The 115,343-nt window shown below is 48.1% G+C and carries 88 protein-coding genes (1 of these 88 cut by a window edge); 63 read left to right on the top strand and 25 right to left on the bottom strand.

All coding sequences use genetic code 11. The annotated features are described in order from the left end of the window. Positions 1-170: 170 nt before the first annotated feature. Positions 171-749 carry a porin family protein gene (locus FBF61_RS09995; protein WP_138477043.1) on the bottom strand — a complete coding sequence of 193 codons (579 nt, stop codon included), beginning with the start codon at positions 747-749 and terminating at the stop codon, positions 171-173. Positions 750-1,049: 300 nt separating this feature from the next. On the opposite strand from FBF61_RS09995, the gene FBF61_RS09990 reads away from it, so the two are divergent. From FBF61_RS09990 to FBF61_RS09925, 14 genes are all read left to right on the top strand, one after another. After that, positions 1,050-1,484, top strand: coding sequence for a response regulator (locus FBF61_RS09990; RefSeq protein ID WP_138477042.1), 435 nt, complete (start codon positions 1,050-1,052; stop codon positions 1,482-1,484). 183 nt (positions 1,485-1,667) lie between these two features. Beyond that, complete coding sequence (locus tag FBF61_RS09985) at positions 1,668-2,138, top strand: response regulator (RefSeq protein WP_138477041.1); 471 nt, start codon at positions 1,668-1,670, stop codon at positions 2,136-2,138. 315 nt (positions 2,139-2,453) lie between these two features. Further along, on the top strand, positions 2,454-4,556 hold the full coding sequence (locus FBF61_RS09980; protein WP_138477040.1) for a hypothetical protein: 2,103 nt from the start codon (positions 2,454-2,456) through the stop codon (positions 4,554-4,556). 3 nt (positions 4,557-4,559) lie between these two features. Next, on the top strand, positions 4,560-6,641 hold the full coding sequence (locus FBF61_RS09975; RefSeq protein WP_138477039.1) for an HsdM family class I SAM-dependent methyltransferase: 2,082 nt from the start codon (positions 4,560-4,562) through the stop codon (positions 6,639-6,641). Next, the gene (locus FBF61_RS09970) at positions 6,638-8,518 is read left to right on the top strand and encodes a restriction system-associated AAA family ATPase (RefSeq protein ID WP_138477038.1); all 1,881 of its coding nucleotides are present in this window, start codon (positions 6,638-6,640) and stop codon (positions 8,516-8,518) included. Before FBF61_RS09975 ends, FBF61_RS09970 begins: the two co-directional genes overlap by 4 nt. An 83-nt stretch (positions 8,519-8,601) precedes the next feature. Beyond that, positions 8,602-9,579: an HNH endonuclease gene (locus FBF61_RS09965; protein ID WP_166444491.1), complete on the top strand. Its 978-nt coding sequence runs from the start codon at positions 8,602-8,604 to the stop codon at positions 9,577-9,579. A gap of 21 nt (positions 9,580-9,600) precedes the next feature. Next, positions 9,601-10,047, top strand: a complete 447-nt coding sequence (locus FBF61_RS09960) for a hypothetical protein (RefSeq protein ID WP_374756606.1) — start codon at positions 9,601-9,603, stop codon at positions 10,045-10,047. Positions 10,048-10,177: 130 nt separating this feature from the next. Further along, on the top strand, positions 10,178-12,544 hold the full coding sequence (locus tag FBF61_RS09955) for a TonB-dependent receptor (protein ID WP_138477036.1): 2,367 nt from the start codon (positions 10,178-10,180) through the stop codon (positions 12,542-12,544). A 26-nt stretch (positions 12,545-12,570) separates the two neighbouring features. Continuing rightward, on the top strand, positions 12,571-13,707 hold the full coding sequence (locus FBF61_RS09950) for a PepSY-associated TM helix domain-containing protein (protein ID WP_138477035.1): 1,137 nt from the start codon (positions 12,571-12,573) through the stop codon (positions 13,705-13,707). Between the two features lie 224 nt (positions 13,708-13,931). After that, on the top strand, positions 13,932-14,447 hold the full coding sequence (locus FBF61_RS09945) for a hypothetical protein (RefSeq protein WP_138477034.1): 516 nt from the start codon (positions 13,932-13,934) through the stop codon (positions 14,445-14,447). Between the two features lie 134 nt (positions 14,448-14,581). Beyond that, positions 14,582-16,405 carry a glycoside hydrolase family 2 protein gene (locus tag FBF61_RS09940; protein WP_138477033.1) on the top strand — a complete coding sequence of 608 codons (1,824 nt, stop codon included), beginning with the start codon at positions 14,582-14,584 and terminating at the stop codon, positions 16,403-16,405. A gap of 89 nt (positions 16,406-16,494) precedes the next feature. After that, positions 16,495-18,339, top strand: a complete 1,845-nt coding sequence (gene treZ, locus FBF61_RS09935) for a malto-oligosyltrehalose trehalohydrolase (protein WP_138477032.1) — start codon at positions 16,495-16,497, stop codon at positions 18,337-18,339. After that, entirely contained in the window at positions 18,332-22,549 is a 4,218-nt protein-coding gene (gene treY / locus FBF61_RS09930) for a malto-oligosyltrehalose synthase (protein ID WP_138477031.1), read from the top strand. The genes treZ and treY overlap by 8 nt, the downstream gene beginning before the upstream one ends. A 172-nt stretch (positions 22,550-22,721) precedes the next feature. Beyond that, entirely contained in the window at positions 22,722-23,303 is a 582-nt protein-coding gene (locus tag FBF61_RS09925; RefSeq protein WP_138477030.1) for a DUF4142 domain-containing protein, read from the top strand. A gap of 150 nt (positions 23,304-23,453) precedes the next feature. Here the strand turns inward: FBF61_RS09925 and FBF61_RS09920 are convergent, their stop codons facing one another. Both FBF61_RS09920 and FBF61_RS09915 read right to left on the bottom strand, forming a co-directional pair. Further along, positions 23,454-24,473, bottom strand: a complete 1,020-nt coding sequence (locus FBF61_RS09920) for a chemotaxis protein CheB (protein ID WP_138477029.1) — start codon at positions 24,471-24,473, stop codon at positions 23,454-23,456. A 160-nt stretch (positions 24,474-24,633) separates the two neighbouring features. Further along, positions 24,634-25,026: a YtxH domain-containing protein gene (locus FBF61_RS09915; protein ID WP_166444490.1), complete on the bottom strand. Its 393-nt coding sequence runs from the start codon at positions 25,024-25,026 to the stop codon at positions 24,634-24,636. A gap of 199 nt (positions 25,027-25,225) precedes the next feature. Here FBF61_RS09915 and FBF61_RS09910 point away from each other — a divergent pair, with 199 nt between their 5' ends. The 7 genes from FBF61_RS09910 to FBF61_RS09880 all read left to right on the top strand — a co-directional run bounded on the left by FBF61_RS09910 (position 25,226) and on the right by FBF61_RS09880 (position 34,761). After that, complete coding sequence (locus FBF61_RS09910; RefSeq protein ID WP_138477027.1) at positions 25,226-26,464, top strand: PQQ-dependent sugar dehydrogenase; 1,239 nt, start codon at positions 25,226-25,228, stop codon at positions 26,462-26,464. A 196-nt stretch (positions 26,465-26,660) separates the two neighbouring features. Next, positions 26,661-29,762, top strand: coding sequence for a SusC/RagA family TonB-linked outer membrane protein (locus FBF61_RS09905; protein ID WP_205748254.1), 3,102 nt, complete (start codon positions 26,661-26,663; stop codon positions 29,760-29,762). Between the two features lie 30 nt (positions 29,763-29,792). Beyond that, positions 29,793-31,337, top strand: coding sequence for a RagB/SusD family nutrient uptake outer membrane protein (locus FBF61_RS09900; protein WP_138477026.1), 1,545 nt, complete (start codon positions 29,793-29,795; stop codon positions 31,335-31,337). A 44-nt stretch (positions 31,338-31,381) separates the two neighbouring features. Further along, positions 31,382-32,452: a glycoside hydrolase family 43 protein gene (locus FBF61_RS09895; protein ID WP_138477025.1), complete on the top strand. Its 1,071-nt coding sequence runs from the start codon at positions 31,382-31,384 to the stop codon at positions 32,450-32,452. Positions 32,453-32,588: 136 nt separating this feature from the next. Beyond that, positions 32,589-33,077: a CinA family protein gene (locus FBF61_RS09890; RefSeq protein WP_138477024.1), complete on the top strand. Its 489-nt coding sequence runs from the start codon at positions 32,589-32,591 to the stop codon at positions 33,075-33,077. Next, complete coding sequence (locus tag FBF61_RS09885; protein ID WP_138477023.1) at positions 33,074-34,048, top strand: TIGR03885 family FMN-dependent LLM class oxidoreductase; 975 nt, start codon at positions 33,074-33,076, stop codon at positions 34,046-34,048. Before FBF61_RS09890 ends, FBF61_RS09885 begins: the two co-directional genes overlap by 4 nt. Beyond that, entirely contained in the window at positions 34,045-34,761 is a 717-nt protein-coding gene (locus tag FBF61_RS09880; protein WP_138477022.1) for a hypothetical protein, read from the top strand. Before FBF61_RS09885 ends, FBF61_RS09880 begins: the two co-directional genes overlap by 4 nt. A gap of 199 nt (positions 34,762-34,960) precedes the next feature. On the opposite strand, the gene FBF61_RS09875 is transcribed toward FBF61_RS09880, so the two are convergent. Then, complete coding sequence (locus FBF61_RS09875) at positions 34,961-35,506, bottom strand: YciE/YciF ferroxidase family protein (protein WP_138477021.1); 546 nt, start codon at positions 35,504-35,506, stop codon at positions 34,961-34,963. A gap of 113 nt (positions 35,507-35,619) precedes the next feature. Here FBF61_RS09875 and FBF61_RS34570 point away from each other — a divergent pair, with 113 nt between their 5' ends. Beyond that, on the top strand, positions 35,620-35,772 hold the full coding sequence (locus FBF61_RS34570) for a hypothetical protein (RefSeq protein WP_166444489.1): 153 nt from the start codon (positions 35,620-35,622) through the stop codon (positions 35,770-35,772). 40 nt (positions 35,773-35,812) lie between these two features. On the opposite strand, the gene glgX is transcribed toward FBF61_RS34570, so the two are convergent. Further along, positions 35,813-37,990 (bottom strand): glycogen debranching protein GlgX, encoded by a 2,178-nt coding sequence (gene glgX / locus FBF61_RS09870; protein WP_138477020.1) that lies wholly within the window; start codon positions 37,988-37,990, stop codon positions 35,813-35,815. Continuing rightward, positions 37,990-38,286, bottom strand: a complete 297-nt coding sequence (locus tag FBF61_RS09865; RefSeq protein WP_138477019.1) for a hypothetical protein — start codon at positions 38,284-38,286, stop codon at positions 37,990-37,992. The genes glgX and FBF61_RS09865 overlap by 1 nt, the downstream gene beginning before the upstream one ends. A 67-nt stretch (positions 38,287-38,353) precedes the next feature. Between FBF61_RS09865 and FBF61_RS09860 the strand changes: the two genes are divergently transcribed. The 3 genes from FBF61_RS09860 to FBF61_RS09850 all read left to right on the top strand — a co-directional run bounded on the left by FBF61_RS09860 (position 38,354) and on the right by FBF61_RS09850 (position 41,074). Continuing rightward, positions 38,354-39,511, top strand: coding sequence for a glycosyltransferase family 1 protein (locus FBF61_RS09860; protein ID WP_138477018.1), 1,158 nt, complete (start codon positions 38,354-38,356; stop codon positions 39,509-39,511). Positions 39,512-39,536: 25 nt separating this feature from the next. Further along, positions 39,537-40,727 carry an amine oxidase gene (locus FBF61_RS09855; protein WP_229214987.1) on the top strand — a complete coding sequence of 397 codons (1,191 nt, stop codon included), beginning with the start codon at positions 39,537-39,539 and terminating at the stop codon, positions 40,725-40,727. Positions 40,728-40,816: 89 nt separating this feature from the next. Continuing rightward, positions 40,817-41,074, top strand: coding sequence for a hypothetical protein (locus tag FBF61_RS09850; RefSeq protein WP_138477017.1), 258 nt, complete (start codon positions 40,817-40,819; stop codon positions 41,072-41,074). A gap of 372 nt (positions 41,075-41,446) precedes the next feature. On the opposite strand, the gene FBF61_RS09845 is transcribed toward FBF61_RS09850, so the two are convergent. Then, positions 41,447-41,908 carry a response regulator gene (locus FBF61_RS09845; protein WP_138477016.1) on the bottom strand — a complete coding sequence of 154 codons (462 nt, stop codon included), beginning with the start codon at positions 41,906-41,908 and terminating at the stop codon, positions 41,447-41,449. A 13-nt stretch (positions 41,909-41,921) separates the two neighbouring features. Further along, the gene (locus FBF61_RS09840) at positions 41,922-43,187 is read right to left on the bottom strand and encodes a sensor histidine kinase (protein WP_138477015.1); all 1,266 of its coding nucleotides are present in this window, start codon (positions 43,185-43,187) and stop codon (positions 41,922-41,924) included. Positions 43,188-43,316: 129 nt separating this feature from the next. On the opposite strand from FBF61_RS09840, the gene FBF61_RS09835 reads away from it, so the two are divergent. Together FBF61_RS09835 and FBF61_RS09830 are read left to right on the top strand one after the other, a co-directional pair. Continuing rightward, the gene (locus FBF61_RS09835; protein WP_138477014.1) at positions 43,317-44,195 is read left to right on the top strand and encodes a response regulator; all 879 of its coding nucleotides are present in this window, start codon (positions 43,317-43,319) and stop codon (positions 44,193-44,195) included. 122 nt (positions 44,196-44,317) lie between these two features. Beyond that, complete coding sequence (locus tag FBF61_RS09830) at positions 44,318-44,923, top strand: hypothetical protein (protein ID WP_138477013.1); 606 nt, start codon at positions 44,318-44,320, stop codon at positions 44,921-44,923. A gap of 6 nt (positions 44,924-44,929) precedes the next feature. Here FBF61_RS09830 and FBF61_RS09825 read toward each other — a convergent pair whose 3' ends face one another. The 3 genes from FBF61_RS09825 to FBF61_RS09815 are packed head-to-tail and all read right to left on the bottom strand — an operon-like array spanning position 44,930 to position 48,626. Further along, the gene (locus FBF61_RS09825) at positions 44,930-45,931 is read right to left on the bottom strand and encodes a glycosyltransferase family 9 protein (RefSeq protein ID WP_138477012.1); all 1,002 of its coding nucleotides are present in this window, start codon (positions 45,929-45,931) and stop codon (positions 44,930-44,932) included. Continuing rightward, positions 45,928-46,911: a glycosyltransferase family 2 protein gene (locus FBF61_RS09820; RefSeq protein WP_229214986.1), complete on the bottom strand. Its 984-nt coding sequence runs from the start codon at positions 46,909-46,911 to the stop codon at positions 45,928-45,930. The genes FBF61_RS09825 and FBF61_RS09820 overlap by 4 nt, the downstream gene beginning before the upstream one ends. Continuing rightward, the gene (locus tag FBF61_RS09815) at positions 46,911-48,626 is read right to left on the bottom strand and encodes a carbamoyltransferase family protein (RefSeq protein WP_138477010.1); all 1,716 of its coding nucleotides are present in this window, start codon (positions 48,624-48,626) and stop codon (positions 46,911-46,913) included. The genes FBF61_RS09820 and FBF61_RS09815 overlap by 1 nt, the downstream gene beginning before the upstream one ends. A 367-nt stretch (positions 48,627-48,993) precedes the next feature. On the opposite strand from FBF61_RS09815, the gene FBF61_RS09810 reads away from it, so the two are divergent. The 8 genes from FBF61_RS09810 (at position 48,994) to FBF61_RS09775 (ending at position 58,861) form a co-directional block, all read left to right on the top strand. Then, positions 48,994-50,001 carry a glycosyltransferase gene (locus FBF61_RS09810; RefSeq protein WP_138477009.1) on the top strand — a complete coding sequence of 336 codons (1,008 nt, stop codon included), beginning with the start codon at positions 48,994-48,996 and terminating at the stop codon, positions 49,999-50,001. After that, on the top strand, positions 49,973-51,298 hold the full coding sequence (locus FBF61_RS09805; RefSeq protein WP_138477008.1) for a glycosyltransferase: 1,326 nt from the start codon (positions 49,973-49,975) through the stop codon (positions 51,296-51,298). Before FBF61_RS09810 ends, FBF61_RS09805 begins: the two co-directional genes overlap by 29 nt. Further along, the gene (locus FBF61_RS09800) at positions 51,285-51,866 is read left to right on the top strand and encodes a D-glycero-alpha-D-manno-heptose-1,7-bisphosphate 7-phosphatase (RefSeq protein WP_138477007.1); all 582 of its coding nucleotides are present in this window, start codon (positions 51,285-51,287) and stop codon (positions 51,864-51,866) included. Before FBF61_RS09805 ends, FBF61_RS09800 begins: the two co-directional genes overlap by 14 nt. 52 nt (positions 51,867-51,918) lie before the next feature. After that, entirely contained in the window at positions 51,919-52,956 is a 1,038-nt protein-coding gene (locus FBF61_RS09795; RefSeq protein WP_166444488.1) for a glycosyltransferase family 9 protein, read from the top strand. 179 nt (positions 52,957-53,135) lie between these two features. Continuing rightward, on the top strand, positions 53,136-54,707 hold the full coding sequence (locus FBF61_RS09790) for a ThuA domain-containing protein (RefSeq protein WP_166444487.1): 1,572 nt from the start codon (positions 53,136-53,138) through the stop codon (positions 54,705-54,707). 242 nt (positions 54,708-54,949) lie between these two features. Beyond that, complete coding sequence (locus tag FBF61_RS09785) at positions 54,950-55,825, top strand: DUF4249 domain-containing protein (protein WP_229214985.1); 876 nt, start codon at positions 54,950-54,952, stop codon at positions 55,823-55,825. Next, positions 55,822-58,155, top strand: a complete 2,334-nt coding sequence (locus FBF61_RS09780) for a TonB-dependent receptor (protein ID WP_138477003.1) — start codon at positions 55,822-55,824, stop codon at positions 58,153-58,155. The genes FBF61_RS09785 and FBF61_RS09780 overlap by 4 nt, the downstream gene beginning before the upstream one ends. 64 nt (positions 58,156-58,219) lie before the next feature. Then, complete coding sequence (locus FBF61_RS09775) at positions 58,220-58,861, top strand: outer membrane beta-barrel protein (protein ID WP_166444485.1); 642 nt, start codon at positions 58,220-58,222, stop codon at positions 58,859-58,861. Positions 58,862-59,054: 193 nt separating this feature from the next. Here the strand turns inward: FBF61_RS09775 and FBF61_RS09770 are convergent, their stop codons facing one another. Together FBF61_RS09770 and FBF61_RS35795 are read right to left on the bottom strand one after the other, a co-directional pair. Further along, on the bottom strand, positions 59,055-61,349 hold the full coding sequence (locus tag FBF61_RS09770; RefSeq protein WP_510185889.1) for a TonB-dependent receptor: 2,295 nt from the start codon (positions 61,347-61,349) through the stop codon (positions 59,055-59,057). Between the two features lie 127 nt (positions 61,350-61,476). Further along, positions 61,477-62,265 (bottom strand): carboxypeptidase-like regulatory domain-containing protein, encoded by a 789-nt coding sequence (locus FBF61_RS35795; RefSeq protein WP_510185888.1) that lies wholly within the window; start codon positions 62,263-62,265, stop codon positions 61,477-61,479. Between the two features lie 446 nt (positions 62,266-62,711). Here FBF61_RS35795 and FBF61_RS09765 point away from each other — a divergent pair, with 446 nt between their 5' ends. The 5 genes from FBF61_RS09765 to FBF61_RS34890 are packed head-to-tail and all read left to right on the top strand — an operon-like array spanning position 62,712 to position 67,811. Next, positions 62,712-63,650, top strand: coding sequence for a PAS domain-containing protein (locus FBF61_RS09765; RefSeq protein ID WP_166444484.1), 939 nt, complete (start codon positions 62,712-62,714; stop codon positions 63,648-63,650). 21 nt (positions 63,651-63,671) lie between these two features. After that, positions 63,672-64,055, top strand: coding sequence for a response regulator (locus FBF61_RS09760; RefSeq protein ID WP_138477000.1), 384 nt, complete (start codon positions 63,672-63,674; stop codon positions 64,053-64,055). A 49-nt stretch (positions 64,056-64,104) separates the two neighbouring features. Beyond that, a complete protein-coding gene (locus FBF61_RS09755; protein WP_138476999.1) occupies positions 64,105-67,125 on the top strand; it encodes a ligand-binding sensor domain-containing protein in 3,021 nt (1,006 codons plus the stop codon). A 51-nt stretch (positions 67,126-67,176) separates the two neighbouring features. Further along, the gene (locus tag FBF61_RS09750; protein ID WP_205748253.1) at positions 67,177-67,665 is read left to right on the top strand and encodes a response regulator; all 489 of its coding nucleotides are present in this window, start codon (positions 67,177-67,179) and stop codon (positions 67,663-67,665) included. Positions 67,666-67,682: 17 nt separating this feature from the next. Further along, entirely contained in the window at positions 67,683-67,811 is a 129-nt protein-coding gene (locus tag FBF61_RS34890; RefSeq protein WP_229214984.1) for a response regulator transcription factor, read from the top strand. A gap of 4 nt (positions 67,812-67,815) precedes the next feature. Here FBF61_RS34890 and FBF61_RS09745 read toward each other — a convergent pair whose 3' ends face one another. From FBF61_RS09745 to FBF61_RS09715, 7 genes are all read right to left on the bottom strand, one after another. Continuing rightward, the gene (locus FBF61_RS09745; protein ID WP_138476998.1) at positions 67,816-68,064 is read right to left on the bottom strand and encodes a helix-turn-helix domain-containing protein; all 249 of its coding nucleotides are present in this window, start codon (positions 68,062-68,064) and stop codon (positions 67,816-67,818) included. Positions 68,065-68,097: 33 nt separating this feature from the next. Next, on the bottom strand, positions 68,098-68,619 hold the full coding sequence (locus FBF61_RS09740; RefSeq protein WP_138476997.1) for a hypothetical protein: 522 nt from the start codon (positions 68,617-68,619) through the stop codon (positions 68,098-68,100). A 127-nt stretch (positions 68,620-68,746) separates the two neighbouring features. Then, complete coding sequence (locus FBF61_RS09735; protein WP_138476996.1) at positions 68,747-69,151, bottom strand: hypothetical protein; 405 nt, start codon at positions 69,149-69,151, stop codon at positions 68,747-68,749. Then, complete coding sequence (locus FBF61_RS09730) at positions 69,151-69,615, bottom strand: hypothetical protein (protein WP_138476995.1); 465 nt, start codon at positions 69,613-69,615, stop codon at positions 69,151-69,153. Before FBF61_RS09730 ends, FBF61_RS09735 begins: the two co-directional genes overlap by 1 nt. Before the next feature lie 115 nt (positions 69,616-69,730). Beyond that, on the bottom strand, positions 69,731-70,366 hold the full coding sequence (locus FBF61_RS09725; RefSeq protein WP_138476994.1) for a hypothetical protein: 636 nt from the start codon (positions 70,364-70,366) through the stop codon (positions 69,731-69,733). 173 nt (positions 70,367-70,539) lie between these two features. Beyond that, positions 70,540-71,109, bottom strand: coding sequence for a dihydrofolate reductase family protein (locus tag FBF61_RS09720; protein ID WP_138476993.1), 570 nt, complete (start codon positions 71,107-71,109; stop codon positions 70,540-70,542). Positions 71,110-71,306: 197 nt separating this feature from the next. Beyond that, positions 71,307-71,606, bottom strand: coding sequence for a carboxypeptidase-like regulatory domain-containing protein (locus FBF61_RS09715; RefSeq protein WP_138476992.1), 300 nt, complete (start codon positions 71,604-71,606; stop codon positions 71,307-71,309). Between the two features lie 505 nt (positions 71,607-72,111). Between FBF61_RS09715 and FBF61_RS09710 the strand changes: the two genes are divergently transcribed. Together FBF61_RS09710 and FBF61_RS09705 are read left to right on the top strand one after the other, a co-directional pair. After that, positions 72,112-73,095, top strand: coding sequence for a ScyD/ScyE family protein (locus tag FBF61_RS09710; protein ID WP_138476991.1), 984 nt, complete (start codon positions 72,112-72,114; stop codon positions 73,093-73,095). 21 nt (positions 73,096-73,116) lie between these two features. Continuing rightward, positions 73,117-74,085 (top strand): c-type cytochrome, encoded by a 969-nt coding sequence (locus FBF61_RS09705; protein WP_138476990.1) that lies wholly within the window; start codon positions 73,117-73,119, stop codon positions 74,083-74,085. A gap of 40 nt (positions 74,086-74,125) precedes the next feature. Here the strand turns inward: FBF61_RS09705 and FBF61_RS09700 are convergent, their stop codons facing one another. Beyond that, positions 74,126-74,524, bottom strand: a complete 399-nt coding sequence (locus FBF61_RS09700; protein ID WP_138476989.1) for an ester cyclase — start codon at positions 74,522-74,524, stop codon at positions 74,126-74,128. Positions 74,525-74,794: 270 nt separating this feature from the next. On the opposite strand from FBF61_RS09700, the gene FBF61_RS09695 reads away from it, so the two are divergent. The 6 genes from FBF61_RS09695 to FBF61_RS09670 all read left to right on the top strand — a co-directional run bounded on the left by FBF61_RS09695 (position 74,795) and on the right by FBF61_RS09670 (position 84,529). Continuing rightward, positions 74,795-75,685 carry a sugar phosphate isomerase/epimerase family protein gene (locus FBF61_RS09695; RefSeq protein WP_138476988.1) on the top strand — a complete coding sequence of 297 codons (891 nt, stop codon included), beginning with the start codon at positions 74,795-74,797 and terminating at the stop codon, positions 75,683-75,685. Positions 75,686-76,160: 475 nt separating this feature from the next. After that, a complete protein-coding gene (locus FBF61_RS09690; protein WP_138476987.1) occupies positions 76,161-78,632 on the top strand; it encodes a TonB-dependent receptor in 2,472 nt (823 codons plus the stop codon). A gap of 11 nt (positions 78,633-78,643) precedes the next feature. Next, positions 78,644-79,981, top strand: coding sequence for a DUF4374 domain-containing protein (locus FBF61_RS09685; protein ID WP_138476986.1), 1,338 nt, complete (start codon positions 78,644-78,646; stop codon positions 79,979-79,981). Positions 79,982-80,125: 144 nt separating this feature from the next. Beyond that, positions 80,126-81,646, top strand: a complete 1,521-nt coding sequence (locus FBF61_RS09680) for an ankyrin repeat domain-containing protein (protein ID WP_138476985.1) — start codon at positions 80,126-80,128, stop codon at positions 81,644-81,646. A gap of 178 nt (positions 81,647-81,824) precedes the next feature. Beyond that, complete coding sequence (locus tag FBF61_RS09675; RefSeq protein ID WP_138476984.1) at positions 81,825-82,310, top strand: DUF2271 domain-containing protein; 486 nt, start codon at positions 81,825-81,827, stop codon at positions 82,308-82,310. Between the two features lie 5 nt (positions 82,311-82,315). Next, the gene (locus FBF61_RS09670) at positions 82,316-84,529 is read left to right on the top strand and encodes a PepSY domain-containing protein (RefSeq protein WP_138476983.1); all 2,214 of its coding nucleotides are present in this window, start codon (positions 82,316-82,318) and stop codon (positions 84,527-84,529) included. Positions 84,530-84,586: 57 nt separating this feature from the next. On the opposite strand, the gene FBF61_RS09665 is transcribed toward FBF61_RS09670, so the two are convergent. Then, complete coding sequence (locus FBF61_RS09665) at positions 84,587-84,961, bottom strand: hypothetical protein (protein ID WP_138476982.1); 375 nt, start codon at positions 84,959-84,961, stop codon at positions 84,587-84,589. Positions 84,962-85,514: 553 nt separating this feature from the next. Between FBF61_RS09665 and FBF61_RS09660 the strand changes: the two genes are divergently transcribed. Both FBF61_RS09660 and FBF61_RS09655 read left to right on the top strand, forming a co-directional pair. Then, positions 85,515-87,530 (top strand): FAD-dependent oxidoreductase, encoded by a 2,016-nt coding sequence (locus FBF61_RS09660; protein ID WP_138476981.1) that lies wholly within the window; start codon positions 85,515-85,517, stop codon positions 87,528-87,530. Between the two features lie 184 nt (positions 87,531-87,714). Continuing rightward, on the top strand, positions 87,715-89,415 hold the full coding sequence (locus FBF61_RS09655) for a GH39 family glycosyl hydrolase (RefSeq protein WP_138476980.1): 1,701 nt from the start codon (positions 87,715-87,717) through the stop codon (positions 89,413-89,415). 39 nt (positions 89,416-89,454) lie between these two features. Here FBF61_RS09655 and FBF61_RS09650 read toward each other — a convergent pair whose 3' ends face one another. The 3 genes from FBF61_RS09650 to FBF61_RS34565 all read right to left on the bottom strand — a co-directional run bounded on the left by FBF61_RS09650 (position 89,455) and on the right by FBF61_RS34565 (position 90,795). Beyond that, positions 89,455-90,018, bottom strand: a complete 564-nt coding sequence (locus FBF61_RS09650) for a dihydrofolate reductase family protein (RefSeq protein WP_205748268.1) — start codon at positions 90,016-90,018, stop codon at positions 89,455-89,457. 337 nt (positions 90,019-90,355) lie between these two features. After that, positions 90,356-90,625 (bottom strand): nucleotidyltransferase family protein, encoded by a 270-nt coding sequence (locus FBF61_RS09645; protein ID WP_205748252.1) that lies wholly within the window; start codon positions 90,623-90,625, stop codon positions 90,356-90,358. An 8-nt stretch (positions 90,626-90,633) separates the two neighbouring features. After that, positions 90,634-90,795 carry a hypothetical protein gene (locus tag FBF61_RS34565; protein ID WP_166444483.1) on the bottom strand — a complete coding sequence of 54 codons (162 nt, stop codon included), beginning with the start codon at positions 90,793-90,795 and terminating at the stop codon, positions 90,634-90,636. Positions 90,796-91,061: 266 nt separating this feature from the next. Between FBF61_RS34565 and FBF61_RS09640 the strand changes: the two genes are divergently transcribed. The 13 genes from FBF61_RS09640 to FBF61_RS09580 all read left to right on the top strand — a co-directional run. Next, a complete protein-coding gene (locus tag FBF61_RS09640; RefSeq protein WP_138476978.1) occupies positions 91,062-91,397 on the top strand; it encodes a PadR family transcriptional regulator in 336 nt (111 codons plus the stop codon). Positions 91,398-91,418: 21 nt separating this feature from the next. Further along, positions 91,419-94,097 (top strand): ABC transporter permease, encoded by a 2,679-nt coding sequence (locus tag FBF61_RS09635; protein ID WP_229214983.1) that lies wholly within the window; start codon positions 91,419-91,421, stop codon positions 94,095-94,097. Between the two features lie 355 nt (positions 94,098-94,452). Further along, positions 94,453-95,010: an RNA polymerase sigma-70 factor gene (locus FBF61_RS09630; RefSeq protein WP_138476977.1), complete on the top strand. Its 558-nt coding sequence runs from the start codon at positions 94,453-94,455 to the stop codon at positions 95,008-95,010. Between the two features lie 61 nt (positions 95,011-95,071). After that, positions 95,072-96,163, top strand: coding sequence for a FecR family protein (locus FBF61_RS09625; protein WP_138476976.1), 1,092 nt, complete (start codon positions 95,072-95,074; stop codon positions 96,161-96,163). A gap of 188 nt (positions 96,164-96,351) precedes the next feature. Then, on the top strand, positions 96,352-99,759 hold the full coding sequence (locus FBF61_RS09620) for a TonB-dependent receptor (protein WP_205748251.1): 3,408 nt from the start codon (positions 96,352-96,354) through the stop codon (positions 99,757-99,759). Between the two features lie 11 nt (positions 99,760-99,770). Further along, on the top strand, positions 99,771-101,309 hold the full coding sequence (locus tag FBF61_RS09615) for a RagB/SusD family nutrient uptake outer membrane protein (protein ID WP_138476975.1): 1,539 nt from the start codon (positions 99,771-99,773) through the stop codon (positions 101,307-101,309). 266 nt (positions 101,310-101,575) lie between these two features. After that, positions 101,576-104,839, top strand: a complete 3,264-nt coding sequence (locus FBF61_RS09610; protein WP_229214981.1) for a DUF1553 domain-containing protein — start codon at positions 101,576-101,578, stop codon at positions 104,837-104,839. A gap of 270 nt (positions 104,840-105,109) precedes the next feature. Continuing rightward, positions 105,110-107,494 (top strand): ABC transporter permease, encoded by a 2,385-nt coding sequence (locus FBF61_RS09605; RefSeq protein WP_138476974.1) that lies wholly within the window; start codon positions 105,110-105,112, stop codon positions 107,492-107,494. A 126-nt stretch (positions 107,495-107,620) separates the two neighbouring features. Next, positions 107,621-108,223, top strand: a complete 603-nt coding sequence (locus tag FBF61_RS09600) for an RNA polymerase sigma factor (RefSeq protein WP_138476973.1) — start codon at positions 107,621-107,623, stop codon at positions 108,221-108,223. Between the two features lie 96 nt (positions 108,224-108,319). Beyond that, the gene (locus FBF61_RS09595; RefSeq protein WP_138476972.1) at positions 108,320-109,387 is read left to right on the top strand and encodes a FecR family protein; all 1,068 of its coding nucleotides are present in this window, start codon (positions 108,320-108,322) and stop codon (positions 109,385-109,387) included. 169 nt (positions 109,388-109,556) lie between these two features. Beyond that, positions 109,557-112,979, top strand: a complete 3,423-nt coding sequence (locus FBF61_RS09590) for a TonB-dependent receptor (protein WP_229214980.1) — start codon at positions 109,557-109,559, stop codon at positions 112,977-112,979. 4 nt (positions 112,980-112,983) lie between these two features. Next, positions 112,984-114,501, top strand: coding sequence for a RagB/SusD family nutrient uptake outer membrane protein (locus FBF61_RS09585; protein ID WP_229214979.1), 1,518 nt, complete (start codon positions 112,984-112,986; stop codon positions 114,499-114,501). A gap of 43 nt (positions 114,502-114,544) precedes the next feature. Beyond that, a protein-coding gene (locus FBF61_RS09580) for a T9SS type A sorting domain-containing protein (RefSeq protein WP_138476971.1) crosses the window boundary here: on the top strand, positions 114,545-115,343 show its 5' end (the start). 2,210 nt of this gene lie beyond the right edge of the window; the window shows 799 of its 3,009 coding nt (coding positions 1-799); the start codon lies at positions 114,545-114,547; the stop codon falls past the right edge of the window.

Raw genomic sequence — 115,343 nt, 5'->3', positions numbered from 1 at the left:
GGCGGGATACGAGTGGAGGGATACGCTATAAAGAAAAAGCTGCCCCCGAAAGGGCAGCTAAACCATTAGTACGACGCATTGAACTCAATCTGCTTTAAACGGTAATTACCTTCGCTGCACAATTTTATCTCGAACATACTAATCAATGTGGTTTTTTAGGCTACCCGGTTTTATTTCTTAACCAGTGGGATTGCCCAGAACAAGCTGGCCTGGATGACGCTGTTTTTGAAATCAGGGTCAATATTGCTTCCTGTAAAATCGCCTACTTTGCTAAGTCCTGCAATGTACCGCACACCTACCCCAAGGCCGATGGGAGACTGGTAACCTATGCCACCTGCCGCCGCCAGGTCAAGGTTTTTTGCAAAATTGTTAATGGTCTGATCCGGGATGTCTGAGGATGAGCGGAACCCGGCTTGCGGACCGAACTCCACGTAAAAGCCGCCATTGGTTTTAAATTTGAACATTACAGGTACCGTAATGTAGCTGATCTTGAAATCAGAACGTGCGCCGTCATTTTGTACTTTCGCACCCTGCGTTGAAAAAAGGACCTCGGGCTGGATCGAGAAAACATTGCCAAAACCGTAATTAAGTATCCCGCCCAGGTGATAGCCAACCAAAGCCTCCGAGTCAATATTTCCACCCGTATAATTGCTCACGTTAAGCCCTGCTTTGGGGCCTATGCTAAATGATTGTGCAAATGCGGTGTTGGTGATCGCTGCGACAAGCACTGCTAAAATAAACTTTTTCATGGTAGCGTATTTTTTGATTTTTAGAATTGTAATGATTTTTTAGAACCGTTTAAAAAGTCCGTGCTACCCAGCTGCAATGGATTCTCTTAAAATATTATTTCGGATAAGTGCCAGCAAAAAGCGTAATAATCCAAACCTGAATTAGCCTTATTTGAAGCCTGAGTAATAATTTACGCAGTGGGTCGACGAAAATTGAGAAAGCGGCAGATAATTTGTGGAGAGTTTGATATAATCGCGATGGATTGCCCCTGTCGTCTTACTGGCTTACATTTTTTATCATCTTCGCCATAAAAAACTTCCATGGAAAACGGACCAATATTATATGTAGGCGGGGACCCGGACGACAGGTTCCTGGTTGAAAACGCGCTGGGCGAGATTGGCTGCACCAGTGAGGTGATTAATTTTGATAATGGTTATGAGCTTATCGATTATTTAAGGGAAACGGTAACCCGTCCGTTCTTCATTCTTTGTGACCTGCACATCCCGCAGATTACCGGCCTTGAACTGAAAGAACTGATTAATTCGGACGAGAACCTCAAAAAAAGATCGATCCCTTTTATTTTTCTGTCCGAGTCGATTAATCCAAAGGATGTCGATGACGCTTATATGTCACTGGTGCAAGGGTTCTATCTGAAGCCTCGGAGTTACGAGGAACTCAAAGAGCAAATGTTTGCCATCTGCAGTTATTGGCAGCTTGCCGTGCTTCCAGGTAGGTATAACTGGGAAAATTCCTGAAGTGAAATGGTATTTTACGGGTTTGACCGCCTCAACCGGAAAAGATTTTGAAAACAGATGATCAAAGGCAAATTTGTTTGTTAAGCCCTCATCATGCGAGAGATCAAAGCAAGGATGATTTTTGTGTGACAGAAGACCGTGTCTTTAAGCTAAATTTGGATTATTGGATTTTAAAGGGAAAATTTGCCCCGCGTTAGTGACGAAGATTTTTATATGGGTTCAGAGATGTCCGAAAAGGGGATAGATTTTATACTGCTGGCAGATGATGATGAAGACGATGTTTTTCTTTTTCACCAGGTAGTAGGGCAGTTAAAACAGGTTCCACACGTAGTGGTGGCGACGGATGGGGTACACGCTCTGGAAATACTGTCTGGTCTTTCCCGTCCGTCGCTGACTTTTCTGGACATTAATATGCCCCGGATGAGCGGTTTAGAATGCTTTTCCAGAATGCGCGGGCAAGTCGAAACGAGCGGCGTCCCCGTGATTTTTTTATCGACTAGCAATAACCAGGAATTTATTGACGAAGCGGAAAGGCTTGGAGCAAGAGGTTATATTAGAAAACCCCTGTCGTTCGTGGAATTTGAGCAGGTGATTAGCGAGGCCCTCAGCGTGGACTGGAACAATTCAAAAGCGCCTTTTTTTGTCCACCAATAGATAACTTCCCTACCCGGGACCCGCCCGGTGCCGGTTGCTTCAGGGAATTGTATAAAATAAGGATTTTTCGAGAAAGGATTCATCGATTGGCGGGTTATGGCCAGCTCAAACAGCCCCTTATCTTGTGATGGATTGGTCAGCGTGTGCCTTTTAAAGGTTCTGAGACCGCGAAGTAGGGATCGCAAAGCTTCGGTTTCACCAGCTGTGAAAACGATTTGCCTAATAATAAGTTTTGGAAATTTGGGGATGGCTTATAGGGAAGAAAAGGTTAAATTGTATACAGTCACAGTGAACCCTTCTATACCTTAAAAAATAATGAGCCAGGTTCCCGAAAATGGGCACGCCGAGCCAGGGACGGATCCCAGGCCTGTACTTCCCGAAGGTTTGAATAACATTGCTCTGTGTTTTTCCGGAGGAGGATTTCGGGCAGCAGGCTTTGCACTTGGTTGCTTCGCTTATCTGGAGCAAATCTGCATAAAGGACGAGCCGCTTTCGCGGGTTGTCAAGTTTATTTCTTCCGCTTCCGGCGGCTCTTTTGCAAGCATGGCAATTGTTCATGCCCAGCGCAACGGACATGGTTTTGAGGAAGCTTACCGCAATCTTTTCAATTGTCTGGAAGGTGATGTGCTTTTAAAAGAAGTACTCAGCATACTAAAGGATGATCATTTCTGGGAAAATGAGCGTCCCGGCAAAGACCGGAATCCGATCAACGGATTCGCCATTGCCTACGACAAGATGCTGTTCAAAGGCGACGGATTTGGTGTGATCTGGAATACTCCCCCAGCAGGGTCAGTCAAGGAAATTTGTGTGTGTACAACTGATTTTACGCACGGGCAACAATTCAGATTTCAGCACGATGGATCTGACAAATACAAAGGATCTTTCGGAAATAAGTATCTGACCTTACGTACGCCCAATGAAGGTGAAGATGTGAAGGCGGTTAAGGCGCAGTGCCTGGAAGTAATAAAAAAGATCAGGCTCGGCGATATTCTGGCCGCTTCCAGTTGTTTTCCGGCAGGGTTTGAGCCAATCGTTTATCCGCATGATTTTTCCTGGAAAGCTGGTGAAAAAAGCCTGACGGTTGATGAGCTTTCTGAGGCGGTACAAGCCAATGACGAATTTATCATTCCTGATCCAGTTGCCAGATCTTCCGGTGAGCGTCCCAGATATGGATTTATGGATGGAGGTATCGTAGATAACCAGGGTATAGACGCTTTCGGTCATGCAGAGAACAGGCTGCAGAGCGAACAACGGAAAAAGTTGAGGGATGCATTGACGGTACGCGCAAAAGAAGCGCTCAAAAATGCGGATGATACTGAAAAAAGTATGATTGAAGCCCGTTTGGAACAGGAAAAGGATCTTGTCCAAGGATATGGCTATGATCTGCTGGCAGTTTGCGATGTGAGCAGTAACTATACCGACGAATACCGTTATGCCCGTCCGGACAAGTCCAGCTGGTTCCTGAAATTGTCACTGGTGCACTATGCAGTGCTGGATATCATCTTGTTCTCATTGGGTGCTTTTGGCATTTTCACCGATGTGTACACCAAAGCTGCCTACTTCTTGATCGGGGCTACCGGTTTGCCCATTCTTGTCGCAGCTTATAATTTTCTTTCGTTTTTAGCTAAAAAAATCTTTCGGAAATTCACCGGAAAGCATGTGCCGCCAGGGACTATTGGCAAAATGTTTGGACAACACATCTGGTATTTTGCCAGACTTCCGCTGTACCGACTTGTGGAATTGTTGGAAGCCAGGGCCACTTCGGTTATCAATCTGGCAGTCACGCTTTTCCTGAAAAAAATCAGACAGGATTCGTATGAAGGGTATTTGTCAGGAAGTTTGGGGAAAAGCAGGGTCTTTGATTTGGTTAAACTGGCTGAACAAAAAAAGTTTCTGACTGTTCAGGATGAGCCGGGTTTGAAGAGATTTGTTGAAAACCAGAAATCCCGGAGGGTCAACAGTATTTTTCCTACTTCTTACCTGTTAAGCGAGATGAACAGGGAAGCGTTTATGGAAGCCTTGTGTGGGGAAAATTGGGAAGAAATGAACATCGAGGTAAACTATGATAATCGATCAGAATTGCTTTACAGAGTCATCCAGCCCGATGCCAAGATTACCAAAGTAGCCAACGTTGCTGCGCGCATGGGTACAACGCTCTGGTTTGATGCGTCACATCAGCAAATGGAGATGCGAGCAGCGCTGATCGCCAGCGGACAGTTCACCATGTGCCACACGCTACTCCGCTTTGCGCACCGGTTTCAGGACAGCTCCAAGGAATGGAAGCAGTTTCAGGATGATCTTCTGGCCGACTGGCTGAAATTTCAGAAAGATCCTTACTGGCTTTATAACCAGATCGGGACCAAAATAGGAGGAGGGGCGGAGCCACTTAAAAATTTTAAACCATTGACAATCTCATAAGATATGGTGGCATTTGACTTTCGGTCGAGGTTAAATCAGTTGATGGACAGCATGTTCAGTGAAGGGATCAGTAATCCCCTGATTGCTGTGGAGCAGGTAAGTTACCTGTTCTTCCTGCGATGGCTGAACGTATATCATGACCTCACAGGTTCGGACCTTAGCTGGGACTATATTCTAAAAATGGAAGATGTAGAGCGGATGAACAAATTTCCAAGTGCCATCTTTCCAATGCTTAAGAATGTATCGTTTACAAATCATGCCTTCAGTAGCTTAATGTCCAATAGCGTGTTCCTTATATCCCGGCCTACTTTGCTGACGGACGCGTTGCTGACAGTTGACATGGCATTTTCAGACGCTACCGTGCCAAAGTCCGGCAGTAAGGGGCTGCCAGAAGCAGGGGAGGCATTTGAATTCCTCCTAAACAAAATCCCGGCAACTGCGCGGGCGGGGGTTGTTTTGGCGGAGCCGGAATTAGCGAGGTTAATGTGTGCTTTCACAAAGCCGCGGGCTACGGATAACGTTTTGGATCCTTCCTGCGGAGCAGGCAGCCTGCTTGCCGAGACGATCAGGTACCAGCAACGAAATCCTTTGTCCGGTACGGGTCCCGAGAGTGATGCCGCCAGTCAGATTGAAGGTAAACTGACAGGAGCAGATCAGGATATCACAATGGGGCGTCTTGCATCCCTGAATTTGATGATTCACGGGATTGATACTCCCGACATACGCATCGAAAACCTTTTAAACCAGTCATGGCCGGAAAAGTTTGACGTGATTCTTTCCAACCCTTCCATTACAGCCTGGGGTGTGGAAATGGAGGGATTACCGGGACCCGGCATCAGCCAGAACGAAATGCAGTACATGGACAGGTTCCTGGATCTTCTGCAACATGAAAATGGTAGATCCGCCTTACTTGTTCCCGAGAAAATTCTGGGTGACACGGATAGCGACAGTATGGAGATGAGGCGAAAAGTTCTTGAAAGATGCGATCTGCGGGCTGTGATAAGTGTGCCGGTTGGGTATTCCAGACGCTACCCTCATCCTATGGCCCTTCTGTATTTTACCAGAGGATCTGGTAGGGATACACTACCTTATCCGGGCGATGTATGGTTCAAAGAATTGCGGCAGGGAGAAGGGGAATTTGTCATCAGATATTTTGAAAATAGCATTTCCACCGCGCAGGGAAATCCGGAAAGTGGATTCAGGGTTTCAGTTGAGGAAATACGTGCAGACGAATATAATCTCATTTTTAGCAGACGCGCTTCACAGGCCAGCCCCAATAAAAAGTCTGCTCTGCCGAATACTGGTACATCAGTCCAGGCTAACGATCCGGATGATGACGGGCTTTCCGAGCTTAGTGAGAAACTGGGCGATCTTTTATCCAATAAGGACATCTTTCCTGAAAAGCCTACCGTAACCAAGTCACTCGCCGATTCGCTCCTTAGCTTTCTCCCGTCCGAAAGTCGCGAACTTGTTACCTATCTCAAACTATTATCAACTAGCGATGTTCTGAAGCTGCTTGGTGGCAAATCTTCGATAGAGACCGTCGGCGGCGCACTGATTGAATTGCTGCTTGGTAAAAAGGCGGAACTGGAGACAAAGGCGGAGATCACAGCGCGCCAGCATCCTTACTACCTGCTTCTGCATGATGCCTGCCAGGTTACAGATCCACTTTTTGTTAACCTTAATTTGCTGGACGTCGCGAAGGAAACAGCCCTGAAAGATTTCTCCATTGATGAGTTGCTGAATGCTTCTATCGACAGAGGTTTCTTGCACATGGATTTAATAAAGCTGAAGACATTACTTAACGATGCATTGATACAATTTTTGAGGCAGGTCAATGTGAAATTCAGATTTCAGGATTTACAGAAAGTTCTCAGCCAGCTGCAGTTTCTTCCAGGTTACGATGTGTTGAGTGATATTGTTCTCGAAGGTCTCAAACCGGGCGGCCCGTTGCGGCAGGTTTATCTGAATAAGGAAAGCAGCGCCCCCCAAGTTTCGGAAAATATAGAATTCATCCTTTTTAACAATGTTCCCGGCCAAATGCATATTGCCCATAAACTCATTGACGAAGCCTTTGTACCATGACGCTAAAAGAATTAAAGCTGACCAGCCGATTCCGTAGTCTGCCAGCGGGTTTCAGGATAGAATTCAACCGGCCTGCTTTGTCTCCTGATTCAAGGAAGGTGCAGCCGCTGTGCCTGGTAGGGTCGAACGGAAGCGGCAAAAGCAATTTACTGCAGGTACTGGCAAATATTTTCTATTATCTCGAAACGTTTGCGATTTCGGGGTCGAGAAATGCGCTGATCGCCCCCACAGAGTCAGAGTCACAGCTGGGTTTCGTCATTCACTATCTGATGCCGGTGGTCGCGAGCACGCACCTAAGCTACCTGGATCCGAGAGGCGAGCGCATGTACGAAGAAGAGGTGACACGTATGCGAGGTACCGAATTACGGGGCGTAATCATTACCAAAGAAGTTCAGAAGGATCCTGTGTTTGAATTTTACTATGGCGACCCAATGTCCAGGAAGATCTTTGGGATGAACGATACTGAGAAATGCATGTTCGGACGGTTGTTGCCTAACAGGGTCGTGGGGTACAGTTCGGGAAGCAATGAGATACTGAGCAATCCGTTTGTCAAAATGGACTTTTATTATCTGGAAGAGTTACGCAGAAAAACGGCCGAAATCAGCAATCCGACTATTCCCCAAAACAATCCTGAACAACAAAGTTCTGAAAAACACGCGCTCACGGTGAACCGGCTTTTTTATCTGGATTATCACAGTAATGCCATGATGGTGATCGCCAACTTTTTGATGAAACGGGTCAGCGTTGCCGGGGAAAAAACGGAGCTGGATATTATCAACAGCATTGTGAATGTCCAGGATTTGATCTCATTTCGGATAAGGCTGCGGTTTTATGTTCGTAATCAAATACCGCTGTCGGAGTTACTGAAGACTGTCGGTGAAACGCTGACAGCCAAAGAAAAGCTGAAAGCTCTGATTTTGATGCGCCCGATTTCCATTCCCTCGGAACTTGAAGAAACGGTGCTTGCCCTGGTGAATTGTTCAACCACTGTCAACGTAATCCCGATCCCGACAAATCAGGAGGAAGAAGCTTCTTATGAGCTCGATTATGTTGTCGATGAAGAGATGAAAAAGGCTTTCCGGGATCATTTCAAAGGAGACCGGGGAGCGATTTATTTATTCGAAAAGCTCTATCTCCTCAATCTCCTTAACATAGAGAATTATCCGGACAGCCTGAAAGAAAGTGTGAAAGCCAGCAGCTTTTCGCAGAACATTTATGATATGCTCCCCAGACTGCCGGCAGAAGAACGCGTGTTTTATGTAGATGACATCAGGCTGCGCAAGAACAATGGAGCTGAGGTGGGATACCGGCAGCTTAGTGATGGCGAACACCAGTATTTGCAGGTGGCCGGATCACTGATGCTGATGGATGAAAATGCGACGCTGTTTTTGCTGGATGAGCCGGAAACACATTTTAATCCGGAGTGGCGCAGCAGGCTGGTGCAAACGCTGAACCAGATCCATGACCGCAAGAAAGAGCTCGAAAGTCATGCCGACCGTGAACAGTTTGAGCTGGTGCAGGACATTTTACTCACCACACATTCACCATTTATTTTGAGCGACAGCGAGCAGGAAAACGTGTATATTTTTACAAGAGATGGTTCGAACGAGGTAAGATGGAAAAAACCGGAGATCAATACTTACGGTACCTCCGTTAACCGCCTCATGGAGACGATATTCAACAAACGTGAGACCATATCCGCGATGTCCCTGGCTGAGCTTAATGAGCTGAAGAAAAATATTGTAACACTTGAAGATGTGCAAAATGCGAAAGAGGAGAGCAGGAAGCTTGGTGAGTCATTAGAAAAGGTTCACTTGTTTAATTACCTGATCACCAGGCAAAAAGAAATTGAAATGCAAAATTCGGGACTTAAATAGCAACCTATATGATCGCCCCTTATAAACTCCACAGGCATGGCTATCAGATGTTACATTGCTTTATGATGTCATTTCTAAAAAAAATGGCCGAAATGGTAGAGCAGGGAAAACCCTTCCAAGAAAAAGTTTTCCACCCGGACTTTCTGCCGATTGCCCTGGCACATAAAACGAAGATCTACAAACGATGTGAAAGGATTTATCATGCTTACGCTGCAATGAACGAACATGATCGCAAAGTGCTGGCGGACAGAGTATCAAAAAGTATGGATGTGGAAGCTGTGTGTAAGGGGAATGTTATGCCTGTGCATAAAAAGGAAGTGCCGCAGCCACTTTTCGAACTGGTCAAAAAAACTTTCGAAGATCTGTACAAGGACATTCTTAGGGGAAGAGAGGCTTCTGCATTTGTGAAAAATTACGGGCATATCCGCAAACATTTTGAAGAATTTTTTACTAAAAATAACTCCAGTACCCTTTGTCCTTTTTGCGGTGTGTCGCCCGTGAATACAGAAGAAATGATGGAGTATGACCATTATTTACCGAAAAGCATTTATCCGCTTTACGCGGTTAACCTAAAAAACCTCGTCCCGACTTGCAAGGTCTGCAACCAGACCTACAAAAAAGCAAAAGATGTCATCAAAGGCGCCTCCGGCCGGATATTCTATCCGTTTGACCAAACACTTACCGGCGTTGATATTGTGTTCCACATGTCACATCCGGTACTGGAATTGTGCCAATGGACGGTGGATTTGAAAAGCCGCGAGGGATTATCGCAGGAACTGGAGAGCTGGAAATGGATTTATGGAATTGAAAAACGGTATGTGAGTCAGGCAAAGGATAATTCAAGCAAAGTATGGGGAATATTTATGGAGACGGTTCACTATGCAAGACTAGAGAATCCGGAACTCACCCTCGACCAGATCAAGAGCGTTTTTCAGATCACCATACGGGCAATGCAGCACTCAGATTATAACATGCTGCTCAAACCAACATTCGATGCCTTGTGTCAGGAGAGCCATTTACTCCAGGCGCTGCGGGAAAGTCAGGAATATACCAAAGTGTAAAACCTGAACACCGGCTTAAAAATGGTGACCGGGAATATCATTTGCGAGGTGAATCGCATTCCGGAAATTCCTATCTTTGCGACCGATCTGATGCGTCCCGTTATAGTTTACATATGGCTTTTTACGACCATCCTGCCGACTTTTAGTCAGTGGGGAACCATTGCATACTACCAGATCAACAAGGCATATATTACGCGCGTACTTTGCGAAAACCGTAACAGGCCGCAGCTGAATTGCAACGGGCAATGCTATCTCGCAAAAAAGCTCAAAGAGCAGCAGGAAAAGCAGGACCAGCAGACGGGTGAACTCGTTCAAAACATACCTGTCCTCCAACTGTTTGCATCTCCGCTGACGATCTTTGAGTTTATGCAAAGTCATTTTAGTCAGGCTCATCAGCACGCTTTCCTCTATCATCTGGCCACCTATCAGGCCCCGCTTTCCATTCTGGTCCCACCTCCCTGTGTATAAGGACGTTTACATTTTGTAGGCGGCTTATGATCCGGTGAACGGTTTTCATCCGGGTGCATACCTTTTTTTACACAAGAAACTAATTGTCCCCGTTCAGTACTGGATAGGGTCATCCACAAATGCCATTCCCATGCATATCAAATATCTATTTCTGTTATTTTTTATTACAAACAACTGCCTCCATTCCTTTGCCCAATCTGAGCTGGGAACGCTCAACGGCCGTATTGTGAATGCCGAGCAGCAGGCCGTAACCGGCGCATCCATCACATTGCAAAACACAAAACTGGGAACGATCACCAATTCCAATGGGCAGTTCAGCCTGAAGGGAGTCACGCCTGGATCATATATTCTTTCGATTTCCAATGTTGGCTACACAGCTTATACGCAGAGCCTTCAAATCTCAAAAGGGAAAAACCCTTTTCTGAACCTGCAGCTTTCCGAAAGCAGACTGGAGCTGCAGGAAGTGGTGGTCAGTACCGCGAAAAACCGCTACCAGGTATTAAGCTCCAATACATCCACCCGCAGCAACACGCCGCTGCTTTCTACGCCGCAATCGGTACAAGTGATGTCTTCACAGGTATTGCGCGACCGTCAGGCCTTTACGCTCAATGAGATCGCAGGGTCTTTTACGGGAATGAAGGCTAACAACGGCAACGGTAATTTTCAGATTCGGGGGTTTTCTGCTTATTCTCCCAACGATGCCAGTTTCCTGCTTTACAATGGGATTCGGGGTAACCTGTTTTTGTGGAGCCAGCAGCCATTGCTTTACAACATTGAATCTGTGGAGCTGCTGCGAGGGCCTGCGGGCGCCTTATTCAGTGAAGGATCTCCGGGAGGTGTAATCAATTTCGTTACGAAAAAACCCTTGTCCGAAAAACGGGCGAACGTTGATTTTTCGCTGGGAAGCTGGGGATTTGGTCGGGCATCGGTGGATTTTACCGGGCCGGTCGGTAATCAAAAGAAGCTTTTATACAGGGCCATTGTCGGTTACGATCGCGCGGAAAGTTTCAGGGATTATCAAAAGAAACAAAACCTGTTTGTAGCTCCTTCGCTGACTTACGTTTTTAGCGGCAACACTTCCTTGAACCTCGAGTTGAATTACGCCTACCAAAAATCGGTTCATCAATACGACAATGGGAGTTTCATTTACACCCGTCCCGATGGCAGTTTTGACTTCAACCATTACCCTAACAACCTGACGATCCAAAGCCCGACAGATTATGGTAAAACACATAATGCGTCGGCTACACTAACTTTTGACCATCAGATCAGTGACAATCTCAAACTTACAATCGTCGAGCGCGCAATACGTAATAAGCTGGATTTTACGGATCACATTCCGGTCGGAAGGATCCGCAATGACAGCATCAGCCGCGGATATCAGGATTGGTTAACGGACAGGTTCAGCCTGCAGACAACTGCTTTTGCTACATACACCACAAAAACGGGTCCACTCGGGCACCAGATCATTGCGGGTACAGACTACAACCGCTACGGCTGGACCCAGAACGATTATCAATACAAACCATCTACCCGCATTTCAATTTTTAATCCAAATTACGCCGGCAGTGTCCCCGATGCTTCCGTTCCGGCCGACGAATCGGATGACAACAAGCGCGTTACGAACCTGATCGGCGGCTATATCCAGGATCAGATTGCCGTCGGCGATAAATTAAAAGTGCTGCTTTCATTGCGTTACGATCATTATAACGCCACGGAAACACCCCTGTCGGATCGGGACAATAAACAGGGGGACGAGCTGCAGGCCTCGGGCTGGATTCCCAGGATTGGACTGGTGTATTTACCAGTGAAGAATGTGTCGATTTACGGGACCTATCTGAAATCATTTAATCCCCAGACATCGAACAACGTGCTTGCTGGTGGTCCTTTTCCCACCAGGCAGGCAACCCAATATGAAGTAGGTTCCAAAGCTGACCTTTTCGGTAGCCGCCTGTCTGCCACCTTGTCGTTGTATCAGATCAATTACGCTAACATTCTGACGGCAGCACCGACAGAGGAAAACTCTCACCGGCAGGCGGCGATTGACGGCACGCGCAGCCGCGGCGGGGAGTTTTCCGTAACGGGTAATCTGAATGCATTGAGCCTGGTTGCGGGATATGCTCTCAATGAGCATGTACTGGTTAGCACGAGCAATTATGGTAAAAAAGGCGACCGTTTTGCCAACGCACCGAAGCACCAGATCAACTTTTGGGGCAAGTATGCGCTTGCAGGCATGATGAAAGGGTTCGGTATCGCCGCGGGCGTCCGCTATGTCAGTGACCAGGTGGGGCTGCTGACCAACCAAAACTTTATTTTTCCTTCCTACACGGTTCTGGATGCTGCGCTGTCCTATCAACGGAACCGGTTTCAGGTTCAGGTCAATGCATATAATCTGGCGAATAAACACTATTTCACCGGAAGCCGCTCTGGTGTGACGCTGGCCGGACTGGGCGATCCGTTTAATATCAGGGTAGGGGTTAGCTATCAGCTCTGGTAGTTCATTTTCATTCATGATCGGGATCAATGAAAAAAGCATCACTCAGCCGAAAGCTCTTCAAGCTGCATAGCTGGCTTGGACTGTGTACAGGCACGTTTCTGATATTACTTGGATTAAGCGGCTCCGTTCTGGTTTTCAGAACGGAGCTCGACCATTTCTTTAATCAGGATTTACTTCACGTTTCAAATCCACGGACCAAGGTGCCGGATCAAGCCCTGAAAAACTGCTACGACAGCATGACCAGCCGTTATCCGAACCTGGACGGAATTGCCTGGGTCAATCCGGACGCCGGGCCGGGGCAGGCTTATGATTTCCGGATCTACTTTAATGACGCACGCCTCTTGACGTATGATCTGGCATTGATTTCTTTCAATCCTTACACCGGCGCAATTCTCAGGGAAGGGCCTTCTACCCAGTTTACACCCAGCTTCATGGAATGGCTGTTTCAGTTTCATTTCAGTTTCCAGTTAGGCATGCCGGGTGCGGCTTTGACGGCCATTTTTGGGATAACGATGCTGTTGTCCCTCCTTACCGGGGCGGTAGTTTACCGGAAAATGCTTTGGAAAGTCCTGGCCTTCCAGATCAAGATCAACCGGAAAAACTGGCGGACGGTCAACTCCGACCTGCACCGCATCGTTGGTGTGTGGTCTTTACTTTTAAATGCTGTGATTTTCTTCACAGGCTTCTGGATGAACATGTTCGCCTTCAACGCAAAAACATGGCAGAACGAGCTGGTGCAGACCAGGCCAAATACGCTCATATCAGTGTCGCCGGATCAGATGTATCGGAAGGCACTTGCCGCCATGCCGGATTTGGAACCTACCTATGTTTACCTGCCGACACAGCCTGAGCGTAAGTTTGAAGTCAGGGGTTACACAAAAGGACAATTGAAACTTGCGGGTAGCGGCAGCTCAGTGCGAATGGATCAGCAAACCGGAGAAATCCTCAAAATCAACCGGCTGTCAGATAAGCCTTTGGTAGAACGCATTGAAGCGACATTCTTTCCTTTACATGTGGGCAATTTTGGAGAGCTTGCGGTGAAAATCCTCTATGCGATTATCGGGCTTACGCCCGGCCTGCTTGCCTTTACAGGCTTTTTACTGTGGTGGCGACGTGCCCGCAAGCCGCGTGCGCGCAGGAAATCCCCGAAACAAACTATTTAGGCAGCCCGCTACAAAAAATAACGTGCTATTCTTCAGGCAGGTGTGTCCTGAGCAGTCCCCTTGTCATCAGCAAGCAGGATTGCTGTGATGTGGCCGCTGCCCGGTACAGGCCATAGTCACAGCCTGGTACCGCCGGGTAATGGGGTAGCCTTTATCCGGAACGTGGTCATATCCTTGGCATGGTTTGTTTAAAACTCAGTTATCAAAATCTCAATAAAAAAAATATGCTGGATGAACTGGTTAATCTGATAAGACAAAACGGACAACAGGCCGTTGTAGAAAATGATGCTGTGCCGAACGAGCACAATGAAGCCATCATGCAACAGGCCCGGAACTCCATCATGGACGGTTTGCGGGGCATGACCGGGCCGGGGCAGGTAAACAGCCTGTCCGAATCCGTGCAGAGCGGGCAGGTGGAAAATAACCCGGCTGTTCAGCAGATCTCAAACAATTTTATGGGGAACATCATGCAGAAATTTGGGATCAATGCCAGTACGGCTGCTTCCATTGCTTCGTCACTGATCCCTGTTGTACTCAGCAAAATAGTGAACAAAGGGAATCAGCAAGGAGCGGGGGGATTCGATCTGGGTGCGCTGATCTCTTCTGTGACCGGAGGTAGCAACACAGGATCAGGCAGTGGTTTGGGAGGAAATCTGGGCAGTATAGGGGCCAAGTTGGGACTTGACAAAGACGGCGATGGCGATGTGGACCTGAACGATCTGACTAAAATGTTCAAATAATCTGCCGGCAAAACTATAATAAGCCCGCTTTAACCAATTGCTTTTTTGTCCTGCCCCGTTCCGGCGGCTTGATGCCAATGTGATATGTTTACTGTTGTGGGATGAGAAGAATTCTGGGGGTTAAAAAATGAAATATGCATAATCACACCAATTACGGGTCTTCCAAAAGTAGGGAAGCATCTTTAGACACAGATACCTCCCGGGAGAATTTACCTCGTGCCGTTTTAAGGCCCAACGGGTATGTGTTGCTGGACGGTGAGTGGAAGTTTGCCGTCGACTCTGATGATGTCGGGCTTGATGAGAATTGGCATGTAGCCCATGCTTATTCTCAGACCGCAAACTGGCCCGGCAACGTGGAGCAGCACCTGGCAGCATCCCAGCAGGGTGGTTCTTCGTGGAAGGACAGCATCGTGGTCTGGTATGAGCGCGATTTCGAATTATCCGAATGTGCGCCGCTGGCCGAAGAAAGTGGTACGATTTTACAGCTCACATTTGGTGCGTGCGGATATGAAACACAGGTTTGGCTGAACGGGCGTGCGCTGGTCACGATTGAGGGCGAACAGGTCCACAAAGGAGAGTATACTTCTTTTTCATACGAGTTGGAGGAGCTTTTACCCGTAAACCGCCTTACTGTCCGTATTGCGAGCAGTATGGATGCGGATATTCCCCGCGGAAAGCAAGAGTCGCACGTGTACAAGCGTGGGGGAATCTGGTACCAGACTTATACCGGCGCAGTGCGAAGCGTGTGGCTGGAAAGGGTTGAAAGGAACAGGCTGCGTTCGAGAGTCGGCGTGGTTAGCATTATTGAGGATCAATTGGTTCGGTTTACCCTGACCACCCGTATCCGCGACCCGGGTTTATATAAGATCAGGCTGGCGGTGTTCCCGGCTGATGCCGGCCGGAATGACAAGCCGGTTGCCGAAGACGAGTTTCCGCTTATGCTGGAAGCCGGACAAAAGTCCCAGCGACTGGTACTGGATGTGCCCGACGCCAGGCTCTGGTCCCCCGAAACCCCTGCTCTGTACAGACTGCAGGCCCGGTTAATTGACGGAAATGAACTGGAATCAGAAATAGAGACCAACTTCGGGCTCAGAAAAATTGAAGCCAGGGGAAGCCGCATTTACCTGAACAATCAGCCGGTTTACCTCGATGGAATTCTTTATCAGCCGGGCAACTCAACCTACGAACAGATCAAGAGGCATCTGTTTGCGATGAAAAAATCAGGCTGTAATCTGGTGCGGATCCATATCGCCGGGGTCGACCCGCGTGTTTATAAGCTTGCGGACAAAATTGGAATGCTGCTGTGGGTAGAAGTACCGAGCCCGCATCAGTCAACTCAAAAAAGCCGTGATAACCACCGCGCCGAGCTTCTGCGCATGCTGGCCCTGATCGGCACCCACCCATCTATCGTGATATGGAGTCTTTACAACGAAGACTGGGGTGTGCAGGATATCGCCCACAACAGCCAGGCCCGCGAGTACATTGTCGACATGTACCACTTTATGCAGATTTCCTATCCGCAATTTCTGGTTGTTGACAATGATGGCTGGCAACACATTTCGTACGAAGGAAGACTGAAATCCGATCTGCTGACCGCACATTTATACACACCGGATTTGGATCAGTGGACGAAAACGCTCGATGAACTGACCGCGGGGAATATGGATACTGTCGCAGCGTTCGCGCTTGTGGTGGGCGACCCGTTTTTTTACCGTAAACAAGTGCCTTTGATCGTGAGTGAATGGGGCGGGTTTGGTTTCCAAAATTACGGCGGGCCCAGTGACGATACTTCACGAGCAAGCCAGATCGCGCTTTTTAAGGCTGAACTAAGGAAAAGGGCCATTGCAGGGGACGTTTATACACAAGCCACAGACATTGAAGATGAACGAAACGGACTGATCGATCAGGAAACAGGCGATTTGAATGTGCCGGAAGGTCTACTCAACTCACGCGGTTGAGAACATGGTACAAATCACCTCTGGGCTTTGGTGGCATAATATTTAATGCTAATGCGGCGACCAGGAAATACAACTCAACAAAGTAAATTATGAACGGCTTGAATGTAAGCAAACGAACAATTGGGGTCAACTTTACCGCGTCAGAAGAGGCACGTGTACAGTTGTGGGCACCGGAGGCAAAGGAGGTTGAACTGCTTATTCCCGGCAAAAACAAAACTGTTTCTCTCACCTGCAAAGAACAAGGCTACTGGATCGCAGAAACCAATCACCTGCAACCAGGGGATCTTTATTATTTTGAACTGGATGGTAAGAAGCAGTTGCCGGATCCTGCATCCCTTTCCCAACCCGACGATGTGCTGGGAGCTTCCCAGGCACTGGATATCAGTTCGTTTAAGTGGGAAGATGGCAGCTGGCAACATTTTCCTCTAAAGGAATATATCAGTTATGAAATCCATATAGGCACATTCACGTCCGAAGGGACATTTGCTGCCGCAGAAAAAAAGCTGGATTATCTGGTGGATCTTGGCATTACCGCTGTCGAGATTATGCCCGTAGCCCAGTTTTCCGGCACGCGGAACTGGGGCTACGACGGCGTTTACCCATTTTGTGTGCAGCATTCTTATGGGGGAGCCCAGGGTTTACAAAGTTTTGTGAACGCGTGCCACATCAAAGGTCTGGCGGTTATTCTGGATGTGGTGTATAATCACATTGGCCCGGAGGGCAATCATCTCGCAGAGTTTGGCCCCTATTTCACCGAAAAATACCGTACACCCTGGGGCAATGCAATCAATTTTGACGACGCCTGGTGTGACGGGGTACGGAAATTCTTTATCGAAAATGCTCTGATGTGGTTTCGTGATTTTCACATTGACGCACTGCGAATGGATGCCGTTCATGCAATCAAGGACTTTAGTCCGATGCATATTTTACAGGAAATCAGGCAGGAGGTTGATTTGCTGATGCAACAAACAGGCCGCAAGCATTATCTGATCGTTGAACTGGATCTCAATGATACGCGCTTTATCAATCCGTTGAGCAAGTTGGGCTACGGCATGGATGCTCAATGGATCGACGAGTTTCACCATGCGCTACGGGTCACGTCCGGTCAGGAAAAAACCGGTTACTATTCCGACTTCGAGGCCATTGAATCTCTGGCAAAATCCTATCAGGACGCTTACGTATATGATGGTGCGTTTTCCGAGCACCGCAAGAAAGTTTTCGGAGTAAAAACCGAAAATCCCGGTGAGCAGTTTGTCGTATTTTCCCAGAACCACGACCAGGTGGGAAACCGGATGCTCGGCGAGCGGACGAGCCAGCTGGTAAGTTTTGAAATGCAAAAAGTACTCGCGGGGGCAGTGTTGGTTAGTCCTTACTTACCCATGCTGTTTATGGGAGAAGAATACGGGGAGAAAAACCCTTTCCAATATTTCGTCAGCCATAAAGACCCTGAGCTTGCCGAGGCGGTAAGGAAAGGACGAAGAGAGGAATTCAAGGCATTTCATATAGAGGGCGAAGCGCCTGATCCGGTGTCAGAGGAGACCTTCGAACGTTCCAAACTCCGGTGGGATTCTGTCGATCAGGAGCCCCATAAAACAATGTTGAGCTATTATAAAAAACTGATAGCCATACGGAAGAGCCAATCGCCTTTGTACGTTTTGAACCGAAAAGAAGTTTCAGTAGAGTACAAAAAAGAAACCCAGGTGATCATACTTCGCCGCCAGCATAAAATGCAGGACATCATTTGCCTGATGAATTTTTCGAAGCAGGAGCAGCCCGTTGACGTGCCTGTATATGCATCGCTCTGGTATAAGTTACTTGGCTCTTCGGACCAGGAATGGGCGGGTCCCAAGGACATGCCTGCCCGGTTCTCGGGTGAACTGGCATTGACCTTACCACCAGAATCAATTACACTTTACTCAAATCACTATGAATAACCCTATTGCTACCTACCGTTTGCAATTCCATAAGGAATTTACTTTCAAAAATCTCGAGACACTGATCCCATATTTTCGGCAGCTGGGAGTCAGTACCATATATGCATCACCTGTTTTCCGATCGACGCCCGGGAGCACGCATGGCTATGACGGCACCAACCCCAATGAAATCGATCCTGAAATTGGCAGTATTGAAGAATTAAAATCGCTCAATACTATGCTGAAAGAAAGTCACATGAGCTGGTTGCAGGACATTGTGCCCAACCACATGGCTTTTCACTCGGAAAATCCATGGTTAATGGACGTGCTGGAGAAAGGTGCGCAGTCGGTGTACGCGCGGTTTTTCGACATCGCCTGGAACAGCCGTTTATTTCACGGCAAGCTGATGGTTCCCTTTCTTGGGTCTGACCTCAATGAAGAGATCGGGAATGGGAAAATTACCATTTCGTATGAATCCAACCGACTGATGCTCACTTATGAGGGCGCAAATTTTCCCCTTAACCCCAGATCTTATTCCACGCTTTTCGAATCAGACATTATCACGCAGAACCAGGCGCTTTTACAGATAGGGTCGCAATGCAGGGAGATCAATGAGGTGGAAGAACCGGAAGTTTTTGCCGAGAGATGGAACGAGCTTCTTTTGCAACTTTCGTCACTGATGAAAAATGAGCAGGAGAAAGCGTTGATTGACAGGGCCTTGAACGAGGTCAACAGCGATCAGGAAAGATTGAAACAGATTATTGACCAGCAGACATATGTCTTGTGCAACTGGCAGGATACGGATCAGCAGGTCAATTTTCGCCGGTTTTTTACGGTAAACGGCTTGATCTGTCTGAATATTCAGGATGAAAATGTGTTCAGAAATTACCATGCATTGATAAAAGAACTTATTGATGAAGGTATTTTTCAGGGTCTGAGAATTGACCATATCGACGGGCTGTACGATCCGTCCGGGTATCTGGAAGACGTCCGGCAACTTGCCGGAAACGATACCTATGTTGTGGTAGAGAAAATCCTTGGCCAGGATGAAGACATGCCAGAAAGATGGCCTGTCCAGGGTACTACGGGTTATGAATTTCTTGCAATGGTGAATAATTTATTGACCAATGAAAAGGCCGAGAAAACTTTCACAACCTTTTACGAGGAATTGGTAGGTGAAAGCGAGCCGATCCAGAGCCATTTGCTGAAAAAAAAGGCCCTTATTCTTTTTGAACACATGGGGGGCGAACTGGAAAACCTGTATCAGTTGCTGGTAGAACTGAACCTGGTCGACAAAATAGCGCTGGAGAAGATCGGTAAGGAACAGGCCAGGAAAGCGATAGGGGAATTTTTAATTCATTGTCCGGTATATCGGTATTACGGCAACCAAATGCCGTTGGAAGAATCGGAAATTGCCGCTGTCCGTAAGATATTCGACGAGGTCAGGAGCAGTCATCCCGCGCTGGCAGAAGCTGCTGCGCTTCTCGAAAATGCACTGTTAGTAAAGCCTTCCGAGGGCGATGAGGACTACAACGGCCGGGCACTTGAATTTTATCAAAGGGTCATGCAATTTACCGGACCGTTGATGGCCAAAGGGGGCGAAGACACGCTCATGTACACTTATGAGCGTTTTATAGGCCACAATGACGTGGGGGATTCGGTTGAAAGTTTTGGAATCGCATCGAAGGAATTTCACAGCAAAATGAAAACGCGCCAAAGAAAATGGCCGCTTTCGATCAACACCACATCCACGCATGACACCAAGAGGGGAGAAGATGTAAGAGCACGACTTAACGTGCTGACCGACCTTCCGGAGGAATGGATTTCTCGTGTAAAACGGTGGCAGGAACTGAATGAGCCGCTGAGAAAGAAACTCTCGGCGCCGGACGTGAACGACGAATACCTGATATATCAGACATTGACCGGCGCTTATCCGATGCCCGGGCAGGATGATGATGATTTCGGTGCACGATTTGAGGAATATCTGCAAAAGGCACTGAGAGAAGCCAAAAGGAATACAAACTGGGCCGAACCCAACGAAGAATATGAGAAAGGCACACAACAATTTGCTCGCGAATTGCTGAACGAACAAGGGGCTTTTTTCAAGGATTTTGTCTCATTTCAAAAAGAAATCGCAGTTTTTGGCATCATCAACTCTCTTTCCCAGCTCATTTTGAAATTTACTTGTCCGGGTATTCCGGACGTATATCAGGGATGCGAACTGTGGGATTTAAGTCTTGTTGATCCCGATAACAGAAGGGCAGTGGATTATGAAAAAAGACAAAACTGGCTGAATGAATTCGGGAATACCGACAGAGATGCGCTTCGGGAAAAATTGTGGAAAGATCCCGGCAATGCACAGATCAAACTTTGGCTTACCCAGCAATTGTTTAATTTACGAAAACAAAACCCCGATCTTTTCTCGGAAGGGGATTATGTGCCTTTGCAGGTGAAAGGCAGTTTCAAGGGTCATCTGTTTGCATTTGCCCGCATTCACAAGCAGAATATTTTAATAGTTGTTGTACCGATGCACCTGGCAGCACTTTGTAAACAGGAAGATTTGCGCGCTTTTGACTGGAAGGATACGAAGATCAACTTACCATCTGGACTTCATGCACACTGGGAAAATCTGCTTACCGGGCACAAACATGAATATGAAAGGGAAATCTCACCGGCCGGGTTATTCAAAAGTCTGCCATTTGCAATTTTAAAAGGCAACAGGGTCAACAATGAGCGGAGAGCCGGTGTATTGGTGCACATTTCATCTCTTGCCTCGCCATTTGGGATAGGCGATCTGGGACCCGAAGCCGTTGCTTTTGCCGACTTCCTCGACCGTAGCAATCAGCGGATCTGGCAGTTGCTTCCGTTGAACCCAACCGAAGCCGCACAGGGAAATTCACCTTACAGTGCGCTTTCCAGCCGGGCGGGAAATCCTGCTCTGATCAGTCCCGAGCTTTTGCAACAGGAAGGACTGCTTGACAACATAGATCTTGCGGAATATCATTTGCCAAAGGATAGTAAAATCGATTTCAAAAAAGCAGAGAAAATCAAAAACGAACTTCTTGAAAAGGCATTCGGCACATTTGAAGAAAATCCGGAGCTGTTCCCTAAGGAAGAATTTGACAGATTCTCCGAGGATAATGCGGAATGGCTGGATGACTTTGCCTTATACATGGTCATCCGCGAAAAGCACGATGGGAAACCGTGGATGGAATGGGAAGAGCCGCTGAAACTTCGTGATGATGAAGCGTTGAAGACACTGATCGAAAGCGAACCGGAAAGGATACGGTTTTGCAAGTGGGTGCAGTTTGTTTTCGACAAACAATGGAAGTCGCTTCGGGCGTATTGCAATGAACGGGATATCAAATTCCTGGGCGATATGCCATTTTATGTGAGTTACAATTCATCCGACGTGTGGTCGCACCGGGACCTGTTTTTACTGGATCAGGACGGGAAAATTAAAGGCGCCGCGGGCGTTCCGCCTGACTCGTTTTCTGAGGATGGTCAGCTGTGGGGAATGCCGGTTTTCAACTGGGATGTACTTAAAGATCAGCAATATGAATGGTGGATAAACCGGCTTCGGAAAAACGCCGAACTGTATGACCTGACCCGGCTCGATCATTTTCGTGCTTTTGCGGATTACTGGATGGTACCGGGTGATGAAAAAACAGCTGTGAATGGTGAATGGAAATTGGGGCCCGGTTCGGAATTTTTCAGAGTTGCGGAGCGTGCCCTGGGCGGGCTTCCGTTTGTTGCAGAAGATTTAGGCGAGATAAGTCCTGCCGTTTATGAGCTGAGGGATGAATTTCACCTTCCCGGAATGAAAGTACTGCAATTCGCATTCAGTGAAACCATTGGCGACTCCCTTTTTGCCCCTCATAATTATACCGGCAACTTTATCGCGTATACGGGCACACACGATAACAATACAATCAAAGGCTGGTTTAAAAATGAGCTGGACGAAGAGGCACGCGCAGGATTGGAAGAATACACCGGCCGTGCTTTGGATGAAGATAACGTGTATTGGGTTATGGCCAGGCTGGCTTATTCCTCAGTCGCAAAAATGGCTGTCATTCCAATCCAGGATCTGCTCAATCTGGATGAATCCTGTAAAATGAACAGCCCCGGATCAGGGAAGGACAATTGGGCCTGGCGTCTGGTACCCGGGCAACTGACCGCCGAAGCTGAAAATCAACTGAAGCTTTGGACAAAGATGTACAATCGAGGGTGATCGGTTCCCCACTGGTCCGGATACATACAGTTGGTAAGTCCAGGCGTTGGAAATCCCTCGAAATGACCCTTGCCCTGTTTTGAGTGGGCATGCTTTTTGATGGTTAAAGGAGACCTGTGCCGGTATGATCCGGTGCGGTCAATTTTATCACCACTTAAACAAATCATTACCAATGAAAATTACATCAACATTCTTAACACTCGCAACCATGGCCATGTTATGGGGCTGCGGATCCAAAACGACCGAAACAACCGACACGACCGAGTTTGCCGACAGTTCCAACGAGGCAAGTGCCGATAATGCTGGCACAGAATCAGCCGCCGTCGCCGAAGACGATGCGGAGTTCGCAGTAGAGGCAGCGAATGGCGGGATGGCAGAAGTTGCACTGAGCAAAATCGCAGAGGAAAAAGCTACCGATCCGAAAGTGAAAGAATTTGCAGCGCAAATGATAACGGACCATTCGAAAGCAAACGATGAACTGAAAACGCTGGCTGCAAGCAAAAACATCACCCTGCCTTCGGCGCCCAATGAAGAAAAGCAAAAGGCAGCAGCGGACCTTGGCGGCAAGAACGGAAGCGATTTTGACGAAGCTTACATATCGCAAATGAAGAAAGATCACGAAAAAACCGTGAAACTCTTCGAAGATGCGCAGAAAGAAGTGAAAGACGCCGAGCTGAAAGCTTTCATCGACAAGACCTTGCCGGTGATCAAAGCACACGCCGAGCATGCAAAAAGTCTGGATAAGACTAAATAGTTTGTAAAAAGTTTTGAAGCTGGCGGTCAGAATTGTGGCTGCCAGCTTTTATTTTGAAGTAGTACACAAAAAGCCTACCCCTGCGCGCCCTTCTCCGGAGCATGTTCGATTATTGTTCACGTTGGTAACGACCCGGAAGGAATGCTATATTCAGGTAGGTGTATCCTGGGTAGTCCCCTTGTCATCAGTAAGCAGGATAGCCTTGATGCGGTCAATATGCACCTGGGAAAGTTCTGCCCTTTCGAGCGCCGATTTCCTGGTCGCCCCGGTTTGTTCCCTGGCAAAGGTGGTAAGCAGGTTTCTTCTTTCTTCAAACATGCGTAAGGCCGTCCACATCGTCTCTTCGATCTTCAAAGTCTGCTCGGCGATCAAGGTCTGAGCTGTGTAGGCGTGTCCGACGTGGCAGCGGTAGCGCGTCAGGGGACCTTTGTCCACTTTCCATAAAACACCGCCACAGCCAGGGCAATTGAAGGGTACCTGATCACCCAATGCGTTAACGGCCGGTAAATCACTGAGCACGCGTTTGGCAATTTTGGCTTCGATCAATATGTCCTTGGGGACGGGCGTGTCCTTTTTGGCTTTCGCTGCAAGCAGCTGGTATAGTAAACCGCCCATTTCAGGAAGCGGCACACAAAAATCGATATCTGCCTGTTTCAAAGCATTAGCAGGCATATCAGGGTATTCTGCATCAGCCGGGTCCTGCACAATGCACGTTCCGCCGCACCGTTTGATAGCGATCATCCCGGCTGTTCCATCGTCCAGATAACCCGTTAATAGCATCCCGATGACCTTGCTGCCGAAAACGACAGCGGCCGACCGGAACAGGGGATCGATTGCGGGCCGGGAGCGGTTTTCCTGGGCACCCTTGGTTACCAGGATCTTCCGGTCGTCACCCATCATTAAATGGTGATCAGAAGGAGCCAGGTATAAGTGCCCGTCTCGAAGGTCGTCCCCGTTTACAGCGTGTTGACATTTCAGGTTGTTCTGCTGACCGAGCGCATCCAGGAGCACGTCGCCCGTCGCGTCGGCTGAAATATGCTGAACGACCAATATGGGTGCTGGAAAATCCTCCTGCAGCTGGTGGATCAGTGTTTTTAATGCACGAAGGCCACCGGCAGACGTGCCTATGACAATAACTTTTCCTGACGGGCCTGCTTTGTTTATAGTCATGGGGACATGTCGGTGAAGAATGGTGGCAGCATTCATTTTTTAACCATATAATGCCCGATCTCATGCCGCTTGCTGTAGCTCCGGGGCCTGTGGTACTTAAAAACAGCGGCTTCCTGCAAAGCCACTGTTTTAAGAATCGTTTAACGTAATATACAGCGCACTAGATTTGCGTGTGCTGACCGAGGTTATCATTAAAACTTCTGAATTTATCCACCGTCGATTTTGCCCCATCGGCAACCTGGATGACCTTGTCCATTGCCTTTTCGGCATAACTATCCACAGTACTTTCCGCATGTTGGGCAGCCAGATCGGCTTTTTCCCTGACATTGTCTACTGCGGTAGCCACCTTATCTTTGGTCCTTTCCCATTCGTTTTTCAGGTTGTCTTTCTGCTGATCGGCAAGGTCCTTTAACTGCTGCCGGGTTTGTTCACCGGATTTAGGGGCAAAAAGCAGCGCAATCGCAGCCCCCACCACAGCTCCAACCAAAAGGCCGGTTGTAAAACCTCCACGGTCGGAATCTTCGTTTTCGTAGTACTCGTTATCTGATTTCATGTTTGTATGGTTTGTAGTAGATCCTTGCCTTATCGAAAAACGTGCCATGGTGCCAGACTCGTTTGATGCTTCGGAAAATCCAGGGCTGCGGTGACCCCCTCCTTGCAACCGATGTGGCATAGCTTTTTTAGGAAGCCGGGCTTTTTGCCGGAAAGAAAGAGGCATTAAGCATTCATCAACTCAAAAAAATCAACAGATCATGCGTAAAAACTATCCAGTCTTAAAAACTTTTCAACTCGGTTGTGCAATCACGGCGTTTTTCGTAGTACTTACATTTGGCTGTAAAGACGGCGATGGTTTTTGGGATTCGATTATTCCCGAGACTGATAAGGAGGCTACCTCCACACAGATAGAAGGCTACGTTTTTTATCCCGCAGTACAGCCCGCCACAGACGCAAATATTGCTCAGCTCCGTGTTCCCGGTGGTTTTAAGATCAACAAATTCGCGGAGGGCGTCGGCAAGCCTAGGATATTGGTCTCTGACGGCAACGGGCACATATATGCCTCGGACAGGGAAGCCGGTTTGGTGATCATGTTGACCGATGCAAACGCAGATGGTATGTCGGATCATGTCAAAACAGTTGCAACCATCAAGCAGGTCCATGGGCTTACGATTCATAACGGGAAAATGTTCATGGTGGCAGTTAAAGAAGTTTATGTCGCAGATCTTAATCCGGATGGCACTTTAGGTACACCCAAAATGATTATGGATGATTTGCCGGACGGTGGCCAGCATCCAAACCGTACGATTGCATTCGGGCCGGACAACAAGATGTATCTCTCTGTCGGAAGTACATGCAATTCCTGCCCGGAACCGAACCCTGAAAATGCCACCATGCTGAGGGCGGAGGAAGACGGTTCCGACCGTAAAATTTTTGCCAAAGGGCTCCGTAATACGATCGGCTTTGGCTGGCATCCCCAGACCAGCGAGCTTTGGGGCATGGATCACGGCATTGACTGGTTAGGGGATAATGAGCAGAAAGAGGAGGTTAACCAAATTAAGCAAAGTGCGGATTATGGGTGGCCATATATCTACGGAGAGGGGAAATATAATCCCGGAGACAGGCCAAAAGGTGACACCACTTATCAGCAGTATTTGCAAAAGACGACCCTTCCGGCACTTACTTACCAGGCACATTCCGCTCCGATGGCTATGGCATTTTATTCCGGGGCAATGTTTCCGGAAGAATACAGGAACGATGCATTTGTCGCGATGCGCGGTTCGTGGAACAGAAGTGAGCCGGTTGGATATAAGATAGTCAGGCTGCACTATGAAAATGGCAAACCCGTACGATTTGACGATTTTGTCACAGGCTTCATCGTGAACAACAAGAAGGCACATTTTGGCCGCGTGGTCGGGGTGACTGTTCACAAGGACGGATCGCTGTTATTTTCGGACGATACAAACGGAGTGATTTACCGGGTATCTTATCAGTAACCAGCGCAGAAATTCATTTCATGCATCAGAGGCTGTCGTCCCTGCTTAGTAGAATCGTAACGAAAAAACGTAAAAACAGAAATTGTGCCAGGCTGCTGCGTGGCACAATTTTTTATTAGTTAGATACCATTTTTATCCGGCCCGGAACGGGACGCAGCTGCTTCTCATTAGTCTTCCATTCATCAACACATCTGCTATGCGCTATTCTTATACGTTATTCCAAATGATCCTGCTCTTTTTTTACGGCATGCATGCCGTATCCGCCCAAGGCAGGGAAGTTACCGGCGTTGTGCAGACATCCACAGGCGAGTTGCTGCCGGGAGCCACGGTGATCATTGCCGGCACCAATACCGCGACGATCACCGATGCAGAGGGGAAATTTTCAATAATTGCCCAAAACGGGCAAACCTTACGGGTTTCGTTCATTGGCTTCCTGGCTGCCGAAGTTCCCGTTACCGATCAGTCGGCCTACACGGTACAGCTCGTCGAAGACGCACAGAACCTGGAAGAGTTTGTCGTGATCGGATATCAGTCGGTGAAGCGGTCGGACCTGACCGGTGCCACTGGTATCATCGATGCCCAAAATACAAATAAACGCATTGCGCGCTCGTTGCCCGAGGCTTTACAAGGTATGACGCCCGGAGTGGCGGTGCGGAATGGCGGCGCACCGGGGCAGGAGGCGGTGGTGAATATACGCGGGTTGAGTACGCTGTTTGGAAATGCCAGCCCGCTGTATGTGATCGACGGTATGCTTGCCGATGCGAACACCACCGTAAACCCTAATGATGTTGAAACGATACAAGTTTTAAAAGATGCGTCGGCGGCGGCTATTTACGGCTCCCGGGCGGCGAACGGGGTGATTATCATTACCACCAAAAAAGGAAAGGAGGGTGCGCTCAAAGTGGATGCCTCTGCGCGTGTCGGTGTTTCCTCCCTTCCCAGACGCTGGGATATGATGAACGGACAGGAATATGTCTCCACGAATACCCGCGCGTATCAGGCGGCGGGTTATGCATTGCAGCCGGCTGTTGCAAATTACAATGGCGCGACTGATACCAATTGGGCCGACCAGTTGCTGCATACGGGCAGTATCCAGGATTACAACGTCAGTTTGTCGGGAGGCGGAAAGGACAGCAAGTACCTGATCTCGGGTTCTTACTTTGCGGACGAAGGTGTCCTCAAAGCCCGCGATTTCCAGCGGGCGTCAGTGCGGATCAACACGGAGGCGACGCGGAATAAATTTACCTTCGGGGAAAATATGATGATTTCCAGCACCGAACGCAATACGCCGTTTCAGGGTGGATTTGCGGAGGGGAATGCATGGTACGATATGTGGACAAGCTTGCCGATCATTCCGGTGCAAAGCGCCGATCTGGCCAGTACTTCCAATCCGGGCGGCTGGGGTTACGGTTCATTCAATGCGCGCTCGTTTGCAAGAAACCAGGTCGCCATCAACGATATTACCAAAACGACCTTTAACTTTTTTAAGGTACTGGGAAATGCATTTGTCGATTACAAGATCCTCAAAGCCGTAAGCTACCGTTTCAACGCGGGGCTGGAGACCAGTTTTGATAAAACCAATGATGTAAGAAAAGAAGGGCTCTGGTACTGGAACCAGTCACCGGATTTCAGCAGCGTGGCACAGAACCGCTCCCAGTTTCTCAGCTACCTTTTTGAGCATACTTTGAACTTCAATTTTACTTTTAACAAACACAACCTGAACGGCGTGGTCGGGTACACCCAGCAAACCATCCGCAACGACGCAGTGGGCGGCCGGAGATTGCAGCTTGGTATTTACGGTGGCGACTACTTTACGACCATCAATTCGGCCAGCGGCGGGATGACGGCCACCGGTACACGCTCTCAAACGCTGATCAATTCCGCGTTGGGAAGGATCAATTATAATTTTGCGGAAAAATATTACCTCACCCTCACGTTCCGCGCCGACAAAGATTCCCGTTTTTCACCGGCGCACCGCACAGGTTATTTTCCTTCTGCGGCAGCTTCCTGGAAAATCAGCAATGAAGAGTTTTTCAAGTCGGACATTGTCACCGAACTGAAACTGAGAGGATCGTATGGCGTACTGGGTTCGGCCAACCTGAGCAATTACCAGTTTACCGGCTTTCTGAACCAGGCGCCCCGGGCAGTGTTCGGCTCGGAGCAAACGGAGTTTCCCGGCGCCACGCAGGCGAGGCTTGTATATGAGGATATAAAATGGGAACAAAAGGCTACGACCAACATTGGTGCAGACCTGGTCCTTTTCAACAATAAGCTTGCGATCACGATCGATGCGTTCCGCTCGGTAGCGAAGGATGTATTGCTGTCATTGCCGCTGCCGCTCTACATCGGAAACCTGCAGGGCGACCCGCTGGTCAATATCGGTTCTATTGAAAACAAAGGTTTGGAGCTTGATTTCAGTTACCGCCATACTTCCGGGCCATTTACATGGAGCGTTGCGCCGAATTTCAGCATCATCCGAAACAAAGTGCTCGCACTCGGAAACCTGGGCGTGGACGAAGAAACCGGCGAACCGAGAAATTACATCCAGTCTGGCAACACCCGCTCGCAGGTCGGCCGCTCTATTGGTGAATATTATCTGATCAAAACTGACGGGCTTTTTCAGAACAATGAAGAAATACAGGCCCATGGCGCACAAGCGGCCTATGCCCAACCCGGGGATATCCGTTACGTGAACCGGATCGACCAGAATACAAATGACGATATCAACGACCGCGACCGCTCGTTTGCAGGCAGTCCGTGGCCTAAGCTGACCTCGGGCCTGATCCTGAACGGAACCTGGGCCGGCTTGTCGCTGAACGTTCAGTTTTACGGGGCTTTCGGTCAAAAAATATATAATGATGTGAGAAGAGAAATCGACGGAATGGGCTATTCCAATTACCGCCGGGATATCAACCCCTGGACACCCGACAATACCGGAACAGATTTCCCCAGGCTCGGGGTGTCTTATTCGACAGGAGCTGCGGGTGATCCTGCCAGCGCCGACCGGGGTATTGTTTCCAATGTCCGCGCCAATACCGATCGCTGGCTCGAAAACGGCTCTTACCTGAGGTTGAGAAATGTAGAGCTTTCCTATTCGATTCCTCAGACCGTTACCGGAAAACTGTCTGTAAGCAATGCGAGGGTATATGTGAGTGCACAAAACCTGCTGACGTTCACCAAATACACCGGGCTGGATCCTGATGTGGTAGGAGCAAACTTTAATCTCGAACCCGGAGTAGACCTGGGCGGGTACCCTTCATCCCGCATCATTTCTTTCGGCCTGAACCTTGGTTTCTGACAAGCGGATATTCATCTCAAAGACATCAACATGAAAAAGATATTTTTGCTCACTTCATTCATTCTGCTGGTTACCACTTCCTGCGACCGCGATTTTGACCAGCCTAATCCGAATAATCCCACCATAGCGTCCTTCTGGAAAAGCGATGCGGATGCAGTAAAAGGCATCAATGCTGTTTACAGCACGTTTCACCGGACGGCTACACTGTATTCGAGGTTTTTATTCTATCACGGAATGCTCCGGTCGGACGAAGGGTATGGCTCCGGCGGCGACATTACGCTGAACAATATCATGAGCTTCAACCAGACCAATTACAATGAAGGGCTGACAGCCGGAACCTGGCAAAACCTGTTTATCGGTATATTCAGGGCAAATCAGGTACTGGCTTACGTGCCCGGCATTGACATGGAAGAAACGCTGAAAAACCGGATTATCGGCGAAGCAAAGTTTCTGAGAGGGTTATTTTACTTCAACCTGACATTGTATTTCGGCAGGCCGCCGCTGCTCCTCGAACCTTCCGAGCCGACAGACCGGCCATCGAACGCTACCAATGCAGAAGCCTGGGCGCAGGTAGAAAAGGACCTGTCCGAAGCAGCGTCAGCTTTGCCGCTCAGCTATACCGGCGACGATCTCGGGCGGGCAACCCGCGGTGCTGCATTGGGACTACTCGGCAAGGCGTATCTGCACCAGGGTAAAAACCAGGAGGCCGCAACTACGCTGGCATGGTTTATCACCGGGGAAGGAAAAGGGATTTATACTTTAACTGCCAGTTACCAGGACAATTTCAAAGCTTCCACCGAAAATAACAGCGAATCTGTTTTTGAGATACAGTTCAGGTTCAATCCCAATGAAAGTACCGATGACGACGTCGATGAAACCCGGATCAATAACACCGGGACTTCCATTGCCCAGTTCTATGCGCCCCGGGGCGTGGGCTTTTCCGACGGCGGGGCCCGGCGGTGGCTTGTGGGAGAATTTAAAAAAGAAAATACGGCCCTGGGCACCAGAGACCCAAGGCTTGCCGCAACCTTACTTTTCGATTCCACAGACGTACGCGGCCCGCAGTTTACGATGATTTACGGGCAGACCTTCGCCAGCCGCTATGGAACCACAGGCGGGGAAAGCAGCGCAGTCTGGTTCAGAAAGCAGCTGAACGATAACGAGGCCGGGAGGACCGAGGAGGGTTTCAGATCGCCGAACAATCACCGGCTGCTGCGCTATGCCGACATTTTGCTCATGTATGCTGAGGCGCTCAATGCACTGGGCCAGACTGTCCAGGCGTATCCGTTCGTGGATATGGTGCGTGTGCGGGCGGGATTGCGGCCGCTGACCCAAGCAAAGCCGGGCCTGGCACAGGCACAATTTCTGGCACAGATCAAACATGAACGTATCACAGAACTCACCGGCGAAGGCTGGCGGTTTGCCGATCTGCAGCGCTGGGGCGAGCTGGGGCCGGGACTGGCTACGAGAGATCCGGAATTCACCAATTTTGTCAAAAACAAAAATGAATGGTACCCGATCCCGCAGTCTGACATAGATCTCAACCCCAATCTGACCCAAAACCCAGTGTATTGATTCGAGGGTATTTCGAAAACATTTATTGAATTTAACCCCTGCTTATGGCATATATATCTTTGTTCAGGCCAGTCATTTTCTGGTGTTTTGCTTTTGTGTTCATCAGCGCATCGTGTAAAAAAGAAGCGCAGACGCCAAAACCGGGCGGCCAGCAAACATCCACATTTACGAACCCTTTGCTGAATGCCGCGCCCGACCCCTGGGTTTATCAGAAAGATACCACCTATTATTACCTGCATACGCTGGGCAACCGCATCCAGATCTGGAAAACGGGCAAAATGAGCCGGTTAAAGGATGTTGCGCCGGTTACTGTCTTCAACGCGCCGGCTACCGGAGATAATTCCAGGGATATCTGGGCACCGGAGCTTTTTTATCTGCGTGGCAAGTGGTATATCTATTACACTGCTTCCGATGGAAATGACCGCGAGCACCGGATGTGGGTACTGGAAAATGAAAATTCCGACCCGACCCAGGGTACCTGGACGAACAAAGGCAAACTCGGGACTCAGCCTGCGGATCTTTGGTCTATCGATGCGACTGTTTTTCAGCAGGATACGTCACTTTTTATGGTATGGTCAGGAAGGCCGTTCAAGGGCGGCAGCACCGATCTGACCCAGAACCTGTACATTTCCCGGATGACAAGCCCTTTCACGCTTAGCGGGCCTTCGGTAGAAATATCTGCTCCCCAATATGAGTGGGAAAGACGCGGGTTCCCGGTCAATGAGGGGCCTGAGATACTCCGAAACCCGGCGGGGCAGGTGTTCCTGGCTTTTTCGGGTAGCTATTGCGGGGACGACCGTTACTCGCTCGGCCTGATGAGTTTGAAAGCGGGAGCCAATCCGATGATCCCCGCCAGCTGGACCAAAACTGCCACTCCGGTTTTTACAGGGCTGGCGTCGGCCAATGCATTTGGCGTAGGGCATAATGGTTTTTTCAAATCGCGGGACGGGAAGGAGGACTGGATTATTTACCATGCCAACTCGACTGCCGGGCAGGGTTGTGATGATTCCAGGAACGTAAGGATGCAAAAATTCACCTGGACTGCCGAAGGCCTACCCGTCTTCGGCGAGCCGGTCGCCACCGGACAGGCTATCGCGGTTCCTTCTGGTGAATAGGATGTTGGAGTTTGTTGGGCATTTGACAAGCATTGATACTTGAAAAAGCCACACATGCGTGCCAGTTTCTTGTGGCACAATTTTTAGATCAGGCTGGTCAATTATTGAAAAACAACCGATCCAAAAGTCAACAAACATGCCATCAGAAACCATTATCAATTGCAGCCGGATTCTTAAAGAACAGGGGCTGACCATTGCTTTTGCGGAAAGTGTTACTGCGGGACGCCTGGCCGCGGAATTTTCACTGACGAAGGATTCCGGCAGTGTTCTGAAAGGAGGGCTGGTCTGCTATGATGCCGAGGTGAAAGAGGATGTCCTGGGCATAGATCCAGGATTCATTGAGAAATTCACCCCTGAATCTGAGGAAGTGACGAAAGAGCTGGCACTCCGCCTGAAAAAACTGATCAAGTCCGATATCCAGGTTGCTGTTACGGGGCTTACCACAGCGGGCGGAAGTGAAACACCGCAGAAACCGGTCGGTACGGTCTTTATTCAAATCCTGATAAGGGACAGCTCCCTTGCTGTGAGAGAGGTGTTCGAAGGTTCGCCGGAACAGATCGTGCTTCTCGCTGCTGACCTGGCTACCCAAACGATCATTGACGATTTAACGAAGACTGACCGATGAGCGACATCCGTATAGGCTACCATGCTTCTCATGAGCAGTTTAAACCCAGCGAGCTTATTGCTTGCGTGCAACTGGCCCGGCAGGCGGGTTTTACAAATGTGCTTTGTTCAGACCATTTTTTCCCATGGAGCGAGACGCAGGGTGAAAGTGGTTTCGCCTGGAGTTGGCTTGGTGCCGCAATGCAGGCCACTGATCTGCACTTTGGGATCGTTAATGCACCCGGCCAGCGCTACCATCCCGCCATAATCGCACAGGCGGTCGCTACTCTTTGTGAAATGTTCCCGGAGAGATTCTGGATCGCTGTGGGTAGCGGGCAATTTCTGAACGAGCACATTACTGCCGAGAGATGGCCGGCAAAGGAAGAGCGAAACCAGCGGCTGAAAGAATGCGTTGACATCATGCGCGCGCTGTGGGCCGGGGAGTCTGTCACGCATGACGGGCTGGTGCAGGTATATGACGCAAAACTGTATACGTTGCCGGGTTATATGCCGTCCGTGGTAGGGGCCGCCATTACCGAGAAAACGGCTCGCTGGGTCGGCGGATGGGCGGACGCCATGATCACCACATCCCGCCCGCCCGATGAGCTGAAAAGAATGGTCGATGCTTTCAGGGATGGAGGCGGAGAAGGAAAACCGGTTTATCTTAAGGTTCAACTGTCTTATGATACCTCCATGTCAAAGGCGCTTGAAGGTGCGCATGCGCAGTGGAAGAGCAATGTTTTTGCGTCCTCGCTGCTGTCCGATATCCGCTCTCCGGATGGGTTTGACGCAGCAGGAGCGATTGTCAGGCCGGAGGATATGGGGGCGGCTGTCAGGATCTCCGACAGCACCGATCAGCATGTGGAATGGTTGTCGGCTGATATCGAGGCGGGGGTTACCGAGCTTTATCTGCACAACGTCAACCTGAACCAGCAGAATTTCATCGAAGCATTCTGGGATAAGGTCCTCCCACAATTAACCAACCGGCAATGAAAGGTATTTATCTGGCAACCTGCGTTCTTATTATATTGTCGCGGACAGACGCGATCGCCCAGCTGACAGTTTTTAATGTGTCGTCATCTGAAATCACAGACGCCCGCAAAATCAGCGCACAGCAACAATTTGAAATTCAGGATGAGATCGAATCTTCTACAACGCTAACCTATGGTCTCGGGAAAAACTGGGAGGTCGGCGCCAATCTGATCAATCTTGACTATGCTTTCAAAGACAGAGGTTTTGAGATAAATGATACCACTACTGCCATGCCGTATGCCCCGCTGTTACTGGGAAATGCCCAAAAGGTTTTTGAACTGACTCATACATTTTCAGTGGGGATCGGGGCGGTTGCAGGGACAAATCTCATGGGGCATCACCGAAGCTTCGTTTATTACGGGTATACCAATGTCCTTGCTTCCCTAGGATCGCAGGAGCAATACCAGCTGGCCGCCGGGCCTTATATCAGCAACCATAAATACCTGAGCGACGGCCCTGTGTGCGGGGTACAGGCAGCTTTTGACGCGGGGATCTTCCACAAAAAATTTCACCTGCTGGGTGACTGGATTTCGGGCAGCCACAAAAAGGGGAAGTTGACCCTGGGATTTGAGGTCTTTCTTGCCCGGCGTCTGCCGCTGTCGTTTGGCTGGCAGCGGAGCAATGGCGACGGTTCCCAAGCCGGGGTGGTTCAGCTTACATTTTTACCTAAATGATTTAAACCAGCATACCTGTGAGCTCTGGGCTTTCTAACCAACCCGAACAGCCGCTAAGTCATTTCCACAACTTTTGAGAATTTTGAAACTGATTTGCACCGGAGTCTTCGACAGGTAAACAAAGATTTGTCCTGTCAAAATACTATCATAAGAAAAGCCGACTAATCTGGTCGGCTTTCTTATGATAGGAATGTCCAAACTATTCTGCGCTCGCATGCTCGTTCACATATGATTCGGCGAGATCAGTCAGCAGATGATCGGTTTCTCCTTCCTGATCCAGCGTTTGCTGCAACAGTTCGGCTGCATCTTCATAGCCAAGTGTCCTGGCAATATTGCGAAGTGTGCCATACGAAGCTATTTCATAGTGTTCAACTTTCTGTGCAGCCATGATCAGTCCGCAGTCGCGAACCAAGGTTCCTTTGTCAGTGCTTTCGATAATCTCGTTAGCTTCTTCGATCAAGCCTTCCATAGCGGCACATTTTTTTGCCTGGGCCTTTTCTCCCACGATTTCAAATACCTGTTCTACTGTGGCTACGTGTTCCTCGGTCTGGGTTTTATGAAGGTCAAATGCCGATCTCAATTCTTCCGAAGTCGCATTTTTTGACATTTTCACCAGGGCTTTCACCAGATTTTTTTCAGCCCAGTAGATGTCTTTCAGGCCGTCGACCAGCAATTCTTTTAATTTTTCGCCATCTTCTTCTGTGATCTGTTTTTTGGCGGCGGTTTTACTTTTTTTGGTTTTCATAGCATTCAGTTTTTAATGTGATTGTTGATTTTTTTGCGGTGTTTTTAAAAAAATCCGTACCAATTCTGACCTGTTAAATCAAGCGTCAACGGAAAAAATGAAGATGGGTAACTATGAGGAAAACTGTTACTCATTTTGGGATATTCGCGGACTCGGCAATGGATTCGGCGAACTGTTTGGCCGCATCTCCGCTGAAAGCGCTTTCGACTTCGGCAAAAGTGGTGTCCGCAAAAGTATTGATATGGGCAGATGTACCCAGGAGCTAAAATCATCCCAATGTGAGATGTCGTTTCAGGGGCTCTTCTTTCATTTGTTGGCGTGACACCTTAACACAACCACACAATGCCCGACGACATTCAGCTGGTCGGCCGATGCGATCGTATATTCGTTTTCACCGATAAAATTCTCCGCAGTATTGATCACTATGTGCCACTCAGAGCCGCATTCTTCACTTGGTAATGCAAAATCAATGGGCTGGTCGCCGGTATGGAAAATTATGTAAAAGTGATCGTCGGTGATTTTGCTGCCGTCCGGGGCAACGCACCTGATCCCCTTTCCATTCAGAAAAACACCGAAGGACCGGGCCGGATTGCATTCCCACTGCTCATCGGGTATCTGGTTCCCGTCCGGGTGGAACCACATAATGTCCTTGACGTCGGTACCGGCAACGGGCAGGTCCTGAAACCAGCGACGGCGCCGGAAGGTAGGGTGGTCTTCGCAAAAGTGGATCAGCGATTTGGTAAACTCCAGAAGCTGCCGGTCGGCAGTTTCCCAGTTCAGCCAGGATATTTCGTCGTCATGGCAGTAGGCATTGTTGTTCCCGTTCTGGGTCCTGCCGATCTCATCACCTGCCACGAGCATTGGTACACCCTGCGAGAGGAACATCGTGGTCAGGAAATTTCTTTTTTGTCTGTCCCTGAGCGAGTTGATCTCCGGATTGTCCGTTGGTCCTTCCACTCCGCAATTCCAGGAATGGTTGCTGTTTTCGCCATCCTTGTTATCTTCTCCATTGGCTTCATTGTGTTTTTGCTCGTAGCTCACCAGGTCATGGAGCGTATAGCCATCGTGGGCGGTAATGAAGTTGATACTGGCCGTGGGTCTGCGATCATCGCCCTGGTAAAGGTCGGGGCTACCGGTAAAACGCTTGGCAAATACACTCATTTCGATGTCGCAGCCGCGCCAGAAGTCGCGGACCTGGTCGCGGTAGATCCCGTTCCACTCTCCCCAGCCCACGGGAAACTTGCCAACCATGTAGCCGTCTTCATTGATATCCCACGGCTCTGCAATAAGCTTGACCTGCGATATCACAGGATCCTGATAAATAATGTTGAAAAAGGAACCGAGACTGTCGGTTTCATGTAAGGTGCGGGCCATCGCCGAGGCCAGGTCAAACCGGAAACCGTCGACATGCATTTCAGTCACCCAGTATCGCAGGCTGTCCATGATCAGTGCCAGCACATTGGGCAGTTGGACATTCAGTGTGTTGCCTGTACCCGTGTAGTCCATATAGTGCCGCATTTCGTCGGCTACAAGGCGGTAGTAGGAAGCATTGTCCAGTCCTTTAAATGAAAAAGTCGGCCCCTGGTGGTTACCTTCGGCCGTATGGTTGTATACGACATCCAAAATCACTTCAATGCCGGCCTTGTGAAGCGCACGCACCATTTCTTTGAATTCAGTGACCTGGCTACCCGGCTCTTTGTTGCTGCTGTACCGTGCATCCGGAGCAAAAAAGCCCAGCGTATTGTACCCCCAATAATTGGTAAGTCCTTTTTCAAGCAGGTGCCGGTCCTCGGCGAAATGGTGCACTGGCATCAGCTCGACAGCGGTAATGCCCAGTTCTTTCAGGTATTTGATAGTAACAGGGTGTGCTATCGCCGCATAGGTGCCCCGTATTTCTTCCGGAATTTCGTCCCTTAGTATGGTAAAACCTTTTACATGTACTTCGTAAATGACCGTATGATGGTAAGGGATTTCCAACAGCGCGTCGCCGGTCCAGTCGAAGTGGTTGTCAATGACTACTGCTTTGGGAATAAAGCCCGCACTGTCCGTCTCACTGAAACTCAGGTCTTCGTCCGGATTTCCGATTTCGTAACCAAAAACCGCATCGTCCCACTTGATAGTGCCGTTAATGGCTTTGGCATAAGGGTCGAGCAATAATTTATTGGAGTTAAAACGATGGCCGTTTGCTGGATCGTAAGGGCCATGCACCCGGTATCCGTAAAGCTGCCCGGGGCCCAGGTCGGGTACATATACGTGCCAGATGTGGTGGGACACTTCCTCAATCTTGATCTTAATGTATTCATCTTCCTCATTTTCAGCCTTAAAGAGGCAAAGCTCCACGCCGTCGGCATTCTCGGAAAAAACAGCAAAATTAATTCCTTTCCCGTCCCATGTTGCGCCGAGCGGATAAGGTTTACCGGGGAGGGTTTGTATATTCAGGCTGGCCGGTGATTCCAGCAGCTCGTTCTCAATTCGTCTTTCCATTACGGGTATTGTTTACTTTTTTGACTGTTTTGATGCCCAAAGCGGCAGTTGAAAGAGTCTGATTTCGGATCAGGCTCGGACACCCGGGCATTGCATTGTAATTCTTTGACGTGATAAAACATCGCGTTTTGCTTTGGCTTCCACATCTTGAAAGTCGCGCTTCCCGTAAAAACCTGTGCCAGTCCGGATGAGTATTGTGCAGGTGCTTTCTTTCTACACAAGTGGGAATCGCTACGATCAATGCTCAGGATCAGCGGATCATAGATGAGGTCAGGTGTGTCAGCCAGGTATTGCATCAATCGGATGCTCTGGCATAATTCTTATTGAAGGAGTCACTTTTTTTACTGAACACCTTATTTGAACATGACCATCAACTTACAAAAAAACCTGCTGTGTTTTTCCCACCTGAGGTGGGATTTCGTATTCCAGCGCCCGCAACATCTGATGACACGCTTCGCCGGAATCGCCAATGTGTATTTTATGGAAGAGCCTATTTTCGACTGCCCGGGGATACCGTATCTTACATTCGAAAAAAAGCTTGAAAAATTATGGGTTTGTGTGCCGCACCTGCCGGCGGGCGTCACCCCGGCAGAAGTTACCCAAATGACGAGAAGCCTTTTGAATTCGTTTTTTAAAGACCACGACTGCAACGACTTCATCTTTTGGTATTACACGCCCATGGCTTTTGAGTTTTCAAATTCATTTACGCCGAAAATGGTGGTGTACGACTGCATGGACGAGCTGTCTGCTTTCAAATTTGCGCCGCCGAGGATCAGGCATATCGAGCAGCAGCTGCTCCGGCAGGCGGACGTTGTCTTTACCGGCGGGGCCAGTCTTTACGAGGCTAAAAAGGCCAGTCACCATAACATTCATTCATTTCCGAGCAGTATCGATAAAGCACATTTCCAGGCAGCCAGGGCTGCCATGCCCGAGCCGGAGGACCAGGCTGGGATCAACGGTATAAAAATGGGTTTCTATGGAGTTATTGACGAGCGGTTTGACCACGAGCTGATACGTGAAATTTCAGCCACACGGCCTGACTGGCAGATTGTCCTGATCGGGCCGGTGGTGAAGATCGATCCTGAAATGTTGCCGCGTGCAGATAATATTCATTACCTGGGTTCCAAAAGCTATCACGAATTGCCTTCCTATCTTTCGGGCTGGGACCTGGCGCTGATCCCTTTTCTTCTCAACGAATCCACCCGTTTTATCAGCCCTACCAAAACGCCTGAATACCTGGCTGCCGGAAAGCCTGTGGTGTCCACTGCGATCCGGGATGTCGTTTTTCCGTACGGGGAAACGGGGCTGGTGAGCATAGGCGATGATGCTGAAACTTTTATCTCGGCTATCGAATATGAGCTGAAAAAAAATACAGACCGTCTGTGGCTTCATGCGGTGGATGCGTTTCTTTCTGATAAATCATGGGAGAATACCTTTGCCGCTATGGTGGAATTAATGGTGATGGCAGGACAGCGGGACAATTCAGTTGTTCTGGTCAGTGAATTGAAAAACGCCAGCTAGCCGCAAACGGTAATTTAAGAACATCATGGAAATAGGATTTAATACCTTCTGGATGGCCGGGTTTGAATGTACCGATCAGCTGAATGCAAGCGGGGACAGGGTTGATCTGCTCGGGATGACCGGTCATCTCGAGCTGGTCCGTGAAGACTATTCCCGGATTTGCTCCCTGGACATCCGAACAGTTCGCGAAGGCATCCGTTGGAGCGTTGTCGAGTACAAGCCTTATCATTATAACTTTGATTTTGTACTTGAAATGATGCAGGCGGCAAAGGAATACCAGGTGCAGCAGATCTGGGACATTTGCCATTTTGGATACCCTGCCGACCTCAGTCCGTTTCACCCGCATTTCACCCGGCGTTTTGTGTCGCTTTGCGAAGCTTTCGTAACTTTTTATATCAAACATAATCCAGGCGAGCTGCTGTATGTTACTCCCATCAACGAAGTAAGTTTCATCTCGTGGCTGGGAGGGGAGGTCGGCGCAACGGTACCTTACTGCACAAAAAACGGCTGGGAGCTAAAATACGCGCTCATGCGGGCGTACATCGAAGGGGCAAAGGCCATGAAGCGGATCAGCGGATCGGTAAGGATCGTTACCACCGAGCCGCTGGTGAATATGGTGCCTGGCCTGGAACCTACGGAAGAAGAACTGGCTGTGGCAGTTTTGGAAAATGAGCAGCAGTTCCAGGCTGTTGACATCCTTTGCGGGCGTATGTGCCCTGAGCTTGGCGGCAGCGAGGAACTGGTGGATGTTTTGGGCTTCAACTACTACTATAACAATCAGTGGATCATCGGGGGTTACGATTTTCTGGGGTGGAACGACCCCGTGGCTGATCCCAGGTGGCGGCCTCTGGCCGACCTGCTCGAAGCCGCTTACCGGCGTTACGACAAACCTGTGATTCTGGCGGAGACCAGCCATCCAAAGGAAGACCGGCCGCTCTGGATACAAATGATCGCCTCTGAGTGTGCGCAGCTTATCGAGCGGGATGTGCCGCTGCTGGGTGTCTGTATTTACCCAGTCATCGACAGGCCCGACTGGGACCACCCCGACGTCTGGCATCATTCAGGGATGTGGGACACGGATTTTTCTGGCAGGTACGGGAGGGTTTTGCACCAACCGTCGGCAATTGCACTTTTGGAGGGACAAAAACTGATCGACCGGCAACTTGCATATAGAAAGGCAACCCGGCAAGATCTTCACAAGGTTCGTTTATTCTGACAAGAAGCCAGCCGCTGGCATGTCTTTTTATACCATAGTTGACCAAAAAAGTAAAAAACCAGATTCATCAAACTTAAAACTGAATAATTATGAAAAAGCCAATAACATTTTCCCTTGCTGTCATGTTGTGTGCGGCATCGGTTTCTTACGGACAAAGTACAACCGGTTCCGTTGACCTGCCGGCAGGTCAGAATAAGCAGGGCCAGACAACCGGGACAGCGGATCAAAACAAACCACGGGCGCCCAGGCGGGTGATCAGGACAAGACCGGCCAGAACGATGACCGGCAGGCTACTCCGGCGAACCCACGTCCGGGCGGGCAGGAAAATCTGGGTGAAGATGGCGTAAAATCGAGTACCCGCCCAGGTGGAGCTACAAACGGGAACGCAAATTATTCTGACCGACCCGGATCAGGGGATTCCGAATCAATACTGAACTCTAAGGAGGCGATCGAAAGGCGTAACAAAAACCTTACCGAATCGGATACAACCCTTAAAAAAGGCAGCGGCTCCGCTCCCAGGAACATGAAGAACAAAACCGGGAAAACTAACAATTACGAGAACCAGGCGACAAAGCGTAGTCAAGGCCGTCCTTAGGTCATAGGCTGACGTCAGTTAGGGCGTGTCGTTGGAATAGGAGTATAAACACTTCAAATCCTGCGACACGCCTTAAATATAGTTTCCCGTTTTCAATTCATGTAACCTGCCCGAAAAATACCGCTTAATCCTGGGAAGTAAAGGCCGCTGATGCAAGACGATTGTAATCGACCCAATAGCGGCAGACCGTCGCCAGCAGTTTTTTAAGTTCTTCAAAATCGACTGGTTTGATGAAGAACGAATTTGCGCCTGCCTGATAGCACTTGTTGATATCATCCTGATGGGCGGAACCGCTGAGCATGATGATCGGGATAGCTTTCCATTCGGTAAATGTATTCGAGGGTGTCTGCCGGATCAGTTTCAGGAGCTCAATACCATCTATCGTATACATTTTCAGATCCAGTATGATCAGTGCCGGACGCCTGCCTGTGTACTCATCATCCGACTGCAGAACCATATATTGATATAACTCCCGGGCACCCTGAAATGACCTGATGTTATATTCTGGTAAAAAGTGATTGAAGATACTCCTTACGAGTTGGCGGAAATCCGAAGAATCTTCAACAAGATAAATTTCTTTTTGCATACTTCATTATAATTCAATTTCTATTCGGAATTTGTTCCATAAGAAAACGGATACGGACGAGCGTCCCTTTTTCCGGTTTGCTTTCTATATCCATTGACGCTTTCATTAGTTCGCAAAGCTTTTTGACTATAAACAAACCCAGCCCTTCGCTTTCTTTGACCGCGTCTGACTTTGCGAGTGGTTTTTCATCAAAGAGGGGAGTGTCCTGATGACTGGCAGTTGTTGACAATGCCGGCTTCAGTTGCTCAGCAAGCAGAGCGGCCGGACTATTCGTGGAAAACCCTGGCCCCGTATCCTGAACGCTTAACGTCCAACGTAACGAATTTTCCATGCCCCAGCTCACGTAGACACCTCCTTTCCGCGTGTATTTGAGGGCGTTGTGCAGCAGGTTGATGAGAACGCGCTGTACCTTTACGTAGTCGCTTGTTACTTCGAGCGTATCGGGGCCGGTTCCCAGAAGTTCCAGACCGTAGTGTTCTGCAAGCGGTTGTGCGACCTTCAACGCGTCCCTGATGAGTGCGGCAACGTCAAATTTTTGGATCTCCAACGTATCTTGGCCTGCTTCAATCCGCGCATAGTCAGTGAGTTGTAAAAGCATTTCCTGAATAGAAGACAGGTTACGGTTGAGCATTGCTATCAGGTCTGCACGCTCTTTTTCGGTTGCCGGCATTTCGAGCAGTTTGGAGGCCGCCATCAAAATGCCGAAGCCTGCACGGATATCATGCGAACTCTGCCGAAGATGCTCATTTCTTTGCTGGCCCAATCGCTGTAGCTGATTCAAAGCGAACTCAATGCTGTTGGCCCGCTCTGCCGCACTATTTTGTATCCGTTCATGATAGGATAACACACTCCCGCGATTGGCATGCCCGTAAATTTCAAACACCTGCTTGTAAACAAACTGAAATGCTCCCGCGTCATTCCAGCCGTTTTTTTCGGTAAAGGCTTCTATTTCCCTCAGGATAATATTGAAAAGGTGCTCGGTCTCCATGATCAGCTCAGGAAGAGAATATCCCGACTGCCAGCGGTGAAACCCATGCTCGTTTGCGACGACTCGCGGATCGGTGGGTGTTTTTTCGCCAGCCAGCCTGCGGAATAGTACATCGATGAGCAAGGGCATCTGGTCGTTAAACTCCTCGCGTGAAAAACTCGCCTTGCTGGTCATTCGCTCATCCGTAGCACACACCATCCGCCAGTTGGTCAATATAGTTTCCAGGCGGGCCCGGAGATACGCAACCAGATTGTTTGTTGACTGCTGGAAAGACGTTTTGTTTTTTGACATTGGTCAGGTAATATTGTTACATTACATTTGAAACACATTAATATTGTTCCAGAATTGGTTTAGACCACATTTTCAGTTATCACTAACTTTTAATTTCAGTATGTTTTTATTGCAGGGGGGAGAAATCATATGAGAGACACCACTACTATTTTTATTGTGGATGATGATGAAGACGACCGGATGTTTATTCGTGAAGCACTGCAGAATGTGATTTCCAATGTCAGGATCATTGAGTGTGCGGACGCAATCGAACTATTCGGAAATGTCTCAAATTATGGTGTCGGGCCTGGGCCAAGCCTGATTTTGCTTGACATGAATATGCCCAAAATAGACGGACTGGAAGCGATTTCAATGATACGTTCCAATGAGGATTTTTCACACATTCCGGTCATTATGCTTTCCACAGCTTCCCACTCGGAGCAAATCAAGGCGGCATATCTGCATGGAATAAATGCCTACATCACGAAGCCAGCGCTCGTCCAGGGCTATATGGAAATTGCCGAAGCGATCAATACATGCTTTTTGAACAATTTCACATTCTCAGAGGAACATGCTGGAATGACGGGAAGAAGGAAGGCGAATGTGTTGCTGATCGAAGATAACATTGATGAAAAGACGCTGATCGTACTGGGCCTGACGGCCGTCTCCCCGAATATCAATGTCATCGGCATCCACGACGAAGACAGTACACTGGGATATTTGTCTGAAAAATTAATGTTGCCCGGCTCAACGCCGCAGCTGATTGTGCTGGACCTTTATCTGCCCGCCAGGCAGAACGGTCTGAATTTGCTCGACCAAATAAAAACCCTTCTGATTAAGACAGACCGTCCCGCTGTGCCCGTGATCATAGTGAGTCACTCCAGCGCGGCAGACGACATTACCGAATGTTACCGGCAGCGTGCCAATGCTTATGTTGTAAAGTCTTTGGACATGCGTTCATGGGTACAGTATTTTTCACGCTTGTGTAATTTTTGGATGAATACGGTAAGCCTGCCACACGTCGCCTGACCACTTGTGGACTGCTAGCTTTCCTGGTGGAAATGGCATAATTTTTTAGATATCGTTCATTGCTTTTAATGCTGCAGGGCAAAAAATTAAGAGTGATTTTGTTATCTTTTCAGTAACCAGGCATGCAAACGATCAATTTATTTTCTGAGTACGATTCTGCGACCTTGTTTGATAAGATCCAACGGGAGGCAGCAAGGGAGATAAACCAGTGGCCGGAAACTTATTTTGCGGCCGGTCATTTAGAGGATTATCTGAACGCGCTCAAGGACCGCTTTTATCCGCGGCTTCCGGAAATTGACCTGCATAACGGTATCGAGCTGATGAAGGAAAAAGTCTGCCTCCTTTCCGACTTACAGCCCGGTGCAAAACCAGGTGTTCACGTGCGGGTAAATGTATTGGTCTACGAATATTCTTTCAAGGGTGAGCTTTATTTACTTGGCTGCCACCCGTCGCAACTTGTACCTGAATCGGCAGGGGTATGTTTTGTCGATCGTGCCAAACATGTCATTGTCATCGAATATACCGGTTTTGATAAAAGCCCCCGGCAGATCATCAACGTTCACAGGGAATATCTGTCAGCGCTTACAGCATGTTATGCGGCGCTCAAAATCGAGTTTGAAGCATTTGAAAATACATTTTCCGCTTTTCTTGGTTCGGCTGCCGAATCGAGAAGCAAGGAAATTGACCACAGGCGCAGACTTCTTTCGACCATGCAGCTGATGCGCTGAAAATTATCATTTAGACTGTTTACTTCTACTGCCAAGCAGCGACTCCAGATGCAGCAGTACAGTAGCATAATCGGGATCGGACGTCCAGTCTATGGTGATGTGGAGTTCTTTATTTAACGGCCCCCAGCGCTCTGGTTCGCCGTCCATGCTGATCACTATGCTCGGCGTTTCCGTTGCCGCTGCAATATGCGATACCCCGGTGCAGTTGCTGATCAGCAGATCAGCTTCGGCGATCAGCTGCGCAATTTCACCCAGGCCCGTTTTTCCTGTCAAATCGATAGCCGGGTAATCCATCAGCCCTATGACCTCGGCAGTAATGGCAGCCTCTGCTGCGGTTCCCGTCACGACAATCCGGTAGCCCAAACCCGCGCACTGATCGGCCAGGCGTGCAAAGTGCGACGGTGGCCACTGACGCCACGCACCACGCGAGCCGGGATGGATGCAGATATACGGCGACTCCGGGAGAAACCGGAGCTGCGAGCGGAGCCTCTGAATTTCCTCACCCAAAACCGGGAATTCGAGGGCGGTGCCCTGGCTGGGAATACCGAGGTGCTCCATCAGTTGTAAATGCCGTAATATCTCCGAAATACCCGACGGATACTGTAAAAATGCATCCGGACAGCGATAATTTCCTTCACTGTGAAAGCCGGCCACCGGACTTTCGGAAAGGTTTTCAAGCATGTCGTTGACAATGTTGCCGTTTCCCTGCATCTGCAGAATAAGGTCGAACTGCTCATCCCGCATCTGTGCAGCGAAATGCTGGTATGCGATTGGGTCAACTGCCTGCTCCGGCAGACCCGGAAATCCCGGGAAATGAATAAACCGGTCGAAGTAGGCCGGGAACCTGGTGCAGAGCGATTCCGCCCAGGGCAGCCCCAGTAAGGTAATCTCCGCATCGGGATAAGCTGCCCGCAAAGCACGCACAGCCGGGATCGCACATAGCATATCGCCCAGTTGCAACGCCCTGAAAACGGCGATTTTACGGGTTGTTTGAAGTGGGAATTTCATAGGAAAAATACTTTATAGCGCCACGCCCCGCGAACGGTCCAATAGACGGACAGGTACGGAATAAGCAGGGACGTGATGACCATTTCCAGCCGGTGCGAGAGTGATTTGTCAGTGCCCCGGACACGTAGCGCAATAAACGACGCAGTGGCGACAAGCCAGACAATGCCCGCAAGGCCAAACAGCAGATCAGCCCCGAAAAACAGTGCGGCGAGTGCAGCAACACTGGAAAGTATGATCACATAGTAACGCCAGACAGGAGCGGGATCGATCTTTTCCCTGTAAAAATGAGGGTATTTTTTAAACAACAAAGCATTGAACATGCTCTTTCGCTGGTCGCTGATACTGATGCCCCAGAACGCCTTGCGCACAGGGTGACATATTAACGCCCCGTCCACCCGCACAATGGGAATATGCCTTTCGAGTAACTTAAAATGCAGGTCTGAATCCTCCCGCCAGGCAGTTGGGAAATCCTCGTCGAATCCGCCCGTCAGTTCCAGCGTTGACCGCGTGCACGCACAATTGGCGGTAATGAATTCAGCAGTAGCGAGGTGCGCCACATTTTTTTCGTAGTCAGTCGGGCGGTCCGGAACAGGTACTGCCACCTTGCCTGTCAAAGCAATCTCCGGGTGATTACTACGCTGAAAGGCTGTCCAGTATTCTTCCAGCCATCTTGTGGAAGGAATGCAGTCGTCGTCCGTAAATACTATCAGTTCTCCCGAACTTTTGCGCCAGCCCATATTGCGCGCAGCAGCCGGTCCGCGGCGGGCGGGCTGGGTGTGTAACGTGAGAAATAGGTCGGGGTGCTGCTTTTGGAGCTCCGGAAACAATGCTTCTGTTTCAGTATCCCGACCATCGGATACGACGATCACCTCAAAAAGTCGCTTTGGATAACTCTGGGCCAGAATCGCTTCGAGACATTTTCGCAGGAGATCAGGGCGGCGGTAAGTCGGGATAACTACGCTGATATTTACCAAAGCCATTATTTCTCAAGAATAAAAGAGTTGATAATCAATGCATCAAATGGGGATGTCCAGAAACATTCGATCGCATCTCTGGGCGAGCAGACGATCGGTTCGCCCCGCGTATTAAATGACGTATTGACAAGTACCGGCACATTGGTAATTTGCTTGAATTCTTTGATCAGATCGTAATAGGCCGGATGCTGGTTGCGGTTAATAGTTTGCACACGCGCCGTGCCGTCCGTGTGCGTTACGGCGGGTATTCTGTCCGCTTTTTCCTGTTTTACGGGATATACAAAAAGCATAAAAGGCGACACCTTCGCGTCTTCAAACCAATCGGCGGCATCTTCTTCCAGCACGACCGGAGCGACGGGACGAAAATCCTCCCGGTCCTTGATATCATTCAGCCTGGCCTGCATTTCCGGATGGATGGGCGAAGCAAGGATCGACCGGGAACCCAGCGAGCGCGGGCCGAACTCCATTCTGCCCTGGTACCAGGCCACGACTTTGTTCTGCGCCAGGATTTCGGCGGTTTGTTTTGCTACATTATTAAGTCGTTTGTACGGAGTTTTGGCCCAGATCATAAATTGTTCAATTTCCTCATCCGTATACTCAGGCCCCCAATACACATGTTCCATTTCGGCAGTGTATTTGTTGGTGCTGTCCGTCGCATTTACCTGTACATCAATCCATTGCGCTGCTCCGAGTGCAGTGCCTGCGTCGCCTGCGGCGGGTTGTATCCAAACGTTTTTAAATGGGCCCTGGTCCCGGATCACGGCATTCATCACGCAGTTCAGTGCGACGCCGCCTGCCATGCAGAGGTTTTCAGCCTGTGTCTGTCCGTAAAGCCAGTTGACCAGTTTCAGAACGGTTTCTTCCAGGGCCTTTTGAAGGGAATGCGCTATGTCGAAATGCAGTGGCCCGAAAACATCATCCTTTTTACGGCCCGGTCCCCACCATTCCGCAGGGTCGAATTCGTCGATCGTATACTGGCCGTCGTCGCCTACGTGGATAACCGAGCGGAAATCTTCGAGGTACAGCGGCTTTCCGTAGGAAGCCAGCGCCATTACTTTATATTCGTCGGACGAATGCAGGAAACCAAGATAGGTTGTGATCTTTTCATATAACATACCCAGGGAATGGGGCATGTCTACCGTCGCGATTGACGTCAATGTATTATTGTCCCCCATAAAATAGCCGGTGGTGGCTTTCTCTCCGCGTCCATCCAGCGTCAGTACGGCGGCATTTGTAAACGGCGATGGGAAAAACGCACTGGCGGCATGGGCGATGTGGTGATTGACGTACACCCATTTTTCGGCTATGTCGTCCACATCCGAAAATCTTTTTTGCAAATGGTGCGGGTATCCGTCGCGGAGCTGCTCGGGAGCTTTACGGATATAATTTAAAAAAACCGTATCCCAGTCTTTGTACGTGCTTGTTTCCACCAGCGTGTCTGCATCGTCGTACGATGCATCTTCGTAAACAGACGCCTCATTTACGCCTTCCGGATCAAACGAATATGCGATCCGGTCAACATCTTTGAGGGTTATGCCTGCGGTTTTGAGGCAATAGTCTATCGCATGAAAGGGCAGTTCCCAGGTTGAGAACGGCAGAGGGCGTTTGCCGTGCTTGATGTGTGTAAATCTTTCTTCTTCGGCGGCGGCGATGATCTTGCCGTCCTTTACAAGCGCAGCGGCGGTGTCGTGAAAAGCTGCATTAATTCCCAGGATGTACATAGTGACTTAGTTTAAAACGCAGGCTGCCTGGCACAACTTCCATGCCAATCGCAATCCGGGACACATTGGGATTACTTAAAATGGGATAAGAAGCGTCTCGCGCATATCCCTTAAAGGCGGGTGCCGGATGTTAATTTTTTTTATTAAAACTGGGTACGGGCCAAAATCAGGTCTTGCCGGCTCAACATGGGGATATTCTTCCATGCATAAGAAAACGGCTGATGAAACTAAAAGTCTTTTTCAGAGTCGTGAGCCCCGATTTTGCCAGTGATCCTCATAAACTCCTCAGAACCAGGGAAGCGTTTCCCGACGATTGGCACTATTTTTTACCAGAGGCGCGTCTGTTCCAAGCAAACGCATCAACGATATGAATAAAATTACTACCGGAAAAGACCGGCTTAAAATTTTCACCTGGCATATCCACGGCAGCTATCTGTACTATCTTTCACAAGGCGACTACGACATTTACATCCCGGTGAATGAGGAAAAAACCGAAGGATATTACGGCCGGGGAGCGACATTTCCCTTTGGCGGCAATGTCATTGAAGTCCCGGCGGCCGAAGTAAGGAACATGGATTTCGATTGTATCCTGTTCCAGTCGGAACGCAACTATCTGACCGACCGGCACGAGGTACTGGCCGACTGGCAGCAACAGCTGCCCAGCGTCTACGTGGAGCACAATACCCCCGAGCGCCATCCTACCAATACCCGCCACGTCGTGACGGACCCGGCAGTGACGCTGGTGCATGTGACCCATTTTAACAAACTCATGTGGGACAATAACGGGCTGCCGCACGTACGCGTGATTGAACACGGCGTGAGCATTCCGGAGGTTACTTACAAGGGCGACATTCCGAGAGGTATTGTGGTGATCAACCACATTCAGCAACGGGGCCGGATTACGGGCTGGGACGTATTTGAGGAAGTCCGGAAATATGTTCCGCTGGATCTTGTCGGGATGGGCACTTCCGGATCGGGCGGGCTGGGAGAGGTGCTTAATCCGCAGCTGCCCGAATTTACCAGTCGCTACCGCTTTTTCTTCAATCCGATCCGCTACACGAGCTTTGGCCTGGCGGTATGTGAAGCCATGATGGCCGGTATGCCGGTGGTTGCCCTGGCTACAACCGAATATGCCACCGTGATCAAAGACGGAATTTCAGGCTTCATCGATACCAATATTGAAAAACTGGTCGACAGCATGAACAAGCTCATAACAGATCCTACGCTTGCGAGACAGGTTGGAGAGGGCGGGAGGCAGCTGGCCCTTGAAAAATTCAATATAGCCAGGTTTACAGAGGATTGGAAAAACCTTTTCCACCAGATCATTCAAATTAATTTCCACAACCATGAAAAGGAAAATAGCATTCATCAGTGAACACGCTTCGCCTCTGGCAGTATTGGGCGGCGTGGACAGTGGTGGCCAAAATGTATATGTTGCGGAGATCTGCAAGTCGCTCGCCAGACTGGGCTATGCCATTGATATTTTCACAAGAAAAGATACGCCGGAGCTTACACAGATTGTCAACTGGCTGCCCGGTATCAGGGTCATAAACGTAGCCGCAGGCCCCGCAGCAAATCTTCCTAAAGAGTGTTTGCTGGCGCACATGGATGAATTTGCGGCAAGTATGCTGGCATTTATCGGAGACTCCGGAATAAGGTATGATCTGATCCACGCCAATTTTTTTATGTCAGGCCTGGTCGCGTCGAATATCAAAAAGCTGTTGAAAATACCTTATGTGATTACTTTTCATGCTCTGGGGAAGATCAGGATGATCCACCAGAAGGAGCAGGACGCCTTCCCGCCGGCCAGGCTGGATATTGAGCAGATGATCGTAGGTGACGCTGATCATATCATTGCCGAGTGTCCTCAGGATCAGCAGGATCTGATGGAGTATTATGGCGCCGACCCGTCAAAAATCACCGTCATACCATGCGGTTTCAGTTCCCGGGAGTTTTATCCGCATCCCAAACAACACGCACGTGCCAGGCTCGGGCTTCCGGACGACGATCTGCTCTTGCTGCAACTGGGCAGGATCGTTCCTCGCAAAGGGATCGATAATGTCATTCGCTCGCTGCGCTATCTCAGAGACATTCCGCGGATCAAGCTGCTGGTGGTGGGCGGACCTGCCGATAAACCAGATTTTGAACATGATACGGAGTTTATAAGGCTCCGTTCGGTTGCAGAAGAGGCGGGTGTCGCCATGTCGGTGGAATTTACCGGACGGCGTGACCGGGAGCAGCTCAAATTTTATTATCAGGCGGCTGATTTTTTTATCTCAACGCCCTGGTACGAACCGTTTGGCATAACCCCGCTCGAAGCAATGGCATGCGGCACACCGGTGATCGGGTCGGACGTCGGAGGGATCAAATATACTGTGAAGGACGGAGAGACTGGTTTTCTTGTCCCGCCACATGACCCCCAGGCCCTGGCAGCCGCGATCAGACAAGGTATTGCATGCCCGGAAAAATACGGGATGCTTTGCAGCAATGCGATCAGGAGGGTCAACCAGTTTTTCACCTGGGAATTTGTTGCCAGTGAAGCCGACCGCCTTTACGCCAAGGTTACAGCAGAGAAATACCTGCAACCAGCGTATTTGCTGAAGCTGAAAAGGAAAAATACGATACGTTTGAAATACAGCCAGTCAAATGCCACGGTATATGCTAGAAATTGACAAACAGCTTGATAAGGTTGTGTTTCTCGATAAGGACGGCACGCTCATAAGGGACGTGCCGTACAATGTCGATCCCGCGCAGGTAACCTTTGAGACGGATGTTTTTGAGGGGCTGAGAACCTTGCAGGGTGACGGTTACAAACTCGTTATCGTTTCCAACCAGCCTGGCATTTCCATGGGGCTTTTTTCCGGGAGTGAGCTGGATGTGCTGATACGGTATTTCGAAGATCAGTTTGTTGCAAACGGGGTATTGCTCTCAGGCTTCTACTATTGCCCGCACCTGCCTGCTTCTGAAACGAATGCATGTGAATGCCGCAAGCCGGAGCCGGGAATGCTTTTCAGGGCTGCGCAAGAGCTGCATATTGACCTCGGCGCATCCTGGATGATCGGTGATATCCTTCATGATGTGGAAGCCGGCAACCGGGCTGGCTGTCAGACAATTCTGATCAACAATGGCAATGAAACCGAGTGGGCCGGGGGGCCATACCGGACTCCCGTTTATACTACCCGCGAGTTTCTGGATGCAACCGACTACATTACTTCCCGAACCCTGGCCCGTGATAGCTGAACATTACTCCAATATATTGTGTGTCAGAGCCGATAATATGGGTGATGTCATCATGTCCTCACCCGCGTTCAGGGCGTTGAAAGAGACGTTTGGCTGCCGGATCACTTTGCTTACCTCGAGTGCTGGTTCGCTGATAGCGCCCTATTTGGAATGCGTTGATGATGTTATCGTTGCAGATTTACCGTGGGTCAGGACAAGCGGGGAAAGTGCCGGGGCATTGATGTCTCTGGTGGAAGATATCAGAAGCAGGAATTTTGAGGCGGCGGTCATCTTTACTGTTTACAGCCAGAGTTCGTTACCGGCGGCAATGTTGCTTTCAATGGCAGGTGTGCCAGTACGCGTTGCCTACGCGCGGGAAAACCCGTACGATCTGATCAACCGCTGGATACCGGACAGGGAACCCTATGACCATATTTTGCACCAGGTTCGTCGCGATCTCGACCTCGTTTTCAGTCTGGGCGCGCGTCCAGCCGACGAGCGGTTAAAGCTTCGGATCAAAGATGGTGACCAGGAAAATGTTCAGGACGAGCTCGGTCGGCTCGGTGTCGATCCGCGTACTCCGTACATCATCCTGCATCCCGGTGTTTCGGAGGTAAAGCGGGAGTACCCTGCTGATCTCTGGATCGCCGCCGGCAAACTGCTTGCTCAAAAATACCGATTGCCGTTGCTGGTAACAGGTTCGACGAGCGAAAGTGACCTTGCCGGACGCATCGCAGACGGGATCGGGCAGGGCGCATTGGCAGTAGCCGGTAACTTCAGTATCGGAGAATTCATTTGCCTGATCGATCATGCCAGCTGTGTGGTTTCGGTTAATACCGCGACCATTCATATTGCAGCCGCCAGGCAAACACCGGCGGTGGTTTTGTACGCCCAAACCAATCCTCAGCACACTCCCTGGCAAAGTCCGCATCAGATACTCCCCTTTTCGGTCCCTGCGGGATTAAAAAGTTCCAACACGATTATCGGCTATGTAAACGGGAAACTTTATCAAGGCAAAGTACCCTATCCCCATCCGAAACAGGTCTTGCTGGCGGTCGGAAAATGGATTGCTCATCTTTCTGATCGTCTTTTTCGGGAAACTTACGGGTAGATATCTGCGATCGCTGGCATTTTGTGTCGGAAACCCAGACTGAATCGATAAAATTTCCATATTTTCAATGATAATAGGTTGAAAGTATGGAAATTATGGGTCTGTTCACATGTTGTTCAAATTCCTGACGATACGCCGCTTTCCAACTGCTTTACCTTATGAGAAAACCTGTCATTCGAATGTTGACGATACCTGTAGTAACCATGGTGCTGCTGGTTTTAAACCTTGAATATGCTGCAGCCCAGGTAGGGGACGGCAAAGTAAGCGTTTCGCTCCAGAAAAGGGTGGAATCGGACCTGGACAAGGGGGCGTGGGTGCTGCTCAACAGCAAAGAGGAGTGGAAAGCTGCGGAAACGGCTATTATTATATGCGACATGTGGGACCGGCACTGGTGTATCGAGGCCACCAACCGCGTGGCGGAAATGGCACCGCGTTTGGACGCTGTCGTCAAGATCGCCCGTGACAAGGGAATGCTGATTGTACATGCTCCCAGCAGCACCATGAAATTTTACGAAAATCATCCGGGACGGAAGCTTGCCCAAAAACACAAGGATAAGAATGTCGCGAAAAAGATCAGCGAGGTTTTCCTGGAAAGCGAATCGGCGGCAAAATGGCCGTTTGAAATCTCCAATGGCGGCTGTACACCTTCACCGGGAGACGCACGTGAAAATGAAGAGGTCTGGACCAGGCAAATCAGTACGATCGGGATTTCGGAAGGTGACTCTATTTCCGATTCGGGCATTGAGATCGGGAGTTTGTTTGTCAGAAAAGGTATAAAAAATGTTATCCTCACCGGCGTGCATACCAACATGTGCGTGATCGGGCGAAGCTTTGGACTGAGGAACATGAAACGGCTTGGCATGAATGTGGTCCTAATGCGCGACATGACCGATACGATGTACGACCCGGCTTCCGAACCCCGGGTGTCGCATTTTACCGGTAACAGCCTGATGAGCGAATACATCGAAAAATATGTCTGCCCAACGATGGTTTCCTCCGATCTTACCCTCAAGAAACAGTTCCGGTTTGGTGACGATAAAAGACCTGTAGTGGCTTTTATCATGGCCGAAGGGGAATACCGGGCCGACCAGCGTCTTCCTGAATTTGCCCATGAACTTTTGCTGAAAAAGAATGTAAACTGCGAATTCGCCGTCGGGGAACCGGTTATGGAGGGTGCGCACAACATCGAAAATCTTCAGATATTGGAGGACGCTGACCTCGCAGTGGTTTTTGCCCGTCGCAGGGCGTTGGAGCCTGAGAAAATGGCGGCTCTCAAACAGTATGTGGAGAGCGGAAAACCGGTTCTGGGCATCAGAACAGCCAGCCATGCCTTCGATCCAAAGGGAATTGCCCCCGGCGAAACTTCCCTGGCCGGCTGGCCGGAATTTGACAAGGAGGTCCTGGGCGGGAATTACCAGGGGCATCATGGCCACGTCGGACAAGGTACAGTGGTTGTCCCGGTGCCCGGAATGGAAAAAAGCATGCTTCTGAAAGGTGTTAATCCCAAGGGTTTTACCAGCCCGAACTGGCTTTATAAAAACCGCCCGCTAAGATCCGAAAATGCACAAGTCCTTCTTCTGGGGACAATTTCCGGCCAGCCGGCGGAGCCTGTATTTTGGGTAAATAAAAATAAGTACGGAAAGGCTGTCTATACCTCTCTCGGACATTGGGGCGACTGGGAAATTGAGAGCTTCAAAAACATCATGTTCAATTCGGTAGATTATCTGCTGAACCGTTTGGATCAGGAATAGGAAATATCAAGTCACCAGTAGTAAATTGTAGAACTCGTCTTTTCTCCTGACTAACCATTTTTGTTATTTACATTCTCAGGTTACTGAGTATGTAAGTATGTGAAAGGAAGCCAACGCTATATACAAGCATATTTTCAACATGTATATGGCTCTTGCTTTAAGTATCTCTGACTATGACGATGAAATACCTTCTTTTTCTGATAATTATGTTTCTCGTCGGTTGTAAAGAACAGGAGCTGGATATGAAAATCCCTTATTCCGGTGACAAGCTCGTCTTATGGGGCAAACTTCAGGCAAATTCCCCGGTCAGAATACAAGTGACAAAAACCTTTAACCCTGTCGGAAAAATTCCGGCCGATGTCACCGTTAACAATGCTACCGTTGTGTTGTATAAAAACGGGAAAGCATATTTAACGCTTCTGCATTCCGGGAAAGAGGCAGGGTTTTATACATCCGACAGCCTGATACAGGCGGGTGCAGCTTATTTCGTGCAGGTATCGGCACCTTCTTTACCCACTGCCGAGTCGGCTCCTGTCACCGTCCCTTTGGAATTACCTGGTATGACTGCGATAAGAACACGTGATGTTGTTGGTCAAATGAATCATCAAACCCCACAAGATCTGATCAGTTTATATTTCACAAAAGAGGACGCCCTGATGGACCGGCACTTTAGCATCAAACTGACAAGTTACTACGCGAACGATACAATTTCCAGCTATCCCTATGCTTCGGCGGACAATATACCTGCCAGCGAAGAGGATTGCCATACCTGGGGAATAGAAGTAGAGAAACCCAAATACAATAACATTGTAAAGGCCTATATTTATCCTCAAAGCCGTGTTTTTTTAATGTCGAATCAATGTTTGCCTGCACCTGCCATTCCACTGAAGTTTTATGTGGAAATTGGATCCGGTTACAACTATACTAACCGCGCCTTGAAAGTAACTGCACGCGTTGGCGTCATTTCGAAAGATTTTTTTGAGCATTCGAAAATAGAAAGTAAGCAACCTGAGGGTGTTGATCATCTGGTACTTCCTCCGCAGAAGGCATTGACCAATGTCAAAAATGGCTACGGACTTATTTTTGCCTCCAACGAAAAGACCATAGACCTGCCATGACCCAGCCATGGACCTTTGTATTTGCTGTGTTGTTTACTTTAATCGGGCAGCGTACCTTTTCTCAAAAACTGACGATAAGCGGGACGGTACGTGATGCTATGAGCGGAGAATTGCTTATCGGGGCTTCTGTGGGCGACAGCATTTCGGGGACCGGCGTGCATACCAATGCATATGGCTTTTTTAGCATTGAAGTGCCCTCACCGGATCATTATCTCAAAGTCGGCTATGTCGGTTATCTGCCGGTGTACCTGAAAAACCTTTCAAAGCTTAGTTTTCCGTTGGAGATAAAATTGTCCCAGGCCAATAACCTGAATGAGATATATGTCAGGGAAAACAAAGTCCTGGGTTCTCCAATCGGGAGTTTGTCAATTCCTATCGAGAGAATTAAAGCGATGCCGGCGTTACTCGGCGAAGTCGATGTTTTAAAAGCATTAAGCTTCACACCTGGTGTTTCCACTGGGACCGAAGGAAGTGCAGGCTTATATATTCGGGGTGGAACTCCGGACCAAAACCTGATCCTGCTTGATGAAGTACCTGTTTACAATGTGATGCATCTGGGCGGATTTTTTTCGGTTTTCAATCCAAATTCTTTAAAATCGGTGGATCTCTATAAGGGGGCATTCCCTGCCCGGTACGGCGGAAGACTTGCATCTGTCATCGATCTTACCATGAAAGATGGGAATAACCAGAAATTTGGCGGAGAGGTCGGACTGGGCCTGCTCAACCAGAAACTTACACTGGAGGGGCCCATTATTAAAAACAAGGCTTCGTTCATCATCTCCGGAAGGGTTTCTACATTGGGGCTTACTTCCTTGCTCAGTTTACGCAAGAGGCCCGGCTCCGGCACAGGAGAGGACCGTGTTTATCGTTTTTATGACCTGAACGCAAAATTTAATTATCAGATCAATAAAACGGATCAGGTGTATGCCAGTATTTACAATGGCTATGACCGATTCAAATATGCAGAATGGAATACCAATAATGGAAAAGAGACGGAATCAGCCGTTGGGAACAATTGGGGCAATACCACGGCAACGGTTAGATACAACAAGGTTTTTTCTCAAAAACTTTTCGCAAGATTTGCCCTGCTCTATTCGAAATATACCAGTGAATTCACTAATAACGTCGAAGATAAAGATGTAAATGAACAATCTAGTTTTTATCGCAATACCAATGCAGGTGTAACCGATTGGGGAGGTAAAATTCAGTTTGATTATTTTCCTGCGAATCAGTTGAGTGTAAAATTCGGTCTGGACGCTACACGGCATTCCTTCAGTCCGTTTGTTACAAAAAGCAACTATAATGGTTTGTTTGATAATACCAAAGAAGGGCAGCTTCCTGCATATCAGCTGGAGTTTTATGTTGACGGGGATATTGCTCTAACTCCACAGATCCGGCTTAATACCGGCTTACGTTATAGTCTTTACAAAGTCAGTGGCCGTGCATTCTATAACCCCGAACCGCGACTGGGAATAAACTGGTCCCTTCCGGGCAACTGGTCGCTGAAAGCAGGTTACTCTGTGATGAATCAATACCTTCATCTGCTTACCAACAACGGCTTTGGATTTGGTTATGACGCATGGCTACCCTCTACGGACAAGGTGGCTCCGTCAAGGGCCGATCAATTATCGGTAGGATTATACAAAACTTTTCCCGTCTCAGGCTGGGAGTTGTCTCTCGAGGTATATACCAAAAGGATGAAAAACCTCATAGACTATCCTGATGGCACTAATTTTACCGGACTGCTTGCCGATTCCTGGGATGCTATTGTTATAAAAAATGGTATCGGACGGGGAAAAGGTATGGAATTGATGATCGGTAAAAATATGGGCAGATTCAAAGGGTCTTTTGCTTACACCTTGTCCAAATCTGAAAGGAAATTTGCAGGAATAAATGAGGACAGCTGGTATCCGATGAAATACGACAGAAGGCACAATCTGTCGCTGACAGCCGGATATATGATCGGCAAAAAATGGACCCTCAATACCACTTTTGTTTATCAAACGGGACATACCGTCACATTGCCCGAGGCTGCCGTACTTACCGGGAATGGTTCTGCCCCAAAGTTTATATACAATAACCGGAATAATGGAAGAATGCCCAGCTTCCACAGACTGGATATTGGTGCAGTCAGATCTTTAACCACCGCCCGTAAACGCAAAGCTGAGCTAAGCATAGGATTGTACAATGCCTATAACAGAAATAACCCATTATATCTTGATCTGAAGATCCAGCGGAGTAACAGTGATTTCAAGCCAACAGAAATTGGAATAAAGCAGGTTTCATTTCTTCCGGTGTTACCTTATATAGGCTATACATTGAAATTCTAGCAACATGATCTAATAAATGCAAAAAAGAAACCTACTTTCATTTTTATCTAATTCAATGTTTTCCATGAAACAGGTAGCCTATACACTCATTGTTTGCTTTTTTATCCTCGTATTACATGGCCATTTGCATGCACAGGGAGATTTGGCAAAGAGTACCCCAACAGACCTTTCTGACAGACCATCCCGTAAAGAGTTGAAAAAAGGCAGCTTCACTTTGGCCCTGAATGCTTCTACATCTGGTACCAATGGTTTTCAACATTCTGGTAGGAACTGGTCGCTGACACCCCAAGCAGGCTATTTGGTGGCTCATCATTTGGTGGTCGGGCTCCAGTTATCGATGGGCAAAGGATCCCAGACACTTAAGTCAGGTACGCCGGCGTCTGTTGCGATTCCTGAATATGAGTTCTATTCGGCTCTTCCTGAAATTTATTCCCGCTATTACCTTTTAAGATTCAGGTTGAAACCATTTGTGCAGCTCTCTTCCGGATATAATTTTCAATGGGGTAAGGAGTACACGGACGGTGTAAAAGCTTCAGTCAATTCTCGAAATTTTGCTTTATCCGGTGCATTTGGCTTGCATTTTCGCATCAGCAGGCATATTGGTTTAGATGCGCTTTACAATACCCGTTTCGATAACAATTCCGGAATCATTGATTCCAATGAAATCCTTAAATACCGGCTGGGTCTTTCGGTATTTATTAAGTAGGTTAAAAAGCCCTTGAAATATTGCATTTGCAAACAATTTCCGGCACGCCTAACTCGATGAATATCTTGCATTTGCGCTTCGACCGCTGCCGGTAGAATTTCGCAAATGCTTTGTCGAAGGCGACCTAAATCAAAAAATCCCGGCTGCTGTACGGCCGGGATTTTTTGATAATTTTATTGAAATAAGCCGGAGCTTAGAAGCTGTACCTCAGCCCGATCTGTACCTGGTAAGGGTTACCCGAAGGTGTAACCACACCAGCTGTGTTCACACGGTATACAAACTCGTTCTTTGTTCTGTCGAACGCAGGTACCGCAGCTTGTCCGTTTGCGGCAGGGATACCCAATGCGTAGAGCGCTTGTGTACCGAGCGACTTGTTGCGGCCCCATTCCTTGTTTAAGAAGTTGGCAAAGTTGAAAATGTCGGCGGAGACCTCAATGGCGTGCGTACCGGCGATCCTGATGCGTTTTGATGCGCGAATGTCGAATACGCCGTAGAAAGCATTGGTACCCCCGTTTCTTTCAGCGATCTTGCCTGAGTTCTTCGTGATGTAATCTTTAATGCTTTGACTTGCATCCGGGTTGTCTAAGATAGCCTGAAGACCTTTTCTTACGTTTTCAGGTACGTTCGGGTCGTTTCTGTCGAAGACGAACGCGAGGTCGTTCTGTCCGGCTACGAAATCGCCATTCGTGTTACCGCCTGAGAGCAGGGTGTAACGTGTTCCACCGATCCCCGAGTAGCGAACCCCCACGCTGATGCCCCAGAAGCTTGGTGCCGATCCATAGAATACTACTTTGTTACGGAATTGGTTGTCGGAATACGACATCAGGCTCAGGTTACGAGGATCGTCTCTGACGGGCAGGGAAAGCGTTGCACTGTTGGCCACGTTACCGTTGAATGACGTATTATCCTTCACATCGTTGTAAGTATAGCTCAAAGTGATCTCTCCGTCGCGGAAGTATTGGTACTTCACGTCAGCCACAAAAGAGAAAGAGTTGACCTTGCCTTCACTGTTCAATTCCAGTACGCGACCGAATTGTGTGGCTTTCCGTCCTTTCAGCCAGTCACCCGCACCATTCGTTGGCATATCGTCGCCTCCCGGCACGAAAACGCCGCGGTTGCCCTCATTTGCCAGTCGGAAGAACGGCTGGTCAACCATGTTCCTGTCCACATACATATAATTGTTGCGCCCCAGGGTCATGTAACCTGCGACGCCTACTTTCAGTTTGTCGGTCAGGTATTTGTTGTAGGAAATGTTGGCCTTGTACATAATAGGCACGCGCGCATCTGAACCGTTGGTGTTGATCGTCGGCACTTGGAATTGAGCCAGCGTCGGAATGCTGTTGTAGTTGGCGCGGTATGCTGCAAAGTCCGGGGCAGGGATGTTCGGGCTTCGTACATCGACGGTAGCAAGGTGCTTTCCGTCAAATGTAAGGTTGTTGATCACTATATAGTTGTTGATGTCTGACGCAAACACACCACCGCCGAGACGGAAAATGTCGGTGTGCTTGTCATTCACATCCCAGGTGAACTGAACACGGGGCTGCACTACGAATGACTTGATCTTGTTGTCGGTGCGGATTTGCAATGCGTCGTACAGAGTCTGGTTCAGAGGAGAGCTAGGATAATGCGCGTAATCGAGGCGCAGGCCGGCAACGACATCCAGACCGGTTGCCAGTGTAGTTTTCAGCTGACCATAAATGCCTGCGTTCCAGATCGTCCCTTTTACCGACCAGTCGTCCATCAGAGGCACTTCGCGGTAGTAGCGGTAAGGTTTCAGTTCATTGAACTGGTCGAGGGCAGTTTTACCTGCAGCAGCGTCCACATTGTAGTGGAAACGACCGTTTACTTCCGATCCGTAAGTCGAATGCGAACGGGTCATCATGATGTCCGCACCGAAAGTATATTCTACCTTGTCGGTGTTATAATACAGGTTATCAACCAATTGAAGCACATTGTTGGTAAAACGCTCCTGCGCGAAACGGTGGCCTCCCATCTGAATATTGGTAGAACGTGAGTTGCCGTCGCTCAATACAGAGTTGACGTTCTCCACGATCGCCCTCGGGATGTTGGCAGAAGGCAGCTGGTCGCCGGGGGCACTTTTTTGTTTGACAAACAAATGCTGCACTTTCAGCTCGTTGGTAACTTTCGAATTGAGTGTCGAACGGAGCGATGCGAGCAGGCTGTTATCCTGGTTAAAGTCGTTTCCGTAAGACTCGTAGGCGTTGATCGTCGTGTTGTCCGCCAGGCCCAGCTTGTTGCGGTCGTTGGTGTAGTTGTTTCGGATCGTCAGAAGGTTCCTGTTGTTCAATTGCCAGTCGAGACGGAGAAATGCCGCGTCCGAACCACGTTTTTTGTCGAATGTTCCAAACTGCGGCGTATTATCCATGCCGTATTTGCTGCGGCCGATCTCTACAAACCTATCGAGCGTAGTGCGGGTTACATTGAAACGGTTTTCGTCAACCGGGCTGAGAATGTCGGCGATGATCAATGGGCGGCTGTCCTGCTGATGGTCCCATGCTACGAAGAAATGCAGCTTGTCTTTCAGTATCGGACCGCCCAGAGAAAAGCCGAACTGGTTGGTAGCGAATTTGTTATTGATCTTATTGCCGCGAATATCATACGGGCTCGATAACCAGTCGGCGCGTGTAGTTAAATGCGCTGCCGCTGAGCTGGTTGGTACCCGATTTCGTTACCGCACTGATCGTACCGCCGCCACTGCGCCCGTAAGTGACGTCGTACTGGTTTGTTACCACCTGAAACTCGCGTACAGCCTCGATGGAAATTGAGTAGGGAGCGCCGCTCCGGCTTGTCGTGGCACCGGCGGAAGTAGGGTTTTTTGCATTCATCCCGTCGATGGTGTAACCTGTTGAAGAGCCCAGCTGACCGGAAATGTTGCCTCCCCGGCTCAACGGTGAAAGGTCCATCAATGACGTAAAGTTCCGTCCGTTTACAGGCAGACGGGTGATGTCCCGGGCCGAAATGGCTGTGGAAGCACCCAGGTTTTCTATTTTGTTCTTGATACCCGACGCTACAACACTTACTACTTCGAGTGTCTGGCCGGCTTCTTTCATTTTCATTTTAACCTTGATCGCATCGCCCTGGTGAAGCAGATAGCCCGTGAGTTTCTGTTCTCCGAAACCTACGTAAGAGGCTGTAACCGTATACGGGCCGCCCAGCGGGAGCTCTTTGAATGCATATTCGCCTTTTGCGTTGGTAACACTCCCGGTTGTAAAGCCTGTCGATTCGTTCTTGACCTGGACCGTTGCGTCGGCCAGTTCCGCGTTTTGGTCATCGGTTACGGTTCCGGAAATCGATGCCTGCGTAGTTTGTGCCCTGACAATTATGATGTTGCCAAAGCAAAAAAGCAATGTCAGGTAAATAGGAAGTAAAAATCTCTTATTCATGAGCATGTTGATATTTGAAAAACTTTCGCAAAAAAAGAGGATCTACCCATCTAAGATGTTATCAAGATGTTACCAAGATGTTATATAATTGGAAAGCGGAGGTAACATTCGATTTTGAGCAAATAGTAAAGGGGGCAATGATAGCTATGCCTGCCCGGATAGATCCTGCACCCGGCAGCCAGGCCCGGAGCCCTGCCGTCGACTGGTTGTGCCTTAAACCGGATCCCGGATATATGCAATAGCTTGTTTAAGCTATTGACGGTGCGCTGCATGAAGTGTTAGTTTTGTTGAATCAGGACTAACTCAGCGTATTGTATGAAAAACACCTTTACATACCCCATTCTCTTTTACACCTCCTCTTTTGCCCTCGGTCGGAGGGGTATTGGCTCCGCACCAGCATGCGCCATCTCGTAAACGAAAACCCGCCAATGGCCTGCCAAAATTGTTTGCTAGCACTGGTTAACCAGGCTACGGACCTTATATCTGTTGTAGATCCCGAAGGAAATTATCTCTTTTTGAACGACAGGTATAGGCAAATTCTCGGAACCGACTTGTCACGGTATCTGGGGCAAAGCGCGTTTGACCGGATCCATCCTGATGACTTAGCACAATTTGTGGACTCTTTCTCATCTGTAACAGGCAGAAAGCAGGTGCAGTTTGCTCCATACCGTTTAAGTGATGATGTTGGTAACTGGCGCTGGATGCGCCCAACGGCCAGTGACTCGTCGCTGGACCCTGCTATCAACGGAATTGTGCTCATCTCGCAGGACATCACAGATTTGGTATCGGTGACAAGCCGGCTACAACGCGCTGAGGAGCGTGATAGTGTGCTTATGCATGCAATCGGCGAGGCCATTTTCGACTGGGATGTTTTCGAAGATAACCTGGTATGGACAAGCAGCTTCTCACATCATTTCGGTTACAGGTCCGTTCAAGGCAATAGCTATGAATTTTATAACAGGATTTATCTGCCGGACAAAAAAAGAGTATGGGCTGAAATAGAAGAAGGGATGCGGTCTGTCCATGTGAAGACGGTCTTTTCCGAGTTTCGCCTGCACAAAGCCGATGGAAACCTGGCCACTGTGGATTGCTTTATTATTTTTCTCCGGGACCAATCTGGCAAGGTTTACAGGGCAGTCGGGTCGCTGCGTAATATTTCAGAATATGAGGACCACCTTCAGAATATAAGAAGGAAAAACGCGATGATCAGGGAAATAGCTTTGTCAGACTCGCACGCTATCCGGGCACCGCTGTCGAGAATGTTAAATGTGATTGAACTGATGATCAGTAATCCCGACACCCAATCAGAGACGAAAGAGCTGCTCAAACTGGTATTGCAGCTTGCAAACGAGTTTAACCAAAATATCAAAGACCTGTCCGTGTGAGTTAGCCTTTACTATTCTTATATGCATACCCTTAATGATAAGACCATCGCGGTGGTGGACGACAGCCCTGTGGTTCGCGCCTATGTAAGTTTTCTTTTGATCAAAAATAATTTATCCGTTGTATTTGAAGCGACAGATGGCCAGGACTGCTTGTCGAAAATCCGCGAAGCCGGAAAAGCGCCCTGTGTAGTTATCCTTGATATCGAAATGCCCATTATGGATGGCTTTGAAACGGCTTTGATCCTGAAGAACGACTGGCCTGATACGAAGATCATCGCAATGTCCAGTAAAAGTGATTCTTCAACAATCGGGCAAATGGCAGAGGCGGGGGCCGATTTTTTTATTTCCAAAGAAGGAAATATCACGGATGCATTGATAAATACGCTGAACATGCTTTTAAATTGAGGAAGTAATTCTATTTTAGGTGATGTTATTTTCTGATTAAAAACCAGTAATGCCGCCTCTGCTCCATATTTGTTATTTCAGTCTGTCGCTGATATTGTTGTGTGCGAATGTGGAGGCTCAGGCTCCCCAGCAACTGCGTTTTGAGACATTAACCGTTAACGACGGGCTGTCACAGGGATATGTAACGAGCGTGATCCAGGACCGGAAAGGATTAATGTGGTTCGGGACCAATGACGGGCTGAACCGGTATGACGGATATACATTCACAGTTTACCGGCACAAACCTTCCGACCCGGCTTCCCTTGCCGACGATGCGATAAGGAGTGTTTTTGAAGATTCAAAAGGCAGGTTATGGGTGGGTACGGCTTACCAGGGTCTCGAACTGTTCGACCGGCAGGCGGGGCGGTTTGTGCATTTTCCGGCCAAACCCGGCGACGGTCCGTCGGGGAAGCAGGTTAGGGAGATCAGTGAAGACCGTTTCGGGAATATCTGGCTTTGTACTTCGGGAGGTTTGGACAGGCTGCGGATCGGATCGGAGGGCGCTGCGGACAATTATGGTTTTCAGCAGATTGCATCGCTGCCGCAGGATGCCCGTTTCTTTGAAGACCAACCTAATGTACTGAATGCGCGGAATGCGACATTTGTAGTGGGCAAAGACCGCATCTTTCAGTTTTTGCCCGATAACCAGGACAACGGCCGTTTCAAGCTCCGGACAGTTTACCGGATGGCCCGCGCACGTGACGGCTTTATGCCGAAGTTTTTGGAGGATACATTGAGCCGTTCATACCTGCTTCTTACGGAATTTTCAGTAGTGAAATTTGAGGACTACGATTTCAAAAATGCCAGGGAAATTTACCGGTCCGATCAGAGGATCGTCGTCAAGACGGTCGATAAGGAAGGATTTTTATGGATTGAAGACAAGGGGAAATTCATCCGCATTCACATGATTTCGGAAACGCGGCAGGAAGTGACGGCGGATCCCGCCCTGCTGCGTTTTGTGGAGAATTCTGCAAACCATTACACCGATCCGGGAGGCGTGATCTGGATGCCGACCGGTGGTTTCGGTTTATTGAAGTACCACCCGGCGAGGGATTATTTTCATCATATTTCAAAAGGAAATAACACCTATCAGATCCTGCCTCTCGGCGGTAACAGGCTGCTGGTCAATGGCCGGTACCTGCTGCGGACGGGCACAGGGATCTATGAAAATCAGGAAGGAGGTATTTTTCCTGATTGGCGGTCAGATTTTAACCGAAGCGCCACCCGGGCCGGAAAAGACCAGCTTTGGCTCAACTCCTCCAATGGTATCTTGAAAATTGATCTTTCCGGTAAGGTATCGAAAGCTGTCTTTTTTCAACAGACAGGGCTTTATCCGTTGTATCTGGGTCAAAATGAACAGCTCTGGGCAGGAAGCGACAGCATGCTCGTGCAGCTCGACACGCGCGACGCGCACCTGCGTTTGCATCCTCTCCCCCGGAAGCCGGGCGTGGGGAGGTATACTTTCGTAAACCAGATTTTACAGGATAAAGACGGGGGTTTATGGCTGGCGACGGTGGCGGGGTTGCTGCACTTCGATCCGTTTTCAGGAAAATGGCGTTCTTTTTCGGGTATCCCGGGGGATGACCAGTCGTTGAGCCATCATTTTCTCCTGTCGCTCTGCGCGGATCCCGAACAGCCGGACCGGTACCTTTGGATCGGGACAATGGGCGGCGGGCTGAACAGGCTGGATAAAAGCACAGGGAGGTTCGATCATTTTACAATGCAGGAAGGCCTGCCGAATAACACTGTGTATGGAATACTTGCTGACAAAGCCGGGAATTTGTGGATGAGCACCAACAAAGGAATTGCCTATTTTGATCCAAAAAGAAAGGTTTTTCGAAATTTTACAGCCCGCGACGGGTTGCAGGACAATGAGTTTAACCGATACGCTTTCGCAAAATGGAACGATACGCTCTATTTCGGAGGGATCAACGGCATCAACTATTTCCTGCCCGAACAAATCCGCTCCATACGTCCGCCCCGGGTTTTTCTCACAAATTTTACACTATTTAATAAGCCCCCTGACCTCAAAAAATCAGGAACCCCGCGCACGGCAGATATTTCCTATATCAGGAACATTGAACTGAAACACAACCAGAACATGATCGGCCTGACTTTCGCGGCAGCCGATTACAGCGGTACCGGGCGGATACACTACCGCTACCGGCTCGATGGGCTGGAAGATGACTGGGTCGTCACAGCTACCAGCCATGACGCGACGTATACCAACCTCGACCCGGGACATTACACTTTTCTGGCACAAGCAAGTCTGGACGGAATTCAATGGGGCGCGGAGCAGACCTTACTGACCGTCGATATTATCGCCCCGTTCTGGAAGACCTGGTATTTTTATATTTTATTGGTTGGGCTGGTGTCTGCGGTTTTGTATGGTATTTATCAATACAGGTTACAGCAGATCATGCGGTTACAGCAGCTGCGAAACCGCATTTCCCGCGACCTGCACGACGAGATCGGATCTTCGCTGAGTACCATTTCGATTTATTCAAAAGTTGCTTCGGCCCAATTGAAAGATGCCAGCGCCAACCCCCAAATATTGCTGGAAAAGATTAGTGAGAACTCCGAGCAGGCGATGGAGGCGATGAGCGATATCATCTGGAGTACCCATGCCGAGAACGACCAGTTTGTAAATATCATTAACCGGATGCGTGAACATGCGGTGCAGCTTTTTGAGGCAAAAAATTATGTGCTGCATTTCACCGACGACGAGTCGGTACGGACTTTAAAAATGGATATGGAAAAGCGCAAAGACTTTTATCTCATTTACAAAGAAGCACTTAATAACATTGTCAGGCATGCTCAGGGGCAACATGTGTGGATCGAGATCGCCCGTTCGCCGGTGGGCCTCAGATTATCCATCCGAGATGATGGCCGGGGTTTTGACAGGTCGGTAAAAAAGCCGGGAAATGGTATTGTGAACATGCAGAACAGGGCGAAAACATTAAAAGGAAACCTGACATTGAAATCGGAGCCGGGGCAGGGTAGTAGTACTGTGCTCGAGTTTCCGGTCTGATAGCCTGTTTGAGCTATTGCGAGCCAGGATGTATCCGGTAATTTTGGTATTATGATTAAAGTTGCAATTTTTGACGACCACACCGAACGACGCGCTGCGTTGCGTTTATTGCTCAGTCTGGACCCGGAACTGGAATGCGTTGGCGACTACGCAAATTGCCGCAATCTGGTAGAACGTTTACATCACAGCGTTCCGGATGTAGTTTTAATGGATATCGATATGCCGGAGGTGGATGGGATCGAAGGCGTGAAGTTGGTGCAGCGGCATTTTCCGGCAACTCATATCATCATGCAGACAGTTTTCGAGGACAATGAAAAGATCTTCGACAGTATTCTGGCAGGGGCGCACGGCTATATTTTGAAAAAAACAAAGCCTGACAAATTAATTGAGGGCATTCACGAAGTTGTCAATGGCGGTTCTCCGATGACAGCGTCCATCGCCAGAAAGGTCTTGCAATTCTTTCGCGAAAAACCGGCTGATGAAATCAATCAGTTTTTAATTTATCGGACAGAGAAATTGAGATTCTCGGTCAACTGGTAAAGGGCCTGAGCCATAAAATGATCGCTGCCGAACTGAACATTTCGCCATTTACTGTCAATAACCACATTAAAAAGATCTACCAGAAACTGCATGTACACAATGCTTCCGAAGCCGTGGCGACCGCTCTGAAGAACAGGATTGTGTAGCATGTCACGTGACCGGATGAGTTCCGAGATCAGGCGCAGAGCTGTCTGTATCCGGCCGGTATTCAAGAATATCGCCGGGCTGACAGTCGAGTGTTCTGCAGATTGCTTCCAAGGTCGAAAATCGGATGGCTTTGGCTTTTCCGGTCTTTAGTATGGACAAATTGGAAAGGGTGATATCGACCCTTTCAGATAGTTCGTTCAGTGAAATTTTGCGTCTGGCCATCATCACATCCAGGTTTACAACAATCGCCATGCGTTAAATCGTCAGATCATTTTCGGCATGAATTTATATTCCTCTCCGGAATATCTGTCCTATCACCAAAAGGGTAATACCCATAAAAAACCAAACGTCACCGCTATCGAAATGCAGAGATTCGGTATCCGGCATTTTTACGCCCTGGCTGATCAGCCAATGGGTATATTTATAGCCCATTGTTGAAAACAGTCCGATGGCAAAAGTTAAATACGAAAGATTAAGCACGAGTCTTTTCGCTTCGATACTAAATGGCTGGATCATGCTGATGTTCTTTTTCAACAGGGCTTTGATGATCAGATAAAACATGCAAGCCTTATGGCCCGCAACGATCGCCGAGCACAGGACGATGACTGCAAAGTAGCCCCTGTCATGCCTCAGCAGGTCCGACAAGTCGGTCTGCTGCCACAGGATCGGAACAGCGGATGGTTTAAAAACCGCAAAAACTGCGTTGGTCAGAAATGCGCCCGCCTCAATACTCAGTCCGACAAAAATGAACCATGACACAAACAGCAGCGTACGCAATATCCATTGGGTGGGAATTTTGATTACCATGTTTATCAAGCTTAAAGTGACATGGCGAATGTAGTGAATATTTATCGATTATCGATAAATATTTGTTTGTAAGCGGGAAATTTTGGATAGAGGGGTGGCTATTTTTCCAGATGATGCATGCCAGCACTTATTCCGCCACCGTGAATACCAATTGCTCCTTACTTTCATGCTTCGTGACACAAAGCAATCGTTTCGATTTAATATCCGAAATTAAATCCCTAAGGAGTTGCGTTTTAGCTTCGTCGGTGATATTTGTCGATCCGTCAGGGCCGGTCTTGGGATGGAGGAACATCAGATACAAGCTATTGTCCTTGACTATGATATAAAAGTAGGCTCGGTATCCACCGGAACCTCCCAAACGCTTTTTTATATACGGATTTTCCGCGTGGCCACCCAACCGTCTGCTACCTGAGAAGTCTATATTTTCTGCGAAAAAATATTCGACGATTTCTTTTTCTAAATCTCTGTAAGCATTCTTTTTACTGAGCCTTTTAAATATCTTTTCAAACTCGGCTGTGCAGAAAATTTTCATCAAAGATTTGCAAGTTCCTTCATAGCATCATTGAATTCTTTGGAATTAGGCAATGTTATCACCGCTGATTTTAGATCAGAAATCGCTTCACCCAGATCCTCGACAGCTTCTTTGTAAACCTTATACTCATTTGCCGCAAGCCCATTGTTGATTATCGGCTGAATTGTTTGAATGTATTCCAACTCCAGGTTGTACCAGGCCAGCGATGAATCGAGTAATCCTGCAATGGTCTCCCTGACCTTTTCGTCTGTGATATCAACCCAGGTTAGCTTGGCCAGATAGGTGCTTACGATCTTAGCGCCAGAAGTCTTTTTTGTTAGAGTATCTCGTAATTCATTGATAGCCAAGCTTAATGCTGTAACTAAATCTTTCTGTTCCTTCGTGCTCTTGGCTGTTTCCGGAGTAGAAACCGCCTTTCTTAGTCCGTGAGTGAGTGTATCGATATTTGGCTTAGTCGAGAGCATGATCAGTCCTGTTGCGTAAATTCTAAATTATATTGGCTAACAAATTAAAACAAAAAAAGTCTTTCAACAATCACCTGCGCCGCCGGCTCTTTGCGAACCGGCGGCGTATATACGGCTATTTCTCTTTCAATTCGTCGTTTTCGACAATTTCATTGATCAGCGCGTCACGTTGATCGATCGTTTTGTTTAACGCTGCTGTATCTTTTTCCGGGTCGACATTCGCTGAGTCGCCGGCTGAAAAAGGCCGTTGACGAAGACGGTGCTCCTGCAGTAACGGCCGGTCGATGATCCGGCTTTTTAAATACACTCCGCGAGCATCCACACTCTTTGGCGTTACTTTATCGCCGTCTGAAACACTAGCAGGATTGAGGATCAGATCTTCATATCGGACGCCTGGTTGCGGATTGGATTTGCCATTGGTCACATCGAGGGCACCGTACTCATCCATGATGTGTGCGGCAGCTACAGCTTCGTCCGCACTTTCGGCGTGCACGGTTACGATCGTGCCCCGTTTGCCAGCTTCGGTAAACTGCTCCCGCTCGTCATGATCTTCGTTGAACAGCTCCTGGAAGAAATTTCCAATCCTTTCAAACAGGTTGTCGTCCGAGTCGACGTGTGGTTCGGTTTCCTCCGACTTGTAACTGGCAGTTTTAATATCGACATCACCATCCCCGAAGCCATTGGCGAGCAAGTAGTTTTGTGCGTTCTGTGCATCACTTTCATATTCAAAAATCCCTACGACTGTCTTCATAACACAAAAAGGTTTGATGGTATATTGTTGGTTGAATGACCTGCAACTAAAATATCCATGCCGGAGGAATTCCATCGGCGCTCCTAAACCTTCTGCCGCCGGACAGTTCGTCTTTTCTGCGAAAAAATATTCGCTGATTTCTTTTTCCAAGCTTCTGTAAGCAAGTGCCGGACTTACCTGACCACTTCGTAGTGCAGTGTTACCACGCCCGATCTGAGGGTTTTACTTTCCAACAACTTCAACGGCCTCTTGGCCATATTGCCATCGAACAGACTGATGCCGTTTCCCAGAAGCACAGGATGCAGGGTTAGTTTACATTCATCTATCAGTCCCAGATTCATGAAACTCTTGGCGAGGCCCGGGCTGCCGAATATAACCAGGTCTTTGCCCGGCTCTTCTTTGAGCTTGCGCACGGCTTCTGCAACATTGTCTTTGACGAGTGTCGTGTTGTTCCAGTCTGCGGTGACCAGTGTCGTCGAAAACACTACTTTGGGGATATCCTGCACCCATTGCGCATGTTGCAGCGAATGCTGGTCGGCACCAGGTTTGTTTAATATCGTAGGCCAGTAGCCTTCCATTAAATGATAAGTGCTTTTGCCATATAAAGGCGCCCCCACTGTTTTGACCACCTCGTCGGCATATTGTTGCAACTCCTGATCATACGTCAGAAAACCGAGACCACCATTGACATCTCCTGCAAAACCATCCAGGGACATATGTGCGAATAATACTACCTTTCTCATTTTAGTTGTGTTAATGTGTTTTGTTCATTTCTGTAAATGCCCATTTTTGGGAATCAAAGTTATGGCAGGCATGCAAAATCCGTGGTGGGGTTTCAGGACTATTGCGGAGGGGTATTGTGCCAACCATTCAGATCTTGTAAAGCCGCCCCGCCGCAGAATTTCACCAAAAAATGTGGCGGAATGTTGGAAATCAGATATTAGCAAGGGATTTGCCGGGGTGATTTTTGTCCTACTGTTATTTCCTGAGCAACATAACCCACTGCGGAAATCACCAAAATCGATGCCTGGTCCGGCACCCTTATGCTAAAAGCCCCGCTTGCGTCCGTGTTTGTTCCAACTGTTGTACCTTTTACCAGAATAGTAGCACCTGGAACCATAGCCGCGGTTTCATCCTTTACAGTCCCGGTTACTGTAAGACCCTGCGAAAAAACAGGAGATCCCGCAGCTGCCAGGAGCAAGATTAAAAGGAAAAAAGGTTTGAAAAGATTTTCTCTCATACACGATCCAGTTTAAAATAAATTATATAATTGATAAATAAAGTACTATTTAGCAATTTACCATTTAGTTGGCGTTTATGTCATCCCGCAGGTACTTTTTATGCCTACGTTTTCATGTACAGGAATATCTGTAACCCTTAGCGACTGAATAGAAGGGATGCTGACCGGTGCCCGACCACATCAAACCACGCCCGGTCTGAGCATTAAAAATGGTCTTTCAATCAAATTAGACATGCGTATAGCAAGAATTTGCTATTGTGCCTTGCGGTTGCATTGCCTTCTTTTGTCAGCACAAAATCAAGCATCAATATAAGTCTGGCGCGTGCTATGATCATTTTCAGCTAAGCCGCTTCTCAGATACTTAGATTTTACTCAACGTTAATAGCTAAAACCCGAAATGAAGAAACTTCAAATTCCCCGCAAACGCCTGGGTTTCCCAGACCCGTAAAGCCAGCAAAGCAGGACTCCAGGATGCAATTATCAAGTAAAACTCCATTTAACGAACATGAAAAAATTTATTTACTCGCTTTCAACCTTAGTAACCTTCCTTTTTGTCCTGGCCTGCACGGACCATGAATCATATATTCCTGAGCCTGAATCTTTCTCTTCCGAGCCTTTTGTATCCGGCTTGAAATCACCGGTTGGACTGACGATGGACGACAAGGGGAATATCTGGGTAACCGAGGCCGGCACAGGTAACGACAACGATGACGCGAGCATAGCCATGATCACGCCTTCCGGCACGAAAACAACATTTGTAGCCGGGTTGCGGTCAATCACCAATCAGGGGTCAACAGAAGGAATCGGACATTTGCTTTACCGCGACGGAAAGTTATATTTCCTGCATGGTTTGGATGGAAGGCTGTATACAGCCGATGTATCTTCGTTCAAAACGGGTGACATGCCTGTCAGCATCGATGACATTCCTTCCCAGGATGTTGCAACTTATATCAAAAGTCTGGCCTTGGTCAATCCGCTGAATTCCAATGCATTCGACCTTGTATTCGGGCCGGACGATCATTTGTTCATTGTTGACGCGGGCAGTAATGCGATTTTCAAGAGGGATAAGACATCGGGCGAGCTAAGCCTGTTCACCCATTTCCCCGAAGCTTCAACTGGTGTGGATGCAGTGCCGACAGGCATTGTTTATGACGGAACCAAGTTCTTTGTTACCATTTTAACAGGCTTCCCTTTCACGCCCGGCGATGCAAAAATCTATCAGGTAGATCAGGACGGAAATTACAGTGATTACAAAACCGGTTTCACGACCCTTTCGGGAATAGTGCTTTCTGTTAACAACAGGGCTTTGGTACTGCAGCACGGGATATTCGGGAAAGGGTTTGAGGAAAAATCGGGGAGAGTTCTGGACGAGGACGGTAATACCATTCTGGACTTCGTTTCCCAACCGACTGACATCGTTCGCGCAGACGACAAAACCTATTATCTGTCGAGTTACAAGGACGGAACGATCGTTAAGCTCAGCTATTAATAAAAAACCATCCCATCAAAAATGAAAGCATTAAAAATTACCGGCTTAATACTTGCCGGCCTGCTGGTCCTGGTTGGCGCGGCCATTGTTTATGTCAAAACAGCCCTCCCCAATATCGCCGCCGCGCCGGATCTTAAAATAGAAAGAACTGCGGCCCGTATTGAGCGTGGAAAATATCTGGCCAATCATGTGACCGTATGTATGGACTGCCACAGCACGCGGGACTGGTCGCGATATGCAGGGCCACTTACCGGGTCATTGGGTGGTGGTGGCGAGGAATTTACCCAGGAAATGGGTTTTCCCGGGAAATTTTATGCGCCCAACATCACACCCTATGCACTGGCAGGTTGGACGGACGGAGAAATTTTTCGTGCCGTCACAACAGGTGTCAATAAAAGCGGAAAAGCATTGTTTCCCGTGATGGGCTATCACCGTTTCGGCCAGCTCGACAAGGAGGATATTTATTCGGTGATCGCCTACATCCGCGGGCTGCCACCGGTGCAAACGAATATCCCGCAGTCGGAACCGGATTTCCCGGTCAACATCCTTATTAATACAATGCCTCAGGAGGCTGCCTTTACAAACCGGCCTTCTGAAGCGGATCAGCTGGCTTATGGAAAATATCTGATCACGGCCACCGGGTGTGTGGAGTGTCACAGCAAAACGGAGAAAGGCAGCGTGATCCCCGGAACGGAGTTTGGCGGAGGAATGGAATTCAGAAGTCCGAACGGGGTTGTGCGCTCGGCTAACATCACCATGCACAAAGAAACCGGGATTGGTACCTGGACGGAAGAAGCGTTCGTAGCGCGTTTCAAAGCCTATACCGACAGCAGTTATGTATCACCACAGGTTGCACCTGACGAACTGAATACGCCAATGCCCTGGGTTATGTACTCGGGAATGAAAGAACAAGACCTCGCCGCAATCTTCGCCTATTTGAATACCATCAAACCGATTGAACACAGAGTGGTAAAGTTTGAAAAATTATGACAAGGTGAAAGAGCATTCTCCACGAAAAGCCGTTTCCTGTTCAGGAGGCGGCTTTTTTCTTTCCTATCTGCGCATCTACTGACGCGAAGTCATAACTGTTCCAGGCCTGAGCGATTTTTCCAGATTCGACCCTGATCATGCAGAGACCCGGCACGACGACCGGTTTCTGCGTCTCGGTATGTGTTGCGTAAATAACGGTTCGGGCCGATTCCATATCATCCTCCGAAACAACATCTTCCACGTCGATCCGGATGTCATGATATTGAGCGGTGAAGATTTTGTAAAATGCCTGAAAGCCCGGCGCGCCCTTCGGCAGGCTGTCATCAATACCCTGAAATTCAGCATTATCAGTCATAAGCTGCGGAATTGCAGCTTCATTTTTGGCATTCCAAACCTGATTAAACCACTTGTACAGCAGCGTATTCTCTTTCTGGCGCATAACACAAAGTTTTAGGTGAAGGAATTTTTAATAAGGAAAAGCCGGGATTGGTGGTTTTTACTGTTGATTAGCGAGTTAATGTGCTGATTTACAGGTATATTATTGGTTACAAGCTTGGGTGTGGGAGTGGCTTATGCAAATGAAGCGCTATTTGTTGCAAAGAGATGATTAAAATAATGAACTTAATTGTCGGAATTTTGCGATTACCGCGCTTTCTAGAAATAGACTGTTTTGCAAGGGGTAGTTTAGAATTTAAATTGTAAAAATATCATGAGACTTATTATTTTGACGCTGATAATCGGCAGTTTTTGGAAAGCAGGTTTTGCACAAAAGGTTACCAACGATTTTTTTGCACTGCATAATATTATTCGCGGCGATTCTGTCTACAATACCTTTGAAAAACAGGTGCAGCTGATCCAAAATGCAGGTTTCGATGGAATCGAGATCAACCAGACCGACAGTTTTGAAGGAATGAAAAGTGCACTAGACAAGTACCACTTCCGGGGCAGTTATTTTTATGTCAAAGTTTCACTGGATGAGCCGTATATAGATCAGCGTTTACAAGCATACATTATGCAGCTCCAAGGCAGCAAAACGATCATCGCTCCATTTATAACAGGCGATTCCAGGAAATTTAAATCTTCGGAGGCAGCCGATTCACTGGCCGCAGGTCTTGTAAGCCAGGTCGCCGGCTGGGCAATGCAAGCCGGATTACAGTTAGCGATTTACCCGCACATTGGTTTTTATGTGGAAACCACCGATCACGCCCTGGCGCTGGCAAAGCGGATTAAATCAGAGAACACCGGCTTATCATTTAATCTTTGCCACTGGATCGCGACAACACCGTTATCCGAGCGCGGCCAGCTGAAAACAAAATTGAAAGAGCTCAAACCATATCTCAAAATGGTGACAATAGCCGGGGCAAACAATGTACAGTCAAAAAATAAAAACATCTGGGACGACTACATACTTCCGTTGGGACAGGGTAACTTCGACAACTATGACTTGCTTAAATATCTGGTCAGGGATCTGAAATTCACAGGGCCCATCGGCGTGCAGTGTTATAATATCAAGGGAGACAAACCGGCGCTGGTGCAAAATACGATCTCGGTATGGAAGGATTACAAGTCACGTTTGGAGTCGGAGATTGACAAGCGCTGAGGGAGTGGTTCCGGACAAGCTTGAATAAGTTGCTGGTTATGGGTAAGTTTTGTTTTTTCCTCTCTGTTTTTTTAAAAGTAAAAGGAATTCCTCTCTGATTTGATCGTCGGTCTTGACTTTGTCGCCCGGCTGATTTCTGACATAAAAATTTGGCTTCGCGAAATATCTTTGTTGCGAGGCTGCCGAACACTACTGGATTTTAAACCAAAAGGCCGTCACAGTTGCATCTGGGGCAACCTCTTCCTGTATTTTTCGTGTTAATGGGTTTCATTCTTCAAGGCCCTGTTTTGATTTTCTTGAACCGAATACTCCCTGTCGCGTCACCAAAACTCCCTTAAACGTCATTTTTGCTTAATCCCGGTCTCTATCTTTGCGTTCGATATAATTAGTCTAAATAAGACGGTATTCAGATTCTCCCGATCTTGACAAAAAGCGGTGTGAATTGCCGGGCAACAAATATTAAGGAACAAAACTGATGTTGTTGAAATATACTTTACTCATTACCGCAATAGTTACACTATTCTGTTTCAGTACTTCCGCACAGACATCCGTCCCGAAAAAAGCAACTATCAAAGGCAAAGTGAGGGATGAAAAGGGTGCGGTCGTAAGCTTCGTGACCATCAGGATAGGGGACACCAATATCGCCACTTTTTCTGAAACGGATGGTACATTCCTGCTCGAAGACGTGCCTTACGGAAACCAGGATATCGTCATTACATCTGTTGAAATAAAAACCAAAACTTCCAGATTCCACATACACAAGCCATTTCACGAGATTAACCTGGTGGTAACACGGACTGCCCAGGATCTCGACGAGGTACAGATCGTCCAAAAAACCGAAAAAAAGCAGATTGAAACAACCGGGTTCGCGGTTGCGGTCATTGAAACCAAAGAAGCCTCCCTGAGAAACCTCACGACCAATGAACTCCTGGACCGGGCCGTAGGTGTGCGCGTTCGTCAAAACGGGGGTGTCGGATCACGTGTGGAATACAATCTGAACGGGATGTCCGGCAGTGCGGTTGGTCTTTTCCTGGATGGGATCGAAATATCCACCTATGGTTCTTCATTCAATCTCAACAACATTCCTCCTGCGATGATAGAACGCATCGAGGTGTATAAAGGGGTGCTTCCGTCCCACCTTACAGGTGATTATGTCGGCGGGGCTATCAATGTAGTGCTCAAAAAGGACGCTTCCCAAAACAACATTACAGCCGCAGTATCTTACGGGTCATTCAATACATTCCAATCCGATCTTTCGGGCATATACCGCGATAAGAAAAGCGGCTTCACGACCAGAGCGTCTGGCTTCTATACGTATACCGACAATAGTTACACGACCTGGGGAAAATTTTCCAAGTTTGTACATCCCGACCGGACGCTGGAGCGCTATTACAGGGCCAAAAGATTCAACAACCAATATAAGTCTGTAGGTGCGCGGTTTGAGGCGGGGTTCACCAATGTGAAATGGGCAGACCAGTTTTTTCTGGGATACAATATTTCAGATACTTACGCCGAAATACCGCACGGTACTACGATGGCGAGGCCGTATGTAGGCAGATTTGGCGAGTACAAGGCGCATGTCGTAAGTCTGAATTACAATAAGAACAATTTTCTGGCCAAGGGGCTGGCGATTAATGTAAATGCCGTCAGAAGTTACAGGAGCACTTATGTTCAGGATACGGTCGGCCAGGTTTATAACTGGGACGGAAATCCGCGGATGCTCATCAGGAACGGTCAGGTAATACCCGTTCCGCCGACAGCGGGCATGGGCCAGCAGGGCGCCAAAAGCATTGTGGAAGTGAACCGGCAGATCACCAACATGCGTACCAACCTGGGGTATACCGTCTTCCCCGGACACAGGATCTCGCTGAACCACAAACTGGAAACAACCGACAGGGATGACAACGACCTGCTCAATCCGGTGAATAAAGATATGGTTACTGTAAGTAGTGTGATGAACAACATCTTCGCGGTCAACTATGAAGCCCAGCTGCTGAACGATAAGCTGAAAACAAATTTATTAGGTAAATACACCTCCAACAGGACCATCCAGACACGGCCTGAGCTGGTTGAACAAGATGGGGTCAATATTGTTAACAGGGTTCAAAAGAAAACCGTCAACAATAACACAGGATATGGCGCTACGGTGTCGTACAATGTCATTTCCAAAATGTACATCATCGGGTCCACCCAAAACTCCTATGTGGCTGCTACCGAGAACCAGCTGTACGGGGATCCCGAAAACAATATCCTGGAAAACCAGGCCCTGGTGCCTGAGAAGAATGTGAATTATAACATTGGATTCCGGCACGGCCCGATTCAGGCAGGCAAACATAAACTTACGCTCTATGCCAGTGCATTCTGGAGAAATGGTTTCAACAAAATCACCCAGCAGGCAGTGGAAGACCAGATCGTTCCGGGAAGAGAGAGTGATGCGGATATACAGGTGACAAGATATGTGAACATAGGAAGGACACAGTCCAGAGGGTTTGAGGGTGAGATCATCTATGTGTATGATAACCGGTTGAATGCCCTTTTCAACTTTTCCAAATTCAATACATTATTCAAACAAAAATTTGATCAGCAGGGTAAACCGCACGATTTGTACAATTTACAGCTGCCCAACGAGCCGTTTTTTACGATGAACGGCAGTGTCCAGTATCGCCTCAATGACAAGTTCCAGAAAAAATCGGTACTCAACATTTACTATAACACAGGCTTCGTAGGTCCTTTCGGAACAGTCTGGATGGAGTCGGAATGGTTCACTACGCCTACACAGTTTTACCATGATATTGGTGCAAGCTACCGGTTCCCCAATGGGAAAATGGTGGCAAGTCTTGACCTTAAAAATATCCTGAATGCGGAAATGTACGACAATTTCGGCGTGCAAAAGCCGGGAAGAGCAATCTCAATCAAGTTAAATTATACAATCAGTAAATTTTTATAACCAACTTCAAAATGAAAAAAAGTCTGTTTAAAGCAGTTATACTGGGTGTTACCGTGATCTTTGGCGGTTGCAAGGACGACGAGGTAGCGGGTCCGGGCGGAGAAACCCCGGGTGAGACGAGAGAATTTATATCACTGACCGCTTCGATTCCCGATGACGAAGGAACAGCGGGTAACGGTGGAACAATGGCCTATGCCATTACCCACGAACAGGCAATCGATCCCAATTTCTCGGTAAATATTTACGACAACGGATTTGGCCTGAGATCTGCCCGTACTGCCCGGGTGCAGGCATCCGAGGATGGTACTGAACTGTACAACATCCAGTATACAGGCGAAGATGGCGGTGTGTTTAACAAGTATATTGTAAAGGGCGGAAAAGATTACCAGGATACAGGCAATGAGCTGGATCTTTCGGATATCATTGGAACTTCTCCACGTTGGACCAAAGCGGCCGAGGATATCGGGATCGGCGTACATTTGACCGGATTTCAGACGATTTCGGATGGGGTTGCACCAAACCACGTTTATAAGTACGGAAGAGGAAAAGTAAGGATTGCCCGTATCGATCTGAAAGGTGCGAGCGTGCCTAACTCCACTGAATTCGACTTCCCTTTCACGGCTGAACTGGAAGCTCAGGGCTACTCGGTGGGACGTATTGATGTTCCGGTTTTGAACCAGGCCCAAAGCAAGGTTTTCATCGGCTGCAACGTAGCCAAGGTAGACCCGACCAAATTGTCGTACAACGCAAGCGGCGTCCCAACCTGGGCTAATGATGCAGCCAACAGAACACTCGGGACGACTACTCTTGTGGTGGACTTTCCTTCATTACAAAACCCAAAGCTGATTTACTCTACGCTCTCTAAAACCAATAATCATTCATACCGTACAATGACGCAGTATGTGGGTACCGACGGGCATGTTTACCAGGCTACCGCAACTGGCGGAAAGGACATTCTACGCATCGACAAAAACACGAACGAATACGATAACAGCTACCACTTCGACCTGGATCAGGCCCTGGGCCTGACAGGTACACGTATCCAGGCATGGAGATACATCAAAGACGGCATTGGTCTGGTATTGTACAACATAGCCGGGAATGGTGGTTACATCGCAATGATTGATCTGAACGCTAAAACGGCTACCAAGATCAGCAATGATTACGAGGCAGGGTTGAACTTCGGTCAATATCAGAACCTTGCTGTAAGCGGAGACTACATCTATGTGCCACTTACCCCAACCGACCTGCCCGGCAGACTGTACGTAATCAACTGGAAAACAAAAGATGTTATTAAAGGAAGCGTATTGACCGGCAAGACAGGATCAAGTTATCTGGGTTCTTACTAGGTGCTGTAAGATTACGCAGATGGCGTTTGCAAGTGCTGCCATGCAAGTCGTAAAATGACCAGGGATTGACAAAGAGAGATACAGCGCTAAACATGTTGTATCTCCTTTTTTGTATAAAAAAAACAGCTAACTACTTCTCAGTATATGAAAAAAATCCTTATTTCTGCATTAATAATCAACGCATTACAGGTAAATGCGCAACAAGCCAACACGCTCATGAGCGCCGATTTCTGGAAAACGAAACCGAATGTTGAGCAGGTTAAAGCCGAAATTGCAAAAGGAAATAGTCCTTCCAAGCCGGATGCGGCATCCTGGGATCCTACTGCCAGAGCCATTTTAAACGGCGCGCCACTGGAGACCATTAAATTTATGGTGGAACAGGAAGGGAACGGCGTGAAGAAAAAAACGCACCACAGCGCCTCGTACCTGCATTGGGCGGCAGCGAGGGGCAATGCAGAGCTGGTAAGTTACCTGATCGAAAAAGGCTCTGATGTGGATCTGACCGATAGCCACGGGGCCAGTGTCATTGGCAATGCAGCTTCCAATGGAAACCAGGACAAGGGGGTTTACGAAGCCTTGTTTAAAGCTGGCGTGTCTCCTAAGGCAAAGTATGAAAACGGCGCCACGGTACTCATGCTGGGCGTGGCCGCAGATCCGGACCTTACGCTCACCGACTACTTCATTTCGAAAGGACTTTCTATTTCGGATAAAGATGAATACGGGCGCACGGTTGCAGACTACGCGGCAAGAACGGGAAATAAGGAGCTTATGGAAAAGCTGATGAAAAGAGGTGTTAAACCGACCGGCAATGCCTTGTTTTTCGCGACACAGGGATCCAGAATGTCAAGCAATGGAATCGAAACTTTCAGATATCTGGTAGAAACCCTGAAATTGGATCCGAAAACGATCAACAAAGACGGGGCGACAATAATGCACCAGCTTATCCGCAGGCCGAATGCTGAGGTAATCGCCTATTTTGTCGATAAAGGTGTGGATCTGAATAAAGCTGACAATGAAGGCAATACTTTGCTCATATTGGCTGCTTCCGGAAGAGATGTTGAGCTGATAGAGAAGACTTTGCTGCCTAAGGTTAAGAACATCAATGCAGTAAATGAAAAAGGAGAATCAGCGTTAACCAGGGCTATCGCGAGCGGATCATCCGAGGTTGCCGCATTGTTGTTGAAAAACGGAGCGGATATCAACGTGCTGGATAAAGATGACAATAACCTGGCCTACTACTGGTTCGAATCATACAGAGAAGGCGGCCCGGGAGGCGGTCCCGGTGGTCAGGGTGGAAATGGCAGGGAACGCGCTGAGCAGGATTTTGAAAAAAAACTGGAAATACTGAAAAACGGTGGCCTGGATGTTTCAGCGCCCCAGAAAAACGGAAATACGCTGTTCCACTTGGCGGTAGCAAAACAAAATCTGAAACTGTTCCAGAAGGCTACGGCACTTGGCGTCAACATCAATGCGCAGGATAAAGAAGGAGCTACTCCTTTGCACAAGGCTGCTCTGGTGGCCAAGGATGATAAAATGATGAAAACGCTGATATCATTAGGGGCAAAGAAGGAACTCAAAACCGAATTTGGCGAGACTGCCTATGACCTGGCGAAGGAAAATAATTTCCTGGCAGATAATAACGTGACGCTGGACTTTTTGAAATAATGAGGGAATGAGGGAATGAGGTAATGAGTGAATGAGTGAATGAGTGAATGAGTGAATGATTATTTTTTGATTAGTCATAAACCGTTCGACCGTTGACTATTCAGCCATTCCACATTCACTCATTCAAAATTCACTCATTCAAAATTCAAAACACATTCACCCATTGAATACCCAACCGATGAAGTATTTTTTTAAGCCGCTTTTGTCATTCGTTTTTATAGTATATTTTGCCGCCAATGCTTTCGCTCAAACCAGTAAATACAAGTGCCTTGTACAAATGAACGGCTATCGTGGTGAGGCTGCTTATGTGGTGATCTCTCTGATCAACCCTCAGGGTGCTTACGACAAAACATTGTATGTACTGGGGCCAGACAAACAATGGTATAACACACTTAAAGAATGGCACAAGTACCAGACGAAAACAAAGGCGAAGCTCAGTGCCATCACAGGTGCCTCTGTTACAGGAGGAGACAGGGCCGTGCATGTGATAGAGGTGGAAGATGCTAAAATGAACAAGGGGTACAAATTAAGGTTTGAAACGGCCGTGGAAGAACAGAAATATCATGTTGCCGATGTCGAAATTCCTTTAACCACAGAAGGCCTTGCCGAGCGGACAACAGGAAGCGGGTATATTCGCTTTGTAAAACTAAGTAAAGTACAATAAGTCCAATGACTCTCTCTATCTGGAGGTTTGCACATTTAGCGCTGGCATTTGTTTCTACGCTGTTCCTGGTAATTCTTTCGGTAACAGGGGTCATTCTGGCGTATGACGCAGTGAATGAAAAAATGCCAGCTTACCGGATTAAGGATATCAATTCCGTTAATCTGGCGGAGTGCATACCGGCTCTGAGTAAGATCTACCCCGAAATCATTGAGCTGTCTGTGGACCACAATCAGTTTGTGACAATTGACGCCACCAATGAAGAGGGTGAGCATGTAAAGGCTTACATTGATCCGCGGGATGGTAGGGTTTTAGGGCAGATCGTGCCCAAAAGCGATTTTATCCAATGGAATATTTCGTTACACCGGTCTTTGTTCCTCAAAGAGACCGGACGAATTATAGTGGGGGTGGTCTCCTTTCTGCTACTTCTGATCGCGATAAGCGGCGTTATTTTAATCGTTAAACGGCAACAAGGCGTACGCCATTTTTTTGCAAAAATAAACCGCGATTTTTTCTCCCAATATTTTCATGTAGTCAGCGGCAGGCTCTTTCTGGTTCCCATTCTCATCATTGCGCTCACCGGAACTTACCTTTTTATGGTCAGGATAGGAGTCATGAATCAGGATGAGGTGGAATTACCCGGTGTGGATGCACCCGGTGTGGTACAGCCGGCCGAACCGGTAGCTCTGGAAAAAAACAAATTTCCAGTATTTCGGCAAACGAAACTTGCTGATGTTGAAAAGATAGAATTCCCTCTTTTTGAAGGAGATCCGGAAGAATTTTATATTCTGAAACTGAGGGATAAAACCATCAGGGTCAACCAGATCGATGGCACCATTGCCGGGCAAACATCATACAACGATACCGTAATTTTTGAAAAATTAAGCCTGGACCTGCACACGGGCCGTACCAACATTTTGTGGGCTATTGTATTGGGCTTTTCTTCGCTGAACATTCTGGCGTTCATTTACACGGGCTTTGTGATGACTTTGAAGCGAACCCGGACTAAAATAAGAAATAAGTTTAAAGCCGAAAGCGCGGAAATTGTAGTACTGGCAGGGACCGAAAATGGCAGCACTTTATTCTTTGCCAATCAGATACATCAGCAGCTGCTTGCGGACGGGAAGCGCTCTTTTATTTCCGAAATGAATCAGTACAAAGCCTATCCTCAGGCGCAGCATCTGATTGTTTTTACCTCAACCTACGGATTGGGCAGTCCACCGGCAAACGCGACTCATTTTACCGATCTGGTACAAAAAATCAGTCAGCAGCAGGATATTTCATTCAGCGTTGTCGGTTTCGGATCAAAGGCCTACGCCGATTTCTGCGAATTTGCCAAAGATGTCGATCAGCTGCTGGAAAAGCAGCAATGGGCCAAACGGCACCTGAACCTTTACACGGTCAATGATAAGTCTCCGGAAGAATTTGTCCGGTGGGTTCATGCATGGAGCGAGAAATCCCTGACCGCCCTGGCCACCGCTCCGGCACTTTATACAACCAAACAGGTCGGGCTGAAAAATTTGAAAGTAGTAGAAAAAACCCTTGTTAGTGCGGATAATGCAACATTCAAAATAGTGCTCGCGCCGGAATCACCTGGTGTTTTCCAGTCCGGCGACCTGCTGGCGATCTACCCCGCAGGCGACAGCCGCGAACGCTTCTATTCGATCGGACAAAACAATGGGATGGTCCAGCTGATGGTAAAGCTCTACGAAAACGGTCTGGGTTCGGGTTACCTTTACAAACTGGAAGTGAACAGCAAACTGAAAGCCCGTATTATGCATAATCCCGGCTTCCATTTTCCGCAAAAGGCGGGCTCCGTTGTTATGATTGCTAACGGCACCGGTATAGCACCTTTTTTGGGAATGGTCATGAATAACCATGCAAATATTCCGGTAAGAATGTATGCAGGGTTCAGGTATGACAACCAACTGACAGAGCAGTACCGACAGTTCGCATCTTTTGAAATTGGACAGAAACGCCTGGAAAGTCTGAACATAGCCCACTCCCGGGGAGCCGAACCGCAATATGTGATGGATCTGATCCGAACGGACGCCGAATATTTTACGGACCTTCTGAGGAACCGTGGCGTGATCATGATCTGTGGGTCTTTAAGAATGCAGAAAGATGTGGAGCTCTTGCTGGACGAACTTTGTCTGTCAAAAAACAATCAGAGCCTCAGTTTTTACAAAAGCCGCAATCAGCTGATGACCGATTGTTATTAAAATTGGTAAGCCGGCAGATGTTCTTCCTTCCGTAAACTGTATGATCGCTCTCCATCACTACTTACGCTTGAATGTCCGTGTTAGGGATTTGAAAATCTCCAGATTCTTCGCGAAACCGGTGTTGGCGGAGCCGATCATGATATAATACAGATTGTCGCTAAACAGGATTGCCTGATAGATTTTCTCATCCTGGTCATATTTCTTGTTGCTGACGTCTCCGCTGAGTTCGTAGCCAGTGATTCCGTCAACGCTTAGCTCACTGGTCTGATCGACCTTTATTTCGGGATGCAGCTGTTTTATCCTGTTTAAGCAAAAGAGCTTTTTTTCCTCCGGTTGCACTTTTGAAAATGACTTCGCGATAACATAGGATACCCGATCCGTGGACTCCGTAGGGAGCTTTCCATCTGTGTTGTAAATGAATGAGTATTTCAAAACCTTGCGATAAAAGAGCATCCTTTGTCAACCCGGCCTGAACTTTTTCAGCCGGCCCTGGAATGCTGACGACCATGATACTCGAGCCACTTTACGGCTGTTGAAATCCAGCGAAATTCGATGCTTTTTAAAGCCACCCGGGGGCACAACGCTCACTTTCGTTCCGGGAATTGGCAGGTGCCCGGCCGTAGAAATATTGGTGATTGCCTGCTGTCCAAACGCATTAGAGATAATGAACAAAAAGAAAATAACCAATGAATGCGGGAAAACCAAGGTAATTGATCTGATAGTAAGGGTCAATGATGTTTTAATTATTCAGCTGTTGCGAAGTTGTGCCAATATACCGATTTTCTTCTGGCCGGTAATGGCAAGATCCTGCACTCAGCGTCACCTGTAAAGAACCGGTAGAGACTATTGCGGGATTAACATGATTTTTTTTCAAATTAGGGGATTATTCAAACAACGCTGACCCCAAATGCCAAGATCACATCACAAAGCGGTCACCGCCAAGGATCGGAGTCCGGGTTACTGAGCATAAAAACCATAAAAAATAATGAGAAAAAGGATAGCAATAGCGCAGATCGCCTGTTTAGCGGCATTCCTGCTATCGGGGTTCAGGTTCGGTGCCGAGAGTCCTGTACAAGCGGATGTATGCATTTACGGAGCAACGTCGGCCGGCGTGATAGCAGCTTATACGGCTAAAAAAATGGGTAAAACGGTTGTGCTGATCGAGCCGGGCGGGCATTTGGGAGGCATGACTTCCGGTGGGCTCGGTTATACGGATATCGGGAACAAATATGCGATCACCGGTCTGTCGCGTGACTTTTATCGTCGGATCGGCAAACATTACGGCAAGTTCGAGCAATGGACATTCGAACCGGGCGTCGCCAAGAAATATCTGCAGCAGTATCTCGACGAGGCCGGGATCAAGGTTTTATATCAAAGCAGGGTCATCAGTGCCAGTAAATCCGGTGCTGAAATCAAGTCCATCGTTTTGGAAAACAGCCTCAAACCCGATACCAAATCCAACCGCACCATTGTCGCAAAGGTTTTTCTGGATTGTACTTACGAAGGCGACCTGATGGCCAAAGCGGGTGTGAAATATGCGGTAGGGCGGGAGGCCAACGCTGATTACAACGAGACGATCAACGGCGTTCAGCTCATGAAGGGACATCAGCTTCCCGACGGTATCGACCCCTATAAAATTGCAGGAAAGTCGGAAAGCGGACTGGTATGGGGTGTTTCCAATGATAAACTGGAACCAAACGGAACAGGCGACAAAAAGGTGCAGGCATATAATTACCGTATTTGCCTGACATCGGATCCCGGTAATATGGTGCCAATTACAAAACCCGATGGCTATGACCCCGCCCATTTCGAACTCCTTGCCCGGCTGATCGCCAGGCAACCTGAACGGAAAACCCTGAACGACTACTTTATCTGGTCGAAAATGCCCAATAACAAAACGGACATTAACAACCGGAACGGCTTTTCGACGGATATGATCGGTATGAACTACGACTATCCGGATGCCGGCTACAAGAAGCGGGAGGAAATTATCAAAGCGCACGAAAGCTACACCAAAGGTTTGCTGTACTTTTTTGGCCACGATCCACGGGTTCCTTCTGAACTGAGGGAGGCAATGCTGAAATGGGGTTATCCCAAAGATGAATATGTTGAAACCGGGCACTGGTCGCCGCAATTGTACGTCCGGGAGGCAAGGCGAATGATTGGCAACTATGTAATGACCCAAGCCAATTGTGAGGGGAAGGAAGTAGTCAAGGACGGTGTGGGAATGGCCGCCTACACGATGGATTCGCATAACATTCAGCGCATTGTGGTGAACGGCATGGCCAAAAACGAGGGGAATGTCGAGGTCGGCGGATTCGGCCCTTACCCGATCGCCTATGGGTCACTAGTGCCGAAGGAAAAGGAATGTACCAATTTGCTGGTGCCGGTCTGTCTTTCAGCTTCGCACATCGCCTACGGCTCTATCCGTATGGAGCCCGTGTTTATGGTGCTGGCGCAATCCTCGGCCGTCGCAGCAGTCATGGCAATTGATTCCAAAACCAGCGTTCAGCGTATCGATGTCGCCAAATTGCAGGCCAGATTAAAGACTGATCCGCTGGTGAATGGTTTGGTACCTGAGATTCTGGTCGATAATGACGATACGAAGCATGTTGCAGTCAAAGGGGAGTGGGAAGTGGTAAAAAAAGGGGGGTATGGGCCATCGTTTTTAGCTACGAAAGAGAACGAAAGGAATGGCGGGTCGGTCACATTTACACCTGAGGTGCCCGCATCCGGCGCCTACCATATTTACGTGTATTTCCCGAAAGTGGCCAAAGCGGCTTCCGAAATAAAGCTTACGGTAAAACATGGAAATGAGGTCAAGGACATAACAGTACAGGATAAAGATATTGTGGTGGAAGGGCAAACTTCCGGTGAGTGGTATCATCTCGGCAAATTCGATCTTCCCCAGGGCGGTGCGTCTGCCGTGAATATCTCGTCGGAGGGCGCTTCGGGGGCCGTGGTTGCCGACGCAGTTCTGTTTGTGCCTGATTCAAAATAATCCGCTTTTTTGATAAGAATATCACTTAATCTGTTTCCCGCAATAACATTCCCTGATCGTCTTGCCATTCAGAAAATATTGCTGAACATGACGGAAGTGCTTCCACATCATCCATTTCATCCGTCGGTACCCGAGATTTCCAAACGAAAACCATGATCGACCGTTATTGCCTAAATCGTATCAAATGTTGTTAAAAAACACAAAATCATTCCTGTTGAGCGCTGCATTGTGTTCGGCATTAGCTGTTCCTTTTTCCAGCCGGTCGCAGCAGGCGCCTGTCACTATAGATGTGAATCTTGCCGCAGTAAAAGAACCAATGAAACCGATATGGGCATTTTTTGGCTATGATGAGCCGAACTATACCTATATGAAGGATGGTAAAAAGCTTTTGACTGAAATGGCACAATTCAGTAAAGGTCCCGTTTATGTTCGTGCGCACAGTTTGCTGGTCACCGGCGATGGTGAAGCCGCACTCAAATGGGGATCAACAAATGCATATACTGAGGATGCACAGGGCAATCCGGTTTACGACTGGACCATTGTCGATAAAATATTTGATACCTACATCGAAAGAGGTATGAAGCCTATCGCACAGATCGGCTTTATGCCACAGGCCCTTTCGACCAAACCGGAGCCTTACCGTCACCACTGGAAACCGGGAGATGATTACAACGATATTTACCTGGGCTGGGCATATCCTCCAAAAGATTATAACAAGTGGGCCGAACTGGTGTATCAGTGGGTGAAACATTCCGTTTCCCGTTATGGACAAAAGGAAGTGGAAAGCTGGTACTGGGAACTTTGGAACGAACCAAACATCAGCTACTGGAAGGGGACAATGGAAGAGTACATCAAGTTGTACGATTATACTGCCGACGCTGTAAAACGTGCCCTGCCGACTGCAAAAGTGGGAGGTCCGGAGGTGACAGGGCCGTCGTGGGACAAATCGCAGGTATGGCTGAAAGCTTTCCTGGACCATGTAACCAAAGGCAAAAACTATGTAAGCGGAAAAACAGGTACGCCCCTGGATTTCATTACCTATCACGCCAAAGGAGCTCCTAAACTGGTGGATGGCCACGTACAGATGAACATGGGAACGCAAATGCGTGATCTGGACAAAGGCTTTGAAATTGTAGCCTCTTACCCCACATTGAAAAAACTGCCGATCATCATCGGTGAATCTGATCCGGAGGGATGCGCGGCTTGTTCGGAGGATGTAAGCCCGCAGAATGCGTATCGGAACGGAACCATGTATTCGAGCTACACAGCTGCATCTTTTGCCAGAAAATATGAATTGGCACATGCCAGAGGGGTGAACCTGCTGGGTGCGGTGAGCTGGTCGTTCGAGTTTGAGGATCAGGCGTGGTTCCGTGGTTTCCGTGACCTGGCAACGAATGGGGTCAACAAGCCAGTACTGAATGTGTTCAGGATGTTTGGAATGATGGAAGGAAACCGTGTGGAAGTGAAGCAGAATCTGGCTTATGATTTTAGAAGAGTGCGGGATGAAAGTGTGCGCGGCGAGGCCGATATCAACGGTCTTGCTTCCAAAAGTGCCAACTCTGCCGGTGTGATGGTATGGAATTACCATGACGATAATGTTCCTGCTCCCGACGCACCTGTAAAGGTTTTGGTGAAAGGATTGCCATCTCAGAAAATGATGCTCTATCATTATCGCATTGATAAAGAAAACAGCAACTCCTATGAAGTCTGGAAAAGCATGGGTTCGCCAAAACAACCTTCGGGAGAGCAGATCCGGGTACTGGAAAAAGCAGGGCAACTGGAATTGCTTACTTCACCGGAATGGATCACGCCCAAAAACGGCAGCACAACAGTTGAAATGAAGCTTCCGCGCCAGGCTGTTTCCTTTCTTCATTTCAAGTGGTAGTTGGTACCACGCGGCCGGGAGACATATCTGTTACTTTTTTCAGACAGGCTTTGGCAGCGCCCCTACATGCCGGTAGGTGTTGATGAGTACACCTGTGGGTGTCGTTTTGGTGCTGACGAAGGCGAGTTCGCGTGGGTCGGCAGTGTCCGAAAAAAAACGTTTGCCCCGGCCCAGTAAAACAGGGTAGACCATCAGCACAACCTCGTCGGCCAGTCCGTGGTTCAGCAATACGGATGTCAGCGTTGAACTTCCCCAGACAATCAGGTCGGGGCCGTCGGTGGACTTGACGCTGCGTATTCCCTCTATGACATCCGCGCCTAGGTTCCCGACCGGGCCCCACTCGAGACTGTCCGGCCTGTGGGTTGCGACGTATTTGGTTGCGGCATTAATACTTTTCCCTATCGGGCTGCCTCCTGCATTTGGCCAATAGCCGGTCCAGAGATCGTAGGTGCGTCGGCCAAGTAGCAGGTCGAAAACATCGCCCTGAGCCTCCATAACGGCCTCTAACCCAGCCGGGCTCCTATAGGGGGTCGTCCAATCGCCGTGTACGAATCCTTCACCGTTTTCATGCTGGATCACGCCGTCCAGCGAGACATGTTCCATGATTTTGATCTTTCTCATTTTGTCCGTTGTCAAGTTGATGTTTGCACAAAGTTAACGCGGGCAAGGGACGTGCGTGAGGGACAATCGTGACAATATGAGGGTGTTTTGCGACAATTTGCGGGTGGCTGGAATGGGGGTGACAATTTGTGATAGTAGCGGATGATATCGGCCGCATTCCGGCGGATGGGCGTTGGAAGATTTTGGGAAGTATGGCGTAAGACAGCGTGTACAATCGTTAAAAACCTTTGACTAGCTCCTCGATTTCTACAATCGCATTCAGCATATCGTATCGCCACGTCTTAATTTCAATGTCCATATACAAGCTGCCTTTGCTGAATTACATTTTGCAGAAAATATGGATTCTTAATCGCTTTCTCTTCCAACAGATCAACCGGCCGTTTGAAGTTTCCTGTAACGAAAATTTGAAATCAAAGTAGTTGTCGGCATAGTCCTCAACTTCCATATTAGCAAAGTCGACAATCAGATCAATGTCACTTTCACCGTCGAAACTGTCAGTCAGGACTGAGCCGAAAGCATACAGACTCTTCACTTTGTGCGTTTTACAAAGTTTGATCATCGCGGCTTTATACTTCTCCAGTCTGTTCATTTTCCGACCTATTTATTCTCAATTAATTTTTCTGAAATCCTTATCTGCTCATCTTTCACTTTCAGCAACTCTGCATTTAAACGTCTGATTTCCTCCAATGCTTCTAACCATTTTTCCATTGGATTTATATTGAAACCAGGTTGGATATTCATAACGCTTGACTGTGTCATATGAAGCGCTGTTTCGTTGAAAGGGAAATTGATATAAATCCCTCGGGAAGTTCCTGGTTAATTTACATGCATTTCAATGTAAGTTACCGGGTGGATGTGCTTTGTCCAAACACGAACGCCAATTGTCCGATACTGAACAAACGCCCGTTGCCGGTTTACTCAAAAACATCGATTTCAAGCCGATAAGACAATGATCTGATTCTGGCACACAGTTTGTTATACAGAAATAGATCATATACATTTTCATTTAACAACCGCGTTGATCGATGAGACGGAGCGATTTGGGAGAATTTGAGGAAATTGTACTGCTGGCGGTTGCTGCCTTGTCGAGCAACGCATACACGATAACCATTGCCGAAGAGCTTGAGCGTGAAACCGGCAATATCGTAACCTCTGGTGCCGTGCACGCGGCGACGCAACGCCTTGAGCAAAAAGGTTACCTGCGGTCGGTCTGGGGGGAAGCAACTTCGGAAAGGGGCGGGCGCAGAAAGCGTTTGTACTCAGTAACGGCTTTGGGCGGACGCGTTCTGGAAGAGTCAAGAGCCGTTCGTAACAGGTTTTGGGACCGGATTTTGCCGGCTATCCGCATGGAATGGAACTGATCAGTTAACAAGCTTCTTCCGATGAAACCGAAACAAAAGTCCTCAGATCGGGCATCCGGTCAACCGCCCCGTTATCTGACCCTCCTGCTGAACCGGCTGGTTGCGCCGCATCTCCGTGAACAGGTCCTTGGCGATCTGCACGAACGCTACGCCCGGCGGCTGACGGTTCATGGAATAACCAATGCCAGAAGGCGATACATCCTGGAAGCGTTGTCTTATATCAGGCCGGTATTTATTGAGCGCCAAAAGAATGAATATCAATCAACCTTTAATTTAGGCCCCGCCATGATAAAAAACTATTTCAAAATTGCATTTCGTAACCTTGTCAAGAACAAAGGGATCTCGGCTATCAATATCTGCGGGCTCGCACTGGGTATTTTATGTTGCCTCTTTATTTTCCTTTGGGTTCAGGACGAAAAGCGGGTTGATAGTTTTCACGCCAACGGCAGCGATCTGTTTGCGGTTTACGAAACAACTACGGCAAACGGAAAAGTGAATGGATCGTATTCAGCTTCATTTCTCATAGCGCCGGGCTCGAGTTATCCCTCTTTTGCCCTGGAAAATATCCATGAAGCGATTCCCGAAATCAAATATCAGGCCTACTATGCCACCGGCTATGAGTTGCCCTGGGGGCATCCGGAAACATTTCAGGTAGGAGAAAAAAAGATAAAGCTTGAAGGCTCCCGTGCGGGGAAGGATTTCTTTAAGATTTTTAGTTATAAACTGATCGAGGGAACGGCGGAGACAGCATTGAAGGACGTAGGAGGTGTAGCGATTTCCAGGCGGATGGCGGAAATGTTCTTTGGAGACCCGGCCAAAGCAATGGGGAAAACAATGCGATTTGAAAGCCGGATGAATTTTAAAGTTACCGCTGTTTTTGAGGACATTCCACGTCACAGCTCCCTGAAATTTGACTATTTATTCAACTGGGAAGCGCAAAAGACCAAACTGGAATTTGCTTCAAACGAGATCCGATCGTACCTGATGCTCTCGGACGGTGCGGACGTAGCAAAAGTGGAGGGTAAGATCAATCATTACCTGGCGGCGCGCCTGGAGAAAAAGGAGGGGGTTGAGCGGCGAGCAGGTCTGATAAAATTCTCAGACCAGTACCTTCATGGCACTTTTTCAGATGGGAAACCCGCAGGCGGCCGCATCGAATATGTGCGGATTTTTAGTGGAGTAGGCATATTCATACTTATGATTGCCTGCATCAATTTCATGAATTTGTCTACCGCCCGTTCTGTGAAGCGTGCGAAAGAGGTTGGTTTGCGAAAAGTGGTCGGATCGTCCAGAACCAGTCTGGTGCTGCAGTTTTTTGGAGAATCGCTTCTTTTTTCCTTTTTGGCAATGCTTCTTTCACTGGCATTTTTAATATTGTTATTGTCGGCCTTCAATAACCTGACAGGCAAAGAGATCGGTTTTCCTGCTACCGACACATCTTTCTGGATTTTTTTGACCGCTTTGTTACTGGCCACCGGCGTGGCAGCGGGAAGCTATCCAGCGTTGTACCTTTCTTCCCTCAAACCTGTGTGGATTTTAAAGGGAGTGGCCCGGTTTACGCAGAGCGGTTTGTGGTTCAGGCAGGGATTGACTGTCTTTCAATTTGCGCTGTCGATCGTGCTGCTGATTGCCACTATTGTTATTTCTCAGCAGACCCGTTTCGTTCAGCAAACACATTTGGGATTTGACCGGGAGAATCTGGTTTATGTTCGGGTGGAGGGGCAATTGTCAGCCAAAAATAACTATCTGCTTTTTAAAGACCGTGTTTCGGAGCTTCCCGGCGTGGCCATGGTAGACAGAAGTACCGAGGCGCCGCACGACATGGGCTTTTCGGTGGCCGATGCCATTGACTGGGAAGGGAAAGAGAAGAATGCCGCTGTATATTTCAGCCCGGCTTCGGTAGGTATGGATTTTGTGAAGCTTATGAACCTGAAAATCGTGGCCGGCCGTGATTTTTCGAAATCCATGGCTACTGATTCAACAGATGCTTTCATGGTTAACGAGGAGGCCGTAAGACAAATGGGTATGAAAAATCCGATCGGTAAATGGATCTCGGCATGGCAAAAGAAAGGACATATCATTGGGGTTCTCAAAGATTACCACACGCAATCGCTGCACGAGAAGATCAGGCCGCTGGTTATTGATGTCAAGGAAAATGAATATTTCGGGGTCATTGTGATACGTACCAAACCTGGAAAAACCAGGGAAGCACTTGCTGGAATCGGTGCCGTTTATAAGGAAATCAACCCGGATTACCCTTTTAGTTACCAGTTCCTTGATCAGGAATTCGATAAGCTTTACCGCAGCGAACAGGTGATTGCCAAACTTTCGAATCTGCTGGCACCTCTTGCAATCCTGATTTCAAGCCTTGGATTACTCGGACTGGCATTGTTTTCGGCGGAGCAGCGCATTAAGGAGATCGGGATACGAAAAGTACTTGGGGCTTCGATCGCCGGCGTGGTAGCATTGCTTTCGCGGGATTTTTTAAAACTGGTGGTCATTGCTATCTGTATTGCATCTCCGGTAGGATGGTATGTGATGAACAAATGGCTTGAAGGATTTGCCTATAAGATCCATATCGAATGGTGGGTTTTTGCGTTGGCAGCCATCCTGGTGATGAGCATTGCAGTTTTTACCGTGTCTTTTCAAAGTATTAAAGCAGCATTAATGAACCCGGTCAGAAGCCTTCGCAGCGAATAGTTGCGGAGGATATTACTTTTAAATTCAACGACGAAGCCCCTCCGGGAGCGGGTTCCCCGCCTGGGGAAAGCTTTTCCGGGGGCCTGCTACATGGAAAGTATGTCCTTAACGGCTCTCCCGAACTCAGAAAACATAGTTTCATCCCCAATCTTCATTTCAGCCCTTAACTTCCCCAAGCCCCCGCACGGGCGGGGCAAGTTTGTATGGCCAATACTGAGATTTCAGTATTTTCTTCTTCCAGGATGCACAAATCCAGGTTTTTTGTAGTACTTGGCATAATTTGTTATCCTTTTATCTAACTTTATTTTTGGAGTGCCTAATCATTTATTTGGCAGCTTTTATTTCGAGATACCGTATGTTGCCAGAATATTCGAACTTGGACCCCGTTACTTTCGAAACTCTTTACAGGAGGTTCTTTAGGAAGGTGTTCAATTTTGTGCGCAAGAATGTCAAAGATATAGCGGAAGCCGAGGACATTACCCATGACGTGTTTTTGAAATTATGGAAATGCAGGGAATCTTTCTCGGAAACAATTTCTGCGGATGCCCAGCTTTTGGTGATCGCGAGGCAGCTGGTGATTAACCATTACAGGCGGGACATTATCCGGGAGAGAGCGTTTCGTGCGTGGGAATGTGATGCTCCGGTCTCCACAAGGGACGATATTTCGGAGATGACGCTGCGTGAGAAAGAGATTTCAATGGAATTAAAAAATGCCATCGAATGCCTGCCATCCAAGCGTCGCGAGATCTTTGAAAAAAGCCGGTTTCAAGGAATGTCCTATGATGAAATCGCTCTTTCAATGGACATTTCGCGCAGCACCGTCGAAGGTCAGATGGTAAAGGCACTGCGTTTCCTGCGGGAGCGGTTCTCCCATTTTTCCTTTTTCATGATTTCTTTTTTTGATTTTTTTTAAGGACCGGGTAAAGGTGCCCGTCCTGCCGATTGTATTACTCCATAGAAACACAAATTTTCAAATGATCACTCGTCAGCTATTGACCAGATATCGTCAGGGTCTTTGTACCCCTGATGAACTGGAAACGGTACAATTCTATCTGTCCGGAGAAAATCTCTCCGAACTGAAGCGCATGCTGGACGAAGACTGGAAGGATGCTGCCGCCGAAACAAACCAGGATGGCAGGGAAGCGGAGGAACGTATATGGAGCAAGTTAGCAGAGGATATGGATGAGGTAAGGGAATTGCCGGTTATGGTGCGGAGAAAATTCAACCTGAAGTTTCTGTGGCAATGTGCAGCCGCTGCGGTTATCGTAGTCACTGCCGGCTGGTTTATAAGTCAGCAATTTGCAAGCGATGAACTCACCTACGAAATAAACCGAAGTGCAGCTGAGACAGCCTTGTTGGAAAAAATAAACGGCACGTCCGGTCCGATGTTGATTACACTCAGCGATGGCAGCCGGGTCAGGCTCAGCCCCAAAAGCAAGATAAGCTACGCCGCCTCATTTGATTCAGAACTTAAACGTGAGGTTTATCTGAGCGGAGAGGCTTTTTTTATAGTAACTCCCAATCGCGATAAGCCCTTTTTTGTGTACGCCAACGAGCTGGTAACGAAAGTTCTGGGAACAAGCTTTAATGTGAGGGCTTACGCGGAAGATAAAGATGTTACGGTAAAGGTAAGTACCGGCCGGGTCAGTGTTGAGGTGGCCGAAAAGCTAAGGAACCATCAAAATATGACTGCCCGGGAAAAGGGCGGGATTTTATTAACCCCTAATCAGCAGGCTGTTCTGTCGCGGCAGGAGTTTCATTTAGTGAAATCTCTGGTTGAAAATCCTTTGCTGATCATTCCCGAGGGGAAGACCAAGACAGTCAAGGAAGTTTACTCCTTTAAATTTCAGGCGGCGACGTTAAACTCAGTCTTTGAAGCAATTGAAAAGGGCTATGGCGTAAATATTGTTTTTGATGACGAAATACTGGAGAATTGCCGGCTGACCGCGGACCTCTCCGGCGAATCACTATATGAGAAACTGGACATTATCTGTAAAAGTATAGAGGCGGAATACCAGGTTTTTGATGCACAGATCATCATAACCGGAAAAGGCTGTAATTTCTAAACATAATCCACCATAAAATTCCTAAATGAAACCCTGAAAGAACCAACAACCTAACCCAAAAAAATGAGTCGTCAGTGCTCCAACACTGACGACTCTGAAATTCCCCTTCATTTGCGCATGGCATCATCCAGGATGATGCAGGGAAGTGTTTTGCCTTTACAGTTCGTTCCACCAAAACATTCAAATTTATGAAATTATCTAAATCTACCCGCTATCTGGTAGTGAAAATCATGCAATGGTCCATACTACAACTTTGTATCGTAACATTTTTTGCAAACCTCTCGTCAGCGACCCATGTTACCGCGCAGGAATTACTCAACCGAAGAATTACTTTACAGACCAATAATGAAAAGATCAATACCATACTGAACGAAATTGAGAGAAGTGCAGAGGTGAAGTTCTCGTACAATCCAAATCTGATCCGTACGTCAGGACGGGCGACGCTTAACTTTGCAAATGAGAAACTGTCGGATGTGCTGGCGAAATTGCTTTCGCCTTACAGCATTGACTATGAGGTTGTTGGTAAGCAAATTATTCTTAAACGGGAAAAACGGAAGGCGAAATCCGGAGAGAACGGTCAGACCGGCCAGGAAAATTTCCAAAAGGCAGATATCGATATTTCAGGAAAGGTATCTGATGACAAAGGAGCGGGGATCCCGGGTGTAAGTATCATTATCAAAGGGACAACCAAAGGAACGATAACGGACCAGGACGGGAAATACCGTATCGCGGTTGTTGATAACAGCTCGGTCCTGGTCTTTTCTTATGTAGGATTTTTAACCAAGGAAGTGCCTGTTCTTAACGTCAGCGAGGTGAATGTCCGCCTGGATGTCGACACCCGGAATCTTGAAGAGCTGATTGTAGTAGGTTACGGTCAGCAAAAGAAAGGGCATCTGACAGGTGCGATCTCAACCATCAGTTTTGATAAAACCATGGAAAACAGGCCCATCACCAATGCGTCCCAGGCATTGAGCGGAAAGGTGCCGGGCGTGTGGGTGAGCCAGAACTCCGGCCAGCCGGGAAGCGACGGAGCCCAGCTGCGGATCAGGGGATGGGGAACTTTGAACAATGCCAACCCGCTCGTGCTGATCGACGGCATCGAAGGATCTATCAGCGAAATAAATCCGAACGACATCGAAAGCATGTCGGTGCTGAAAGATGCGGCAAGTGCAGCGATTTATGGGTCAAAAGCGGCAAACGGGGTTGTCCTGATCACAACAAAAGGAGGCAAATTCGATGAAAAAACATCGGTGAACTTCACGAGTTACTTTGGTTCGCAAAAGCTTGTGAAAAAATATGACCTGATCGATAACAGTGTGGAGTACATGAATATGTGGAACCAGGCACTTACAGGGGCCGGAGGAAGCAAACTGTTCCCGGACAATGTGATCGACGATTTCAGGAACAATTCGGATCCATACAAATATCCCAATGTCAACTTCTTCGATGAGGTTTTCAGATCTGCACCTGTCAGCGAACAGAATCTGTCGGTAAAAGGCGGCTCCGCGAAAAGCAAATACTATATGTCGGTCAATTACCTGGACCAGAAGGGTATCATGCTCAATACCGGCTCGAAACGCTACGGGCTTGCCGCCAATATCGAATCAAAGGTGAATAAATGGTTAACGATGGGCGGCCGCATAAACGGAATGCGGAAGATCTCTACCGAACCATTCACATTCAGCCGGGTGCTATATATTTTCGCGAACGGTGCTTATCCATTCACGGCTCCCTATACCCAGGACGGCAGGTATGGTGCCCCTCAGGCGATTAATAATGGAAACAGTATTGTCGGAAACCGGAACCCGCTGATCGAGACAGCCAATGGTTTAACCAAAACCGAGAACAATTATATCAGGCTAAATGCTTATGCGGATATCAAGCTGGCGGATTTTCTTTCATTCAAGACAAACTTCACCTCACAGAATAACAACAACATCAGGGACAAGTACAATCAGCGGGTTTTCGGTTATACCGACACAGGTGTAGAAGCGATCAACCTGGACTATCCGACCACATTGGAAGCCAGCCGTACCAATACGGACAATTACAACTATACCTGGTTCAGCACGCTGAATTTTGACAAAACGATTGGTACCAAGCATACGATCTCAGCCATCGCCGGGATGCAGATTGAAAATACGGTGATCAAAAATACCTTCGCCAGGAGATCCAATCCCCCGAAAGCCGGACTGATCCAGGTGGACGCCGGAACGTCGGGTATTCAGGCGCAGGGCAACATGAATGCTTTGCGGATGCTGTCTTATTTTGGCCGCGTCAATTATGCTTTTGCGGACAAGTACCTCTTCGAAATGAATCTCCGTGCCGATGCTTCCTCGCGGTTTAAGGACGGCAATCGCTGGGGTGTATTTCCTTCCTTTTCAGCAGGATGGGTGGTGACGGAAGAGGATTTCATGAAGAACCAGAATTTGCTGTCGAATACAAAAATCCGCGCATCCTGGGGCCGCCTGGGCAACCAGAACATCAACAGCTACTGGCCTTATCTGACCGTAGTGAGTCAGTTGAATGATCAGAGTTATAATTACGGGGGCGTGTTTGCGCCGGGGGCCGCGGTTACAAGTCTGGTAGACGAAGGTATTTCCTGGGAAACCACAACTTCCACGGATATAGGCGTGGAACTGGGTTTTTTGAAAAACAGGCTGAGCCTTGAAGCCGATTATTTTGTCAAGAAAACCAGCGATATTATCGTTCAGCTGCCGATCCCTCAGGTATTGGGTGGCGTGGGCGCGCCGTTTGAGAACGTGGGGGAAATGCTGAACAAAGGCATTGAACTTGACCTGAGCTATTCAAACAACAGCAAAAGCCCCGATAAACTGGGATACACCATCGGCGGAAATGTAACCTACCTCACAAACAAGGTCGTCAAATTCAGGGAAGGCGCACCTGACCAGCTTTATCTGATCAGGGAAGGATATTCGTACAATACTTTATACGGTTTGAAAGCCGAAGGTGTTTACAATACCAACGAAGAGGCCAAGGCACATATGTTCGCCAACGGATATGTGCCCAAGGCAGGAGAGCTTAAATATCAGGATGTTAACAGCGACGGCAGAATAGATTATCAGGATAAAATGGATCTTGGCAACACCATTCCGAAGTTCACTTACGGATTCAATGCTGACCTGAGCTACAAAGGTTTTGACCTGGGCATATTGTTTCAGGGAATAGGGGGCGTGCATGCCTACACTCAGAATGCCTGGACGCAGCCGCTGGGAATTTCCGGAGGCACCATCACCGAGCGATGGAGGGATGCATGGACGCCTGAAAATACCGACACCAACATTCCGGGTATCGCCATTAACAACACATGGAATGGAAATGCATCTTCTTTCTGGATATCAGATATATCCTTCCTGAAAATCAGGAACATCCAGCTGGGATATACTGTGCCTTCCAGACTGACTTCAAAGATCAATGTCCAGAAGCTGCATTTTTACGTGAATGCGCAGAATGTATTTTCCTTTGTCAGCAAAAATTATGAAGGTTTCGACCCAGAGAGAAACACCTTTGATTCCGGTGAAAATTTCTACCCGCTTGCCCGGATTGTGTCTGCAGGTCTAAATGTTAATTTTTAAATAAAGAAAAAATGAAAAAGACTTTAATATACAGCCTGTCAGTTCTGTTTCTTCTTTTCGCAAACGGATGCAATGAAAGTTACCTGGAAGTACTTCCGGAAGATAAAATCACGTCTGCAACATTCTGGCAGAGTGAAGACGATATCATCCTGGCCCTGAACGGGATTTACAGCGTGCTGCGTCATACAGCCATATATGGTGCCGGACCGAGCTTTGAAGCATGTACACCGGACGGGTACCAATGGTCGCACTGGAACGGTAAGCTCATGCAGATCGGGAACGGGTCGGTTACTACCTCCCTGGACGGTGTCCCGGCAGACAGGTGGACGATGTCATACAGGATCATATCCCGCGCCAATTACTTTCTGGAAAATTTCGAAAAAGTGACGCTGAGCGCTGAGGCGAAGGAAAGGTATATGGGCGAAGTACATTTCCTGAGAGGGATCGCCTATGCACTGCTGGCTGAAACTTACGGCGGTGTACCCATTATCGACAAGGTTATCACCACCAAGGAAGCAACGGAGCTCAAAAGGGCCACCCTGGATGAAACCTGGGCAAAGGCAGTATCGGAATATGATATTGCGATCGCAGCGCTGAAAGTGGATGCGCCGCAGGTCGGCCGTGCAACAAAAGGCGCTGCATTGGGAATGAAGATGCGGGCACTGCTTTATCAGAACAAGTACACCGATGTTCTGACCGTGATTCAGCAGATCGAAGCGCTGAACAAGTACACTCTTTTTCCAAGCTATGAAGAGCTTTTCAAAGTAGCCAACGAAAACAATTCGGAAGTCCTTTTCGATATCCAGTATATTGACGGAGAGCAGGCGCAGGGCAACTTCTTTGCGTGGCTCGGTAATCCGGGCGTGGGGATTACGACGGATGCCGGCGGAGCCAGCTGCGTAGCCCCGACACAGAACATGGTGGACAAATACGAGATGATAGACGGTTCCAAGGTAGATCCGGCAAACCCATACAAAGGACGTGACCCCCGCCTGGATTTCTCCATATTAAGGCCCGGCGCAAATTTCGAAGGAAAACCTTATCCGACGGTCATCAAGAATCACACCGGACAGCGGGTCGGTTTCAATATGCGAAAATATACTTCCGAGGGCATTAAGGTAAGCACGGCGCGACAAAACCCGATTAACTTTATTGTATTGAGATACGGCGATGTACTGATGTCCAAAGCGGAGGCTTTGATTGAAACCAACACCGGTATCGATGAAGCGATCAAGATCATCAACCGGATACGTACCGAAAGGCAGGACGTGAAAATGAAACCTGTACCTCTTGGTCTTTCACAGGCGGAAGCCCGTAAAAAAGTAAGGTTCGAACGCCGTATCGAGTTTTTTCTGGAGGGAACGTATTGGTCCGACATCAAACGCTGGAAGATCGGCGGGGAATTGTATCCGAGTGAGGTACGCGGAGGTGACGGCAGTCTTATCGAAACAAAGTTTTCGGCAGGTTATCTGCCAAAGGACGATCTCTTGCCTATCCCTGATTCAGAAAGGGCCCAGAATAAAAATCTGGAACAAAACCCGGGCTGGTAACGGTGGTGCGGTCGGCTATGGGCTATGGGCTTTCGGCTTTCTGCCAAACCAATTTCAGCAACGATATTTTGGCAGGGATACCCCGCCGACTGCCGATGGCTGCCCGCCGAAAGCAAATTCGTGATAAAGTCCGATATACTTAATTTTGTTCCCTGAATTTGCTAAGTTTCAGGAATGAAAATCTAGTTCAGTATCCGAAATTTCTCAAAGAAATGTTGCTCTTTCGGAATCGGGTGCTGAACTTTCCTAAATCTTTAAAAATTATCATGACCCACCTGAAATCCTGCTTCATCATCATGTTATGCTGCGTGCTTTTTAGTGCCTGCAGCAGCAAAATTGATTTGCCGGAAGACGTTCAGTTGGAAATGTCGAAAATTTCAAAACCCATTGACTATACCTACGATGTAAAGCCCATCCTGTCGGACAGGTGCTTTGCATGCCATGGTCCCGATGAGGCCAAACAAAAAGGCGGGCTGCGGCTGGACGTTGCCAATGTAGCTTATGAGAAATCAGGCGACAGCGGGCTCAAAGCAATTGTGCCGGGCAAATCGGGCAAAAGCGAACTGGCACACCGGATACTGTCGTCGGACCCGGAAGTGATGATGCCGACCAAAGAATCTCATTTATCCCTGAACGCACGCGAAAAGGCAATTCTGATCAAATGGATCGAGGAAGGGGCAGAGTACAAGCCGCATTGGGCATTTACAGTGGTCAGAAGGCCGGAGGTGCCGAAAGTGAAAGATGAAAAGTGGGTCAGAAACGACATAGACCGGTTTATCCTGGCGAAACTGGAAGATAAGGGTTTAAAACCGTCACCGAAGGCATCTCAAACCACTTTGCTGCGCCGGGTTTATATGGATCTGAATGGTTTGCCTCCGACGCCTAAGCAGGTACAGGCATTTTTAAACGATACCACAGCGAATGCCTATGAAAAAGTGGTGGATCAGCTGCTGGCTTCTGAGCATTATGGTGAAAATATGGCTGTTCCCTGGCTGGATGCCGCCCGCTATGCGGATACCCATGGTTATCAGGACGATATGATGCGAACAGCCTGGCCGTTCCGTGACTGGGTGATCAATGCATTTAACAAAAACCTTTCTTACGACAAGTTCGTCACCTGGCAGCTGGCAGGTGATATGTTACCCAGCCCAGACCAGCAGCAGCTGGTTGCCACTGCTTTCAACCGCATGCACGCCCAAAGTATGGAAGGCGGAATAATCGCGGAAGAATACCGGACCGAATATGTCGCCGACAGGGTAGGGACCTTCGGTACGACCTTTCTGGGAATGACCGTCGAATGTGCCCGCTGCCACGACCATAAATATGACCCGATCAGTCAAAAAGATTACTATTCGCTTTATTCCTTTTTTGATAATGTAAATGAAAACGGGCAGATCCCCTACAATGGAGAATCAAGCCCCAGTATCACGCTGCCGACTCCGGAAGCTGACAAAACCTTAAAATTCATTGCGGCCAACCTGGAAGCTGAAAAGAAAAAACGCAAAGTTTTTACGGATACGTCTGATGATGAATTCAGACAATGGCTTAAAAAGGCGGAGACCGATGCCGGGAAAAATACGCTTTCGGCCAAGGACGGTTTATACGGACATTTTACGTTCGATGAGCCCTTAGGCAAAGCCTTTAAAAATTTGGCAAATCCCAAACATCATGCATACGCGGAGGGCGATTCGGCTTTATCGGATAAAGCTTCCCGCCGGGGCAGATTTGGGAATGGCAGACAGATGTTAGGAGAAAATTCAATCGATTTCGGACCGGACTTCGCTTATTTTGAACGTAATCAGCCGTTTACAATCAGTATCTGGCTGAACATACAGGACGCCACTATTGACGGCTCGCTGATCCACAAGTCAAATCATATCACAAGCGGCTTCCGGGGATGGAATATTTTCCGGGATGCCGACGGCACGGTGCGCGTTACGCTCAGCCATGTTTGGCCCGAAAATTCGATCGAGCTGAAAACGGTCCAAAAATTCCCGCTGAAAAAATGGACGCATATCGCATTTACCTACGACGGATTGAGTAAAGCCGAGGGGGTAAAAGTTTACATAGACGGTGAAAGGACACCGGTAAAAGTCTACAATGATAACCTGACACAAAGCCTGTTGTTTGGGAAGAACAAGACAAATATTGCCGTCTTCAATTTGATGATCGGAAGATTGAATGACCGGTTTACCAAAAACTTTGCGATCGATGAATTGAAAATCTATACACGTGCACTTTCAGCGCTTGAAATGCGCGGGCTGTTTTCTCAAAAGGACGAAGTGGCAGCGGCCTTGAAAACTCCACCGGTGCAGCGCTCAAAGCAGCAGTATGATGAACTCCTGGCATATTTCACAACGAACATTGACAAGGAGTATAAAAATAGCATGGCTGCGAGCCTTGCATACATCGGGCAGCAGACCGAACTCCTCAATACGCAAATCGACGTCATGATCATGAAGGAGCGTACCGTGCCCCGGAAGTCGTACATATTAAACCGTGGCGCATACGATGCCAAAGGAAAGGAAGTCAGTCCGGATACACCGGATCAGATGTTTAAAATACCAAAAGAGTATCCCAGGAACCGTTTGGGGCTGGCCCGGTGGTTGCTCCACCCAGACCACCCTTTATTCAGCCGGGTCGCTGTGAACCGGTTCTGGCAGCAATATTTCGGGAATGGCCTGGTAGCTTCAAGCAGCGATTTTGGGAACCAGGGCAACTTACCCACGCATCCCGCTTTGCTGGACTGGCTGGCAGCAGAGTTTCGAGAATCCGCCGTTTCGGGAAAATGGAATGTAAAAGCACTCCAGAAGCTGATCGTCATGTCGGCAACTTACATGCAGTCATCAGCAGCCAACAGCCGGCAGCTTGAAACAGACCCGGAGAATCAATTGTATGCGCGCGGGCCGAGTTACAGAATGAGTGCGGAGCAGATTCGGGACAATGCACTCGCATCAAGTGGATTGATCAATGAAAAAATCGGCGGGCCGAGTGTTTATCCTTACCAGCCGAAGGGGCTTTGGGAATCAATCTCAAACTATCATAAATACAGAGAACAAAAAGGCGACACCTTGTACCGCAGGAGCATGTACACCATTTGGAAGCGGACTGCGCCGCCGCCCATGATGCTTAATTTCGATGCGTCGGAGAGGCATTTTTGTGTGATGAAAAGGCAAAAGACCAGCACACCCTTACAGGCGCTCGTGGTTATGAATGATCCCCAGTTTGTAGAAGCTTCCCGGGTACTCGCACAGCGAATGCTCAAACAAACGGGTAACCTCGACGCAAAGCTATCGTATGGTTTTATGGCTTTGACCAGCCGTCGGCCGAGTTCAAAGGAAATGAAGATACTTAAGGATCTGTATCAGGAAGAGTTGGCTGACTTTCGTACAAATCCAGGCCGTGTCAGGGCGATTTTAAGCACCGGCGAACATCCGGTCGACAAGCTCATCAATCCTTCCGATCTGGCAGCCGGTACCATCGTGGCGAGCACAATGATGAATTTCGATGAGTTTCTGATTAAAAGATGATCCGCTGGTCATAAGCTTTTATGAGGAAATAGAAACATACTCACCGGCAATTTTGCGTTACTTTTCTGCTCACTTTACATGGTTTTTCTCAATCTTAGCTTATCCGGATATTCCTGAATGAGCTGGAAACTGACAGGGAGTCCGCATTCGTACAGGAGTGTCCGAATACGGACAAAAAATAATGGATATTTTCTGTAACTATTTAGGAATTCGCTAGTTACCACAAGGCATAATAGTTGCAGCAAATTTTTAACCCTAATTTTTCCCGTCATGCTCAAAAACTATCTTGTTCTCGCATTTCGCAACCTTGTCAAAGACAAGTTTTACAGCTTCATCAATATTTTTGGGCTCACGATCGGTGTGACCTGCGGAATGTTGTTATTCCTTTACGTTTCCGACGAGTTGAGTTATGACCGGTACCATGATAAGGCCGACCGGATCTACCGCATTGTATCGTACATCACCGAGCCGGACAAGATCAACAAGTGGGTAAGCACGCAGCCACCTTTGGTAAAGACCCTGAAGCAGGATTATCCGTTTGTGGAGAACTATGTACGGTTTTTCGGTAATGGACGGGTCATGTTCAGGCAGGGTGAAAAGCGGTTTTACGAGGAGGATATCTACTCGACCGACTCGACGGTATTTGACATTTTTACACATAAATTCCTGGAAGGTGATCCCAAAATCGCCCTCGACCAGCCCGGCAGCATTGTACTGACAGAGAAGGTGGCCAAACGGTTTTTCGGAGGCAGTCACGCACTGGGGCAGGTGCTGAGAACGGGAGACAGTACTTCGTATAAGGTAACGGGTGTCATAGAGGACGTTCCCAAAAATTCACATTTCACATTCAATGCACTGACGTCACTCGATCCTAACCAGCGCAATGCGGACGGTTGGGGTGGTTTTTATATCAACAGCTATTTGCTTCTTTCCAAAAACGCTGATATCAAAAAGCTGGAAGCTGGTTTTCCGCAGCTTTATGAGAAATACATGTCGTCCATTTTCAAGAGAATGGGCATTCATATTACTTATCAGATGCAGCCGCTGACCAGCATTCACCTGCATTCCCAGTTTGACGGGGAGACGAACGGAAATATCGGCTACGTCTATACGTTCAGCGCGATCGCGTTTTTTATGCTGCTCATTGCAAGCATCAATTATATGAACCTGGCTACCGCGCAATCGGCCCGGCGCGCAAAAGAAGTGGGGCTGCGGAAAGTGATGGGCTCAATGAAAGGTGCATTGATCGCCCAGTTTCTTACCGAATCCGTCCTGATCACGATGATCTCACTTTTTTCCAGTCTGATCCTGGTAGCCGCGTTGCTTCCCTTTTTCAATACCGTTTCGGGCAAGGAAATTGGTTATCTCCAATTGCTGACGCCCAAATTCATGTTGATAGGGCTGTTTATCGTTGCCTTTACGGGACTGGTAAGTGGCAGTTATCCGGCGTTTTATTTGTCTGCGTTTGAACCGGCCGAAGTGTTGAAAGGATCATTTAAGGCACGTGGCGGCTCTTTTTTTAGAAAGGCATTGGTTGTTACCCAGTTTTCGATTTCGATGGTGATGCTGATCTGCACCTGGATCGTATACCAGCAGCTCAACTACATGCGTAGCAAAGACATGGGTTACGACCGGGATCAGGTCCTGACGATCAATTACCAGGGAAACCGGTCGCCGGCCAAGTACAATGCATTTCGGAAATACTTGATCGATAATCCCAATATTGCGAATGTAGCGTCGGCCTCATCTCCCGTGAGCAATATCGGCGGCCGGGTCATTTTTACGGTTGAATCCAGTACAGGCATGAAGGAAATGGCGTTCAAGCCGACGCAGATCGATCACAATTACGTAAAAACAATGGGGATGACCGTGGTGAACGGGCGCGATTTTTCAGAAGATTTCCCGGCCGATACAAGCAATGGCGTGCTGATCAACGAGGCTGTCGTGAAACGCATGAACTGGAAAGAACCGATCGGAAAGAAGATCATGCTGGGAACGGTTTCGCCTGACGGGAAAAATAACCCGCCGACCGCACAGGTAGTGGGGGTTGTGCGGGATTTTCACCAGCAATCACTTTACAATCCGATTGAGCCGCTTATCATGATGTATCAGCCCGCCAATCCGGTTATTCATGTGAAGGTCAGAACGAAGAATACGAAGGAAACGCTGGCCTTTATCGGGCAGAAATGGGCCGAAATTTATCCCGACAGGTTGTTTGAATACCGTTTTCTGGATCAGGATTTTGAGTCGGCTTATGAGGCAGATGAGCTGCGCGGGAAGATATTTACAGCATTTTCAACATTAACCATTCTGATCGCATGCCTTGGACTATTCGGCCTGGCCACATTCACGACCGAACAGCGGGTCAAGGAAATCGGTGTGCGAAAAGTACTCGGCGGTTCCGTTGCAAGCGTCGTTCTGTTGCTGTCCAAAGACTTTACGCGGCTGGTTTTATTCTCATTCCCGATCGCCATCCCGATCGCCTACTTTTCAATGGACAAATGGCTGCAAAGTTTTCCATACAAAGCCGGGATCAGCCCGTGGATCTTCGTCGGGGCATGTGTAACTACGCTGGTGATCTGCTGGCTCACAGTTATTTACCAGTCACTTAAGGCGGCACTGGCCAATCCGGTGAAGTCGTTGCGGACTGAATAAAATACCGGGATACAAGTTCCGTGCGGAGGGATAGTCAGGCTAAAATGCGTTTGCGTTGCATAACACATCAATATTTTGTTATTCTATTGCAATATGTTAATTTTAGCCTGATTAAATGAATTGTAGATGACCGACCAGGAGCAGGAACTATGGAAGGCTTTTCAAGGCGGTAGCACAAAGGCTTTTGAAGAGATTTTGGAAATTTTCTATCGGCCAATGTTTGATTACGGTACCAGGTTTCAAAAGGACCCTGACCAGTTAAGTGATGATATCCACGATCTGTTTTTAAGTCTTTGGGACAGAAGGGCGTTTTTAAAGCCTGTTGAAAATCTCAAACTATATCTTTTCGCCGCGGTCCGGAACCAGGTTTTTCGTCAGAAAAAGAAAGCTACCTGGATGGAAGAATTATCCGATGAGCAGGAGTATGAACAGCATCAGGAAATCGACTACGCCGAAATCCGGATCATTCACAGCGAACTGACCGACGAGCGTCTTTCGCGTATCAACGCGGTAATGGGAAAGCTCTCCAAACGGCAGCAGGAAATTTTACACCTCCGCTTTTTTGAAAATCTCTCCAATAGCCAGATCGCAGAAATTTTGAATATCAGCGAGCCCGCAACTTATAATCTCCTCTCCAAATCCCTGAAGATGTTCCGGAAATACTGGAATCTCCATTTTATTGTTTTGCTGTTTTTATTTATTGTATATAAATTCTTGTATATCAATTGATTGAAAAATAATTCAAAAATAATTTATTGCATGTGATGAGATTTTAATCAAAATCATACCCTTTATACAGTAAGTCATTGGAAATTGTACTGAGGGATGAATAAATACGATTTAGATTATTTTTTAAAAAATGACGAATTTGTCAGCCTGGTCCGTTCGGGTGCGAGTCTGGAGGGGACGGTCTGGGAAAATCTCATGAATTCGGATCCCAATGTAAAATCAGAACTTGAACAAGCCAGATTATTGATCCTGGACTGGAATCAGCTGCCATCCGCTTTATCGGACAACCGGCGTACCGAGAATATACACAAGATCATGACCAGCGTTTACGAACGCGAAGAGGCGGCGACAGAAACAACTCCTGCTTTCCGCCTGGGTATCTGGACAAAGGTTGCCGCAGTTTTTCTTCTGGCAGCGGGCCTGGGCTGGTTCTGGGTCAAACAGAATCAGGCCGACTACTCGTATTCAGGTTTAACGGCCAACGCGAAGTCTACGTTGACAGAAATTAAAAATGATCAGGAAAAGGATCGTCAAATAACACTTCCGGACGGGAGTACGGTAACACTTTCAAAAGGAAGCCGGCTCAGTTATTCCGATCAGTTTACGACAGACTCGACCCGCAATGTTTACCTGGAAGGAAACGGGTTCTTTCATGTTGTCAAAGATAAAACACATCCTTTCCTGGTTTACACCAACGGGCTTGTTACCCGTGTGGTCGGGACCAGTTTTCAGATATCTTCTGACCGGGAAAAAGTTTCGGTGGTTGTAAAAACCGGGAAAGTGGCTGTTTACAGAGTGAGGGAATATACGGCGTCGCGTCGGGATGATTTGTTGCTAACACCCAATCAGGAGGCTGTTTACCAGACGGAACAAAATCAGATATTGACGAAACTGGCTGAAAATCCCGTCGTGATCGAGGGAGAGGAAGAACTCCTGAAATTCGATTATGTGGAATCGCCGGTACCGAAAATATTTGAATCGCTGGAAAAAGCCTACGGGATCAAAATTGACTATGATCCGGAGATCTTTAAAAACTGCAGTATCACCATACCACTGAGAGAAGAGCCATTTTTCACCAAGCTGAATATCATCTGTAAGACCGTCCAGGCGAAGTATGAAGTTGTAGGTAACGAAGTGATTGTTTCAGGTAAAGGTTGTGATTAAACCTAAACGTATTAAATCTTTTAACATGACAATAAAATAGTGCAAAAAAGCCGGCGATACTGCCATATCACCGGCCGAGTTAACTCCCTGTATTCACTTCAAAATGAAACTCCTTGTAAAAGGAGTAAGGGATGGTTTTGTTTCTTAGTCCAAAAACCGTAAACAAATTATGAAAAAAAAGTTTATCAAACGCAATTGCATTCATTTGATTATGAAAATCAGCGTCCCACTCTTTTTGGTGCTTCTTTTGGGTGGTATCACTTACGCCGGAAATAGTCACGCGCAGGAAATGCTCAACCGAAAAGTGAGCATCGAGGCTGAAAATACCGAATTGAAAAGTGTTTTGAACCAGCTGTCAAAGTCAACGAAAGTCCGTTTTTCGTACCTCGTTTCTTTGATAAATACGCAGAAGGTCAGCGTGTCGGCTAAAAATGAACGACTGGATGAGGTATTGCAGCGCGTCCTGAAACCATTGCGTATAGTGTATTCCGTTTCTGACGGTTTTATTATTTTAAGTAAGGAAAGCAGTCCGGATCCCGGGCCTTTAAAGACAGAGAATAAGGAGAAAGACCCAGTCAGGACTTCGTCCTATCTGGACTATATTCTTGAAAAATCGGTAAGCGGGGAAGTCCTGGATGAAAAAGGTGAAAGCCTGCCCGGTGTCAGCATTACGATAAAAGGAACCACTACTGGAACGTCCACGGGCTCCAATGGAAAATATTCACTTGTAGTGCCTTCGGAAGACGCGATTCTTGTTTTTTCTTTCGTTGGGTACGTTTCTCAGGAGATCCAGGTCAACGGAAGATCCATCGTCAATGTGAACCTGACTACGGATACCAAGGCTTTGCAGGAAGTGGTAGTGGTAGGTTACGGAACGCAGAAGAAGGTGAACCTGACCGGGGCGGTGGCCACCGTGTCGGGGGACGAAATGACGAAACGCCCGGTTACCAATGCCACGGCGATGCTCCAGGGAACAATGCCGGGTGTTCAGATCACGCAGGGAAGGGGAGAGCCGGGCAATGAAGGATTGTCGATCAGGATCCGGGGCAGCGGGACTTTCAGCGATGCGGGATCTGATCCTCTGGTACTGATTGATGGCGTGCAGGGGAATATGTCTGACCTTAACCCTGCCAATATTGAAAGTGTTTCCGTTCTGAAAGATGCTGCTTCGGCTTCGATCTATGGTGCGAGAGCTGCGAACGGGGTGGTTTTGGTTACGACCAAAAAAGGAACTGAAGGTAAACTGAGCGTTCAGTACAGCGGAAGTTATGCGGTACATAAGCCGACAAAACTCTTTGACCTGATCACCAATTCGGCAGAATACATGGAGCTGTTTAACGAGGCACGGATCAACTCCGGGCTTACTTCCGGACTTTATTCGCAGGATCAGATCGATACCTACCGCAATGCCACGGACAGGAATTTATATCCTAACACGGACTGGCTGAGCCTGATTTTCCGTACTGCTCCGACCCACATGCACAATCTTATTTTTGATGGCGGCCGCGGCGGTACCCGTTTTAATGCTTCGGTAGGTTATGTGAACCAGAAAGGAGTGATGAGAGGTTTTGATTTTGCGCGTTACAATGCGAGGTTGAATATCAGCTCGGAGATCAACAAGAACATCAAATTCGGGGCGAACATTGCTTTGAAGTCAGGTAAAACACAAGCGCCTGTGAACGGTTCGGAAGATATGTTCTTGTCGGCAATGTCGCAGGCACCTACCTATTCTCCGCAGCTTGCAGACGGCAGCGGGCACTATACTTACAAAGCGTATGATCTGGAATACAATAACAAAAACCCGATAGCCGTACTCGACGGGCGTCTGAACCGGGACAAATACGACTATTCGGGAAATACGCAGGGTTGGTTTGAAGTGAACCTGCTGAAAGGGCTGACCTGGTATACCAAGGGCGCGGTCAATGCGGATTTTTACAAAACCAAAGCTTTTCAGCCTGCACTGCAGCTATACAATTTCCGCACAAATGCTTTCATGACTTCGCTTGATCTGGGTGGCGGCCTGGAAGTGAAGGATGAGCAGAATGTGTATACCAACCTGTTTTCTTATCTGAATTACGAGCACAGTTTCAATCAAGATCACTCGGTTAAAATTCAGGGCGGTTACAGCACCGAGAAAAATACGTTTCAATATCTTACTGCTACCAGAAAGAATTTCCCGACCGAAGTTTTGCAGGAAATCGACGCAGGCAGTCCTTCGATCCAATATGCAAACGGTTCCCAGTATCAGTGGGCGATCAAGTCTTTTTTTGGAAGGCTCAATTACAATTTCAAAGAACGTTACCTGCTGGAAGCCAATCTGAGATATGACGGAACTTCCCGCTTAAAATCTGATTCAAGATGGGGCGTATTCCCTTCTTTTTCTGCCGGCTGGCGTTTGACGGAAGAGGATTTTATCAAAAATCTGGACCTGAACTGGTTGAACAGTCTGAAATTCAGGGGCTCCTGGGGACAATTGGGCAATCAGAACATCGGGAATTATCCTTACCAGGCTATCCTGAGCTTTACGGGAAATTATTCTTTTGATGATTCCAACCTTTCATCGGGTGTCGCCCAGACCAATTTATCAAACTCAAACATCAAATGGGAAACTACTACAATCGCTGACCTCGGACTGGACCTGACGGTTTTCAGGGGATTAAACCTCACCGCTGACATTTACCGCAAAACCACAACAGACATTTTAAGAGGTTCGCAGGTTACCGGCGTTGTTGGCCTTGGAGCGCCTACGATCAACAACGGAACGATGCAGAATTCAGGAATTGAACTGGGCGTTTCATACAGTAATCAGGTTACGGACGGGTTTTTCAGCGGGCTCAATTATAATATGGGCGTTAACATCGAGCATTATAAAAACAAGCTGGTCAAATTCGGTGAGCGGGAAATCGACGGATACCGTATCCGGGAAGAAGGAAGAGAGTGGAATACATACTATATGTTGCAAATGGACGGTATATTCCAGTCGGTGGATGAGATTGACAATGCGCCAAAGCAATTCAACGATGCGACTGTGCCCGGCGATATCCGCTACAAAGACCAGAACGGTGACGGGAAGATCGACAATGACGACCGCGTTGTGATGACGGGAAATTATCCGGGAATGAATTATTCCTTCAATCTGTCCGCGAACTGGAAAGGATTTGACATTTCGGCTATGCTGCAGGGCGTTAACAATATCCGGTTTTATGTCGACAACTGGGGAACCGTACCGTTTGTCCAAGGTTCGCCTCCGACAACAGACTGGCGCAATCGCTGGACTGAAACCAACCCGTCGACCACAATGCCCAGAATTTACTGGGGCTGGGGCGCGCCGGACCGCATCAGAAGGGCCTCGTCGTACTTTTTGCAGGACGCATCTTACCTGCGTCTGAAAAACGTAACATTCGGTTATACACTTCCCAAAAACCTGACAGGCAGAATAGGGATCGATAACCTGCGCGTTTTCTTTTCGGGAGATAATCTGCTGACGGCAACAAAGTATCCCGGACTTGATCCTGAGCGCGGCGGAAGCGGAAGCTTTGTTGCTTACCCGCAGAACAAAATATTCTCATTCGGACTAAATGTTAAATTCTAATTCCATGTTCGTGAAAAAACATTCATTCAAAATATTCGTGCTGGTCGCACTGGCACTGGGTTCCTGCAATGATCTGGACCTTAACCCTTTGGATCAGATATCCTCTGCAACTTTCTGGAAAACAAAAGGCGATTTCGACAAGGCGCTGACGGCGAATTATGCATACATGCAAAGTGATATATGGGCCGTGGAGTTGCCGGTATGGAACTGTCTGACCGACGATGGTTTTGCGCAGCACAACTCCGGTTCTGCCAAAGAGATCATTTCGGGAAGTATCAGCCCGTCCACGACGGGTTATGTTTCCGGTGTTTATTCGGAGAGCTATAAGGCAATCGCCAGGGTGAACATCTTTCTCCAGCAGCTCAATGCATATCAGAACAGCGATATTTCGGATGCTGACAGAAAGCTGTACGAAGCAGAGGTAAGGTTTCTGCGCGGCTTCTATTATTTCCAGCTTTACAGTGCTTACGGCGACGTGCCGCTGGTTCTGGAGCCTTTGACCCTGGAAACACAAAAACAGCCGAAAGTTGCTGCCGACAAAATTCTCGCCCAGATCCTGGAAGACCTGGATTTCGCGATCGCTAACCTGAATACGGCCGCCTATGCGCAAAATGGCGGACATGCAGCGGCTTCTTCCGCACAGGCACTGAAAGCGCGGGTTCTGATCTTTTCTGCATACGGAAATACCGGAACGCCTGATCTGGCAGTTTTGCAACAAGTGAAAGACCTGGCAGCGTCAGTGCGTGAAAAGTATTCGCTGAGCCCTAAATTCGAAGATATTTTCCGGGATGCAGGCCAGAAGGGAAATCCTGAAATTATATTTTCGGCCAATTTCCTGGCACCCAATAATACCCGGCCCTGGGACATGTATTATGGCGACTGGCTGGTGGCAAGTCCGCTTCAGAATTTTGTGGACGCTTTCGAATGTACCGACGGCCTTCCTTATGGTGTCTCGCCATTGACCGATAAAAAAGAACCATTTAAAAACCGTGACCCGAGACTTGCCAAGACGGTTTTTGTGGATCATCCCGATTTCGGCGGCGGCAAAATCCATACACCTTCCAACAGCCGTCCGACCGGCTATGGGGTAATGAAATTCCTGGTCCCTGAAAATATTCCGTACGGATTTTCAACGCTCAGTCAGCAAAATGCGGTTACGCTGCGTTTGGGTGAAGTTCTCCTGATGTTTGCCGAAGCCCAGAATGAAATAGCGGGCCCGGATGAATCGGTGTATGCAGCCATGAAAGAACTGCGCGCGCGCGTGGGTATGCCGCCTTTTCCCGCGGGATTATCGAAAGCACAAATGCGCGAAAGGATCCGTCACGAGCGCAGAATTGAACTCGCTTTTGAAGGGTTAAGATATTATGACTTGAAAAGATGGCACATTGCTGCTGAGGTACTTAATAATGTGAAGGATAGTTTTGTTCCTTACAAGTTTGAAGAGAAGTTTTACAAATGGCCATTGCCCCAGCCCGAAATCGACAAGAGCGGTGGAGTGCTGGTTCAGAATAAAGATTATTAATCAATACGTTAATGATTTTCAGCTTACGCAATTCTAAAAACGTATGGACAAAAAATTAAATGTATTGGGCACCGACATTGGGTCGGTGCTTTTGAAACTCATCGTATGCTTTCTGATTTTACTGACAGCGAAAGCACATGCCCAGAGTTACGAAGCAGAATCAGGCATACTGAGCAGCGGTGCTTCGCTGCAGAGTTGCAGTACTTGCTCCGGGCAAAGTATGGTCGGCGATCTGGGAAATGGTGCTGTCACTATTCCCGTTACGGCAGCGGCGACAGGTGTTTATAATCTTACAATTTCCTATTGTACCGGCGATCAGCGGACGATCAGCGTAACGCCCAATGGCGGTGGTGTCATCAGCGTAACTTGTCCGGCTTCGGGAGGTTGGTCCACAGTCGGCACGACGCAGGTTACAGTTCCGCTCGTGGCCGGAAGCAACTCGATCAAACTGGATAATGCATACGGTTACGGCCCCAACATTGACAGGATCTCACTCTCTGCCATCAACGCGCCCGATGTAAAAACGATCAGTTTTGGCACCAATAACCACGTTGATTTTGACCTCGCCAACGGACATTATGATGTGTATTTTGATAACAAAAAAATAATTGGGGAGGCTTTTTCCTATGCAAACTCGAATACCACTTTCGTAAGTAATCAGGGTTTCACCAAAAGAGAATATGCTTCTGCTCCGGTCACTGATCATTTCGGGACAGGCACGCGGCATGTCATCACGATGACCGGCGACGGTATGCTTGAAATGCAGCAGGTTTTTTATACCTACAACGGGAAAAATTATTTTTTCACCGAAACACTTTTGAACGGTACGGGGTCCAATTCGT

This window comes from Dyadobacter bucti (assembly GCF_005869225.1).
Taxonomy (GTDB): domain Bacteria; phylum Bacteroidota; class Bacteroidia; order Cytophagales; family Spirosomataceae; genus Dyadobacter; species Dyadobacter bucti.
Note: the sequence above shows the minus strand (reverse complement) of the source record. Positions and strands in the feature narration are given on the sequence as shown.

What these genes read in the sequence shown, in the direction of transcription:
- FBF61_RS09695 (WP_138476988.1), top strand. Translation starts at nt 74,795, where the DNA reads ATGAGACTTATTATTTTGACGCTGATAATCGGCAGTTTTTGGAAAGCA.
- FBF61_RS09740 (WP_138476997.1), bottom strand. Translation starts at nt 68,619, where the DNA reads ATGGTAATCAAAATTCCCACCCAATGGATATTGCGTACGCTGCTGTTT.
- FBF61_RS09610 (WP_229214981.1), top strand. Translation starts at nt 101,576, where the DNA reads ATGACCCACCTGAAATCCTGCTTCATCATCATGTTATGCTGCGTGCTT.
- FBF61_RS09595 (WP_138476972.1), top strand. Translation starts at nt 108,320, where the DNA reads ATGAATAAATACGATTTAGATTATTTTTTAAAAAATGACGAATTTGTC.
- FBF61_RS09970 (WP_138477038.1), top strand. Translation starts at nt 6,638, where the DNA reads ATGACGCTAAAAGAATTAAAGCTGACCAGCCGATTCCGTAGTCTGCCA.
- treZ (WP_138477032.1), top strand. Translation starts at nt 16,495, where the DNA reads ATGAACGGCTTGAATGTAAGCAAACGAACAATTGGGGTCAACTTTACC.
- FBF61_RS09950 (WP_138477035.1), top strand. Translation starts at nt 12,571, where the DNA reads ATGAAAAAAGCATCACTCAGCCGAAAGCTCTTCAAGCTGCATAGCTGG.
- FBF61_RS09925 (WP_138477030.1), top strand. Translation starts at nt 22,722, where the DNA reads ATGAAAATTACATCAACATTCTTAACACTCGCAACCATGGCCATGTTA.
- FBF61_RS09900 (WP_138477026.1), top strand. Translation starts at nt 29,793, where the DNA reads ATGAAAAAGATATTTTTGCTCACTTCATTCATTCTGCTGGTTACCACT.
- FBF61_RS09590 (WP_229214980.1), top strand. Translation starts at nt 109,557, where the DNA reads ATGAAAAAAAAGTTTATCAAACGCAATTGCATTCATTTGATTATGAAA.
- FBF61_RS09650 (WP_205748268.1), bottom strand. Translation starts at nt 90,018, where the DNA reads ATGGAACATGTCTCGCTGGACGGCGTGATCCAGCATGAAAACGGTGAA.
- FBF61_RS09885 (WP_138477023.1), top strand. Translation starts at nt 33,074, where the DNA reads ATGAGCGACATCCGTATAGGCTACCATGCTTCTCATGAGCAGTTTAAA.
- FBF61_RS09715 (WP_138476992.1), bottom strand. Translation starts at nt 71,606, where the DNA reads ATGAGAGAAAATCTTTTCAAACCTTTTTTCCTTTTAATCTTGCTCCTG.
- FBF61_RS09700 (WP_138476989.1), bottom strand. Translation starts at nt 74,524, where the DNA reads ATGCGCCAGAAAGAGAATACGCTGCTGTACAAGTGGTTTAATCAGGTT.
- FBF61_RS09585 (WP_229214979.1), top strand. Translation starts at nt 112,984, where the DNA reads ATGTTCGTGAAAAAACATTCATTCAAAATATTCGTGCTGGTCGCACTG.
- FBF61_RS09995 (WP_138477043.1), bottom strand. Translation starts at nt 749, where the DNA reads ATGAAAAAGTTTATTTTAGCAGTGCTTGTCGCAGCGATCACCAACACC.
- FBF61_RS09800 (WP_138477007.1), top strand. Translation starts at nt 51,285, where the DNA reads ATGCTAGAAATTGACAAACAGCTTGATAAGGTTGTGTTTCTCGATAAG.
- FBF61_RS09790 (WP_166444487.1), top strand. Translation starts at nt 53,136, where the DNA reads ATGTTGACGATACCTGTAGTAACCATGGTGCTGCTGGTTTTAAACCTT.
- FBF61_RS09720 (WP_138476993.1), bottom strand. Translation starts at nt 71,109, where the DNA reads ATGAGAAAGGTAGTATTATTCGCACATATGTCCCTGGATGGTTTTGCA.
- FBF61_RS09635 (WP_229214983.1), top strand. Translation starts at nt 91,419, where the DNA reads ATGAAACCGAAACAAAAGTCCTCAGATCGGGCATCCGGTCAACCGCCC.
- FBF61_RS09945 (WP_138477034.1), top strand. Translation starts at nt 13,932, where the DNA reads ATGCTGGATGAACTGGTTAATCTGATAAGACAAAACGGACAACAGGCC.
- FBF61_RS09960 (WP_374756606.1), top strand. Translation starts at nt 9,601, where the DNA reads ATGGTGACCGGGAATATCATTTGCGAGGTGAATCGCATTCCGGAAATT.
- FBF61_RS09690 (WP_138476987.1), top strand. Translation starts at nt 76,161, where the DNA reads ATGTTGTTGAAATATACTTTACTCATTACCGCAATAGTTACACTATTC.
- FBF61_RS09835 (WP_138477014.1), top strand. Translation starts at nt 43,317, where the DNA reads ATGAGAGACACCACTACTATTTTTATTGTGGATGATGATGAAGACGAC.
- FBF61_RS09860 (WP_138477018.1), top strand. Translation starts at nt 38,354, where the DNA reads ATGACCATCAACTTACAAAAAAACCTGCTGTGTTTTTCCCACCTGAGG.
- FBF61_RS09820 (WP_229214986.1), bottom strand. Translation starts at nt 46,911, where the DNA reads ATGGCTTTGGTAAATATCAGCGTAGTTATCCCGACTTACCGCCGCCCT.
- FBF61_RS09775 (WP_166444485.1), top strand. Translation starts at nt 58,220, where the DNA reads ATGAAACAGGTAGCCTATACACTCATTGTTTGCTTTTTTATCCTCGTA.
- FBF61_RS09975 (WP_138477039.1), top strand. Translation starts at nt 4,560, where the DNA reads ATGGTGGCATTTGACTTTCGGTCGAGGTTAAATCAGTTGATGGACAGC.
- FBF61_RS09965 (WP_166444491.1), top strand. Translation starts at nt 8,602, where the DNA reads ATGGCCGAAATGGTAGAGCAGGGAAAACCCTTCCAAGAAAAAGTTTTC.
- FBF61_RS09785 (WP_229214985.1), top strand. Translation starts at nt 54,950, where the DNA reads ATGAAAATCCCTTATTCCGGTGACAAGCTCGTCTTATGGGGCAAACTT.
- FBF61_RS09750 (WP_205748253.1), top strand. Translation starts at nt 67,177, where the DNA reads ATGATTAAAGTTGCAATTTTTGACGACCACACCGAACGACGCGCTGCG.
- FBF61_RS09645 (WP_205748252.1), bottom strand. Translation starts at nt 90,625, where the DNA reads ATGAACAGACTGGAGAAGTATAAAGCCGCGATGATCAAACTTTGTAAA.
- FBF61_RS09955 (WP_138477036.1), top strand. Translation starts at nt 10,178, where the DNA reads ATGCATATCAAATATCTATTTCTGTTATTTTTTATTACAAACAACTGC.
- FBF61_RS09845 (WP_138477016.1), bottom strand. Translation starts at nt 41,908, where the DNA reads ATGCAAAAAGAAATTTATCTTGTTGAAGATTCTTCGGATTTCCGCCAA.
- FBF61_RS09855 (WP_229214987.1), top strand. Translation starts at nt 39,537, where the DNA reads ATGGAAATAGGATTTAATACCTTCTGGATGGCCGGGTTTGAATGTACC.
- FBF61_RS09705 (WP_138476990.1), top strand. Translation starts at nt 73,117, where the DNA reads ATGAAAGCATTAAAAATTACCGGCTTAATACTTGCCGGCCTGCTGGTC.
- FBF61_RS09735 (WP_138476996.1), bottom strand. Translation starts at nt 69,151, where the DNA reads ATGAAAATTTTCTGCACAGCCGAGTTTGAAAAGATATTTAAAAGGCTC.
- FBF61_RS35795 (WP_510185888.1), bottom strand. Translation starts at nt 62,265, where the DNA reads ATGAATAAGAGATTTTTACTTCCTATTTACCTGACATTGCTTTTTTGC.
- FBF61_RS09850 (WP_138477017.1), top strand. Translation starts at nt 40,817, where the DNA reads ATGAAAAAGCCAATAACATTTTCCCTTGCTGTCATGTTGTGTGCGGCA.
- treY (WP_138477031.1), top strand. Translation starts at nt 18,332, where the DNA reads ATGAATAACCCTATTGCTACCTACCGTTTGCAATTCCATAAGGAATTT.
- FBF61_RS09600 (WP_138476973.1), top strand. Translation starts at nt 107,621, where the DNA reads ATGACCGACCAGGAGCAGGAACTATGGAAGGCTTTTCAAGGCGGTAGC.
- FBF61_RS09680 (WP_138476985.1), top strand. Translation starts at nt 80,126, where the DNA reads ATGAAAAAAATCCTTATTTCTGCATTAATAATCAACGCATTACAGGTA.
- FBF61_RS09710 (WP_138476991.1), top strand. Translation starts at nt 72,112, where the DNA reads ATGAAAAAATTTATTTACTCGCTTTCAACCTTAGTAACCTTCCTTTTT.
- FBF61_RS09640 (WP_138476978.1), top strand. Translation starts at nt 91,062, where the DNA reads ATGAGACGGAGCGATTTGGGAGAATTTGAGGAAATTGTACTGCTGGCG.
- FBF61_RS09910 (WP_138477027.1), top strand. Translation starts at nt 25,226, where the DNA reads ATGCGTAAAAACTATCCAGTCTTAAAAACTTTTCAACTCGGTTGTGCA.
- FBF61_RS34565 (WP_166444483.1), bottom strand. Translation starts at nt 90,795, where the DNA reads ATGACACAGTCAAGCGTTATGAATATCCAACCTGGTTTCAATATAAAT.
- FBF61_RS09880 (WP_138477022.1), top strand. Translation starts at nt 34,045, where the DNA reads ATGAAAGGTATTTATCTGGCAACCTGCGTTCTTATTATATTGTCGCGG.
- FBF61_RS09605 (WP_138476974.1), top strand. Translation starts at nt 105,110, where the DNA reads ATGCTCAAAAACTATCTTGTTCTCGCATTTCGCAACCTTGTCAAAGAC.
- FBF61_RS09915 (WP_166444490.1), bottom strand. Translation starts at nt 25,026, where the DNA reads ATGAAATCAGATAACGAGTACTACGAAAACGAAGATTCCGACCGTGGA.
- FBF61_RS09685 (WP_138476986.1), top strand. Translation starts at nt 78,644, where the DNA reads ATGAAAAAAAGTCTGTTTAAAGCAGTTATACTGGGTGTTACCGTGATC.
- FBF61_RS09890 (WP_138477024.1), top strand. Translation starts at nt 32,589, where the DNA reads ATGCCATCAGAAACCATTATCAATTGCAGCCGGATTCTTAAAGAACAG.
- FBF61_RS09875 (WP_138477021.1), bottom strand. Translation starts at nt 35,506, where the DNA reads ATGAAAACCAAAAAAAGTAAAACCGCCGCCAAAAAACAGATCACAGAA.
- FBF61_RS09905 (WP_205748254.1), top strand. Translation starts at nt 26,661, where the DNA reads ATGCGCTATTCTTATACGTTATTCCAAATGATCCTGCTCTTTTTTTAC.
- FBF61_RS09830 (WP_138477013.1), top strand. Translation starts at nt 44,318, where the DNA reads ATGCAAACGATCAATTTATTTTCTGAGTACGATTCTGCGACCTTGTTT.
- FBF61_RS09675 (WP_138476984.1), top strand. Translation starts at nt 81,825, where the DNA reads ATGAAGTATTTTTTTAAGCCGCTTTTGTCATTCGTTTTTATAGTATAT.
- FBF61_RS09660 (WP_138476981.1), top strand. Translation starts at nt 85,515, where the DNA reads ATGAGAAAAAGGATAGCAATAGCGCAGATCGCCTGTTTAGCGGCATTC.
- FBF61_RS34570 (WP_166444489.1), top strand. Translation starts at nt 35,620, where the DNA reads ATGAGGAAAACTGTTACTCATTTTGGGATATTCGCGGACTCGGCAATG.
- FBF61_RS09755 (WP_138476999.1), top strand. Translation starts at nt 64,105, where the DNA reads ATGCCGCCTCTGCTCCATATTTGTTATTTCAGTCTGTCGCTGATATTG.
- glgX (WP_138477020.1), bottom strand. Translation starts at nt 37,990, where the DNA reads ATGGAAAGACGAATTGAGAACGAGCTGCTGGAATCACCGGCCAGCCTG.
- FBF61_RS09810 (WP_138477009.1), top strand. Translation starts at nt 48,994, where the DNA reads ATGAATAAAATTACTACCGGAAAAGACCGGCTTAAAATTTTCACCTGG.
- FBF61_RS09630 (WP_138476977.1), top strand. Translation starts at nt 94,453, where the DNA reads ATGTTGCCAGAATATTCGAACTTGGACCCCGTTACTTTCGAAACTCTT.
- FBF61_RS09840 (WP_138477015.1), bottom strand. Translation starts at nt 43,187, where the DNA reads ATGTCAAAAAACAAAACGTCTTTCCAGCAGTCAACAAACAATCTGGTT.
- FBF61_RS09655 (WP_138476980.1), top strand. Translation starts at nt 87,715, where the DNA reads ATGTTGTTAAAAAACACAAAATCATTCCTGTTGAGCGCTGCATTGTGT.
- FBF61_RS09805 (WP_138477008.1), top strand. Translation starts at nt 49,973, where the DNA reads ATGAAAAGGAAAATAGCATTCATCAGTGAACACGCTTCGCCTCTGGCA.
- FBF61_RS09980 (WP_138477040.1), top strand. Translation starts at nt 2,454, where the DNA reads ATGAGCCAGGTTCCCGAAAATGGGCACGCCGAGCCAGGGACGGATCCC.
- FBF61_RS09940 (WP_138477033.1), top strand. Translation starts at nt 14,582, where the DNA reads ATGCATAATCACACCAATTACGGGTCTTCCAAAAGTAGGGAAGCATCT.
- FBF61_RS09990 (WP_138477042.1), top strand. Translation starts at nt 1,050, where the DNA reads ATGGAAAACGGACCAATATTATATGTAGGCGGGGACCCGGACGACAGG.
- FBF61_RS09620 (WP_205748251.1), top strand. Translation starts at nt 96,352, where the DNA reads ATGAAATTATCTAAATCTACCCGCTATCTGGTAGTGAAAATCATGCAA.
- FBF61_RS34890 (WP_229214984.1), top strand. Translation starts at nt 67,683, where the DNA reads ATGATCGCTGCCGAACTGAACATTTCGCCATTTACTGTCAATAACCAC.
- FBF61_RS09795 (WP_166444488.1), top strand. Translation starts at nt 51,919, where the DNA reads ATGTCCTCACCCGCGTTCAGGGCGTTGAAAGAGACGTTTGGCTGCCGG.
- FBF61_RS09760 (WP_138477000.1), top strand. Translation starts at nt 63,672, where the DNA reads ATGCATACCCTTAATGATAAGACCATCGCGGTGGTGGACGACAGCCCT.
- FBF61_RS09865 (WP_138477019.1), bottom strand. Translation starts at nt 38,286, where the DNA reads ATGCAATACCTGGCTGACACACCTGACCTCATCTATGATCCGCTGATC.
- FBF61_RS09825 (WP_138477012.1), bottom strand. Translation starts at nt 45,931, where the DNA reads ATGAAATTCCCACTTCAAACAACCCGTAAAATCGCCGTTTTCAGGGCG.
- FBF61_RS09745 (WP_138476998.1), bottom strand. Translation starts at nt 68,064, where the DNA reads ATGGCGATTGTTGTAAACCTGGATGTGATGATGGCCAGACGCAAAATT.
- FBF61_RS09815 (WP_138477010.1), bottom strand. Translation starts at nt 48,626, where the DNA reads ATGTACATCCTGGGAATTAATGCAGCTTTTCACGACACCGCCGCTGCG.
- FBF61_RS09615 (WP_138476975.1), top strand. Translation starts at nt 99,771, where the DNA reads ATGAAAAAGACTTTAATATACAGCCTGTCAGTTCTGTTTCTTCTTTTC.
- FBF61_RS09730 (WP_138476995.1), bottom strand. Translation starts at nt 69,615, where the DNA reads ATGCTCTCGACTAAGCCAAATATCGATACACTCACTCACGGACTAAGA.
- FBF61_RS09780 (WP_138477003.1), top strand. Translation starts at nt 55,822, where the DNA reads ATGACCCAGCCATGGACCTTTGTATTTGCTGTGTTGTTTACTTTAATC.
- FBF61_RS09920 (WP_138477029.1), bottom strand. Translation starts at nt 24,473, where the DNA reads ATGACTATAAACAAAGCAGGCCCGTCAGGAAAAGTTATTGTCATAGGC.
- FBF61_RS09625 (WP_138476976.1), top strand. Translation starts at nt 95,072, where the DNA reads ATGATCACTCGTCAGCTATTGACCAGATATCGTCAGGGTCTTTGTACC.
- FBF61_RS09670 (WP_138476983.1), top strand. Translation starts at nt 82,316, where the DNA reads ATGACTCTCTCTATCTGGAGGTTTGCACATTTAGCGCTGGCATTTGTT.
- FBF61_RS09725 (WP_138476994.1), bottom strand. Translation starts at nt 70,366, where the DNA reads ATGAAGACAGTCGTAGGGATTTTTGAATATGAAAGTGATGCACAGAAC.
- FBF61_RS09895 (WP_138477025.1), top strand. Translation starts at nt 31,382, where the DNA reads ATGGCATATATATCTTTGTTCAGGCCAGTCATTTTCTGGTGTTTTGCT.